111 protein-coding genes, 2 tRNA genes, 1 pseudogene and 1 riboswitch (2 of these 115 running past the window's edge) are annotated in these 111501 nt (G+C 69.6%); of the genes and pseudogenes, 73 read left to right on the top strand and 41 right to left on the bottom strand.

The features are described from left to right. The 6 genes from AB5J50_RS20110 to AB5J50_RS20085 form a co-directional block, all read left to right on the top strand. Nucleotides 1–92: the 3' end of a DUF6531 domain-containing protein gene (locus AB5J50_RS20110; protein ID WP_369259835.1), read on the top strand. Its footprint begins 4339 nt before the window's first position; only the last 92 of its 4431 coding nucleotides appear in the window; its start codon lies beyond the left edge, outside the window; the stop codon is at nt 90–92. A 4-nt stretch (nt 93–96) separates the two neighbouring features. Beyond that, nucleotides 97–405: a hypothetical protein gene (locus AB5J50_RS20105; protein ID WP_369259834.1), complete on the top strand. Its 309-nt coding sequence runs from the start codon at nt 97–99 to the stop codon at nt 403–405. A gap of 229 nt (nt 406–634) precedes the next feature. Then, entirely contained in the window at nt 635–1651 is a 1017-nt protein-coding gene (locus AB5J50_RS20100) for a hypothetical protein (protein WP_369259833.1), read from the top strand. A 123-nt stretch (nt 1652–1774) separates the two neighbouring features. Next, nucleotides 1775–2068, top strand: a complete 294-nt coding sequence (locus AB5J50_RS20095) for a hypothetical protein (RefSeq protein WP_369259832.1) — start codon at nt 1775–1777, stop codon at nt 2066–2068. Further along, nucleotides 2065–2604, top strand: a complete 540-nt coding sequence (locus AB5J50_RS20090; protein WP_369259831.1) for an Imm50 family immunity protein — start codon at nt 2065–2067, stop codon at nt 2602–2604. The genes AB5J50_RS20095 and AB5J50_RS20090 overlap by 4 nt, the downstream gene beginning before the upstream one ends. Continuing rightward, entirely contained in the window at nt 2594–3001 is a 408-nt protein-coding gene (locus tag AB5J50_RS20085; RefSeq protein WP_369259830.1) for an Imm50 family immunity protein, read from the top strand. Before AB5J50_RS20090 ends, AB5J50_RS20085 begins: the two co-directional genes overlap by 11 nt. A 135-nt stretch (nt 3002–3136) precedes the next feature. Here AB5J50_RS20085 and AB5J50_RS20080 read toward each other — a convergent pair whose 3' ends face one another. The 3 genes from AB5J50_RS20080 to AB5J50_RS20070 are packed head-to-tail and all read right to left on the bottom strand — an operon-like array spanning nt 3137 to nt 6674. Further along, on the bottom strand, nt 3137–3946 hold the full coding sequence (locus AB5J50_RS20080; RefSeq protein WP_369259829.1) for a hypothetical protein: 810 nt from the start codon (nt 3944–3946) through the stop codon (nt 3137–3139). Further along, complete coding sequence (locus tag AB5J50_RS20075; RefSeq protein WP_369259828.1) at nt 3943–4419, bottom strand: hypothetical protein; 477 nt, start codon at nt 4417–4419, stop codon at nt 3943–3945. Before AB5J50_RS20075 ends, AB5J50_RS20080 begins: the two co-directional genes overlap by 4 nt. Nucleotides 4420–4442: 23 nt before the next feature. Next, entirely contained in the window at nt 4443–6674 is a 2232-nt protein-coding gene (locus tag AB5J50_RS20070) for a glycoside hydrolase domain-containing protein (RefSeq protein ID WP_369259827.1), read from the bottom strand. A 750-nt stretch (nt 6675–7424) separates the two neighbouring features. Here AB5J50_RS20070 and AB5J50_RS20065 point away from each other — a divergent pair. From AB5J50_RS20065 to AB5J50_RS20055, 3 genes are all read left to right on the top strand, one after another. Further along, nucleotides 7425–8423 carry a hypothetical protein gene (locus AB5J50_RS20065; RefSeq protein ID WP_369259826.1) on the top strand — a complete coding sequence of 333 codons (999 nt, stop codon included), beginning with the start codon at nt 7425–7427 and terminating at the stop codon, nt 8421–8423. 154 nt (nt 8424–8577) lie between these two features. Beyond that, entirely contained in the window at nt 8578–9960 is a 1383-nt protein-coding gene (locus AB5J50_RS20060) for a nitrate/nitrite transporter (RefSeq protein ID WP_327429104.1), read from the top strand. A 178-nt stretch (nt 9961–10138) separates the two neighbouring features. Beyond that, a complete protein-coding gene (locus AB5J50_RS20055; RefSeq protein WP_327429103.1) occupies nt 10139–11290 on the top strand; it encodes a uroporphyrinogen-III synthase in 1152 nt (383 codons plus the stop codon). On the opposite strand, the gene AB5J50_RS20050 is transcribed toward AB5J50_RS20055, so the two are convergent. After that, on the bottom strand, nt 11239–11796 hold the full coding sequence (locus AB5J50_RS20050) for a DUF1772 domain-containing protein (RefSeq protein WP_369259825.1): 558 nt from the start codon (nt 11794–11796) through the stop codon (nt 11239–11241). The two genes, AB5J50_RS20055 and AB5J50_RS20050, sit on opposite strands and share 52 nt — an antisense overlap. A gap of 163 nt (nt 11797–11959) precedes the next feature. Between AB5J50_RS20050 and AB5J50_RS20045 the strand changes: the two genes are divergently transcribed. The 6 genes from AB5J50_RS20045 (at nt 11960) to AB5J50_RS20020 (ending at nt 19239) form a co-directional block, all read left to right on the top strand. After that, nucleotides 11960–12544, top strand: coding sequence for an ABATE domain-containing protein (locus AB5J50_RS20045; protein WP_369259824.1), 585 nt, complete (start codon nt 11960–11962; stop codon nt 12542–12544). A 226-nt stretch (nt 12545–12770) separates the two neighbouring features. Then, nucleotides 12771–13301, top strand: coding sequence for a sigma-70 family RNA polymerase sigma factor (locus AB5J50_RS20040; protein WP_037619265.1), 531 nt, complete (start codon nt 12771–12773; stop codon nt 13299–13301). A gap of 38 nt (nt 13302–13339) precedes the next feature. Further along, nucleotides 13340–14122: a zf-HC2 domain-containing protein gene (locus AB5J50_RS20035; protein ID WP_330304931.1), complete on the top strand. Its 783-nt coding sequence runs from the start codon at nt 13340–13342 to the stop codon at nt 14120–14122. 82 nt (nt 14123–14204) lie between these two features. Continuing rightward, on the top strand, nt 14205–16643 hold the full coding sequence (locus AB5J50_RS20030) for a UvrD-helicase domain-containing protein (RefSeq protein ID WP_369259823.1): 2439 nt from the start codon (nt 14205–14207) through the stop codon (nt 16641–16643). Nucleotides 16644–17061: 418 nt separating this feature from the next. Further along, the gene (locus tag AB5J50_RS20025; protein ID WP_369259822.1) at nt 17062–18486 is read left to right on the top strand and encodes an NAD-dependent malic enzyme; all 1425 of its coding nucleotides are present in this window, start codon (nt 17062–17064) and stop codon (nt 18484–18486) included. Between the two features lie 471 nt (nt 18487–18957). Then, on the top strand, nt 18958–19239 hold the full coding sequence (locus AB5J50_RS20020) for an HU family DNA-binding protein (RefSeq protein WP_007382399.1): 282 nt from the start codon (nt 18958–18960) through the stop codon (nt 19237–19239). 121 nt (nt 19240–19360) lie between these two features. On the opposite strand, the gene murA is transcribed toward AB5J50_RS20020, so the two are convergent. Beyond that, entirely contained in the window at nt 19361–20701 is a 1341-nt protein-coding gene (murA, locus tag AB5J50_RS20015) for a UDP-N-acetylglucosamine 1-carboxyvinyltransferase (RefSeq protein ID WP_327429097.1), read from the bottom strand. 281 nt (nt 20702–20982) lie between these two features. Between murA and AB5J50_RS20010 the strand changes: the two genes are divergently transcribed. The 12 genes from AB5J50_RS20010 to AB5J50_RS19955 all read left to right on the top strand — a co-directional run bounded on the left by AB5J50_RS20010 (nt 20983) and on the right by AB5J50_RS19955 (nt 34903). Then, nucleotides 20983–21555 carry a YqgE/AlgH family protein gene (locus tag AB5J50_RS20010; protein WP_327429096.1) on the top strand — a complete coding sequence of 191 codons (573 nt, stop codon included), beginning with the start codon at nt 20983–20985 and terminating at the stop codon, nt 21553–21555. 75 nt (nt 21556–21630) lie between these two features. Continuing rightward, entirely contained in the window at nt 21631–21933 is a 303-nt protein-coding gene (locus AB5J50_RS20005; RefSeq protein ID WP_327429095.1) for a DUF3039 domain-containing protein, read from the top strand. A 100-nt stretch (nt 21934–22033) separates the two neighbouring features. Then, nucleotides 22034–23113, top strand: coding sequence for a hypothetical protein (locus AB5J50_RS20000; protein WP_369259821.1), 1080 nt, complete (start codon nt 22034–22036; stop codon nt 23111–23113). Between the two features lie 144 nt (nt 23114–23257). After that, complete coding sequence (locus tag AB5J50_RS19995; RefSeq protein WP_369259820.1) at nt 23258–24565, top strand: extracellular solute-binding protein; 1308 nt, start codon at nt 23258–23260, stop codon at nt 24563–24565. Between the two features lie 311 nt (nt 24566–24876). Continuing rightward, complete coding sequence (locus AB5J50_RS19990; RefSeq protein WP_369259819.1) at nt 24877–25866, top strand: carbohydrate ABC transporter permease; 990 nt, start codon at nt 24877–24879, stop codon at nt 25864–25866. Beyond that, nucleotides 25863–26708: a carbohydrate ABC transporter permease gene (locus AB5J50_RS19985; RefSeq protein ID WP_327429091.1), complete on the top strand. Its 846-nt coding sequence runs from the start codon at nt 25863–25865 to the stop codon at nt 26706–26708. The genes AB5J50_RS19990 and AB5J50_RS19985 overlap by 4 nt, the downstream gene beginning before the upstream one ends. A 13-nt stretch (nt 26709–26721) precedes the next feature. Further along, nucleotides 26722–28374: a beta-N-acetylhexosaminidase gene (locus AB5J50_RS19980; RefSeq protein WP_369265454.1), complete on the top strand. Its 1653-nt coding sequence runs from the start codon at nt 26722–26724 to the stop codon at nt 28372–28374. Nucleotides 28375–28654: 280 nt separating this feature from the next. After that, nucleotides 28655–29548 carry an FAD binding domain-containing protein gene (locus AB5J50_RS19975; RefSeq protein WP_327429089.1) on the top strand — a complete coding sequence of 298 codons (894 nt, stop codon included), beginning with the start codon at nt 28655–28657 and terminating at the stop codon, nt 29546–29548. Then, entirely contained in the window at nt 29545–31065 is a 1521-nt protein-coding gene (locus tag AB5J50_RS19970; RefSeq protein WP_369259818.1) for a 2Fe-2S iron-sulfur cluster-binding protein, read from the top strand. Before AB5J50_RS19975 ends, AB5J50_RS19970 begins: the two co-directional genes overlap by 4 nt. Further along, a complete protein-coding gene (locus AB5J50_RS19965) occupies nt 31062–33368 on the top strand; it encodes a xanthine dehydrogenase family protein molybdopterin-binding subunit (RefSeq protein WP_369259817.1) in 2307 nt (768 codons plus the stop codon). Before AB5J50_RS19970 ends, AB5J50_RS19965 begins: the two co-directional genes overlap by 4 nt. Beyond that, nucleotides 33365–33529: a hypothetical protein gene (locus AB5J50_RS19960; protein WP_369259816.1), complete on the top strand. Its 165-nt coding sequence runs from the start codon at nt 33365–33367 to the stop codon at nt 33527–33529. Before AB5J50_RS19965 ends, AB5J50_RS19960 begins: the two co-directional genes overlap by 4 nt. 150 nt (nt 33530–33679) lie before the next feature. After that, nucleotides 33680–34903 carry an SUKH-4 family immunity protein gene (locus tag AB5J50_RS19955; protein WP_369259815.1) on the top strand — a complete coding sequence of 408 codons (1224 nt, stop codon included), beginning with the start codon at nt 33680–33682 and terminating at the stop codon, nt 34901–34903. 85 nt (nt 34904–34988) lie between these two features. On the opposite strand, the gene AB5J50_RS19950 is transcribed toward AB5J50_RS19955, so the two are convergent. Together AB5J50_RS19950 and AB5J50_RS19945 are read right to left on the bottom strand one after the other, a co-directional pair. After that, nucleotides 34989–35747: a DUF4365 domain-containing protein gene (locus AB5J50_RS19950; RefSeq protein WP_369259814.1), complete on the bottom strand. Its 759-nt coding sequence runs from the start codon at nt 35745–35747 to the stop codon at nt 34989–34991. 130 nt (nt 35748–35877) lie between these two features. After that, nucleotides 35878–35949: transfer RNA gene (locus tag AB5J50_RS19945), tRNA-Cys, on the bottom strand. 239 nt (nt 35950–36188) lie between these two features. On the opposite strand from AB5J50_RS19945, the gene AB5J50_RS19940 reads away from it, so the two are divergent. The 5 genes from AB5J50_RS19940 (at nt 36189) to dapE (ending at nt 43835) form a co-directional block, all read left to right on the top strand. After that, nucleotides 36189–37634: an MFS transporter gene (locus AB5J50_RS19940; RefSeq protein WP_369259813.1), complete on the top strand. Its 1446-nt coding sequence runs from the start codon at nt 36189–36191 to the stop codon at nt 37632–37634. 135 nt (nt 37635–37769) lie between these two features. Further along, nucleotides 37770–39569: a DEAD/DEAH box helicase gene (locus AB5J50_RS19935; protein WP_327429077.1), complete on the top strand. Its 1800-nt coding sequence runs from the start codon at nt 37770–37772 to the stop codon at nt 39567–39569. Between the two features lie 435 nt (nt 39570–40004). Then, nucleotides 40005–40646 (top strand): IclR family transcriptional regulator, encoded by a 642-nt coding sequence (locus AB5J50_RS19930; protein ID WP_369259812.1) that lies wholly within the window; start codon nt 40005–40007, stop codon nt 40644–40646. Nucleotides 40647–41223: 577 nt separating this feature from the next. Then, nucleotides 41224–42720 (top strand): amino acid permease, encoded by a 1497-nt coding sequence (locus AB5J50_RS19925; protein ID WP_369259811.1) that lies wholly within the window; start codon nt 41224–41226, stop codon nt 42718–42720. Then, entirely contained in the window at nt 42717–43835 is a 1119-nt protein-coding gene (gene dapE, locus AB5J50_RS19920) for a succinyl-diaminopimelate desuccinylase (protein ID WP_369259810.1), read from the top strand. The genes AB5J50_RS19925 and dapE overlap by 4 nt, the downstream gene beginning before the upstream one ends. Here the strand turns inward: dapE and AB5J50_RS19915 are convergent. Beyond that, the gene (locus AB5J50_RS19915) at nt 43832–45403 is read right to left on the bottom strand and encodes a PucR family transcriptional regulator (RefSeq protein WP_369259809.1); all 1572 of its coding nucleotides are present in this window, start codon (nt 45401–45403) and stop codon (nt 43832–43834) included. The two genes, dapE and AB5J50_RS19915, sit on opposite strands and share 4 nt — an antisense overlap. 112 nt (nt 45404–45515) lie before the next feature. Between AB5J50_RS19915 and AB5J50_RS19910 the strand changes: the two genes are divergently transcribed. From AB5J50_RS19910 to AB5J50_RS19900, 3 genes are read left to right on the top strand one after another with little or no spacing between them, the layout of a single operon-like run. Next, the gene (locus tag AB5J50_RS19910) at nt 45516–46289 is read left to right on the top strand and encodes a chorismate synthase (RefSeq protein WP_369259808.1); all 774 of its coding nucleotides are present in this window, start codon (nt 45516–45518) and stop codon (nt 46287–46289) included. After that, the gene (gene menC / locus AB5J50_RS19905; RefSeq protein WP_369259807.1) at nt 46286–47407 is read left to right on the top strand and encodes an o-succinylbenzoate synthase; all 1122 of its coding nucleotides are present in this window, start codon (nt 46286–46288) and stop codon (nt 47405–47407) included. Before AB5J50_RS19910 ends, menC begins: the two co-directional genes overlap by 4 nt. A 15-nt stretch (nt 47408–47422) precedes the next feature. Then, nucleotides 47423–48211 (top strand): S16 family serine protease, encoded by a 789-nt coding sequence (locus AB5J50_RS19900; RefSeq protein ID WP_369259806.1) that lies wholly within the window; start codon nt 47423–47425, stop codon nt 48209–48211. A 3-nt stretch (nt 48212–48214) separates the two neighbouring features. On the opposite strand, the gene AB5J50_RS19895 is transcribed toward AB5J50_RS19900, so the two are convergent. The 7 genes from AB5J50_RS19895 to AB5J50_RS19865 form a co-directional block, all read right to left on the bottom strand. Further along, nucleotides 48215–48400 (bottom strand): hypothetical protein, encoded by a 186-nt coding sequence (locus AB5J50_RS19895; protein WP_369259805.1) that lies wholly within the window; start codon nt 48398–48400, stop codon nt 48215–48217. Between the two features lie 54 nt (nt 48401–48454). Beyond that, nucleotides 48455–49108 (bottom strand): ArsR/SmtB family transcription factor, encoded by a 654-nt coding sequence (locus tag AB5J50_RS19890; RefSeq protein ID WP_369259804.1) that lies wholly within the window; start codon nt 49106–49108, stop codon nt 48455–48457. A gap of 103 nt (nt 49109–49211) precedes the next feature. Next, on the bottom strand, nt 49212–50099 hold the full coding sequence (locus AB5J50_RS19885) for a glycine betaine ABC transporter substrate-binding protein (RefSeq protein WP_369265453.1): 888 nt from the start codon (nt 50097–50099) through the stop codon (nt 49212–49214). A 143-nt stretch (nt 50100–50242) separates the two neighbouring features. Then, the gene (locus AB5J50_RS19880; protein WP_369259803.1) at nt 50243–51097 is read right to left on the bottom strand and encodes an ABC transporter permease; all 855 of its coding nucleotides are present in this window, start codon (nt 51095–51097) and stop codon (nt 50243–50245) included. After that, the gene (locus tag AB5J50_RS19875) at nt 51094–52302 is read right to left on the bottom strand and encodes a betaine/proline/choline family ABC transporter ATP-binding protein (RefSeq protein ID WP_369265452.1); all 1209 of its coding nucleotides are present in this window, start codon (nt 52300–52302) and stop codon (nt 51094–51096) included. Before AB5J50_RS19875 ends, AB5J50_RS19880 begins: the two co-directional genes overlap by 4 nt. Nucleotides 52303–52378: 76 nt before the next feature. Then, nucleotides 52379–53026, bottom strand: a complete 648-nt coding sequence (locus tag AB5J50_RS19870; RefSeq protein WP_369259802.1) for an ABC transporter permease — start codon at nt 53024–53026, stop codon at nt 52379–52381. 42 nt (nt 53027–53068) lie between these two features. Next, nucleotides 53069–53539, bottom strand: coding sequence for an Lrp/AsnC family transcriptional regulator (locus tag AB5J50_RS19865; RefSeq protein WP_369259801.1), 471 nt, complete (start codon nt 53537–53539; stop codon nt 53069–53071). A 147-nt stretch (nt 53540–53686) separates the two neighbouring features. On the opposite strand from AB5J50_RS19865, the gene hppD reads away from it, so the two are divergent. From hppD to nthA, 5 genes are all read left to right on the top strand, one after another. Continuing rightward, a complete protein-coding gene (gene hppD, locus AB5J50_RS19860; protein ID WP_369259800.1) occupies nt 53687–54832 on the top strand; it encodes a 4-hydroxyphenylpyruvate dioxygenase in 1146 nt (381 codons plus the stop codon). Between the two features lie 120 nt (nt 54833–54952). Continuing rightward, nucleotides 54953–55861 carry a Teichoic acid biosynthesis protein C (Precursor) gene (locus AB5J50_RS19855; protein WP_369259799.1) on the top strand — a complete coding sequence of 303 codons (909 nt, stop codon included), beginning with the start codon at nt 54953–54955 and terminating at the stop codon, nt 55859–55861. A gap of 47 nt (nt 55862–55908) precedes the next feature. Beyond that, nucleotides 55909–56229, top strand: a complete 321-nt coding sequence (locus AB5J50_RS19850; protein ID WP_369259798.1) for a hypothetical protein — start codon at nt 55909–55911, stop codon at nt 56227–56229. After that, nucleotides 56222–56512, top strand: coding sequence for an SH3-like domain-containing protein (locus AB5J50_RS19845; RefSeq protein ID WP_327429060.1), 291 nt, complete (start codon nt 56222–56224; stop codon nt 56510–56512). Before AB5J50_RS19850 ends, AB5J50_RS19845 begins: the two co-directional genes overlap by 8 nt. Continuing rightward, nucleotides 56502–57086, top strand: a complete 585-nt coding sequence (gene nthA / locus AB5J50_RS19840; protein WP_369259797.1) for a nitrile hydratase subunit alpha — start codon at nt 56502–56504, stop codon at nt 57084–57086. The genes AB5J50_RS19845 and nthA overlap by 11 nt, the downstream gene beginning before the upstream one ends. Before the next feature lie 47 nt (nt 57087–57133). On the opposite strand, the gene AB5J50_RS19835 is transcribed toward nthA, so the two are convergent. Next, a complete protein-coding gene (locus AB5J50_RS19835) occupies nt 57134–58687 on the bottom strand; it encodes a tetratricopeptide repeat protein (RefSeq protein ID WP_369259796.1) in 1554 nt (517 codons plus the stop codon). 92 nt (nt 58688–58779) lie between these two features. Here AB5J50_RS19835 and AB5J50_RS19830 point away from each other — a divergent pair, with 92 nt between their 5' ends. Then, nucleotides 58780–60195 (top strand): FAD-binding oxidoreductase, encoded by a 1416-nt coding sequence (locus AB5J50_RS19830; protein WP_369259795.1) that lies wholly within the window; start codon nt 58780–58782, stop codon nt 60193–60195. A 42-nt stretch (nt 60196–60237) separates the two neighbouring features. On the opposite strand, the gene AB5J50_RS19825 is transcribed toward AB5J50_RS19830, so the two are convergent. Continuing rightward, nucleotides 60238–60711 (bottom strand): SsgA family sporulation/cell division regulator, encoded by a 474-nt coding sequence (locus tag AB5J50_RS19825; protein ID WP_369259794.1) that lies wholly within the window; start codon nt 60709–60711, stop codon nt 60238–60240. Nucleotides 60712–61091: 380 nt separating this feature from the next. On the opposite strand from AB5J50_RS19825, the gene AB5J50_RS19820 reads away from it, so the two are divergent. After that, a complete protein-coding gene (locus AB5J50_RS19820; RefSeq protein ID WP_369259793.1) occupies nt 61092–62693 on the top strand; it encodes an RDD family protein in 1602 nt (533 codons plus the stop codon). Nucleotides 62694–62784: 91 nt separating this feature from the next. After that, nucleotides 62785–63486, top strand: coding sequence for an RDD family protein (locus tag AB5J50_RS19815; protein WP_369259792.1), 702 nt, complete (start codon nt 62785–62787; stop codon nt 63484–63486). 86 nt (nt 63487–63572) lie between these two features. Here the strand turns inward: AB5J50_RS19815 and AB5J50_RS19810 are convergent, their stop codons facing one another. Next, complete coding sequence (locus AB5J50_RS19810; RefSeq protein ID WP_327429053.1) at nt 63573–63863, bottom strand: hypothetical protein; 291 nt, start codon at nt 63861–63863, stop codon at nt 63573–63575. A 443-nt stretch (nt 63864–64306) separates the two neighbouring features. Between AB5J50_RS19810 and AB5J50_RS19805 the strand changes: the two genes are divergently transcribed. Together AB5J50_RS19805 and AB5J50_RS19800 are read left to right on the top strand one after the other, a co-directional pair. Continuing rightward, entirely contained in the window at nt 64307–66658 is a 2352-nt protein-coding gene (locus tag AB5J50_RS19805; protein ID WP_369259791.1) for an immune inhibitor A domain-containing protein, read from the top strand. Between the two features lie 121 nt (nt 66659–66779). Next, complete coding sequence (locus tag AB5J50_RS19800) at nt 66780–67115, top strand: hypothetical protein (RefSeq protein ID WP_327429051.1); 336 nt, start codon at nt 66780–66782, stop codon at nt 67113–67115. Between the two features lie 39 nt (nt 67116–67154). On the opposite strand, the gene AB5J50_RS19795 is transcribed toward AB5J50_RS19800, so the two are convergent. Both AB5J50_RS19795 and AB5J50_RS19790 read right to left on the bottom strand, forming a co-directional pair. Next, the gene (locus AB5J50_RS19795) at nt 67155–67739 is read right to left on the bottom strand and encodes an isochorismatase family protein (RefSeq protein ID WP_327429050.1); all 585 of its coding nucleotides are present in this window, start codon (nt 67737–67739) and stop codon (nt 67155–67157) included. A 206-nt stretch (nt 67740–67945) separates the two neighbouring features. Continuing rightward, on the bottom strand, nt 67946–69274 hold the full coding sequence (locus tag AB5J50_RS19790; RefSeq protein ID WP_369259790.1) for a nicotinate phosphoribosyltransferase: 1329 nt from the start codon (nt 69272–69274) through the stop codon (nt 67946–67948). 111 nt (nt 69275–69385) lie between these two features. Here AB5J50_RS19790 and clpS point away from each other — a divergent pair, with 111 nt between their 5' ends. From clpS to AB5J50_RS19755, 7 genes are all read left to right on the top strand, one after another. Beyond that, nucleotides 69386–69703, top strand: coding sequence for an ATP-dependent Clp protease adapter ClpS (clpS, locus tag AB5J50_RS19785; RefSeq protein ID WP_327429048.1), 318 nt, complete (start codon nt 69386–69388; stop codon nt 69701–69703). A gap of 80 nt (nt 69704–69783) precedes the next feature. Next, nucleotides 69784–70389, top strand: a complete 606-nt coding sequence (locus AB5J50_RS19780) for a DUF2017 domain-containing protein (RefSeq protein WP_327429047.1) — start codon at nt 69784–69786, stop codon at nt 70387–70389. A gap of 338 nt (nt 70390–70727) precedes the next feature. Beyond that, nucleotides 70728–72206 (top strand): amino acid permease, encoded by a 1479-nt coding sequence (locus AB5J50_RS19775; RefSeq protein WP_369259789.1) that lies wholly within the window; start codon nt 70728–70730, stop codon nt 72204–72206. 99 nt (nt 72207–72305) lie between these two features. After that, complete coding sequence (locus tag AB5J50_RS19770; RefSeq protein ID WP_369259788.1) at nt 72306–72728, top strand: Mov34/MPN/PAD-1 family protein; 423 nt, start codon at nt 72306–72308, stop codon at nt 72726–72728. A gap of 79 nt (nt 72729–72807) precedes the next feature. After that, a complete protein-coding gene (locus AB5J50_RS19765; RefSeq protein WP_369259787.1) occupies nt 72808–72909 on the top strand; it encodes a putative leader peptide in 102 nt (33 codons plus the stop codon). 104 nt (nt 72910–73013) lie between these two features. Further along, nucleotides 73014–73292 carry a MoaD/ThiS family protein gene (locus AB5J50_RS19760; protein ID WP_327429044.1) on the top strand — a complete coding sequence of 93 codons (279 nt, stop codon included), beginning with the start codon at nt 73014–73016 and terminating at the stop codon, nt 73290–73292. 17 nt (nt 73293–73309) lie between these two features. After that, on the top strand, nt 73310–74260 hold the full coding sequence (locus tag AB5J50_RS19755) for a PLP-dependent cysteine synthase family protein (RefSeq protein WP_369259786.1): 951 nt from the start codon (nt 73310–73312) through the stop codon (nt 74258–74260). 207 nt (nt 74261–74467) lie between these two features. Here AB5J50_RS19755 and AB5J50_RS19750 read toward each other — a convergent pair whose 3' ends face one another. Beyond that, nucleotides 74468–74926: a type II toxin-antitoxin system PemK/MazF family toxin gene (locus tag AB5J50_RS19750; protein WP_369259785.1), complete on the bottom strand. Its 459-nt coding sequence runs from the start codon at nt 74924–74926 to the stop codon at nt 74468–74470. Nucleotides 74927–75186: 260 nt separating this feature from the next. On the opposite strand from AB5J50_RS19750, the gene AB5J50_RS19745 reads away from it, so the two are divergent. Beyond that, entirely contained in the window at nt 75187–75939 is a 753-nt protein-coding gene (locus AB5J50_RS19745; protein WP_369259784.1) for an MBL fold metallo-hydrolase, read from the top strand. A 110-nt stretch (nt 75940–76049) separates the two neighbouring features. Here the strand turns inward: AB5J50_RS19745 and AB5J50_RS19740 are convergent, their stop codons facing one another. After that, entirely contained in the window at nt 76050–77300 is a 1251-nt protein-coding gene (locus tag AB5J50_RS19740) for a PTS transporter subunit EIIC (protein ID WP_369259783.1), read from the bottom strand. A 249-nt stretch (nt 77301–77549) separates the two neighbouring features. Continuing rightward, nucleotides 77550–78836, bottom strand: a complete 1287-nt coding sequence (locus AB5J50_RS19735) for a PTS transporter subunit EIIC (RefSeq protein ID WP_369259782.1) — start codon at nt 78834–78836, stop codon at nt 77550–77552. A 173-nt stretch (nt 78837–79009) separates the two neighbouring features. Between AB5J50_RS19735 and AB5J50_RS19730 the strand changes: the two genes are divergently transcribed. From AB5J50_RS19730 to rdgB, 4 genes are all read left to right on the top strand, one after another. Beyond that, nucleotides 79010–79243: a PTS glucose/sucrose transporter subunit IIB gene (locus AB5J50_RS19730; RefSeq protein WP_327429038.1), complete on the top strand. Its 234-nt coding sequence runs from the start codon at nt 79010–79012 to the stop codon at nt 79241–79243. A gap of 94 nt (nt 79244–79337) precedes the next feature. Beyond that, nucleotides 79338–80072 (top strand): ribonuclease PH, encoded by a 735-nt coding sequence (gene rph / locus AB5J50_RS19725; RefSeq protein WP_330304878.1) that lies wholly within the window; start codon nt 79338–79340, stop codon nt 80070–80072. A 142-nt stretch (nt 80073–80214) separates the two neighbouring features. Continuing rightward, nucleotides 80215–80613, top strand: coding sequence for a hypothetical protein (locus AB5J50_RS19720; protein WP_327435040.1), 399 nt, complete (start codon nt 80215–80217; stop codon nt 80611–80613). A gap of 46 nt (nt 80614–80659) precedes the next feature. Beyond that, nucleotides 80660–81262, top strand: coding sequence for an RdgB/HAM1 family non-canonical purine NTP pyrophosphatase (gene rdgB / locus AB5J50_RS19715; protein ID WP_369259781.1), 603 nt, complete (start codon nt 80660–80662; stop codon nt 81260–81262). A gap of 52 nt (nt 81263–81314) precedes the next feature. Here the strand turns inward: rdgB and AB5J50_RS19710 are convergent. Both AB5J50_RS19710 and bcp read right to left on the bottom strand, forming a co-directional pair. Then, a tRNA-Leu gene (locus tag AB5J50_RS19710) sits at nt 81315–81399 on the bottom strand. 125 nt (nt 81400–81524) lie between these two features. Further along, nucleotides 81525–81992 (bottom strand): thioredoxin-dependent thiol peroxidase, encoded by a 468-nt coding sequence (gene bcp, locus AB5J50_RS19705; protein WP_327429034.1) that lies wholly within the window; start codon nt 81990–81992, stop codon nt 81525–81527. A gap of 133 nt (nt 81993–82125) precedes the next feature. Between bcp and AB5J50_RS19700 the strand changes: the two genes are divergently transcribed. The 3 genes from AB5J50_RS19700 (at nt 82126) to sugE (ending at nt 83369) form a co-directional block, all read left to right on the top strand. Next, complete coding sequence (locus AB5J50_RS19700) at nt 82126–82464, top strand: DUF3618 domain-containing protein (RefSeq protein WP_327429033.1); 339 nt, start codon at nt 82126–82128, stop codon at nt 82462–82464. Nucleotides 82465–82507: 43 nt separating this feature from the next. Then, on the top strand, nt 82508–82864 hold the full coding sequence (locus tag AB5J50_RS19695; RefSeq protein ID WP_327429032.1) for a co-chaperone GroES: 357 nt from the start codon (nt 82508–82510) through the stop codon (nt 82862–82864). Between the two features lie 80 nt (nt 82865–82944). Next, a riboswitch (guanidine-III (ykkC-III) riboswitch) is annotated at nt 82945–83016 on the top strand. 32 nt (nt 83017–83048) lie between these two features. Next, entirely contained in the window at nt 83049–83369 is a 321-nt protein-coding gene (gene sugE / locus AB5J50_RS19690) for a quaternary ammonium compound efflux SMR transporter SugE (protein ID WP_266828021.1), read from the top strand. 23 nt (nt 83370–83392) lie between these two features. Here the strand turns inward: sugE and AB5J50_RS19685 are convergent, their stop codons facing one another. Continuing rightward, nucleotides 83393–85882, bottom strand: a complete 2490-nt coding sequence (locus AB5J50_RS19685; RefSeq protein ID WP_369259780.1) for a transglycosylase domain-containing protein — start codon at nt 85880–85882, stop codon at nt 83393–83395. Between the two features lie 202 nt (nt 85883–86084). Here AB5J50_RS19685 and AB5J50_RS19680 point away from each other — a divergent pair, with 202 nt between their 5' ends. The 4 genes from AB5J50_RS19680 to AB5J50_RS19665 are packed head-to-tail and all read left to right on the top strand — an operon-like array spanning nt 86085 to nt 89674. Next, nucleotides 86085–86885 (top strand): ABC transporter permease, encoded by an 801-nt coding sequence (locus tag AB5J50_RS19680; RefSeq protein WP_369259779.1) that lies wholly within the window; start codon nt 86085–86087, stop codon nt 86883–86885. A 22-nt stretch (nt 86886–86907) separates the two neighbouring features. Next, nucleotides 86908–87756, top strand: coding sequence for an ABC transporter permease (locus tag AB5J50_RS19675; protein WP_369265451.1), 849 nt, complete (start codon nt 86908–86910; stop codon nt 87754–87756). Nucleotides 87757–87793: 37 nt separating this feature from the next. Next, nucleotides 87794–88768 carry an ATP-binding cassette domain-containing protein gene (locus AB5J50_RS19670; RefSeq protein ID WP_369265450.1) on the top strand — a complete coding sequence of 325 codons (975 nt, stop codon included), beginning with the start codon at nt 87794–87796 and terminating at the stop codon, nt 88766–88768. A 45-nt stretch (nt 88769–88813) separates the two neighbouring features. Continuing rightward, entirely contained in the window at nt 88814–89674 is an 861-nt protein-coding gene (locus AB5J50_RS19665; protein WP_369259778.1) for a DUF1707 domain-containing protein, read from the top strand. Between the two features lie 140 nt (nt 89675–89814). On the opposite strand, the gene AB5J50_RS19660 is transcribed toward AB5J50_RS19665, so the two are convergent. Continuing rightward, nucleotides 89815–91155, bottom strand: a complete 1341-nt coding sequence (locus tag AB5J50_RS19660) for an SGNH/GDSL hydrolase family protein (protein WP_369259777.1) — start codon at nt 91153–91155, stop codon at nt 89815–89817. Between the two features lie 228 nt (nt 91156–91383). Here AB5J50_RS19660 and AB5J50_RS19655 point away from each other — a divergent pair, with 228 nt between their 5' ends. After that, a complete protein-coding gene (locus AB5J50_RS19655; RefSeq protein ID WP_369259776.1) occupies nt 91384–92751 on the top strand; it encodes a DUF445 domain-containing protein in 1368 nt (455 codons plus the stop codon). 130 nt (nt 92752–92881) lie between these two features. Here AB5J50_RS19655 and AB5J50_RS19650 read toward each other — a convergent pair whose 3' ends face one another. Continuing rightward, nucleotides 92882–93067 (bottom strand): hypothetical protein, encoded by a 186-nt coding sequence (locus tag AB5J50_RS19650; protein WP_369259775.1) that lies wholly within the window; start codon nt 93065–93067, stop codon nt 92882–92884. A 27-nt stretch (nt 93068–93094) separates the two neighbouring features. Next, nucleotides 93095–94282: a glycosyltransferase family 2 protein gene (locus tag AB5J50_RS19645; RefSeq protein ID WP_369259774.1), complete on the bottom strand. Its 1188-nt coding sequence runs from the start codon at nt 94280–94282 to the stop codon at nt 93095–93097. A 322-nt stretch (nt 94283–94604) separates the two neighbouring features. On the opposite strand from AB5J50_RS19645, the gene AB5J50_RS19640 reads away from it, so the two are divergent. Together AB5J50_RS19640 and AB5J50_RS19635 are read left to right on the top strand one after the other, a co-directional pair. Beyond that, a complete protein-coding gene (locus AB5J50_RS19640) occupies nt 94605–95069 on the top strand; it encodes a hypothetical protein (protein WP_369259773.1) in 465 nt (154 codons plus the stop codon). Between the two features lie 55 nt (nt 95070–95124). Continuing rightward, entirely contained in the window at nt 95125–95484 is a 360-nt protein-coding gene (locus tag AB5J50_RS19635; RefSeq protein WP_369259772.1) for a VOC family protein, read from the top strand. A 49-nt stretch (nt 95485–95533) separates the two neighbouring features. Here the strand turns inward: AB5J50_RS19635 and AB5J50_RS19630 are convergent, their stop codons facing one another. Beyond that, nucleotides 95534–96055, bottom strand: coding sequence for a levansucrase (locus tag AB5J50_RS19630; RefSeq protein WP_369259771.1), 522 nt, complete (start codon nt 96053–96055; stop codon nt 95534–95536). Between the two features lie 55 nt (nt 96056–96110). Beyond that, nucleotides 96111–96560, bottom strand: a complete 450-nt coding sequence (locus AB5J50_RS19625; protein ID WP_369259770.1) for a hypothetical protein — start codon at nt 96558–96560, stop codon at nt 96111–96113. 183 nt (nt 96561–96743) lie between these two features. Here AB5J50_RS19625 and AB5J50_RS19620 point away from each other — a divergent pair, with 183 nt between their 5' ends. Continuing rightward, nucleotides 96744–97724 (top strand): GlxA family transcriptional regulator, encoded by a 981-nt coding sequence (locus AB5J50_RS19620; protein ID WP_369259769.1) that lies wholly within the window; start codon nt 96744–96746, stop codon nt 97722–97724. Here the strand turns inward: AB5J50_RS19620 and AB5J50_RS19615 are convergent. Next, nucleotides 97682–98140 (bottom strand): MarR family winged helix-turn-helix transcriptional regulator, encoded by a 459-nt coding sequence (locus tag AB5J50_RS19615; RefSeq protein ID WP_369259768.1) that lies wholly within the window; start codon nt 98138–98140, stop codon nt 97682–97684. The genes AB5J50_RS19620 and AB5J50_RS19615 overlap by 43 nt on opposite strands. A 139-nt stretch (nt 98141–98279) precedes the next feature. Here AB5J50_RS19615 and AB5J50_RS19610 point away from each other — a divergent pair, with 139 nt between their 5' ends. Beyond that, a complete protein-coding gene (locus AB5J50_RS19610; protein WP_369259767.1) occupies nt 98280–98663 on the top strand; it encodes a 4-oxalocrotonate tautomerase family protein in 384 nt (127 codons plus the stop codon). Between the two features lie 42 nt (nt 98664–98705). On the opposite strand, the gene AB5J50_RS19605 is transcribed toward AB5J50_RS19610, so the two are convergent. Beyond that, a complete protein-coding gene (locus AB5J50_RS19605) occupies nt 98706–99008 on the bottom strand; it encodes a hypothetical protein (RefSeq protein ID WP_369259766.1) in 303 nt (100 codons plus the stop codon). Between the two features lie 305 nt (nt 99009–99313). Between AB5J50_RS19605 and AB5J50_RS19600 the strand changes: the two genes are divergently transcribed. Next, nucleotides 99314–100174, top strand: a complete 861-nt coding sequence (locus AB5J50_RS19600) for a class I SAM-dependent methyltransferase (RefSeq protein WP_369259764.1) — start codon at nt 99314–99316, stop codon at nt 100172–100174. Nucleotides 100175–100306: 132 nt separating this feature from the next. Then, a pseudogene (locus tag AB5J50_RS19595) lies at nt 100307–101002 on the top strand (RNA polymerase sigma factor); the annotation flags it as partial. 20 nt (nt 101003–101022) lie between these two features. On the opposite strand, the gene AB5J50_RS19590 reads toward AB5J50_RS19595, so the two are convergent. The 3 genes from AB5J50_RS19590 to AB5J50_RS19580 all read right to left on the bottom strand — a co-directional run bounded on the left by AB5J50_RS19590 (nt 101023) and on the right by AB5J50_RS19580 (nt 103929). Next, nucleotides 101023–102102 carry a pentapeptide repeat-containing protein gene (locus AB5J50_RS19590; protein ID WP_369265448.1) on the bottom strand — a complete coding sequence of 360 codons (1080 nt, stop codon included), beginning with the start codon at nt 102100–102102 and terminating at the stop codon, nt 101023–101025. Between the two features lie 293 nt (nt 102103–102395). Beyond that, nucleotides 102396–103229 carry a hypothetical protein gene (locus tag AB5J50_RS19585; protein ID WP_369259763.1) on the bottom strand — a complete coding sequence of 278 codons (834 nt, stop codon included), beginning with the start codon at nt 103227–103229 and terminating at the stop codon, nt 102396–102398. Nucleotides 103230–103434: 205 nt separating this feature from the next. Continuing rightward, entirely contained in the window at nt 103435–103929 is a 495-nt protein-coding gene (locus AB5J50_RS19580; RefSeq protein WP_369259762.1) for a hypothetical protein, read from the bottom strand. 192 nt (nt 103930–104121) lie between these two features. Here AB5J50_RS19580 and AB5J50_RS19575 point away from each other — a divergent pair, with 192 nt between their 5' ends. Further along, nucleotides 104122–105399: a transcriptional regulator gene (locus AB5J50_RS19575; protein WP_369259760.1), complete on the top strand. Its 1278-nt coding sequence runs from the start codon at nt 104122–104124 to the stop codon at nt 105397–105399. Here AB5J50_RS19575 and AB5J50_RS19570 read toward each other — a convergent pair. The 4 genes from AB5J50_RS19570 to AB5J50_RS19555 all read right to left on the bottom strand — a co-directional run bounded on the left by AB5J50_RS19570 (nt 105380) and on the right by AB5J50_RS19555 (nt 110219). Next, on the bottom strand, nt 105380–106042 hold the full coding sequence (locus tag AB5J50_RS19570; protein ID WP_369259758.1) for an HAD family hydrolase: 663 nt from the start codon (nt 106040–106042) through the stop codon (nt 105380–105382). The genes AB5J50_RS19575 and AB5J50_RS19570 overlap by 20 nt on opposite strands. A gap of 97 nt (nt 106043–106139) precedes the next feature. Beyond that, complete coding sequence (locus tag AB5J50_RS19565; protein WP_369259756.1) at nt 106140–107405, bottom strand: YDG/SRA domain-containing protein; 1266 nt, start codon at nt 107403–107405, stop codon at nt 106140–106142. A gap of 166 nt (nt 107406–107571) precedes the next feature. Further along, entirely contained in the window at nt 107572–108585 is a 1014-nt protein-coding gene (locus AB5J50_RS19560) for an SEC-C metal-binding domain-containing protein (RefSeq protein WP_369259754.1), read from the bottom strand. A 158-nt stretch (nt 108586–108743) separates the two neighbouring features. Next, entirely contained in the window at nt 108744–110219 is a 1476-nt protein-coding gene (locus AB5J50_RS19555) for a beta-1,6-galactanase (protein WP_369259752.1), read from the bottom strand. 278 nt (nt 110220–110497) lie between these two features. On the opposite strand from AB5J50_RS19555, the gene AB5J50_RS19550 reads away from it, so the two are divergent. After that, nucleotides 110498–111301, top strand: coding sequence for a class E sortase (locus AB5J50_RS19550; protein ID WP_369259750.1), 804 nt, complete (start codon nt 110498–110500; stop codon nt 111299–111301). A gap of 13 nt (nt 111302–111314) precedes the next feature. On the opposite strand, the gene AB5J50_RS19545 is transcribed toward AB5J50_RS19550, so the two are convergent. Beyond that, nucleotides 111315–111501: the end of a hypothetical protein gene (locus AB5J50_RS19545; protein WP_369259748.1), read on the bottom strand. It continues 431 nt past the right edge of the window; 187 of the gene's 618 nt are visible here — the last part of the coding sequence; its start codon lies beyond the right edge, outside the window — the gene reads right to left on this strand; the stop codon is at nt 111315–111317.

The raw sequence follows: 111501 nt of genomic DNA, 5'->3' as shown, positions 1-111501 counted from the left end.
GGTGGGATGTTCTGCATCCCGGATATTCCGGAGGGTATGCTGAATGGGGGATTCCGAATGGCGCTCCCCCTAACCGTGTCCGCAGGAGGTAGCTCGATGTCCTACTGGATGAACGACGTCATGGGTGCATCCATTGATGAGCCAAATGAGACGCAGATTCGCGAAATTGTCTCCAGCCTGCAAACCTTGGCAGATGATGAGCACCCCGATGTTTCTTTGGAGCACGAATCCGGCTGGGGTCTCAGCATTTACGTGGATGGCACCTTGCTGTGGGAAAATGTCGAAGACTCGTCGATCCCTCCTCGCGAAATTACCCTTGATTCGTGGGATGAAGTCATCGAGGTCCTTCTGAAGCTTTCGCGAGGGGATATCGATGCGGTCAATCAACTTGACTGGCAGGAGTGAGCGCACAACTGATCGCGAAGCCTTCCGATCCCAGGTCGTCGATGTACTTTGGGGCAGGGCAGGGCAGGGCAGGGCAGGGCAGGGCAGGGGCATTGGGTATCAATGCCGACTGTGTGGATTTCGTTTACTCGACTCCGGTGGAATTGTTGCTATGGCCGTTGAGTGCTGTGGGGCGGTGCCGACGGCGATGCTGAAGCCATGAGCCGTCTATGACGACGCAAGGACGACGATGAATCGCACCACCCCGCCGCGACCCCTGGATATCGAGGCAGAGTTCCCCGAACTGGCCAGCTATCGGAAGACCTGCACCCGACTCCATCCGCGCCGAGGAACGCCGGAGCCCTTCCAGGGCTCCATCGGCGGTCCGTTCGTGTGGCCCGCCGACGAACCGTGGCCCGCCTGCCGAGCAGCCCATCCACGTGACACCGGCCGACGCATCGAGGACATTCACCGGGAACGACGTGTACTTGATGAGGCATGGCATCGAAATCCCGAAACAGGTCCGTCCGATGAAGAGCGTGACGTACTGGCGGAGCTTCAACGGGAGCACCACGTTCCCCGACTCCAAGACACCGATCCCGTTCCCCTCCTTCCGCTGGCCCAGTTGTTCGCCAAAAATGTCCCTGATCTTGTCGCCCCCAAAGGGCACGATGTTCTCCAGGTATTGTGGTGCCCGTTTAGTGCACACGGAAGGCAGGCGACGCCCGACGTGCATCTTCGATGGCACAAAACAACTGAATGCACCCCACTCGTCAATCCACCCTCCCCGGAACTGGTGGGCGACGCCTGGTACGTACCTGAACCATGCACCCTCGCCCCGGAGCAGGTCGTGGAGCACGAATACGTTGAACTCCTGAGCGAGAACCTTCAGGAGCGTATCGAGGAATGGGAAGAGGGAAACGAGGAAGAGGACGGAGTGGAGGCCGCGAGCAGAGGTGAATTTCTCACCTACGGTGAGGACTTTTCTATCGCGCCGGGCTGGAAAGTCGGCGGCTACGCGTCCTGGGACGTGACCGGCCCTCATCCGGTCACCTGCTCGTGCGGGGCACCCATGGAACTCCTTTTGGCCATCGACAGCATGGAGTGGGGTGGAACGCGCAGCTGGGTTCCATTGGAGGATCGCGAACTCATCGGCCGACGTGGTGCGAACACCCCGACCCGAGTGAGGGTCGGCCGGGGCGGTTCACTCAACGTATTCATCTGCCTGGCGGATCCCACGCACGAGCACAAAGTCAGCCTTCAGTGAGAGCTGGGCTCACGCACTTGCTCTCCACTGGGGCCATCGGCTGGAGCGCCTGATGGATCAAGAGTTCAACCTGAGTAAACAGACATACGTATTGAACCCCGACAGGGACTTGCTGGAGCCATAGTGTCCGAATCAGCCGTACAAAAAGCCCTCGCCGCAACCGAGCAGGCCCTGTCCGGAATCGACGAAGAGATGGAGCGGCATGCCGCGGGCCATGGGCGCGTCAGTAGCCCCCGTCAGCTGACGTCGATCCGTGACCAGTTGGCGCAGATGGCCCTGCAGCTGTTGTCCTCCGCGCTTCCACCCAAGCCGCAGCGAGTGCGGGGAGTCGGACGCGTCATCGCCGACTCCTGGCCGTACGACGGCCCGCTGGCCGCCTTGATCCTGGACGCCGAGCGGCTCTACCTCCAGGCATGAGCTACACGCCTTTGACGTCGGGCGGTGGTTGGGTGGCTATGGCTGCTGAGGCTCTTCTTGTGAATCCGGAGGCGCTCCGATCGCTCTACGGACATGTCCCGGACCTGCGTAGGGTCAGGATTCGGTCGATCAATCTGAACTGGCGCGGACCCACGGTGACGCTGCGCGTCGACTTGCCGTCCTTCCCCGGTTCGGCACCGCAGGAGTGGCTCGACGAGGGTGTGGACAGCGTGCAGTGTCAGTTCGAGTTCCTGGCAGTTGAGGGAATTTCTCTTGTCGACTGGGCTCCGCCGGTCCGCGGGGATATTGAGATGGCTCCGTGGGGCAGAGAGCGGCGGATGCGGGTGACCTTCAGAGGTGGCGGGGCGGTGCTGGGATTCGACTGCAATGAGTCCGTGTGCGTCAAGCATGTGAGCGCGTTCAAGATCCAGGATGATGGATCGGACAGCGGGCGGCGTCTTTTCGTCAGCAAGGTCAATGCCCGGCGGCACACTTCCCTTCCCGGGACCGATGAGAAGACGTTCTATGAGCGCTGACTGGCTGCAACTCCTCGCATCCCCGGAATATTTGGGGGAACTGTACGGCGGTGCTCCTCCTCTTCCTGGCGTGTGCGATCTCTTCTACGTGCACATCGATGAGCGTGAAAACTCGGTGACTCTCGGGTTCGATACGAGGAGCTTCTCTGCGAACCCGCCTGCCGAATGGGAGGGGAAGGAACTCAACGCCTTCGAGTTCTACCTCGTCTTCGCGGAAGTGGAGGGACTCCAGGTCACCGGGTGGGGCGCCGCTGAGGCCAAGGAGATCCATTTGGCCACCCATGGCGGAGCGTTCTTCGAGGTGGTGCTGGGGTCTGAGGGTTCGGGGATCGCGTTCCGGGCGGCCACGGTTCGGCTGGCCAAGTGGCGTGGCTACCTCGCCTCCGACAGCCCCTGATCCACCCGCAGGCGCCCCCCGCCATCGCCGTCGGTACTCGGGCGTGTTCGGGCAGGGGCAGGCTTGGCCGAAGCCCTCGGACCAAGCCCCGGACCAAGCCCTCGGACCAAGCCTGCTCATCGTGCGCCCGTCACCTCAGCGCGTCACATCCGCCAACACCCCCGCCCCCCGCCCCGGCGTCTCGTCCCACCGGCGGATGCGGTTCGCCGTGCGCGCCAGGCGGGAGTCGTCCGGGCGTACGGCGATGTAGAACAGGGACTCGTCCGGCTTGGGGTCGTTGCCGCCCCAGCGGATGACGCCGTTGAGCTCGGCGAGGATGTCCTTGATCAGCAGCTGTTGCTGGGGGAAGAAGCCACCCCGGGCGCCCGCCGGGTAGGAGCCGGGGCGGATCTGTATCGCTGTTCCTGAGGCCTGGTTGGATTCCGCCAAGCCCTTGCGGACTGTGCCCGGAGAGCGCCAGGCGATGACGTCGCCCTTGCGGAGCTCGTCGATCTCGTAGTGGAAGCGGCGTACGACGTGGACGAGGACGGTCTCGACGTCGCCCATGCGGACCGCGATGCCCGCGCTGCCCGTGAGCGGGGTGCCGGGGACGGGGCGGGTGAAGATGTTGCCGCCGTCGTCGGCGACGCGCTCCATCTCCCAGCCGTTGCGGGACGGCTTGCCCGTCATCACGCGTCTGGCGCGCGCCTCGGCCTTGCGGACGGCCTCACGCACCTTCGCGGAGAGCGGGTTCGTGCCGGGGACGGGGACAGGGCTGGGGCCGAGGGCCGAGCTCGGGGTCCTTGCCGCCGCGTACGCCGGGCTCGCCAGGAACTGCGAGGCGGGGAGGGAGGCCGCTATCGCCGCGCCGGTGATCACCGCCGTGCGCGTGAGGACCGTACGGCGGGATACGTCGGTGGCCTCGGCGGGAGTGGAGTTCTGCGGGGTGTTCTCGCTGGTGTTCAACTGGCCTTCTCTTTCCTGAAGTTGTCTCTGGCGCGGAGCTCCGACGCGAAGGCCGCGAAGACTCCGAGAGCGACGGCGGTCAGGGCCAGGCCCAGGACGGCGGGGTTGACGTACTCCGGTACGGCGGCGGCGTACGAACCGGCGCCCCTGACATGGCAGTTCAGGTGCAGCGGGAGGTAGGAGACGTCGGAGCCGGTGATGTCGGCGGCGTGTGCCCGGCCCACCGCGGCGCGGCACGCCTCGGTCGTCATCGACTCGTCCTTGACGAGGTGGAGGGCGCCCCATACGTACATGGCGGCCGCCGCCGCGGCGGCCAGGCCCGCGAAGCCGCGGAGCACGGTCTCCCTCTTCGCGTGCCTGATGCCGTGCCGGGCGAGCGTGGTGAAGCCGAACACCGCGAACCCGCCGGCGACGGCCAGGCCGACAAGGCCGATCAGCAGGAGGGCGATGACGTTGGGCTGGTCGTCACTCATGGGACTTCCTCATCGGGCTTCGGCTACAGGTTCCGGACGATGCCGTTGTACTTCTCGAAGATCTGGTACAACGCCATACGCTTGGTCGCGTGCTCCTCCGCTTCGGTTCCCCAGCCCTGGTAGCGGCGCAGGACCTGGAAGATCTCCGACTCGGTGTAGTCCAGGCGCATGGAGCGCAGCGTGGTCTCGCCGGCGGGCGGGTTCTGGCCGCCGGGCTTGCCCTCCGAGTCCCACAGGTGGATCAGGGACACGGTCTGGAGGGCGTACGCGTTGTCCTTGTTGACCTTCTGCCACATCGTCCAGATGTCGGCGTCCTTGGCGGGGTCGAGGATCGTGCCGGAGACGTACCCCTTGTTGATGCAGTGGTTCCAGGCGCGGATGCCGACCTCGCCGCTGATCTGCGCGATGCCCGTGGACGAGTCGCGCTTCGGGGTCATGCCGCCGCCGACACCGGTGTGGTAGTAGACGACGGCGGCGTCCACGGCCTGGTCGATGATGTCGTAGTGGCGCATCTCCCAGTACGCGGACGTCTGGATCAGCGCCTTGCGCATGTTGTAGCGGTTGGACTGCGCGGTGACCACGTCGTCGTTGGCGAGGACGGTCTCGAAGCACTGGGTGTGGCTGAAGATGCGGTTGCCGCCGTCGTTCGGGAAGCCGATCGACTGCATGTACTTGCCGATGTCGTCGTGCAGCGCGTTCAGGTAGCCGCCGAGGAAGCGGACGTCCGGGAGGACACCGCGCGGCTTGTTGAACGAGTTCTCGCCGATGTCGCGGCCGGAGGCGATGTTGTTGTCGATCTCGATCTTCCCGTCGCCGGAGCCGACGGTGCGCGTGACGACCTGGTCGTAGGCCCAGTCGCTCGGCAGCGGGTAGCCGTAGTTCCCCGAGAAGCCGGAGGACATGTCGGAGACGAACGAGGCCGTGGAGTGGCCGGCCTCGGCGACCCGCGTACACACGTTGCGCGGACCGTACACACCGACCTTGAACGGGTTCCCGGCGTCCGCCATCGAGTCCTCGATGCCCTTGAAGTGGGGCAGGACGTTCGAGGTGACATCGGCGTCGAGGGCGTCGAAGTCGACGGCGAAGAAGATACGGGCGCCCGGCTTGAACCCGTGGTCCAGCGCCGCGTTGACGGCGGCGTAGCCGGCGGCCCGCCCGGCCGCGTAGGTGAAGCCGGAGGCGTCGCGGCCGAAGGTCTGGTAGATCGGGTAGCAGCGCAGGCCGCTGTCGGCGATCGTCTGGAGTTCGCCCGGCTGGATCGCCTTCTCGGGCAGTGAGGTCGTGCTCGGGTTGGTGAGATAGCGGCCGACGTACTTGACGCCGTCCGCCTTCAGGGCCGCCGCCCGCGCCGGGGTGATCTTCGTGACGCCGTCGCACGCCTCGCCCTTGCGGTCCTGGTCGCCGTACGAGACGAGGAGCGAGGCCCAGGTCTGGAAGTCGCCGCTGCCGTTCGCCGGGAGCTTGGCGAACGACTGGAACGTCCTGACCGCGTCGGCGAGGGACGAGGTGAAGCTGGAGGAGAAGGAGACCGGCCGCAGGTTGAGGATCATCGCCGCGGAGAAGAGGGAGACCCACGTGCCCGACGAACCGGTCGAGACGGTGTGCGACTTGAGGCCGGACTTCGTACCGGGGCCGAAGACGCCGTTCGCCGTGCCGTCGGCCATGCCCAGCTCGTACTGGATGGCGTAGAGCATGGACTTGGACACGTCACGGGAGTTGTGGCCGTCGCACGGGATGATGAAGAAGTCCGCGCGGTTGACGTACCGGCCGTTCAGCCAGCGCTGCACACTGCGGATGCCGTCGGAACCGGAGTTGACGGTCACATAGGCGTCCATGTTCAGCAGGCCCTTGAAGACCTTGGGTATCAGGTCGCCGCCGGGGAACAGGCCGTCCACGCCCATGTCCGTCTTCAGCTTCGCCACCGAGGACTCGACGCGGGAGTTGTACTTCCCGTCGATGTCACCGCCGTCGTAGCCCTTGCAGTACAGGGCGGACTGGATGATGCGGGCGAAGTTCGCCGAGGGGGTCGTCGAGGCGTTCAGCTTCGGGAACTTCGAGGCGAGCGTCGACAGGGTGGTGGGGCCGAACGTGTCCGACAGCGTCGAGACACCGAGTTCGTACTGGAGCGCGCGGGTCAGCGCGTACATCGTCGGCCAGCCGGTCTGGCCGTTCTCGTCCAGCGCGGGGATGCCGAGCATGTTGGGGTAGGTGCGGTTGATGAACTGCTGAGCTCTCCGGACCATCTCGTCGGCCATGGGGCGCGGGTTCTCCTTCGGCTTCGGGTGTCGCGTACGGCGAGGCAGGGCAATGCAGCGCAAGGCGTTGCAGCGCAAGGCAATGCAGGGCAGCGCACGGCGGAGCTCCGGACATGTGGGCGTTCCGGTCCGCTGGAAGAGGTGTTGCGGCAGGAGCGGTGAGACGGCCGATCAGGCGCGTGCGGCGCGTGCGGCGCGTGGGGCACGTACGACGTGTACGGCGCGTGAGGCTCGTACGACGTGTACGGCGCGTGAGGCTCGTACGACAGGTGAGGCACACGTGACGTGTGCGGTGCGTGAGGCGCGATCCCCCGTGAACATGGTTCCCCCAGGTGTTGGTCAGCGCGTCCTGGAGGCCTGGTCAGGGCCCCCGGCACGGCGATCACCATAGGCATGCGGGCGGAGCACCGGGCAAGAGGGGTGCGGAGCATGGCCGGATCGCGACGGCGGGGACGCGAGGCCGTCCGAGAGGCTGGGCGGGAGAGTGGATACGCCCGGGATCTGTGTGTTTGCTGTGAACCGACGAGGTGGTCGTGGTCTCGTCCAACGTTTCGTCCCCCGCGGGGAATTGGCTTGGTCCCGCCGTTCCCGTCAAGGCCGGGTCAAGGCCCGGTAAACCAGGTTGCCCTGCCGTTCTGCGGAGGCGAGGGCGCGTGAAAGGCTGGTTCCGTTGCGGAAGTGAACGGGTGAGTCCGGTGAGTCCGGTGAGTCCGGTGAGTCCGGTGGGTCCGGTGGGGAGTTGGGGGCGGCATGAGTAAGCGGCAGATCCGGAAGATGTTCCAGTTGATGGCCGCGGGGGAGGCGGTCCAGCTCACGAGTCCCATGGCCTCGGTGAAGAAACTGGCCCGACTCGCCTTCATCGCCCAGCAGTTCGGGTACGAGTACGCGGACGTACGGCAGGGCAGCGGGCGCAACAACGCGCTCACGATGCTCATCGTGCCCGACCCCAGTCCGCAGGCGCAGACGCGGGCCGCGCAGAACTGGGCGCAGTATCCGCGGGCCGGCGACGGGGAGTCGTTGCCGCCCGTCGTCCCCGACGCGCTGGAGCTGCTCAAGGCGCGGATCAACTTCGACCTGACCGGCAAGAACGCCGAGAAGCGGATGGGGTACGGGGCGGTCGGCTTCACCATCGCGTGCGTGATCCTCGCGGTCCGGACCGGCGGGGACACCATCGCCTTCACCGTGTCGGGCATCGTGTGGGCGGTGCTGATGGCCGTCCTCGGCATCGGCTTCGTCGTCACCCGCAAGCGCAACGCCAAGTTCGCGGCCCGCTTGCAGGCCGCCGGGTTCGCGCCCGTGACGGAGGAGGGCGGGCGGGTGCGGTATCTGCCGCCGACGGCTTATGCGGCGCAGGCGCCGGGCCCCTACACCTCGTACGCTCCGCAGGCCCCCGGCCCGTACGGTCAGCAGGTCCCTGGTCCGTACGGTCAGCAGGCCGCCGGTCCTTACACCCCGCAGACCCCGGCTCCGTACGGTCAGCAGGCCCCCGGTCCCTACACCCCGCAGGCCCCCGGTCCCTACACCCCGCAGGCCCCCGCTCCGTACGGTCAGCAGGTCCCTGGTCCTTACGCTCCGCAGGCCCCCGGCCCGTACGGTCAGCAGCCGCCCGTCACGCCGTACCCCGGCCAGCAGACCCCGGGGCAGCAGACCCCAGGCCCCTACACCGCCCCGCCCGGCGCCGTACCCCCGCAGCCCCACCCCTACGGCGGTCAGCCCCAGCCCCCCGCCGGGCAGCCCCCGCAGCAGTGACCCGCCGCGCCCTCACCGTCGCCCCCGCCGCCGAGTGAGAGCAACGTTCCCTTCCGGTCACCCACAGCCACAGGCCCGAAACGCGTCCTCCCTACCTTCGGTTGTCATCCCCAGGAAAGACACGCGCACCGCACCGGAGCCCCGTGGAGGCGTCATGACAGCCCCTAGTACAGCCCCCGCACCAAGCAGGGGAGGCCGTTGGATCGAGGACTGGGATCCGGAGAACGAGGCCTTCTGGCAGGAGAAGGGGGAGAAGGTCGCCCGCCGGAATCTGTTCTTCTCCGTGCTCTCCGAGCACATCGGCTTCTCGATCTGGACCCTGTGGTCCGTGATGGTCCTGTTCATGGGGCCGGAGTACGGGCTCACCCCCGCCGACAAGTTCTTCATCGTGTCGATGGCGACGCTCGTCGGCGCCGTCGTCCGTGTCCCCTATACCTTCGCGGTCGCCCGCTTCGGCGGCCGGAACTGGACGATCATCGCCGCGAGCCTGCTGCTCGTCCCGACCATCGCCGCGTTCGTCGTGATGAAGCCGGGTACGTCCTTCAACACCTTCCTGGTCTGCGCGATGCTCGCCGGCGTCGGCGGCGGCAACTTCGCCTCCTCGATGACCAACATCAACTCGTTCTTCCCGCTGCGGAAGAAGGGGTGGGCGCTCGGCCTCAACGCCGGCGGCGGCAACATCGGCGTGCCGGTCGTGCAGCTCGTCGGGCTCGCGGTCATCGGGGCCGCCGGAGGGCCGCGGGTGCTGCTGGGCATCTACATCCCGCTCATCGTGATCGCCGCCGTCCTCGGCGCGCTCTACATGGACAACATCTCGTCGGTGAAGAACGACACCGGGGCGGCGAAGGAAGCCGTGCGCGACGCCCACACCTGGATCATGTCGTTCCTCTACATCGGGACGTTCGGGTCGTTCATCGGATACAGCTTCGCGTTCGGCCTGGTGCTCCAGACGCAGTTCGGGCGTACGCCGCTGCAGTCCGCGTACGTCACCTTCATCGGCCCGCTGCTCGGCTCGCTGATCCGGCCCGTGGGCGGCTGGCTCGCCGACCGGTTCGGCGGCGCGAAGATCACGCTGTGGAACTTCGTCGGGATGGCCGCCGCGACCGGCGTCATCGTGATCGCGTCCATGCAGAAGTCGCTGCCCCTGTTCACCACGGCGTTCATCGTGCTGTTCGTGCTGACCGGCCTCGGCAACGGATCGACGTACAAGATGATCCCGGGCATCTTCCAGGCGAAGGCCGTCGCCAAGGGGCTGACCGGTGAGGAAGCGGCCGCGTACGGGCGGCGGCTGTCCGGCGCCTCCATGGGGCTCATCGGAGCCGTGGGCGCGCTCGGCGGGCTCGGGATCAACCTCGCCTTCCGGCAGTCGTTCCTGAGCGTGGGCTCCGGAACCGGCGCCTTCGTGTCCTTCCTCGCCTTCTACGCGGCCTGCTTCGCGGTCACCTGGGCCGTATACCTTCGCCGCCCGGCCACCGCCGAGGCCCCGGCCACGGCCACCACCGAGACGAAGGCCCAGCTCAGCTACGCCGAAGTGTGACGTAACACGAGCGACATATGACTGAACCGAGCCTGTCACGGTGCGTTGACAGGCTCGGTTCGGCCGCGAGCGGGCGCCGCAAGAGCGCCGGCCGACAGCACCTGGGAGGGCGGCGCCCCGGGAGAGCGGCACCGCACCACCCCCCGCACGACGACTCGACGAGCGCGAGACGAGAGCCATGTACGACGAACAGCAGCGAGCGCAGAACGGTCCCCTGGCCGGATTCACCGTGGGCGTGACCGCCGCGCGCCGGGCCGACGAGCTCGGGGCGCTGCTCCAGCGGCGCGGTGCCTCCGTCGTGCACGCGCCGGCCCTGCGTATCGTGCCGCTCGCCGACGACAGCGAACTGCTCACCGCCACCAAGGAACTGATCGACCACGCCCCGGACGTGGTGGTGGCGACCACCGCCATCGGCTTCCGGGGCTGGGTCGAGGCCGCCGACGGCTGGGGGCTCGGCGAGGAACTGCTGGCCCGGCTGCGCGGGGTCGAGCTGCTCGCCCGCGGGCCCAAGGTCAAGGGCGCCATACGGGCCCAGGGGCTGACGGAGGAGTGGTCGCCGTCCTCCGAGTCCATGGCCGAGGTGCTCGACCGGCTGCTCGACGAGGGTGTCGACGGGCGCCGTATCGCCATCCAGCTGCACGGCGAGCCGCTGCCCGGGTTCGTGGAGTCGCTGCGGGCCGCGGGTGCCGAGGTCGTCGGGGTCCCCGTGTACCGGTGGATGCCGCCGGAGGACATCGGGCCCGTCGACCGGCTGCTGGACGCGGCCATCACCCGCGGCCTGGACGCGCTCACCTTCACGAGCGCGCCCGCCGCCGCCTCCCTGCTGTCCAGGGCGGAGAACCGCGGGCTGCTCCCGGAACTCCTCGCCGCCCTGCACCACGACGTACTGCCGGCCTGTGTCGGCCCGGTCACCGCGCTGCCGTTGCAGGCCCGGGGCATCGACACCGTCCAGCCCGAGCGCTTCCGGCTCGGCCCTCTCGTACAGCTGCTGTGTCAGGAACTGCCGGGGCGGGCGCGGGCGTTGCCCATCGCCGGGCACCGGGTGGAGATCCGCGGGCATGCCGTGATGGTGGACGGGGCGCTGCGGCCCGTACCGCCGGCCGGGATGTCGCTGCTGCGGGCCCTGTCGCGGCGGCCCGGCTGGGTGGTGGCCCGCGCCGAGCTGCTGCGCGCGCTGCCGGGCGCCGGGCGGGACGAGCACGCCGTCGAGACGGCGATGGCCAGGCTGCGTACGGCACTTGGCGCACCCAAGCTCATCCAGACCGTCGTCAAGCGCGGCTACCGGCTGGCGCTCGACCCGGCCGCGGACTCCAAGTACGCGGACGTGTAGGGCCGGCGGTACAGGAACAGGGCCCGGGCGAGGCACGCCAGCGCGAGGGTCGACAGCAGGGCCCGTACGACGTTCCACGCCACCCAGGTGTCCTCGAACCGCGCGCGTACGGCGGCCGGGTCGGCGATCTTCGCCGGGTCGCCGGCGTTCGCGAGGTCGTTGTTGAGCGGGATGTTCACGGCGACGGTGAAGAGGAAGACGAGGGCGTACGCGGCGAGGGCGGCGAAAACCCACCACCGGAGTGCGCCGGAACCGCGCAACTGCCAGGCGGAGAGGGCCGTCAGGACCAGCGCGCCCATGAAGCTCAGGAAGAACACCGGGTTCTGGATCACGTCATTGATGTTCTGCATGACCTCGATGAAGACGCGGTCGTCGCTGCGGGCCAGCGACGGCATGACGTCGCAGGCGAAAATGTAGAAGACCCCGGCGATCAGGCCCATCGCGACCGTGGCCGCACCCAGTACACCTCCGGCGGTCGTACGCCGCCCCGTGCTGTTGTCTGTCATGTCCCTCAGTCAACCGGCGCCGTGGCACGGCTGACATGGCTGAGACGCGCGACGGCATACGCACGCGTCCAGCAGATGGGCGGTACGGAGTCTTCCGGCCGCGCGTGCGGGCATGCACTGTAGGGAGTACGACAGCGGGTAACCCCAAGGCGGTGACAGGCACATGGCATCGGGCATGGCCACGGCCTCGTACGAGCTGCGGTTCGACTCCGGGCGGATCTGCCTGGACCTGACCGCGACCACCCACCCCGAGGAACGGCTCGACACGGCCGTCCGGCTGCGCGCCTGGATCGCCGCGTCCGGACTCGTACCTCCGGGCACGGCCCTGGACGCGGACGCCTCCTGGCTCCTGGGCTTCCGGGAACTGCGCGGGCACATCGCCCAGTTGGTGCGCGGCGAGCTCGACGCACGGCCCGCCGACGCGGCGCTCGCCCGCGTCAACGCGGTCGCGCTGGGCACCCCGCCCGCCCCCTGGGCCGTACGCGCGGACGACGGTTCGCTGCACCGCCGGCTGCGCACCCCGCCAGGCTGCGCCGAACTTCTCTGCGTTGTCGCCCGGGACGCCATCGAACTGCTCACCGATCCGGTGGCGCGGGCGAGTCTGAGGCAGTGCGAGGGGGACAACTGTCCGATCGTCTATCTCGACACATCGCGGGGCCGGCGCCGACGATGGTGTTCCAGTGAGGTGTGCGGCAACCGGGAGCGAGTGGCCCGGCACCGGCGCCGGGCGGCCCTCGCGCGCGCCTGACCACACCCGTACGTGATCTTCCAGTCACCCGAGGTGATCAATACACGCTCTTCGCACCGCCTTCACAACTCCAACAAGAAATATCTGTGAGCTCTTTGAACACACGCACGCCCAGGCACGTACCCCGGGATGAGCGACCGACTGGGGGAACCCCCGGACACCGGAGGTAGGCGTGCGTAAGGATTCCGCCGTGGCTGATGAACGAAGGCCAAGGGCCCGACATCGCATGTCCCAGCAGTCCTCGTCGACCGAACCTGACGAGGAGCTGATGCGTGCCCTGTACCGGGAACATGCGGGGCCGTTGCTCGCGTACGTCCTGCGGCTGGTCGCGGGGGACCGGCAGCGCGCCGAGGATGTCGTGCAGGAGACGCTCATCCGTGCCTGGAAGAACGCCGGTCAGCTCAATCGTGCGACCGGTTCGGTACGACCCTGGCTGGTGACGGTCGCCCGGCGCATCGTCATCGACGGCCACCGCAGCCGGCAGGCCCGGCCGCAGGAGGTGGATCCGTCACCGCTGGAGGTCATCCCCGCGGAGGACGAGATCGATAAGGCGTTGTGGCTGATGACACTGTCGGACGCGCTGGACGACCTGACCCCTGCTCACAGGGAAGTCCTGGTCGAAACATACTTTAAAGGGCGTACGGTCAATGAGGCGGCCGAGACGCTCGGCATACCCAGCGGCACCGTGCGCTCACGGGTGTTCTACGCCCTGCGTTCGATGAAGCTGGCGCTGGAGGAGCGGGGGGTGACGGCATGAACACGTACGGGGGTTACGGAACGGGTGGTCCAGGAGCCATGCAAGGTCCACGGGGACAGCAAAACCCCGGAGACATCCACGAGACTGTCGGCGCCTACGCCCTCGGGATTCTCGACGACGCCGAAGCAACCGCTTTCGAGGCGCATCTGGCGACCTGCGAGTGGTGCGCCCAGCAGCTCGACGAGCTCGCCGGGATGGAGCCGATGCTCGCCGCGCTCGCGGATCTGCCCGCCGCGCAGGGCACGCCGGCCATCGGCGAGTCGCTCGCCGCACGCCCGAGCCCACGGCTCGCGGAGCGGCTGGTCGACGAGGTGTCGGAGCGGCGCGCCGTCAAGCGCCGGCGCGGGATGTACCTGGTGGCGGCCGCGGCCGCGCTGATCATCGGCGGTCCGCTGACGGTGATGGCGGTCAACGGTGGCAGCGACAGCAGTACGTCGCCGCCCGTGGCCATGGCCACCAGCCCGGCCAAGGCGGCCTTCGACGTCATGACGGACAAGAAGTCGGCCACCGACCCGAGCACCAAGGTCAACGCCGTCGTCGCCGTGGAGAAGAAGGACTGGGGCACCCACGCCGTCCTCCAGCTCAAGAACGTCAAGGGCCCGCTCAAGTGCTCCCTGATCGCCGTCGGCAAGAACGGCGAGCGCGAGACGGTGACCTCCTGGGCCGTCCCGAAGTGGGGTTACGGCATTGCGAACGCCAAGACCGAAGAGGCGAAATCCCCCCTCTACGTGCACGGCGGCGCGGCCTTCTCGCCGAACCAGATCGACCACTTCGAGGTCATGACGTTCGACGGGAAGCGGCTCGTGGAGGTGAACGCGTGAGCGAACCCGGAGCGCGCGCGTAGATTACGGGGCCCCCTTCGCGTACGGTTGACGGCTGCCCAGCACGTCAGAAGGGGGCCCGGTGGCCGCACAGGCTCAGCAGGAAACCGCGCTCGGCTCGGTCCATGAATCCGTGACGGTCGACTCCGCTAAGGACGACTCCGTACGGGACCGGGAGATCAGCGTCGAACAGGAACATCTGGACCGGGTGTACCGGCGCCTCGAGGAGAAGATCCACGAGGCGGAGTTCCTGATGAACGACGCCGCCAAGCGCGGTCAGGTCGGTACTCCGGGGGCGCTCGCGGAGCGGGACGCCCAGGTGTTCCGCGCGGGAATTCACCTCAACCGCCTCAACAACGAGTTCGAGGACTTCCTCTTCGGCCGTATCGACCTGCTCCTCGGGAAGGACGGCAAGAAGGGCCCGGACGGTGCGTACACGGCGGTCGAACCGGCCGAGGGTGCCGTCCGCGAGGACAACACCGCGGACATCGCGGAGACGCTCCACATCGGCAGGATCGGCGTCCTCGACACGGACTACGCCCCGCTGGTGATCGACTGGAGGGCGCCCGCCGCGGCCCCCTTCTACCGCTCGACGCCGGTCGACCCCGGCCGTGTCGTACGCCGTCGGGTCATCCGCTCCAAGGGCCGCAAGGTCCTCGGCGTCGAGGACGACCTGATGCGCCCGGAGCTGAAAGCCTCCCTCGACGGCCGCGAACTGCCCGTGATCGGCGACGGCGCGCTGATGGCCGCGCTCGGCCAGGCCCGCAGCCACACCATGCGCGACATCGTGTCGTCCATCCAGGCCGAGCAGGACCTGGTGATCCGCGCCCCCGCCGCCTCGGTGGCGTACGTCGAGGGCGGCCCGGGCACGGGCAAGACGGCGGTGGCCCTGCACCGGGCCGCGTACCTCCTCTACCAGGACCGCCGGCGTTACTCGGGCGGCATCCTGATCGTCTCCCCGACCCCGCTCCTCGTCGCCTACACCGAGGGCGTCCTCCCCTCCCTCGGCGAGGAGGGCCAGGTCGCCATCCGCGCCATCGGCTCGCTCGTCGACGGCGCGGAGGCCACCCTGTACGACGCTCCGGCCGTGGCCCGCGCCAAGGGCTCGTACCGGATGCTGAAGGTGCTGCGGCACGCCGCCCGCGGCATCCTCGAACCGGCGCCGAACCCCGGGTCGCGCTCCGGGCGGAACGGCGGCGCCGGGCATCGCGGCGCGGGCGGCGACGCCGGGCAGCTCGCCTTCGGTGACGACGCCGAGCCGCAGGGCCCGGCGGCGGTGCCCACCAGGCTCCGTGTCGTCGCGTTCGGGCGCCGTCTCGAACTGGAGGCCCCGGAGCTGGACCGGATCCGGCGCAACGCGCTGAGCGGGACCGCGCCCGTCAACCTGCTGCGGCCGCGCGCCCGCAAGCTGCTGCTCGACGCGCTGTGGTCGCAGTCGGGCGCCGGGACGCGGCACTCGGACCCGGAGCTGGCCGCCGAGCTGCGGTCGTCGTTCGACGAGGACATCACGTCGGAGGACAGCTTCATCGCGTTCCTGGACGCGTGGTGGCCGGAGCTGACCCCACGGGGCGTGCTGGCCGCCATGGCCGACGAGCGGCGGCTCGGGCGCTGGGCGCGGCGGATCCTCAACCCCGGCGAGGTCCGGCGGGTGGCGCGCTCGCTCAAGCGGGACGGGCTCTCCGTGCACGACGTGGCGATGCTCGACGAGCTGAACGCCATCCTCGGCACCCCCGCCCGGCCCAGGAAGCGGCGCGAGCTGGACCCGCTCGACCAGCTCACCGGCCTCGAAGAGCTCATGCCCACCCGCGAGGAGACGCAGTGGGAGCGCGCCGAGCGGCTGGCGCAGGAGCGGACCGAGTACGCGCACGTCATCGTCGACGAGGCGCAGGACCTCACGCCGATGCAGTGGCGGATGGTCGGGCGGCGCGGGCGGCACGCCACGTGGACGGTCGTCGGCGACCCGGCGCAGTCCTCGTGGTCCGACCCGGACGAGGCCGCCGAGGCCCGTGACGAGGCCCTGGGGACCCGTCCCCGGCGTCGCTTCACCCTCACCGTCAACTACCGCAACCCCGCCGAGATCGCCGAGCTGGCCGCCAAGGTCCTCGCGCTCGCCATGCCGGGCTCGACGTCCCCGTCGGCCGTACGGTCCACGGGTGTCGAGCCCCGCTTCGCCGTCGTACGGGACTCCCTGGCGCAGACCGTGCGCGCCGAGGCGGCCCAGCTGCTCGACCGTGTGGACGGCACCGTGGGCGTCGTCGTCGCCATGAACCGGCGCGAGGAGGCCGCGCGCTGGCTCGCCGGGCTCGGTGACCGGGTGGTGGCGCTCGGCAGTCTGGAGGCGAAGGGGCTGGAATACGACGCCACGGTCGTCGTCTCGCCCGCTGAGATCGCCGACGAGTCGCCCGCGGGGCTGCGTGTGCTGTACGTCGCCCTCACCCGGGCCACTCAGCAGCTGACCGTCATCTCCAGTGACCGTGACGAACCCGATGCGAACGGGGTGCCAGATCTGCTCCGGGACTGATGCGCGACCCGGTCTCCCGCCCACCCGTCCGGCTCACCTCTCGCAAAAGAACTCTCGGGGCGGGAATTGCCTTGCGGGGATCGTTTGTTACCGTTGACGTGACACCGGCCCGATCCAAGCCCCCGGGCCCAACCTTCGTCGCTACGAGCGACCACTTGCCGCGAGGCGAGCATGGCGGGTCGGTGTCATTGAACGTTGTCCTTGAAGGTGAGGACGCAGAAGAGGCCCACGTCACCCCGTGACGTGGGCCTCTTTCGTTGCCTGATCGTTTCTCGTATGGTGGAAGTTGTTTTCCGAAAGTCTGCTCCTTCGCTGCGAACAAAACGTTCGCAATCCGGGGCGGCTACCGCGTACTCGGCGGTAGGTGCGACGATCGGACGGCATACCAGCGACACGGTGAAAGCAGAGGAAGTCGGCCATGGCAACGGCGCCCAGCGTCTCCTACTCGATGACGGTCCGGCTGGAGGTGCCCGCGAGCGGAACCGCGGTCTCCCAGCTCACCGGGGCCGTCGAGTCCCACGGAGGCTCGGTGACCGGCCTCGACGTGACCGCCTCCGGCCACGAGAAGCTCCGGATCGACGTCACGATCGCGGCGACCTCCACGGCGCACGCCGACGAGATCGTCGAGCAGCTGCGCGGCATCGAGGGCGTCACCCTCGGCAAGGTCTCGGACCGTACGTTCCTCATGCACCTCGGCGGCAAGATCGAGATGCAGTCCAAGCACCCGATCCGCAACCGTGACGACCTCTCCATGATCTACACCCCGGGCGTGGCCCGCGTGTGCATGGCGATCGCCGAGAACCCCGAGGACGCCCGCCGCCTCACCATCAAGCGCAACTCCGTTGCGGTCGTGACGGACGGATCCGCGGTGCTGGGCCTGGGCAACATCGGGCCGATGGCCGCTCTGCCGGTCATGGAGGGCAAGGCGGCCCTCTTCAAGCGCTTCGCCGGTATCGACGCCTGGCCGATCTGCCTGGACACCCAGGACACCGACGCGATCGTCGAGATCGTCAAGGCCATCGCCCCCGGCTTCGCGGGCATCAACCTCGAGGACATCTCCGCCCCCCGCTGCTTCGAGATCGAGGCCCGGCTGCGCGATGCCCTCGACATCCCCGTCTTCCACGACGACCAGCACGGCACCGCGATCGTCGTGCTCGCCGCCCTCACGAATGCCCTGCGTGTGGCGGGCAAGGCGATCGGCGACATCCGTGTCGTCATGTCCGGTGCGGGCGCGGCCGGTACGGCCATCCTCAAGCTGCTCATCGCCGCGGGCGTCAAGAACGCCGTCGTCGCCGACATCCACGGTGTCGTGCACGCGGACCGTACGGACCTGGTGGACGCCGCCGCCGGCACGCCGCTGCGCTGGATCGCCGACAACACCAACCCCGAGGGCCTCACGGGCACGTTGAAGGAAGCCGTGCGCGGCGCGGACGTCTTCATCGGCGTCTCCGCCCCGAACGTCATCGACGGCGACGACGTGGCCGCCATGGCCGACGACGCCATCGTGTTCGCGCTCGCGAACCCCGACCCCGAGGTCGACCCGGCAATCGCCCGCCAGACGGCGGCAGTTGTCGCCACGGGCCGCTCCGACTTCCCCAACCAGATCAACAACGTCCTGGTCTTCCCGGGCGTCTTCCGCGGCCTCCTGGACGCCCAGTCCCGCACGGTCAACACGGAGATGATGCTGGCCGCCGCGGCCGCCCTGGCGGACGTGGTGACCGAGGACGAGCTCAACCCGAACTACATCATCCCCAGCGTCTTCAACGACAAGGTCGCGGGCGCGGTCGCCGGAGCGGTTCGCTCTGCGGCTCGGGCGGCTGGGGCGTCGGCCTCTGCTGAGTAGGCGCCCGGTGTTGATGTGGGGCTCGCTGGGGGCTGCGCCCCCAGACCCCCGCTCATCGGCCTGAACGGCCTCGTCCTCAAACGCCGGACGGGCTAGGGGTGCCGACCGGCGCTGGGGGATGGGGCCCGCGTTGGAGATGTGAGCGTTGGCTGTGAGGATTGCCACGGCCGCCCGGGCACGGCGCGTCGCGGGACGCCGGGGCTGTGGCCGCCCTCTAGGGTGGCGGCCAGGCTCAGGCCTTGCAGGCCTCTTCGTGTGACTCCCAAGGGTGTTCGTGTGACTCCCAGGGGTGCCGGATTGGCTTTCCCGCCGCAGGTGGGGGCAGGATGCGTCTTCGGGCGCGAGGGTCTGGTGACGGACCCGGGTCCGGGGACCGAACGAGGACCCTGGCAGCATCGTCTTCGCTGTGCCCAATATGCGGCTCCGCCGCGTGGCACGCCTCAACAGCAAGAAGAACACGGGAGTAACAACATGAACCGCAGTGAGCTGGTGGCCGCGCTGGCCGACCGCGCCGAGGTGACCCGCAAGGACGCCGACGCCGTTCTGGCCGCGTTCGCCGAGACCGTCGGCGAGATCGTCGCCAAGGGCGACGAGAAGGTCACCATCCCCGGCTTCCTGACCTTCGAGCGCACCCACCGTGCCGCTCGCACCGCGCGCAACCCGCAGACCGGCGACCCGATCCAGATCCCGGCCGGCTACAGCGTGAAGGTCTCCGCGGGCTCGAAGCTCAAGGAAGCCGCCAAGGGCAAGTAAGTCCTCCTGTACGTTCCTGTACGCCACGGGACGCGTACGAGGCGAAGCAACGCCGGCAGTAACGCCAATGGGGCGGCCCCCTTCACCGGGGGCCGCCCCATCGTCGTACGTACGACTGCTGTTACCCGAGCGCCTTGCCCGGCAGTTCGACCTTCGCGCCCAGCTCGACGAGCTTGTCCATGAAGTTCTCGTAGCCGCGGTTGATGAGGTCGATGCCGTGGACCCGGGAGGTGCCCTGGGCCGCGAGGGCGGCGATCAGGTACGAGAAGCCGCCGCGGAGGTCGGGGATGACCAGGTCGGCGCCCTGGAGCTTCGTCGGGCCCGAAACGACGGCCGAGTGCAGGAAGTTGCGCTGGCCGAAGCGGCAGTTGGAGCCGCCGAGGCACTCGCGGTAGAGCTGGATGTGCGCGCCCATCTGGTTGAGCGCGGAGGTGAAGCCGAGACGGGACTCGTACACCGTCTCGTGGATGATGGACAGGCCGGTGGCCTGGGTGAGGGCCACCACCAGCGGCTGCTGCCAGTCCGTCTGGAAGCCCGGGTGGACGTCCGTCTCCAGGGCGATCGACTTGAGCTGGCTGCCCGGGTGCCAGAAGCGGATGCCCTCGTCGTCGATCTCGAACGCCCCGCCCACCTTGCGGTAGGTGTTCAGGAACGTCATCATCGAGCGCTGCTGGGCGCCGCGGACGTAGATGTTGCCTTCGGTCGCCAGCGCCGCGGAAGCCCACGAGGCGGCCTCCAGGCGGTCCGGGAGGGCCGCGTGGGTGTAGCCGCCGAGCGAGTCCACACCCGTGATGCGGATCGTCCGGTCGGTGTCCATGGCGATGATCGCGCCCATCTTCTGCAGTACGCAGATGAGGTCCTCGATCTCGGGCTCCACGGCCGCGTTGGACAGCTCGGTGGTGCCTTCCGCCAGAACGGCCGTCAGCAGCACCTGCTCGGTCGCGCCGACGGACGGGTACGGCAGCTGGATCTTCGTGCCGCGCAGCCGCTGCGGGGCCTCCAGGTACTGGCCGTCCGCCCGCTTCTCGATCTTCGCGCCGAACTGCCGCAGCACCTCGAAGTGGAAGTCGATCGGCCGGCCGCCGATGTCACAGCCGCCCAGTCCGGGGATGAACGCGTGCCCCAGACGGTGCAACAGCGGGCCACAGAAAAGAATCGGGATGCGCGACGAACCCGCGTGGGCATCGATGTCGGCGACGTTCGCGCTCTCGACGTGCGACGGATCGAGCACCAACTCGCCCGGTTCCTCACCTGGGCGGACCGTCACCCCGTGCAGCTGCAGCAGCCCGCGGACGACACGCACGTCGCGGATGTCGGGGACATTGCGCAGCCGGCTCGGTTCACTGCCCAGCAGGGCGGCGACCATGGCCTTGGGTACGAGATTCTTCGCACCGCGGACACGGATCTCGCCCTCAAGCGGGGTTCCGCCGTGGACAAGCAGGACATCGTCATTGACGGTCATGTATCTCGCGTTCCGATGAGTTGGGCAGGTGTGAGTCGTCGGCGGACCCGTCGTACAGGAGCCGAACAGCAAGGGTAATGGCCGCCTACCCCACCTCAGTAAGCCCAAGGACCACTCAGATCGGTCATAGCTTTGCCACAACACGAACCGTTCCGAATCGGGCACACGGGGTCACCGGCACCGGTGTGCGCGGGGGTCGCTTCTGTGAGCCCTGAGCTGCATTCACCCGGGTACGGGCATTGGCTCCCCCTACCTGGGGAAGATGCGGGATCATGTCTGGCATGACCGAGGTGTCCTCGCTCACAGGGCGACTGCTTGTGGCCACGCCCGCCCTGGCGGACCCGAACTTCGACCGGGCGGTGGTGCTGCTCCTCGACCACGACGAGGAGGGCTCGCTCGGTGTCGTCCTCAACCGGCCGACCCCGGTGGACGTCGGCGACATCCTGGCGGCCTGGGCGGACCTGGCCGTCGAGCCCGGTGTCGTCTTCCAGGGCGGCCCGGTGTCGCTGGACTCGGCGCTGGGCGTCGCGGTCATCCCGGGCGGCGCGTCCGGCGAACGCACACCCCTCGGCTGGCGGCGCGTGCACGGAGCGATCGGCCTCGTCGACCTGGAGGCCCCGCCCGAACTCCTCGCCTCGGCTCTCGGCTCCCTGCGCATCTTCGCGGGATACGCGGGCTGGGGCCCCGGCCAGCTGGAGGACGAACTCGTCGAGGGTGCCTGGTACGTCGTCGAGTCCGAGCCCGGAGACGTCTCCTCCCCGTCACCCGAACGGCTCTGGCGCGAGGTCCTGCGCCGCCAGCGCAACGAGCTGGCGATGGTGGCGACGTACCCGGACGACCCGTCGCTCAACTAGTGAGTGCGACGGCCGGGCGATTACTGGGCGACCTTCCCTCATCTGAAGGGTGTGAGCCCCAGTACCCTTGGCGTTATGAGCACTCTTGAGCCTGAGACCCAGCCCCAGCGAGGCACGGGGACGGGGACCCTCGTGGAGCCGACGCCGCAGGTGTCGCACGGCGACGGGGACCACGAGCGCTTCGCCCATTACGTCCAGAAGGACAAGATCATGGCGAGCGCCCTCGACGGCACGCCCGTCGTGGCCCTCTGCGGCAAGGTGTGGGTCCCCGGCCGCGACCCGAAGAAGTACCCGGTGTGCCCCATGTGCAAGGAGATCTACGAGTCCATGGGCGCCGGCGGCGACAAGGGCAAGGGCGGCGACGGCGGCAAGAAGTAACGCCACCGGGTCCCCCGGCGCAGTACGCCGCGTAGACCGAGCAAGGCCGCGGCGCCCCTGGTGAGGGGCGCCGCGGCCTTGTCGTACCTGGGGGTGGGGCGTGGAGTCGTTGCTGCGGGCGCGGGAGCTGGCCGGGGCGCGGAAGTTCCGTGAGAGCCGGGCGCTGGTGGAGCGGGCGGAGCCGGAGGGCGCGCAGGAGCTGAGCCTGGCGGCGTCGGTGCTCGTCCAACTCCGGGATCCGGAGGCGGCGTTGCCGCTGGCGCGGCGGGCGGTGGAGCTCGACCCACAGGGCTGGCGGGGGCATCTGGCGGTCGCTGACGCGACGTACCAGCTGCGGCGGTGGGAGGAATCCGTCGCCGCCGCGCGGACCGCCGTGGAGCTGGCGCCGGAGGAGGCGACGGCGCACCGGGCGCTGGCCGCCGCTCTGAACAGAACCCTGGGCGGCGGCCGCGAGGCCCGGCGTGAGGCGAAATGGGCCAAGGAACTGGGCGGCCGCAAGGCGATGCGGATGCCGGGGCGGCCCAGCCCTTGGCCGGCACTGACGCTTGTGCTGCCGGGGATCGTCGCCGGGACTCTGTTGCTGGTGCGCGACTGGTCGGACGGCGTGGAGAACGTCCTCGAACTGGTGCAGGTGATGCCCTTCGCGGTGGGTCTGCTGATCGTCTGGGCGCCCGCACGGGCCGGCCTCACCTGGCGCGAGCGGATCGCGGAGATACGGGCCGCGAACGAGGAGCGGTACCGCGGCGGGGGCCGCGCGGCGCGCCTGCGGGCCGGGCTCGCCGCCACCCCCTGGGGGTGCGCGGTGGGCGTCGGGGCCGGACTGCTTGCCGACCGCGCCCGCTTCGGGGACCCGCTGCCCGCGTCGGTCGTCGTGCCGGCGGTGCTGGTCGGCGGCTGCGTACTGGCGGTGCTCGCGCGGCGCACCGTACGCCTCTGGTACGGGGAGCGCTTCCTGCGCGAGGTGTTCGTTCCGAGTCTCGCGGTGCGGGTCCATCTGGTCGCCGCGGGCGTGCTCGGCGGGGGCGTCCTGCTGCTGACGTTCGGGGATGCGCCGCGGGAGTCGTGGCGTGTGCTCCAGACCTGGACCGTCGTGTGGTTCCTGCTCTCGATAGCCGCCGTCCCGGTCCTGCGAGGAGCGGGGCTGTCGGGGGAGCCGGACGGCAAGGGCCTCGACCGCTGAGCGTTGCGCGGAGTGCGTCCCGTGGTCACGAAGTGGTTGAGACCTCTTGTGGGCATGTTCATGTAGTCCATAGCCTCCGGTGTGTTGTGCAGAGCGAAACCGCCATTGCGCATGTTGCAACGCGCCCCCACCGGAGGATGCTCGATGAAGCTCTCTGCTCGAACGGCCGCCCCCATAGCCGCCCTTGTCGTCGCAGGGCTCACCGCCACCGCCTGCGCCCCCCAGACCTCCGACAACTCCTCCTCCGGCAAGGACGAGAAGACCGGCACCCTGCGGGTCTGGCTCTTCCAGGAGGTCAACAACGCGCCGAAGCAGAAGGTCGTCGACGGGGCCGTAGCCACCTTCAAGAAGGCCCACAAGGACACCAAGGTCACCATCGAGTACATCCCCGTGGAGACCCGCGCCCAGCGCATCAAGGCCGCCTTCAACGACCCCAAGAGCGCCCCGGATGTCATCGAGTACGGCAACACGGACACGGCCGGATACGTCAAGGACGGCGGACTCGCCGACATCACCAAGGAGTTCACCGACTGGTCCGAGTCCAAGGACACCGACCCGACGGCCAGGCAGTCGGTGACGGTGGACGGGAAGATCTACGGCGCCCCGTACTTCGTCGGAGTACGCGCGCTGTACTACCGCACGGACGTCCTCAAGGAACTCGGCCTCGAAGTCCCCAAGACCCAGGCCGAGTTGGCCGAGACGGCCCGGAAGATCCACGCGGCCAGACCCGACCTGTACGGTCTCGCGGTCGGCGGCGCCTACACGTACGGCGCGATGCCGTTCATCTGGTCCCAGGGCGGTGAACTCGCCGAGGGCAAGGGCGGTTCCTATGCCGCGACCATCGACAGCGCGGACGCCCAGAAGGGCATCAAGGCCTACACCTCGCTCTTCGGCGACACCAACTGTCCGGCCGCCAAGTGCGCGGGCATGGGCGGCAACGACACGGTGACCGCCTTCGCCTCGGGCAAGGCGGGCATGGCCATCGGCGGTGACTTCAGCCACGCGGCGATCGAGGCCGGGAAGGTCAAGGGCAAGTACGCGGTCGTGCCGTTGCCCGGGCTGACGTCGGGCTCGGTCGCTCCGGCGTTCGCCGGCGGCAACAACATCGGCGTCCTGAAGAGCACCTCGCACCGCACGCTCGCCATCGACCTGATGGAGCAGCTCGCGTCGAAGAAGACCCAGGGCGAACTGTTCGACGCGATGGGCTTCCTGCCGACCTACACCGACGTGCGGGAAGAGGTCGCCGCCAAGGAGCCGTTCGTCGCCCCCTTCGTGAAGACCCTCGCCGCGGGCACCAAGTTCGTACCGGCGTCACCCGCCTGGGCGCAGATCGACGCCTCGCTCGTCCTGCCGACGATGTTCCAGGAGATCGTCAGCGGCAAGAAGGACGTGGCGGCGGCCTCGAAGGACGCGGCGAAGAAGATGAACGACGCGTTCAGCTCCGCCGGGTGAAGCCGATGGAGAACCCTCCTGCCCCGACGGGGGCACCGCCCGAGGACACAACCGGCGCCGCGGAGGGTGCGGGTGCTGGTGCCGGGGGTGGGCTTGGGCCTGTTGGTGGTGCGAGCTCCGGAGGAGGCGGTGGAGCTGGGCCCGCTGAGGGTACGGGCCCGGGCGCCGGCAGAGGAACCGGCGCCGGATCCGGGGCGGGGCCTGGGCGCGGCCCCGCCGACGACGGCAGTAGCTACGGCAGTGGCAGCGAAGGCGGCGGCGATCACGCTGGCAGCGGCAGTCACGGCAGCGGTGCGGCGGACCACGCGGCTTTGCCCGGCGAGGTTGCGGCGGACCGCCCAGCCTCACCCGGCCCCGGCGCATCCGTACGGAAGTCGGCGTCCGGGTGGCGTGGCGGCGGGGGTGTGTCCGGGGGTTCCCGGTTTGGGCGCGGTGGCTGGAGGCCCTGGTTCTATCTCGCCCCCGCCCTTGTCGTCCTCGGTGCTCTGCTCCTCTACCCCATCTATCAGCTCGGCCTGATCTCGTTCCTGCGGTACACCCAGGCCCAGGTCAGCGGTGGTGAACCGACCACCTTCGAGGGGTTCGGCAACTACCGGACGCTGTTCGCCGACGATCAGTTCTGGCAGGTGCTCCTCGCGACGCTGGTGTTCGCGGCGGCCTGTGTGGTGTCCACGCTGGCGGCCGGCTGCGCGCTGGCGGTGCTCCTCACGCGTGTGCGGGCCGTGCCCCGGCTGGCGCTGATGATGGCCGCGCTCGGGGCGTGGGCGACCCCGGCCGTCACTGGCTCCACGGTCTGGCTGTTCCTCTTCGACCCCGACTTCGGCCCCGTCAACCGGGTCCTCGGGATCGGCGACCACTCATGGACGTACGGGCGATACAGCGCCTTCGCCCTCGTGCTGCTCGAAGTGGTCTGGTGCTCCTTCCCGTTCGTGATGGTGACGGTGTACGCCGGGATCCGTGCCGTACCGGCCGAGGTGCTGGAGGCGGCCGCCCTGGACGGTGCCTCGCAGTGGCGGATCTGGCGCTCGGTGCTCGCGCCGCTGCTCCGGCCGATCCTGGTCGTCGTCACCATCCAGTCGGTCATCTGGGACTTCAAAGTCTTCACGCAGATCTACGTGATGACCAACGGCGGCGGCATCGCCGGACAGAACCTCGTGCTGAACGTGTACGCGTACCAGAAGGCGTTCGCCGCCTCGCAGTACAGCCTCGGCTCGGCGATCGGCGTGGTGATGCTGGTGATCCTGCTCGCGGTCACGCTGGTCTATCTGCGGCTGCTGCGCAGGCAGGGGGAGGAACTGTGAACCTCGTCAGGGGTCTTGTACGGCGCCCGTGGCGGCTCGCCGCCGAGGTGTCCGCGCTGCTGATCGCGGCCGTGGTCGCCTTCCCCCTCTACTGGATGGTGCTCAGCGCCTTCAAACCGGCCGGAGAGGTCGAGTCGACCGAGCCACGGCCCTGGACGCTATCGCCCTCCCTCGATTCCTTCCGGCGCGTCTTCGGGCAGCAGGAATTCGGCCGGTACTTCCTCAACAGCCTTGCGGTCGCGTGCTCCGTGGTCGTCGCCTCCGCACTCATCGCGTTTCTCGCTGCGACCGCGGTGACACGATTCCGCTTCCGATTCCGGACCACCCTGCTGATCATGTTCCTGGTCGCGCAGATGGTGCCCGTCGAGGCCCTGACGATCCCCCTCTTCTTCCTCATGCGGGACATGGGCCAACTGAACACGCTGGGCTCGCTGATCCTGCCGCACATCGCCTTCTCGCTGCCCTTCGCGATCTGGATGCTGCGGGGTTTTGTGAAGGCCGTACCGGACGCGCTGGAGGAGGCCGCGTACATCGACGGGGCGAGCCGCGCGCGATTCCTCTGGCAGATCCTTTTCCCCCTCGTCTTCCCGGGGCTGGTGGCCACGAGCGTCTTTTCCTTCATCTCGGCCTGGAACGACTTCCTGTTCGCCAAGTCCTTCATCATCAGCGACACCTCGCAGTCCACCCTGCCGATGGCCCTCCTCGTCTTCTACAAGCCGGACGAGCCGGACTGGGGCGGCGTCATGGCAGCCTCCACGGTGATGACGATTCCGGTGCTGATCTTCTTCGTACTCGTACAGCGACGACTGGTCTCCGGCCTCGGCGGAGCGGTAAAGGACTGACGTGACTGATGTGATTCCGGCGCCCCGCCATGTGACGGACTACGGGGCCAACTTCTACGAGCTGGGGCCCGGGACGAAGCTGGCCGCGGGTGAGGGCACGGAGCGGACCGAACGCTGGCTGCGGGGCGTGCTGGGTGCGGCCACAGGCCTGCCCCTGAACCCGGGAGACGGGGAAGACGACGACGTCATCCGCGTGTACCTCCACTCCATGGTGACCAAGGACCTTGGTGAGGAGGGCTACCGTCTGGCCGTCTTTCCGAAGGGCGTGCACCTCGTCGGCGGTGGCGCCGCCGGGCTCTTCTGGGGCGCTCAGACGCTGCGGCAGTTGCTCGGCCCCGACGCTTTCCGGCGGGCGCCGCTTCCCGGCCGGGAGTGGCGACTGCCGGTGATCCACATCCAGGACTCCCCCCGATTCCGCTGGCGCGGCCTCATGCTCGACGTCTCCCGGCACTTCATGCCCAAGGACGGGGTCCTGCGCCATCTCGACCTCCTGGCCGCCCACAAACTCAACGTCTTCCACTTCCATCTCACCGACGACCAGGGATGGCGTGTTCAGATCAAGCGCTACCCGAAGCTGACGGAGGTCGGGTCCTGGCGGGCGCGCACGAAATTCGGCCATCGCGCCTCGCCGCTGTGGGAGGAGAAGCCGCACGGGGGCTTCTACACGCAGGACGACATCCGCGAGATCGTCGCGTACGCCGCCGAGCGGCATATCAGCGTCGTCCCCGAAATCGACATCCCGGGCCACTCGCAGGCCGCCATCGCCGCGTATCCGGAACTCGGCAACACCGACGTCATCGACACGACCTCCCTCTCCGTCTGGGACAACTGGGGCGTCTCCAAAAACGTACTCGCCCCCACTGACAACACCCTGCGCTTCTACGAGGGGGTGTTCGAGGAACTCCTCGACCTGTTCCCGGCGGACGCCGGACCCTTCTCGGAGTTCGTGCACATCGGCGGCGACGAGTGCGCCAAGGACCAGTGGCGGCAGTCGCCCACCGCGCAGGCGCGCATCAAGGAACTCGGGCTCGCGGACGAGGACGAGTTGCAGTCCTGGTTCGTCCGGCACTTCGACAACTGGCTCTCCGCGCGCGGACGTCGGCTGATCGGCTGGGACGAGATCCTGGAGGGCGGGCTCGCGGACGGCGCGGCCGTGTCCTCGTGGCGCGGCTACCGGGGCGGTGTCACGGCCGCCCGCGCGGGCCACGACGTCGTCATGTGCCCCGAGCAGCAGGTGTACTTGGACCACCGTCAGGCTGCCGGCGAGGACGAGCCGATGCCCATCGGCTATGTCCGCACCCTGGAGGACGTCTACCGCTTCGAGCCGGTGCCGCCGCAGCTCACCGAGGCGGAGGCACGGCATGTGCTGGGCACTCAGGCCAACGTGTGGACCGAGGTGATGGAGGACCACGCGCGCGTGGATTACCAGACGTACCCGCGGCTCGTGGCCTTCGCCGAGGTCGCCTGGAGTGCCCTGCCCGCCCCCGCCGAACGGGACTTCGCCGGCTTCGAACGGCGGATGACCGCTCACTACGCGCGGCTTGACGCCCTTGGAGTGGACTATCGCCCGCCCGCGGGCCCGCTGCCGTGGCAGCAGCGGCCTGCCCCCGAAGGGATGACGGGTGGCCTCGGACGCCCGATCGAGGGGGCGCCCCCAAACGTGTGAGGTGACTCCGAAGACGCGTGTCCCGGGGTGTTCACCCTGGAACTGTGGCCCCACAAGGAAAAAGGCGCCCAAGGGTCACCGAAGAGTGGCAATTCGCACTCACGGGTGATGCCGTACGAAAACGGACCATCTCCCTGGTGAGAGGGGCGAATGCCTCCTAGCGGACCCCCGCGTCGAGGGCCGGGGAAGATGTGCCAGAGTTGCCACGTCCGCCCTGTCAGCACGTACCGTACGGCAGCACAGGTGGGACCAGGTGGGGCAGCGGGAAGGGGCAGCCGGTTTGACCACGCACGCACCGCAGGCGGCGCAGGCCGTGACGCTGCCCGCGTCGCTGGACGAAGCAGTGGCGGCGCTGGCCGCCATGCCCGCCGCCGTTCCGGTGGCCGGCGGCACCGACCTCATGGCCGCCGTCAACTCCGGACAGCTGCGGCCCGCCGCGCTCGTCGGCCTCGGCCGGATCAGCGAGATCCGCGGCTGGCAGTACCAGGACGGCCACGCGCTGCTCGGCGCCGGCCTCACCCACGCCCGCATGGGGCGCCCCGATTTCGCGGCCCTGATCCCGGCGCTGGCCGCGGCCGCGCGCGCCGCCGGTCCGCCGCAGATCCGTAACGCGGGCACCCTGGGCGGCAATATCGCGTCGGCCGCCCCTACGGGGGACGCGCTGCCCGTACTGGCCGCCCTGGAAGCCACCTTGATCATCGCGGGCCAGGGCGGAGCCCGCCGCGAGATCCCCGTGTCGCACCTGCTCGCGGGCATGGAGATGCTCCGCGGCGGCGAGCTCATCGGCTACGTGCGCGTGCCGCTGCTGCACGCCCCGCAGGTCTTCCTGAAGGCGACGGGGCGCACCGGACCGGGCCGCGCGATCGCGTCCGTGGCGCTCGTCCTCGACCCCGCGCGGCGCGGAGTGCGGTGCGCCGTCGGAGCCATAGCGCCGATGCCGCTGCGGCCGCTGGACGCCGAGGCCTGGGTCGCCCAGCTGATCGACTGGGACAACAACCGGACGATCGTGCCGGAGGCGCTCACCGCGTTCGGGGAGTACGTGGCCGCGGCCTGCATCCCCGACCCCGTCCCTGACGGGGACGGCTCCGTGCAACAGCTTCCGCCCGCGGTACTGCACCTGCGGCGCACCGTCGCCGCGCTGGCCCGACGAGCACTGGGGAGGGCACTGTCGTGACCGACGACCAGCACGGAGAGGGCGCCCCGCCGAGCGGCGGCCGCTGGGATCCGCTGCCCCAGGGCGACTACGACGACGGCGCCACTGCCTTCGTCAAGCTCCCCGAGGGGGGCATCGACGCCCTCCTTGCCGACCGGGACAGCCCGCTCGCGGCACCCGGCCACGGTTATGTGCCCCCGCAGATCAGCGTGACCCCCGCGACACCCGAGGCGACGGACCCGGCGGCCACGGGGACGTGGACCGTGCCGGCCGGCGCCGTCCAGTGGCCGGATCCGAACGCCGCGCCGCAGGACGCCGCGCACGACGACCGGTTCGCGTACCACCCGGGAGCCACCGGGCAGTGGGACTTCAACGAGGCCGCACAGACGGGCGCCGCCCCCGGGCACGATGTGACCGGACAGTGGTCGATTCCGGTGGCCGGCGGTGATCTTCCGGACGAATCGGGCGAGTTCACCACTTCCGCGCTCGTCGAGCAGTGGGGCGGGACACCCCCCGCCACGCTCCCCGGCGGCGCGGCGGCCCCCTGGGCCACGGAGACCATCGGACAGGCATGGTCGGCCGAGCCGCGGGAAACGGCCCCTGAGGCCTCCGCGGAGCCGTTGGCCGGGTCGCATACGGAATCGCCCGCGCAGGCCGCCCAGCGGGCCGCCGAGCCCGCTCACGAGGCTTCCGCGCCGGTCGCCGGGCACGCGCCCGGGGCCACCGAGGCTCCGGAGGCGCACGAACCGGACCCGGCGCACGAGGACCCCGAGGCCGCCGAGGCTCCCGAGGGGGCCGCCGAAGAGGCGCAGGACGCCGACACCGCCACGCCGCCCCCGCACGACGAACACCCCCTCGCCTCCTACGTCCTGCGCGTCAACGGCGCCGACCGCCCCGTGACCGACGCCTGGATCGGCGAATCGCTGCTCTACGTCCTGCGCGAGCGGCTCGGCCTGGCGGGCGCCAAGGACGGCTGCTCGCAGGGCGAGTGCGGCGCCTGCAACGTCCAGGTGGACGGACGGCTCGTGGCGTCCTGCCTGGTGCCCGCCGTCACCGCCGCCGGCAGCGAGGTGCGCACCGTCGAGGGCCTGGCCACCGACGGACAGCCCTCCGACGTGCAGCGGGCGCTCGCCAAGTGCGGCGCCGTGCAGTGCGGTTTCTGCGTACCGGGCATGGCGATGACCGTGCACGACCTCCTTGAGGGCAACCCCGCGCCGACCGAGCTGGAGGCCCGCCAGGCACTGTGCGGCAACCTGTGCCGCTGCTCCGGCTACCGCGGGGTCCTGGACGCCGTGCGCGAGGTCGTCAGCGAACGCGAGGCGCACTCCGCGGCAGCCGCCGAAGCCGCGCCTGACGTGGACGAGGCACGCATCCCGCACCAGGCGGGTCCCGGCGCGGGCGGCGTCCACCCGTCGGCGTTCGAGGCATCGGCCGGGCCGGCCGCACCGCAGGCACGGTACGACGACACTTCCACTTCTCCGTACGACCCCCAAGCGCCGCATGAGCAGCCGTACGGCCAGGACGGAGGCCAGGCGTGAGCAACGAAGCCGCGACCGCGACACCGGCGGCACCCGAGAGCGGCCCCGAGCCCCTGCCGCACGGGCTGGGCGTCTCGCTGCCCGCCGCCGAGGCCCGCGCCAAGACCGAGGGCACCTTCCCGTACGCGGCCGACCTGTGGGCCGAGGGCCTCCTGTGGGCCGCCGTGCTCAGGTCGCCCCACCCGCACGCGCGCATCGTGTCCATCGACACCAGCCACGCGCGCGAGATGCCCGGCGTGCGGGCGGTCATCACCCACGAGGACGTGCCCGGCAGCGCGCTGCACGGCCGAGGCAGGGCGGACCGCCCGGTGTTCGCCTCCGAGGTCGTACGCCACCACGGGGAGCCCATCGCGGCCGTCGCCGCCGACCACCCGGACACCGCGCGGATGGCCGCCGCCGCCGTCATCGTCGAGTACGAAGTACTCGACGCGGTGACCGACCCGGAGCAGGCCTTCGAGGCCGAGCCCCTGCACCCCGACGGCAACCTGATCCGCCACATCCCGCTGCGCCACGGCGACCCGGAGGCGGCCGGCGAGATCGTCGTCGAGGGCCAGTACCGCATCGGCCGCCAGGACCCGGCCCCGATCGGCGCGGAGGCGGGCCTCGCCGTGCCTCGCCCCGACGGCGGAGTCGAGCTCTACGTGGCGTCCACCGACCCGCACACCGACCGCGACGCGGCCGCCGCCTGCTACGGCCTGGAACCCGAGCGGGTCAAGGTCGTCGTCACCGGCGTCCCCGGTGCCACCGCCGACCGCGAGGACCAGGGCTTCCAGCTCCCGCTCGGCCTGCTGGCCCTGAAGACCGGCTGCCCGGTGAAGCTCACCGCCACGCGCGAGGAGTCCTTCCTCGGCCACGCCCACCGCCACCCCACGCTGCTGCGCTACCGCCACCACGCGGACGCCGAGGGCAAGCTGGTGAAGGTCGAGGCACAGATCCTGCTCGACGCGGGCGCCTACGCCGACACGTCCGCCGAGTCGCTGGCCGCCGCCGTCTCCTTCGCCTGCGGCCCCTACGTCGTCCCCAACGCCTTCATCGAGGGCTGGGCCGTACGCACCAACAACCCGCCCTCCGGCCACGTACGCGGCGAGGGCGCCATGCAGGTGTGCGCCGCCTACGAAGCCCAGATGGACAAGCTGGCGAAGAAACTCGGCATCGACCCCGCGGAGCTGCGCCTGCGCAACGCGATGGCCACGGGGGACGTCCTGCCGACCGGTCAGACGGTGACCTGCCCGGCGCCGGTCGCCGAACTGCTGCAAGCCGTACGGGACTTCCCGCTCCCCGCGCTGCCCAAGGACACGCCCGAGGACGAGTGGCTGCTCCCCGGGGGCCTCGAAGGCGCGGGCGAACCCGGTGCCGTACGCCGGGGTGTCGGCTATGGCGTCGGCATGGTCCACATGCTCGGCTCCGAGGGCGCGGACGAGGTCTCGACGGCCACGGTGAAGGTCCACGACGGCGTCGCCACCGTGCTCTGCGCGGCCGTGGAGACCGGCCAGGGCTTCACCACGCTGGCCCGGCAGATCGTCCAGGAGACGCTGGGCATCGACGAGGTGCACGTGGCACCGGTCGACACCGACCAGCCGCCCGCGGGCCCGAGTTGCCGGGGCCGCCACACATGGGTGTCGGGCGGAGCGGTCGAACGCGCCGCGAAAATGGTCCGTACGCAACTGCTGCAGCCCCTGGCGCACAAGTTCGGCATGTCCACGGAGCTGCTGCAGATCACCGACGGCAAGATCACGTCGTACGACGGTGTGCTGTCCACGACCGTGACGGAGGCCATGGACGGCAAGGAACTGTGGGCCACGGCCCAGTGCCGCCCGCACCCCACCGAACCGCTGGACGCCGAGGGCCAGGGCGACGCCTTCGTGGGCCTGGCCTTCTGCGCGATCCGCGCGGTCGTGGACGTCGACATCGAGCTGGGCTCGGTCCGGGTGGTGGAGCTGGCGCTCGCCCAGGACGTGGGCCGGATCCTCAACCCGGCGCAGCTGACGGCCCGGATCGAGGCGGGCGTCACCCAGGGCGTCGGCGCCGCGCTCACGGAGAACCTGCGCACGGCCCGCGGCCTGGTCCGCCACCCCGACCTCACCGGATACGCCCTCCCCACCGCCCTCGACGCGCCCGACATCCGCATCGTCAAGCTGGTCGAGGAGCGCGATGTCGTCGCCCCGTTCGGCGCGAAGGCGGTCAGCGCGGTGCCGGTCGTGACGTCCCCCGCGGCGGTCGCGTCCGCCGTACGGGCGGCGACGGGACGGCCGGTCAACCGCCTCCCGATCCGCCCGCAGGCGGCGGTGGTGACGGGATCATGAGCGCACCGCACGAGCCGCTGAGCGGCGAACCACCACTGAACGCCGACCCCGAGCAGCCGCGCTACGAACCCCCGCCCAGCGTCGGGAAGCTGCTGCTCTGGGTGCTGCTGTTCGTGCTGGCGGCCGTGGTGGTCGTCGCGGGCGGCGTGTACCTCAGCTGAGGGGCGGGCCCCTGTTCCCGCGTGTTTCCCCGTGTTTCCGGCGTTGTCAGTGGTGCGGCGTATGGTTCTGGCTCAATGAGGAACTGCCGCGGGACGCCGGGGTGTTCCTGCCTGGGGGAAGCACGATGCGTTCATCTGCGCGGGGGAGCCATGAGCACGACTGACATCGGTGTCGGCGGCGCGATCACACTGACCGACGAGGAGCTGGATCCGTACGTCACGCACGCGGGGACGCGACGGTGGCTGAGGGGACCCGGACTGCCGTCCGACGGCCGGCTGCTGGGGTTCGCCGCGCTGCGGGAGCACGGGCTGCGGAGGCTCGCGGACCTGGCCGGCGACGCGGACAAGCTCGCCGAGGAGCTGCGGGACCAGCTCGTCATAGGGGCGCTGCGGAACCTGGACAGGGACCTTGAGTCGATCGTGCTGGACGGGACGACCGGTGAGATCTCCACAACGTACGTCCACCCGAACGCCGCCCTGATGGACCTGTCCCCCCTGTCGCCCCTGGCCCCCTCCCTGGAGGCGCTCCTGCGCTTCACGGCGGCCACGGAGGAACTGACGGCGCTCCGGGGCCCGTTCGGCCCGAAGACGGTCACGGAGACGACGGCACGCCTCACGGAGATGTTCACGTCGGGTGCGGGTGCGGGTGCGGGTGCGGGTGCGGGTGCGGGTGCTGGCGCGGACGCGGGCGTGGGCGTGGACGACGTGCCGCCGTACTGGCGCATGGCCGCCCTGATCCGCCCGCTCGCCCGGATCGCGGGCCCCGGCGAGGGGCTTGTCCTCGACCTGCCGAAGCGACTGCTGGACGAGGAGTTCGGCACGGGCGAGATCATGCGCTTCGAGGACGTCGACTTCCCGTCCGCGCTGACGCACGAGCCCACCCGCCGTTTCCTGCGGGAGACGGGCCTGCCCGAGGACGGCTTCCTCTTCCAGCTGGACACGGAGGTGCCCCTGCCGGCCCTCACCGAGTACTACGCGGACGAGCGCCAGGGCGAGTTCTCCGCCGACGAACTCCCCACGACCGCGGACCGCCTGATACGCCTCGGCTACCTCCTGGAGGACACCAGCCTCGTCGTGGACGGCACCACGGGCGCGGTCCTCGCCTGGAGCGAGCCCGACCTCACCCTCCGCCCCCTCAACGCCGACATCTCCACCCTCGCCTTCACGCTCTGGCTGCTCCACCGCGAGAAGTCCCTCGACGCGGCCCACCATCTCACCGACTCCTACGAACAACTCGCCGCGACCATGGCCCAGACCCTCGCCACGGTCGACCCCGTGGCCTGCGACCCCACCCTCTCCCTCCCCGGCGACGACGGCTGGCGTTACTGGCCGGAGATATTCGAGGACCAGGCGGGCGGAACGCTGTACGGGTAGCTGTACGGGCAGAGGGGCGAGACACGGTGCCGGGCGGCGGCGAGTAGCGTCCGGCACAGGCGAGCGCGCGGCCCTTGCAGGCCCTTCAATCGTTCTCGGGGCGGCGCCACCATGCGCTGGCCTTGAAACAGGCCGCCAGCCAGTGCGCCTCGGCGTCGTTGAGGATGACACCGGCGACCGAGGGGAAGAGAGGTCCGAACCTCAGGGTGTCCTCGCTGATGGGCACGGGTTCCCAGTCCAGGTCGTGGTGCAGGAGCGTCGCGAGGGGAACGCCCTTGCGCTGCCAGAAGACCATGGGCTCGCCGTACTCGTTCTCAAAGGGCTTGACGATATCCGTCTCGCCGAATTCGACACCCGCCATGTCGGCCCATCTGCCCAGGCCCTCGCGCTCCAGATCGACGTACCGGCGGGCCCGTCGTACGAAGTCGTCCACGGTGTCGTCGTTCAGCACCGATTCCTTGCCGAGGACAATGGACTTCAAGCTCTTGCGCTGCGCCTGTGCCCTGCGCAGCTGACGCGTGGCGTTGGCCCAGAACAGGATGTCGGGTTGAGGATCGTGGACCGCGCACAGGACGGGCACATTGCTGTTGCGCCAGTTCTCGGCGTGCTGCCCCACAGGCACCCGATACCCGCGGCGCGTGCGATGCGATGCGCCTCCCTTCACCTGCACCGCGACCGAGGCATCGGTCCGCCGGCCGGCGTGCACGAAGGTGATGTACAGATCCTCACCGTGGTCGTTCACACCGTCGATCTCCTGAACGATGTGGCCATGGTGTTCCAGCAGCGAACGCAGCTTGTTCACCGCGATCCGCCCCACCCGCCGACTCTCAGGAACCTTCGCCATACCGCCGCCCCCCTTGACACCTGATCAAGGGCACAGGGTATGGCGGAGCAGTGACAGTGATCGCCCGGAAGGGATCGCCCGGAAAAGAGCGAGGCCGCCCCCGCACCACGGGAACGGCCGATCTCTGGAGAGGCCGTGGCGGGAATCGAACCCACGTAACTCGCTTTGCAGGCGAGTCCCTAAACCACTCGGGCACACGGCCGGACTCAGGTGCGGCACGGCTCACTCGTTCCGACCTGATGGGTTGACCGTAGGCGGGGGTGTGGGCGGGGCTCAAGGGGTGGGCGGGCGCTGCAATGGGACTGCCATACGCCGTTCATGAAACGTCGGATGGCGGGGATGTGCGACGTGTGGGGGCGGCTGGTCGTAGGACCAAAGGCGCAGTTGATCACCGTCTTCCGGCAGGGGCCAGAGCCCGGTGTGCCTCTTACGCTGGCGGTCATGACAGCACCGGAAGCGCGGGATGCCACGACGGTTCCGTCCGAGGTCGAGGGGCCGGAAGGCGACGAGGGCGGTGTGCTGAGCCGTCCCTACCGGGCGCTCAGTGTCGGGATCGTGTTCGTGGAGCTGCTGATCGCCTTCGAGGCGACGGCCGTGGGGACGGCGATGCCCGTGGCGGCGCGGGAGCTCGACGGGGTGTCGGCGTACGCGTTCGCGTTCTCGGCGTACTTCACGACGAGTCTGTTCGGGATGGTGCTCGCCGGGCAGTGGGCCGACCGGGACGGGCCGCTGGCGTCGCTGACCACGGGGATCGGGGCCTTCGCGGCGGGGCTGCTGCTGTCCGGGACCGCCGGGACGATGTGGGTGTTCATCCTCGGGCGGGCGGTGCAGGGGCTCGGCGGCGGGCTGGTCGTCGTCGCGTTGTACGTCGTCGTGGCGCGGGCCTACCCGGAGCGGCTGCGCCCGGCGATCATGGCGGCGTTCGCGGCGGGCTGGGTCGTCCCGTCCGTGGTCGGACCGCTGATCGCGGGCGCGGTCACCGAACACCTCGGCTGGCGCTGGGTGTTCACCGGGATACCGGTCCTGGTCGTCCTTCCGCTGGCGCTCGCGCTGCCCCAGATCCGGCGGCGGACGTCCGGCCCGCGCGAGGCGGCCGACCGCGCGCCCCTCGACCGGCGGCGCATCCGGCTCGCGCTCGGGATCTCGCTCGGCGCCGCGCTCCTCCAGTACGCCGCCCAGGAACTGGACTGGCTCTCGCTCGTCCCCGCCCTCGCCGGCGCCGCGCTGCTCGTACCGGCCGTCCTCGGGCTGCTGCCGCGCGGCACATGCCGGGCGGCGCGCGGGCTGCCGTCCGTGGTGCTGCTCCGCGGGATCGCGGCCGGGGCCTTCATCGCCGCCGAGTCCTTCGTGCCGCTCATGCTGGTCACCCAGCGCGGGCTGTCGCCGACGCTCGCCGGGTTCTCGCTGGCGGCGGCCGGCGGGACCTGGGCGCTGGGGTCGTATGTGCAGTCGCGGCCCCGGACGGAGCCGTACCGGGCCCGGCTGATGTTCCTCGGCATGGTGCTGCTCGCGGCCGCCATCGCCACCGTGCCCAGCGTGCTGATCCACGCCGTGCCGGTGTGGATCGTCGCCGTGGCCTGGGGCTTCGGCTGCTTCGGCATGGGGCTGGTGACGGCCTCGACCAGCGTGCTGCTGCTGCGCCTCTCGGCGCCGGAGGAGACCGGGGCCAACTCCGCCGCGCTGCAGATCTCCGACGGTCTGTCGAACGTGCTGCTGCTCGCCGTGGGCGGCGCGGCCTTCGCGGCGCTGGGCGGCGGCACCGTCACGGATACGGCCACCTCGGCGACCGGCTCCCACCCCGCCGCCTTCGCCGCCGTGTTCCTGCCGATGGCCGGGGTGGCGCTGGTGGGGGCGTGGGTCACTACGCGGGTGCGGGCACGTTCTTGAGTGGTACCAGTGATGTGAGCTCAGTCCCATCCACGGGTGCCCCGGCGTCGTCCGCGCGTTGACACATCCGGGTCGCCGGTAGGGTGGCCCGGTTGTCATACGTAGCCGAGCCGCTCGACCCCATACACGGAGACCGTGACTACCACCGCCGCCAGTGCCTCCTCCTCGCATCACCTCTCACCCGCCTTCCCCGGCCGCGCCCCCTGGGGTACCGCCAACAAGCTGCGTGCCTGGCAGCACGGGGCGCTGGAGAAGTACCTCCAGGAGCAGCCGCGCGACTTTCTGGCCGTCGCCACGCCCGGCGCCGGCAAGACGACGTTCGCGCTGACGCTCGCGTCCTGGCTGCTGCACCACCATGTCGTGCAGCAGGTGACCGTGGTCGCGCCGACCGAGCATCTGAAGAAGCAGTGGGCGGAGGCGGCCGCGCGGATAGGGATCAAGCTGGATCCCGAGTACAGCGCGGGGCCGCTCAGCAAGGAGTACCAGGGCGTCGCCGTGACGTACGCCGGTGTCGGTGTGCGGCCCATGCTGCACCGCAACCGCGTCGAGCAGCGCAAGACCCTCGTCATCCTCGACGAGATCCACCACGCCGGTGACTCCAAGTCCTGGGGCGAGGCGTGTCTTGAGGCGTTCGAGCCCGCCGCCCGGCGGCTCGCGCTCACCGGTACGCCCTTCCGGTCCGACACCAACCCCATCCCCTTCGTGACGTACGAGGAGGGGAACGACGGGATCCGGCGGTCCTCCGCCGACTACACGTACGGATACGGGTCCGCCCTCGGCGACGGGGTCGTGCGGCCGGTCATCTTCCTCTCCTACAGCGGCAACATGCGGTGGCGCACCAAGGCGGGCGATGAAATCGCCGCTCGCCTCGGCGAACCCATGACCAAGGACGCCATCTCGCAGGCCTGGCGCACCGCGCTCGACGCGCGCGGCGAGTGGATGCCCAGCGTGCTGCGCGCCGCCGACCAGCGGCTGACCGAGGTCAGGAAGGGCATCCCGGACGCCGGTGCGCTCGTCATCGCCTCCGATCAGGACTCGGCGCGCGCGTACGCCAAGCTGATCCGCGAGATCACCGGGACCAAGGCGACCCTCGTCCTCTCCGACGACACCGGCGCCTCGAACCGCATCGACGAGTTCAGCCACAGCGACGACCGGTGGATGGTCGCGGTGCGGATGGTGTCCGAGGGCGTCGACGTGCCGCGGCTCGCGGTCGGCGTGTACGCCACCACCATCTCCACGCCCCTCTTCTTCGCCCAGGCCGTCGGACGCTTCGTACGGTCCCGGCGGCGCGGCGAGACCGCCTCCGTCTTCCTCCCGACCGTCCCCGACCTCCTGGGCTTCGCCAACGAGATGGAGGTCGAGCGCGACCACGTCCTCGACAAGCCCAAGAAGGAGGGCGAGGAGGACCCGTACGCCGAGTCCGAGCAGGAGATGGACGAGGCGAACCGGGAGCAGGACGAGGACACCGGCGAGCAGGAACAGTTCTCCTTCGAGGCGCTGGAGTCCGAGGCCGTCTTCGACCGGGTGCTGTACGACGGCGCCGAGTTCGGGATGCAGGCCCACCCGGGGAGCGAGGAGGAGCAGGACTACCTCGGCATTCCCGGGCTTCTCGAACCCGACCAGGTGCAGATGCTCCTCCAGAAGCGGCAGGCCCGGCAGATCGCGCACAGCCGCAAGAAGCCCGACGAGGAAGCGGACCTGCTCGAACTGCCCGCCGAGCGGCGGCCCGTGGTCTCCCACAAGGAGATGCTGGAGCTCCGCAAGCAGCTCAACACCATGGTCGGCGCGTACGTCCATCAGAGCGGCAAGCCGCACGGCGTGATCCACACCGAGCTGCGGCGTGTGTGCGGGGGGCCGCCGAGCGCGGAGGCGACGGCGGGGCAGCTGCGGCAGCGGATCGCCAAGGTGCAGGAGTGGGCCACCCGTATGCGGTGACGCTGGCGCTGTGCCTGGGCCGATCTTGGTTCCCGGGGGCGCTGGTTGTGCTTCGGCTGCGGACCGGTGGGGGCTGGGCGCGCAGTTCCCCGCGCCCCTTTTAGGGGCGCGTTCGTGGGCGTGTGCGCTGTGTGCGGGGGGCGTGCACTCCGCGTGATGGGCGCCGTGCGTATAGGGGCAAACGGAATCAGTCCGTACCAGCCAATGCCCGGATTCTGGACGTGGACTTCCGCTGAGCGGACCGGATCGATACTGTCCCGGCTACGCACACGCCCCGTGGCAGCGCCGCCGCGGAGCGCAGCCGTGAAGCGACTCCGCCCGGGAAGAGCCCGGGTCGTCAGCCGACCGGCGGCCTCTGAAGCGCGTCGCCGACGGGACTCGGTGGCGCAACCGCCGCGAGGGGGCCGTCGACCTCACCACTAAGGAGTGGGCGTCGTGACCGCGGAGACCTCTCAGACGCTCGACCGGGGACTGCGCGTCCTCAAGCTGCTCGCCGACACGGATCACGGGCTGACCGTCACCGAGCTCTCGAACAAACTGGGCGTCAACCGGACCGTTGTGTACCGGTTGCTCGCCACGCTGGAGCAGCACGCGCTGGTACGCCGTGATCTGGGCGGCCGCGCCCGGGTCGGGCTCGGCGTGCTGCGGCTGGGCCGCCAGGTGCATCCGCTGGTGCGGGAGGCCGCGCTGCCCGCGTTGCGGGCGCTGGCCGAGGACATAGGGGCTACGGCTCATCTCACGCTGGTCGACGGGACCGAGGCGCTGGCCGTCGCTGTCGTGGAGCCGACGTGGACGGATTACCACGTCGCCTATCGCGCCGGGTTCCGGCATCCGCTGGACCGGGGTGCCGCGGGGCGGGCGATTCTCGCCGCCCGGCAGGCGCCGGTGGGGGAGCCCGGGTACACGCTCACGCATGGGGAGTTGGAGGCGGGGGCCAGTGGGGCCGCGGCGCCTCTGATCGGTGTGACCGGGGTCGAGGGCAGCGTGGGTGTCGTCATGCTCGCGGACTCCGTGCCGGAGCGGGTGGGACCGCGGGTCGTGGACGCGGCCCGAGAGGTCGCTGACGCCTTGCGCTGACGCCGGCTCGGCGCGTGCCCGGCGTCGGGGCTGAGCTCGGGGTGGGTCGCGCAGTCCGGCGCTCACGGGGTGCCGCTCTTCTTGGGGCGGGCGCCGCCTAGGCGCCCAGTGGCACGGTGCCCACGGCCGAGGCGGCGAGGTCGCTGACGCCTTGCGCTGACGCCGGCTCGGCGCGTGCCCGGCGTCGGGGCTGAGCTCGGGGTGGGTCGCGCAGTCCGGCGCTCACGGGGTGCCGCTCTTCTTGGGGCGGGCGCCGCCTCAGTGCCCAGTGCCCAGCGGCGCGGTGGCCCACAGTCGAGGCGGCTGCGCTGCCACCCCCTGCCTCCCTGCCACCCCCTGTCTCTGTGCCGGCCCGCAGCCAACGGCGGCACGCATGCCCGCACCCAAGATGCCCGGGACGCGACAGCAGCCGCCTCGCAGTGTGCCCGCAGCGGCGCAGCCCGTGTTTCCACTCCACCCCCGGCTTTGGCCAAGCCGCCAAACCGCCCCGGCCATCTCTGGCCGATGCTCTCACCGTCCGTCGCCCCGCCCTCCGCATCATCAGGGCACTGATGGCGGAACAGCGAGGGAGCAAGGCATGGAGACGGAGACGGTGCGTGCGCGGGCGGACGGCGGCGGGGGAGGCGGTGGCGGGTGGGCGGCCCGGCTGAGCCGGCGGCAGGGGGTCGGATCGCTGGTCGCCGAGGCGGCCGGGAGTCCGCTCAAGCGGACCATGGGGGTCGGGCAGCTCACGTTGCTCAGCGTGGGAGCCACGCTCGGGACGGGCATTTTCGTGGTGCTCGGGGAGGCCGTTCCCGAGGCGGGCCCGGCCATCGTCGTGTCGTTCGTGCTCGCCGGGGTGACCGCTCTCTTCTCCGCTCTCTCCTACGCCGAGCTGGCCGGCATGATCCCCGGCTCCGGCTCCTCCTACAGCTACGCCTACGCCACCCTCGGCGAGCTGGTCGCCTGGGTCTGCGGCTGGTGTCTGATCCTGGAGTACGGGGTGTCCGTGGCGGCCGTGGCCGTGGGCTGGGGGCAGTACGTCAACGAACTGCTCGATCTGACCGTCGGGGTCACCCTGCCCGACTCGCTCAGCGCGCCGCCCGGCACAGGGGGCGTCCTCAACATCCCCGCCGCCGCCATCGTCGTCCTCTCCATGGTCGTGCTGCTGCGGGGCGCCCGCGAGAGCGCCGTCGCCAACACCGTCATGGTCGGCGTGAAGATCGCCGCCCTGATCATGTTCTGCGCGGTCGCCTTCACCGCCTTCCGCGCCGGGAACTTCACCCCGCTCTTCCCGCTCGGCACGGCCGGCATGAGCGCGGGCGCCGCCTCCCTGTTCTTCTCCTACATCGGCTTCGACGCCGCCTCCACCGCCGGAGAGGAAGCCAAGAACCCGCAGCGCGACCTGCCCCGCGCGATCATCCTCTCCCTCGTCCTCGTCACCGCCCTCTACGTCCTCGTCGCTGTCGCCGCGCTCGGCGCGATGCCGTGGCAGAAGTTCGAGGGCACGGAGGCCACGCTCAGCGAGGTGCTCGTACAGTCGGTGGGCGGGGGCAGCCTCTGGCCGATCCTGCTGTCCATCGGGGCCGTCGTCGCCACGACCAGCGTCGTCCTCACCGTGCAGTACGGGCAGATCCGCATCCTCTTCGCGATGTCCCGGGACGGGCTGGTGCCGCCGCTGTTCTCCAAGGTGCACCCCACCACCGGGGTGCCGCGCGCCAACACCGTCATCGTCTCCGGCTTCATCGCCGTGCTCGCCGCGCTGGTCCCGCTGGGCGCCCTCGCCGACGCCACCAGCATCGGCACGCTCTTCGCCTTCATGCTGGTCAACCTGGCCGTCATCCTGCTGCGCCGGCGCAGCCCCGACGCACCCCGCTCCTTCCGGGTGCCCTTCTCGCCGGTCACACCGATCCTGGGCGTCGGCTTCTGCGCGTACATGCTGTTCAGCCTGGGGACGGACACGTGGGTCGCGTTCGGCGGGTGGATGGCCGTCGGGCTGGTGATCTACTGGCTCTACGGGATCAAGAACTCCAAGCTCAACCGGCGCCCCGAGCTCCAGAACCCCGACCCCGAACTCGCCCAGGAATCCGCATGACCTTCCCCGGCACGTCTCTCGACGCCTCTCCCCATACGTCTCTCGACCTCACCACCGACGTCGTCACCCTCACCCGCGCCCTCGTCGACATCCCCTCAGAGAGCGGCGAGGAGGCCCACCTCGCGGACGCCGTCGAGGCGGCCCTCGCCGCTCTCGCGCACCTCACCGTCGAACGCGTCGGCAACTCGGTGGTCGCCCGCACGGACCTCGGCCACCCCGAACGGGTGCTGATCGCGGGCCACTTGGACACCGTGCCCGCCGCGGGCAATCTCCCCGCCCGCCTCGACGGCGACCTCCTCCACGGCCTCGGCGCCTGTGACATGAAGGGCGGTGTCGCCGTCGCCCTGCGCCTCGCGGCCACCGTCCCCGCACCGGCGGCGCGCGACCTCACGTACGTCTTCTACGAGTGCGAGGAGGTCGAGGGCGACCGCAACGGGCTCGGCCGGATCGCCACCGAGCGGCCGGAGCTCCTCAAGGCCGACCTCGCGATCCTCATGGAGCCGTCCGACGCCGGGGTCGAGGCCGGCTGCCAGGGCGTCCTGATGGCGGACATCACCGTGCGCGGCGAGCGCGCCCACACCGCGCGGGCATGGCGGGGCGTGAACGCCGCGCACCGCGCCGGGGCCGTCCTCCAGCGGCTCGCCGGCCACACGCCCGAGCGGGTCGTGATCGACGGCCTGGAGTACCGGGAGGGACTGAACGCCGTCGCCGTACGGGCCGGGGTCGCGGGCAACGTCGTACCCGACGAGTGCGTGATCACCGTCAACTCCCGTTTCGCGCCGAACCGTTCGGCCGAGGAGGCGGAGACATACGTGCGGGATCTGTTTCCCGAGGACGCGTACGAGGTCGACGTCACCGAGGTCGTGCCGGGTGCGCTTCCCGGGCTGGGGCAGGACGCGGTGGCCTCGCTCGTCGCCGTACTGGGCGCGGAGCCCCGCCCGAAGCTCGGCTGGACCGATGTCGCCCGGTTCGCCGCGCTCGGCGTTCCCGCGCTGAACTACGGCCCCGGCGACCCGGTGTTGGCGCACACGGCGGGGGAGTACGTGCCGGTGGCGCAGCTGCGGGAGTGCGAGGAGCGGCTCAGGAGCTGGCTCCAGCCGGTGATGGGGTCCTAGTCGGCCCTGAGCCCCGCCAGCGTCCGCAACTGCAGCCACAGCACCAGCCGTTCGTCCGGATCGTCGAGGTCGATGCCGAGCTGCTGCTGGGCCTGCTTGAGGCGGTAGCGGCAGGTGTTGGGGTGCACGGCGAGCAGCCGGGCCGCGCCCGCCATGTCGCAGCCGGCGTCCAGCCAGGAGACGAGGGTGCGGGCGTATTCGGTGCCGTGCTCGGCGTCGTACGAGAGGACCGTCCGCCACGCCCCGGTGCTCAACTCCCGCCGCTCGCCGAGGACTTCGGTGAGCCGGAGGAGGGTCACCCGGGGCCGTACCTCCGCCACGGACGCCACCGGCAGCTCCGGGCCGAGGACACGCAGCACAAGGTCCGCGTCGTCGCGGGAGGCCCGCACCTCGGCGAGCCCCGCCACCACATCCCCCAACCCCGCCCGCACGGGCACCCGCAGCGCCTGCCCGGCCCGCCCCACGATGTCCTCCGCGAGCCGCTTGTGGCGCGCACCGCCGAGTTCGCCGAGCGCGGGCAGCAGCGCGTACACGACACCGTCGGTGAGGACGCAGGCGTGCCGCCCGTAGCGGGCCTCGCACTGGAGGCGTACGAGGTCCAGGAGCCGTAGCGCGGTCTGTTCGACGTCCGCCGCCGAGACCGCCGAGTCGAGGACGAAGGCGGCGACACGGACGGGCGCCGGGTTGCCGTCCGGGCCGAGGCCGAAGCCCAGACGGTGGGCCGCGCCGGCCGGGTCGGCGGTGCCGTCGAGGAGACGGCGCAGCAGGTCGCCGTTCTGGTGCCGGGCCAGTTCCTGTGCGGCCCGCGCCCGCAGCAGGAGCAGCGCCGCCGTGGACGCGCCCTGGGCGAGGGCCTCTTCGGCGTCCGGCGCGAGGCTGCCGTCGTCGACGACCCAGAGCGAGCCGAGGGTCTCGCCGCCGGCGCGCACGGCGACGGCCAGCCGCGGCAGATGCCCGCCCCGCAGCGCGGGCAGCCGCACCGGCCCCGGCGCCGCGAACAGCACCCGGTACTGCTCGCTGTTCTCCGGGCTCGTCGGCACCTGGAGGCCGAGGATGCCCTGTCTGCGGTCCTCGTCCACCGGCTGCCCGGGCACGGTCGAGTAGGCGAGGATCCGCTGCCGAGGGTCCTCGACGGCGGTCGCGCCCCCGACGGACGCGGCCACCGCGTCGGCCAGCGCGAACAGGTCGCCCAGGCCGCTCGCGGCAGCCGAAGGGCGGGCGCCGATCGCCGAGGCGAGCAGCAGGTGCACGTGGTGCCAGGCGGCGTCCTCGTCCACGGACAGCAGGGCCACACCCGCGGACTCCGCCTCCGCGAGCGGGCCGTCCGGGCCGCGCACGACGAGCCCGCTCATCCCCGCCTCCGCCGCGGCCCGTGCCAGCGGCCCCGCCGCGGACGCGCGCACGCCGACGGCCAGCAGCAGCGCCCCGGGCACACGGGGGAGCGGGGCGTGGGCGTCGTACAGCAGCGCCTCCGTGACGGGCACGGTGAGCCCGGCGGGCGCGGTGTGCAGCCGTACGGAGGGGCCGCCGATGACGTCCAGCAGGTCACCGAGGGTGCAGGCGTCCATGGGTTCCCTCCTCCAGGGTGAGGCGATGGTTGGCCGATCTCATCAGGAACGTACGCGTGCGTTGTCCTGATGCACAACGTGGGCGCCGCCGTCAGCTCCGAGACTCGGTTTCATGACCGAAGTCAGCATCCGTACCGTTCACGACGTCGCCGGGATCGCCGCTGTGGCCGGCTTCTTCAGCGACGTCTGGCAGACGCCCCGCAGCACCCCGCCCTATCCGGCGGAGGTGCTGCACAGCCTGGTGCACGCCGGGGGTGCGGTGCATGCCGCCTACGACGGAACGCGGCTCGCCGGAGCCTCTGTCGCCGTGTTCGGGGCGCCGGCGTCGCGGGACACGTACTCCCTGGTCGCCGCGGCCGACCGCGGGCTCGGGTACGCCGTGAAGCAGGCCCAGCGCGCCTGGGCCGTGGAGCGCGGCGCCCGCACCATGCGCTGGACCTTCGACCCGCTGGTCGGCCGCAACGCCCGCTTCAACCTGGTCAAACTGGGGGCTGCCGGCACGGAGTACCTCGTCGACTTCTACGGGCCCATGGCCGACGGCGTGAACGACGGCGACGAGAGCGACCGGCTGACGGTGACGTGGGACCTGGGGGCACCCCGTGACCGTACGGCCGAGGAAGGCGACCGCGACGCCGCGCCCGCCACCCATCTCGCCCCCGACGGCGGCCCGCTCGCCCGCCGCGACCTCGTCGACCGCCATGTCTGGTGCCGCGTACCGGACGACATCGTCGAACTCCGCGCCGCCGACCCGCTGCTGGCGCTGCGCTGGCGGTACGCCGTCCGTGAGGTGTTCACGGAGGCCTTCGCCCAGGGGTACGCCGCCACGGGGATGTCCCGGGACGGCTGGTACACCCTCACCCGCCCGTCCGAGGAAGGCACCGCATGAAGCTCGAACGTGTCGAAGTCGTCCACATCGCGCTGCCCCTCGTCACCCCGTTCCGTACGTCCTTCGGGACCATGACGACGAAGGACACCTTCCTGCTGCACGTCGTCACGGACGCGGCCGAGGGCTGGTCGGAGTTCGCCGCCGACCCCGAGCCGCTGTACTGCTCGGAGTTCGTGGCGGGTGCCGAGATCGTGCTGCGCGACTTCCTGCTGCCGCGTGTGGCCGCCCTTCCGCAGCTCACGGCGGCCGCGCTCGCCCCTGTGCTGGCGAAGATCAAGGGGCACGAGCTGGCCAAGGCGGCGCTGGAGACGGCGGTCCTCGACGCCGAGCTGCGCGCGTACGGCATGCCGCTGGCCACTTACCTCGGGGCCGTGCACGACCGGGTGCCGGCGGGTGTGTCCGTCGGCATCAAGGACTCCGTTCCGGCACTCCTCGACGACGTCGAGCGCTACCTGGCCGAGGGCTACGTACGCATCAAGCTGAAGATCGAACCGGGCTGGGACGTCGACCCCGTACGAGCCGTACGGGAGCGCTTCGGGGACGCGCTGCCCCTCCAGGTCGACGCCAACACGGCGTACTCGCTCGCGGACGCCGAGCAGCTGCGGCGGCTCGACGCGTTCGGGCTGCTGCTCATCGAGGAGCCGCTGGAGGAGAACAACCTCCACGCCCACGCCCAGCTCCAGAAGCGGATCGCCACCCCCGTCTGTCTCGACGAGTCGCTGCACAGCGCCCGCGACACCGCGTCCGCGATCGCCATGGACGCGTGCCGGGTGGTCAATGTGAAGCCCGCCCGGGTCGGCGGCTACCTGGAGGCCCGCCGCATCCACGACGTCGCGCACGCGCACGGGGTGCCGGTGTGGTGCGGCGGCATGCTGGAGACGGGCATCGGCCGCGCTCCCAATCTCGCCCTCGCGGCGCTGCCCGGCTTCACCCTCCCCGGCGACACCTCCGCGTCCAGCCGTTACTTCGCCGAGGACATCACCGAGCCCTTCGTCCTGGAGGACGGACATCTGCGGGTCCCGACGACACCCGGCATCGGCATCGAGCCGCTGCCGGAGGCGCTGGGCCGCTTCACGACCGCACGACGGGACCTGTACGGGGGCCCTACCGTGCGGTGACGTTAGATTGATCCCGTGCTCTCTCGCCTCACGCGCCCCAAGGCCGTCGCCGTCTGCGCCCTCCCCGTCGTGGCTCTGCTCGCCACGGCGGTGTTCGCGCCGCTGCCGTTCTCCGTGGCGCAGCCCGGTATGACGGCGAACGTCCTCGGCGAGAACAAGGGCGACCCGGTGATCACGATCAGCGGAGCGCCCACGCGGGACACCAGCGGGCAGCTGCGGATGACGACGATCGAGGCGACGGGCCCGGACGCGCGGGTCTCCCTCGGCGATGTGCTCGACAGCTGGTTCGCCACGGACCGGGCCGTGATGCCGCGCGACTCGGTCTACCCGAGCGGGAACAGCGTCAAGGAGATCGAGCAGCACAACGCGGACGAGATGAAGAAGTCCCAGGACACGGCCACCGAGGCGGCGCTGTCCTATCTGCACGAGAAGAACGACGTGAAGGTCGCGCTCAAGCTGGCCGACGTCGGCGGGCCCAGCGCCGGGCTGCTCTTCTCGCTCGGCATCATCAACAAGCTGGACGGCGACGGCAGCGGCGGCGACCTCACGGGCGGACGCACCATCGCGGGTACGGGGACGATCGACGCGGACGGCAACGTCGGCGCGGTCGGGGGCGTCGCCCTCAAGACCCAGGCCGCCCGCCGGGACGGTGCGACGATCTTCCTGGTCCCGAAGGCGGAGTGCTCGGACGCGAAGTCGGAGCTGCCGAAGGGGCTGCGGCTGATTCCGGTGACCACGCTGAAGGGCGCGGTGGACGCCCTGGTCTCCCTGGAGAAGGGGAAGGGCTCGGTTCCGAGCTGCTAGGGCCTAGTGCGCGGCTGCCATCCGCGGGGTGGCGGCCAGCCGGAGGCCGACCTCCACGAGGGTCCAGCCGAGGCGGGCACGCAGCTCGCTGGGCCGCTTGGCCTCGGCGGCGAGCCGGTGGGTTTCGGCCTGGGCGCGGAGCTCGGCGGCGCGCAGGTGGTGCAGCTGGAGATGGGTGTCGGGGTGCATCGGGATGACCTCTCTTTGATGTGATCGGGCGCGTCTTGGATGTGATCGGGCGGCTCAGTCGGAGGCTTGCGGGAAGGCGTGGGTGTGGAAGCGCACCTGTTCGGCCTCAGGGTCGTCCTCGGAGGCTTCGAGGGCGCCGTAGCTTTCGAGCAACTCGTGCATCTTCTGGATGAGTTCACGGGAGAGCGCCGGCGTCAGCCGTAGCGTGAAGTCGCTCATGTCGGTGGCGCGGGTCCACTTTTCGGACCAGTCGTCCCGCGTCCCCAGCCAGGTCGACAGTTCACGGGCGTGGCTGGTCGCGACCTCGTGCAGGAACATGTCGGCCGCCCCGCGCACCGCCGGGTCGGCGTCCTTGAGCAGCTCCTCGTCGAAGCCCAGGCCCTGGTCGACCGCCTGCCACCAGCGCTCCCGCCCCTTGCCCCGCTCCGGCGCGTCCTCGACGAAGCCGTGCGCGGCGAGCTGGCGCAGGTGATAGCTGGTCGCCCCGCTGGACTCGCCCAGCCGCTCGGCGAGCATCGACGCGGTGGCCGGCCCCCGCCGCCGCAGGACGCTCAGCAGCTCCATACGCAGGGGGTGGGCGAGCCCGCGCAGGGAGCGGGCGTCGAGGCGGCGGTGCTTGGGTGACTCCGGCGGCACCGGCGGCACCGGGGGAAGCGGCGGTGCCGGGGGAAGTGGCGGCTCTGGGGGCTGAGGGGGCTGCTCCGTCATGTGTACAAAGATAGCGTTGCAAAGGGTCAGTTGCAACGGGTTCTTTGCAACCACTTCTTTGGACGTGGCCGGACCCTCGCGCGCACCGCCGTAGGTACGCCGCTCACCCGCCCTTGACGAACCCCTCCTGCGTCATCCAGTCCAGCGCCACCTCGTGCGGATCCTGCCCCTGCACATCCACCTTGGCGTTCAACTCCTGCGCCACCGTGTTGTTCAGCTTCTTGGTCACGGGATCGATGACCTCGGCGATCGTCGGATACTCCTTCAGGGCCTTGGAGTTGATCACAGGTGCCGCGTTGTAGTTGGGGAAGAACTTCTTGTCGTCCTGCATCACCTCCAGGTGCATCGACTTGATGCGCCCGTCGGTGGTGAACACCTCACCGTACGTGCAACTCCCCTTCGCCACCTGGGTGTAGATGATCCCGGTGTCCATCTGCGTGATGTTCTTCGCGGGCACATCCATCCCGTACGCCTTCTCCATGCCCGGCAGCCCGTCGGCCCGGTTGGCGAACTCGCTCTCCACGCAGAGCGTCACCGCGCCGGGGTCCTTGTTGGCCAGCGCGGCCACGTCCGACAGCGTCTTCGTGCCGTACTTCTTGAAGTTGGCCTGGTTCATGGCGAGCGCGTACGTGTTGTTGAGGGCGGACGGCGGCAGCCAGGTCAGCCCGTTCTTGAGGTCGGCGTCACGCACCGCCTGCCACTGCTGCTGCGGGTCGGGGATGGGCTTGCTGTTGCCGAGGTAGGTGATCCAGGCCGTGCCCGTGTACTCGTACATGGCGTCCGCGTCCCCGTTCTTGACGGCCTCGCGGGAGCCGATCGACCCCTGGATGCCGGTGCGGTCGAGCACGTCCGCGCCGGCCGCCTGGAAGGCGATGCCCATGATCGCGCCGAGGATCAGCTGCTCGGTGAACTCCTTGGACGTCACGGTGAGGTGGGCGCCCTTGAGCGGTTTGCCCTGCCCGATCGAGCCGGGTTCGACGTTGTCGACCATGGGGGAGCCGCTGGTCAGCCCGCAGCCGGAGGCCAGCACGAGGGCCCCGGCCAGCAGCAGACACGTATGCCTCCCGGCCGGCAGCAGACACCTACGCCTCCTGGTCGGCAGCAGACACATACCCTTCGTGCGCTTCGTGCTCCTCATGACCCCGCCTCCAGCCCGCGCGGCCTGAGCAGCAGTTCGGCCAGTGAGGCGAGCCAGTCGACGAGCAGGGCGAGCGAGACCGTGAGGATCGAGCCGAGCACCAGGACCGGCATGCGCTGGGTGGTGATTCCGGTGGTGATGAGCACGCCGAGGCCGCCGCCTCCGCCGAAGGTGGCGAGGGTCGCCGTGCCCACGTTCAGGACGAGCGCCGTACGGACGCCCGCGAGGATCAGCGGTACGGCGAGCGGGAGTTCGACCCGGGACAGGACGCCGAGCGGCGACATGCCGATGCCGCGTGCGGCCTCCAGAAGCGTCGGGTCGTTGGCCTTCAGGCCCGCGATCGTGTTGGACAGGACCGGCAGGATGGCGTAGATCGTGATGCCGATCAGGGCCGATTTCTCGCCGGTGCCGAGCCAGATCACCAGGAGCGCCAACAGGCCGATGGCGGGCGTGGCCTGTCCCATGTTGGCGATGGTCATCGCGAGCGGAGTCGCCTTCCGGAACGCCTTGCGGGTGAGCAGGATGCCCAGCGGGATGGCGATGATCACGACGAAGAACGTGGAGATCGCGGCCAGTTGGATGTGCTGCCACAGGGCCTTCGACACCTGGCCGTTCGACAGGGCGTTCTCGGAGATCGCGTCGAGGGTTGCCTGCTGGAACCAGAGCCAGGTGGCGAGCAGCAGGGCCACGATCATGGCGGGCAGGAAGGTCAGCTTCTGCCAGGTGATCCGGGGCTTGAGCGTGACGACCGGCGGGGGAGCCTCCTGCTCGGCCTCGCCCTCGTCCCGGAAGGCGAGCCCCTTGACCTCGTGCTCGCCCTCGGGCCGCTGATCCACGGGCGGTGTACTCACGCCTTCTTCTCCCCTCCGTCGCCCTCCTGCTCGAAGTGGGTCTGCTGGGCGCGTGCCTCCTCCAGTTCGTGCTGGTGCTCCATCGCCTCCAGCCGGTCGGCCTCAAGCATTTCGTGCACGGAGTTCATCAGCGTCTCCATGTCGACGACCCCGATGAACTCCCCGCGCCGCCCGGTGACCGCGACCCGGCCCGTGTTGTCGATGAGCACGGCCTCCAGGGCGTCCCGCAGCGTGGCGTCCCGGGTCACCGTGTCGTGCACCAGCGTGCCCGCCCGGGCCAGTGAGCCCTTGGCCCGCATCAGGTCGCCGCGCCGCAGCCACTTGTAGGGGCGGCCGCGCTTGTCGAGCAGCAGGATCTCGTTCGTACCGCTGCCCCTGATCTTGTTGAAGATCTCCTGGAGCGGGTCGTCCACGGTCACCGTCGGGTAGTCGGTCATCTCGACATTCCGTACGCGGGTGAGGTTGAGCCGTTTCAGGGCGGCGCCCGCGCCCACGAACCCCGACACGAAGTCGTCGGCCGGGTTGGTGAGGATCGCCTCCGGGGTGTCGAACTGCGCGATGTGCGAGCGCTCGCGCAGGACCGCGATCCGGTCGCCCAGCTTGATCGCCTCGTCGAAGTCGTGGGTGACGAAGACGATCGTCTTGTGCAGCTCGTGCTGGAGCCGGATCAGCTCGTCCTGGAGGTGGTCGCGGGTGATCGGGTCCACCGCGCCGAAGGGCTCGTCCATCAGCAGGACGGGCGGATCGGCCGCGAGGGCCCGTGCCACGCCCACGCGTTGCTGCTGACCGCCGGAGAGCTGGCGCGGATAGCGGCCGTGGAACTCGCCCGGGTCGAGCCCGACCAGGTCCAGCATCTCCTCGACCCGCGATCTGATCCTCGACTTGGACCAGCCGGTCATCCTCGGGACGAGCGCGATGTTCTGGGCGACCGTCATGTGCGGGAAGAGCCCGGAGGACTGGATCGCGTACCCGACCTTGCGGCGCAGCTTCACCGGGTCCATGTCGGTGACGTCCTCGCCGCCGATGCGGATGCGGCCGCCGGTCGGTTCGATGAGCCGGTTGATCATCTTCAGGGTGGTCGACTTCCCGCAGCCGGAGGGGCCGACGAAGACGACGAGCTCGCCCGCCTTGATCTCCATGTGGACGCTGTCCACGGCGGGTTCGCGGCTGCCCGGATACCGCTTGGTGAGGTTGTCCAGTTCGATGGTGGCGCCGGTCGTGGACGCGTGCCCGCCGGCGGTCCTCGCGGCGGACGCCGTGGACGCAGCGGACTCTGCGGTCTCAGTCACGGATCCCCCTCGGAATGGTCAGCCGTCCGATGAGCACGTACGCGGCGTCGAACAGCAGCGCCAGGATGATGATCCCGAGCGTGCCCGCGAGCACCTGGTTGAGCGCGTTCTTGCTGCCCAGGGAGCCGATGCCGCGGAAGATCTCGTTGCCGAGGCCGGGCCCGGAGGCGTACGCCGCGATGGCCGCGATCCCCATCAGCATCTGTGTGGAGATCCGGATGCCGGTGAGGATCGGCGGCCAGGCCAGCGGCAGCTCGACCCGCACGAGACGGGCGAGCCGCGACATCCCGATGCCCCTCGCCGCGTCCACGAGCGAGGGATCGACCCCGCGCAGACCCACGATCGCGTTCCGCACGATCGGCAGCAGCCCGTACAGCGTCAGCGCGATGACCGTCGGCGGCACGCCCAGGCCCACGATCGGGATCAGCAGACCGATCATGGCGAGCGAGGGCATGGTCAGGATGGTGGAGGTGGTGGTCGTGGCGAGGTTGCCGGCCCACTCGACGTGGTAGGTGGCGACGCCGATGAGTACGCCGGCGGCCGTCGCGACGACCATGCACTGGAAGACCACGCTGGCGTGCTGGTACGCGTCCGCGAGCAGCTGCTGATGGCGGCTGCTCAGGTACTCCCAGAAGTTCACGGCACCGGACCTCTCCTCACCCGCGGTCCGGACCCCTTCGCGTCAGGAATCTCCCGACGCCTGCTCCACCAGCGGGATGATCCGCAGCGGAACGGGGTTCTCCATGACGATCGCCGTGGCGGCCCGGACGATGCCATCAAAACCGACAACCCGGTCGATCACACGCTGGAGATCGGCGTTCGAGCGGGCCACCAGCCGGCACAGCATGTCCCCGCTGCCGGTGGTCGTGTGCAGCTCCAGCATCTCCGGCACGGTGGCCAAGTGCGCCCGTACGTCCGCCCCTTGCCCCTGCCGGATCTGGAGCGTCGCGAACGCGGTGACGGGATACCCGAGGGCTGCCGGGTCCACCTGCGGCCCGAACCCCCGGATGACTCCATTCGACTGAAGCCGGTCGAGCCGCGCCTGCACCGTGCCGCGCGCGACCCCCAGCCGCCGGGACATCTCCAGGACGCCGATGCGCGGTTCCTCGGCGAGCAGCACGATGATCCGGCCGTCCAGATGATCGATCGCCACGGGGGCCTCCCCTTTCCCTGGTTCGTTCGCCTCACGAGATGGTCATCCTGTACAGAACGCCCGCCGAAACGGGCCATCTCCTGAGCATATTGCCCAGCCGAAATGCGAACTATTGCGCACCTTGCGGAACGGAGAGAGTCTGCGGCCATGACTCAGACCACCCACCACACTCCCGACACCGCCCGGCAGGCAGACCCCTTCCCGGTCAAGGGAATGGACGCGGTCGTCTTCGCCGTCGGCAACGCCAAGCAGGCCGCGCACTACTACTCCACGGCCTTCGGTATGCAGCTCGTGGCCTACTCCGGACCGGAGAACGGCAGCCGCGAGACGGCGTCGTACGTCCTCGAGAACGGCTCGGCCCGCTTCGTCCTCACCTCCGTCATCAAGGCCGCCACCCCCTGGGGCCACTTCCTCGCCGAGCACGTGGCCGCGCACGGCGACGGCGTCGTCGACCTCTCCATCGAGGTCCCGGACGCGCGCGCCGCGTACGCGTACGCCATCGAGCACGGCGCCCGCTCGGTCACCGAGCCGTACGAGATCAAGGACGAGCACGGCACGGTCGTCCTCGCCGCGATCGCGACGTACGGCGAGACCCGCCACACCCTGGTCGACCGTTCGGGCTACGAGGGCCCGTACCTCCCCGGCTTCGTGGCCGCGAAGCCGATCGTCGAGCCGCCGGCCCGCCGCACCTTCCAGGCCATCGACCACTGCGTCGGCAACGTCGAGCTCGGCCACATGAACGAGTGGGTCGGCTTCTACAACAAGGTCATGGGCTTCACGAACATGAAGGAGTTCGTGGGCGACGACATCGCGACCGAGTACAGCGCGCTGATGTCGAAGGTCGTCGCCGACGGCACGCTCAAGGTCAAGTTCCCGATCAACGAGCCCGCCATCGCCAAGAAGAAGTCCCAGATCGACGAGTACCTGGAGTTCTACGGCGGCGCGGGCGTCCAGCACATCGCGCTCAACTCGGGCGACATCGTCGAGACCGTACGCACCATGCGCGCGGCCGGAGTCCAGTTCCTCGACACCCCGGACTCGTACTACGACACCCTCGGCGAGTGGGTCGGCGACACCCGCGTCCCCGTCGACACACTGCGTGAGCTGAAGATCCTCGCCGACCGCGACGAGGACGGCTATCTGCTGCAGATCTTCACCAAGCCGGTCCAGGACCGTCCGACCGTCTTCTTCGAGATCATCGAGCGGCACGGCTCGATGGGCTTCGGCAAGGGCAACTTCAAGGCCCTCTTCGAGGCGATCGAGCGGGAGCAGGAGAAGCGCGGAAACCTGTAGACCAGCTGTGGATCCGGTCGCGCAGGAGTGTTGAACTTGCAACCAAGGTAGGCGAGTTGGGACTCTCAGATCCTGTGGACGCCGCGAGGGCGTCCACAGGACACGGGAGGACAGGGCCCCATGGGGGAGACACAGGCCGCCACCACCATCACCGACGAGCACATAGACCTCTCCGCGGCGGCCGAGCGCTGGCTGTGGCAGAAGGCCACGCTCCAGGTGGGGACGGTTCCGCAGTCCTTCGCCTTCGACGAGGTGAACAAGCGGCTGTACGTCCTGCAGATCGCGCCGGGCGGCAGGGCGGCGGGGAATCTGGTCCTGAGCAAGCTCGACTACGACGGCAACCGGCTGGGCCACATGCTGCTGCCTCACTTCGGGCACGGGGTGAGCATGGGCGTCCAGAACGCCGCCGACGGCACGGTGTGGATCTGGACCGAGGCCCAGGCGGTGAAGGGGTACGGCAAGGGCGTCACCCGCTTCCGCTTCGTCGACGGCGCCACCCGCACCCTCGACAAGGTCAACGTCCGCACGCCGATCCCGGGATCCGTCAACAACCAGCCCTCCGTCTGCATGGCGAGCAAGCGCATCGCCGTACGCCACCGTGTCGGCGGCACGGCGCGCTACCGCGTCTACGACCTCGACGCGTTCACCGCCGGCGACTACTCCACCCACCTCGCCGACTTCCCGCAGACCGGCGCCCACCCGGACCCCACCGTCCCGTTCCAGGGCTACGCGCTGCACGGCGACCACCTCTACCAGCTGGCGGGCACGGCGTACGACGACGCCACCAACCCGCCCTCAGGGCACGGCAACACCTACCTCTCCTGCCTCGACATCCGCACCGGCAACCTGCTCCAGCAGGAGCGGACCGAGGCCGGGCGCTCCCTCGACTACCGCGAACCCGAAGGCCTCGCCATCCGCCGCAAGGCCGGCAAGGGCGGGCCCCGGCTGTGCATCGGGCTCGCCTCGGGCGACGAGAACGCCCGCAAGTTCTCGATCTTCTACAAGCCGTACACGCCCCCGCAGCAGTAGCCCGAGCAGTAGCCCCAACGCGCGGCCCGGAGACGTAATCTGGCCGCATGTCCAGGATCAACGACGTAGGCGGCACGCAGGGGTTCGGTGCCATCGACACCACCGACGACACCGAGCCCTTCCACGCGGACTGGGAGGCCCGCGTCGTCGGCCTCTTCAACGCCCTTCGCGCGCAAGGGCTGTTCAACACCAACGAGTTCCGGGACGCGATCGAGTCGATGCCCGCCAAGGAGTACCTGGCGGCCTCGTACTACGAGCGCTGGTTCACGGCCATCTGCGCCCTGCTGGAGCGCAAGGGCGTCATCGAGCCGGGCGAGCTGGACGGACCGGGTGAGCCGGCGGCGGCCGGGGCCGATACCCATGGCTGAGGACCGCTTCCCGCCCGGCACCCGCGTCCGCACCTTCGACCACGACCCGGCGCACCACACCCGCCTGCCCCGCTACGCCCGCGGCAAGCGGGGAGTCGTGGTCGAGCCGGAGGGCCGCGCCGAACTCGCGGACGTCAGCGCACAGGGCAGCCCGGACGCCCCGGTCGAGCAGGTGTACGCGGTCCGGTTCGCGGCCCGTGACCTGTGGGGCGAGGGCGACCATCACGTCGTACTGGACTTGTGGGAAAGCTACTTGGAAGAGGACCGGCACAATGAGCGGTGACCACCACGACGACGCGCTGATCTCCCGCAGGGTGCGGCGCCTGGAGACCCTGCTCGAAGAGAAGGGGGTGCTCTCGGGCGGGACGCTGGACGAGGCGATCGACGCGTTCCTGGCGCGGTCGTCCCCGGCGAACGGCGCGCGGGTGGTGGCGCGCGCCTGGACGGACGCGGACTACAAGTCGCGGCTGCTCACCGACGGCACGGCGGCCGTCCAGGAACTCGGTTTCATGGAGGGCTCGTACCAGCGTCTGCGCGTGGTCGAGAACACGGAGTCCCTGCACCACGTCATCGTCTGCACCCTCTGCTCCTGCTACCCCCTTCGCCTCCTCGGCCCCTCCCCGAGCTGGTACAAGTCCGAGGCCTACCGCTCCCGGGTCGTCCGCGAACCCCGCGCGGTCCTCGCGGAGTTCGGCCTCACGCTCCCGGCCGACACGGAGATCTCGGTGTGGGACTCCAGCGCGGAGACGCGGTACATGGTCCTTCCGCGCCGCCCCGCCGGCACGGAGTCCCTCCCGGAGACGGAACTGGCGGCCCTCGTCACTCGCAACGCGCTGATCGGCACGGCGGCCGTCTGAACCCGGGTGATCCCGGCGACCCCGGTAATCCCGGCGAACCGGGGTGCTCAGCGTGACGCCGGGCGCCTCAGGGCGGGCGGCGTCGCGCGCTCCGGTGTGCCCGGTGTGGCCCGGATGGCCGGCGTGGCCGGTTCTGTCGACTTCTCGGTCTCCTTCGAAGGATCGGGCGGACCCTCCTCGCTGGGTTGTCCCATCTCCGTCAGGGCCGCATGGGCCGCAGGGGCGAAGAGCGGCGAGAAGTGCGGGTTGATCATGAGGGCCTCGGCCAGGTGGCGGCGGGCCGGGCCGATAAGGTCCAGTTCGCGTTCGATCTGGCCCCGGTGGTAGGCGTACAGCGCGCTGCGCACGCCGCCCCCGTGGTCCTTGTCCATGGCCTTCTTGGCGAACTTGAGCGCTTCCTTGTCGTTCCCGGCCCGGTGCAGCGCCCAGCCCAGCGCGTCCGCGACGGGAATGCCGGGCTGCCGCTCGCACTCGGCACGCAGCCGCCGTACCGCCGCCCGCGGGTCACCGTGGTCCGCCTCGAAGAGCCCGAGGACCAGCTCGTCGTCGACACCCCCGGCCTCCTCCTGCCGCACCCGGTCCCGCAGCAGGCCGTACTGCACGCGCGCGGCCCCCGTGAGGCCCAGCTTCTCGTACAGCTCGCCCAGTTCCAGCGCGTACCGCGGCGCGGGCTGCCTGGCGAGCGCCGTCTGGTACGCGCGCATCGCCTCCGACATGCGCCCGAGCGCCGCCAGCGCGCGCCCCTGTCCGGCGAGGGACCCGTGCTCGTCGGGGTCGCTCGCCAGCGCGGCCTTGTAGTAGCGCAGCGACTGCCTGACTTCACCGCGCTCCCAGGCCAGCTCACCGGCCTGCTGCAGATAGGCCGCCCGTTCGGCGGGTGTGGCCGCGCCCGCCGCCGCGTCGCTGATCGTGGCGACGGCGTCCTCACGCCAGCCGAGGCTCCAGTAGACGCGCGAGGCCTGTGCCAGCACCCTCGGCCCCTTGTGCAGTGCCTGGAGCTTTTCGAGGGTGCTGCGGGTGGCCTTGTAGTTCCCGAGGCCGGTGTACGTGTCGATCAGCAGCGCGTACGTCGTCCACCGCTTCGGCGACTGCTCCACGGCCTCCTCGCCCCACTTCTGCGCCTCCAGGAAGTCGCCCCGCGCGTTGGCGAGCGCCATGAGGCCGTCCATCGCCGCCTGGTTCTGCTCCGGCCCGGACTGCAGCGACGCACGCAGCGCCTTCTCGGCCTTCGGGTAGTACGCGGGCATCCCGGTCCGCCGCGCCTGCTCCGCATACGCGGTGCCGAGCACCGCCCAGGCCCGCCCGTCGCGCGGATGGGCCCGCAGATGGGCCTCGCGGTCCCCGATGACCGCCACCAGATCGGACACCGCGACGGGCACCCCGGCCGTGACCGCCGCGTTCGCCCGGCCCGGCGGACCCGCCACGGGTCTCGGCGCCACGGCGTGCCGCGTCGAGGGCAGCAGCACCAGCACACCGCCGAGGACGACGCTGCCCGCGACCACACCGATGAGCGCGCGCTTGGCGAGGGAGGAGAGGCGCGGCCCGGAGGGTTCCTCGGGCTGCAGCCAGGTGAGGACCGGCTGTCGCTCTTGGATCTGCATGCCGCTCACTGTGCGCCAGTACGAAGACCACATCCCGGCATCCCAAGCCACGCGCGGATGGGGTTCACACCGATGGCCCTGGGTGCGAACCTGTGATCATGAGCCGTATCGAAGCCCCGCACGACAAAGGCACGGCAGCGACCGGCAACCTCGTGGACCGCCTGCTGAGCGGCCTGCCGGCCGAAGCCGTCCTCATCGACCCGGACGTCACGGTCTCGTACGCGAACGACATGGCGAGCTTCTGCGAGGCGGGCACCCCGGCCGTCGTCGTCCTGCCCCGCACCGTCGAGCAGGTCCAGCACGTCATGCGCACCGCGACCGAGCTACGCGTCCCGGTCGTCCCGCAAGGCGCCCGCACCGGCCTGTCGGGCGCCGCCAACGCCTCCGACGGCTGCATCGTGCTGTCCCTGGTGAAGATGGACCGGATCCTGGAGATCAGCCCGGTCGACCGCATCGCCGTCGTCGAGCCGGGCGTCATCAACGCCACGCTCTCCCGCGCCGTCAACGAACACGGCCTGTACTACCCGCCGGACCCCTCCAGCTGGGAGATGTGCACCATCGGCGGCAACATCGGCACGGCCTCCGGCGGCCTGTGCTGCGTGAAGTACGGGGTGACGGCCGAGTACGTGCTGGGACTGGAAGTCGTGCTGGCCGACGGACGGCTCATGTCCACCGGCCGCCGCACCGCGAAGGGCGTCGCCGGTTACGACCTCACCCGCCTCTTCGTCGGCTCGGAGGGTTCGCTCGGCATCGTCGTACGGGCGATCCTGGCGCTCAAGCCGCAGCCGCCCCAGCAGCTGGTGCTGGCCGCCGAGTTCGGGTCGGCGCGGGCCGCCTGCGACGCCGTGTGCCGGATCATGGAGGGCGGCCATGTGCCGTCCCTCCTCGAACTCATGGACCGTACGACGGTGAAGGCCGTCAACGACATGGCGCACATGGGCCTCCCGGAGACCACCGAGGCACTCCTCCTCGCCGCCTTCGACACCCACGACCCGGCGGCCGACCTCGCGGCGGTCGGCGCCCTCTGCGAGGCCGCGGGCGCGACGCAGGTGGTCCCCGCGGAGGATGCGGCCGAGTCCGAACTCCTCCTCCAGGCAAGGCGGTTGTCGCTCACCGCGCTCGAAGCGGTCAAGGGCACGACGATGATCGACGACGTGTGCGTGCCGCGCTCGCGGCTCGGCGACATGCTCGAAGGGATCGAGCGCGTCGCCGACAAGTACTCCCTGACGATCGGGGTCTGCGCGCACGCCGGCGACGGCAACACGCACCCCACCGTCTGCTTCGACGCCACCGACCCCGACGAGTCCCGGCGCGCCCGTGAGTCCTTCGACGAGATCATGGCCCTCGGCCTGGAACTCGGCGGCACGATCACCGGCGAGCACGGCGTGGGCGTCCTGAAGAAGGAGTGGCTGGCGCGCGAGATCGGCCCGGTGGGCGTGGAGATGCAGCGGGCGGTCAAGGCGACCTTCGACCCGCTGGGGCTCCTGAACCCGGGCAAGCTCTTCTGAAGCCCGGGCGAGCTCTTCCGACACCGGAGGACCGGCCCAGGTCTACTCCCCGTCCTTGGACTCGTCCGACGGCCACGGATCGCGGAGCCACAGATCGTCGGCCGGTGTGGGCGCGAGCAGCTCGGCGAGGCCCTCGTCGATACCGAGCTGCTCGGCCTCAGAGCCCGGAGGGACCGCCCGCAGGGTGCGCTCCAGCCAGGCGGACACCTGCGCGGACGGCGCTTCGAGCAGCGCGTCGCCGTCGGGAGAGCTCAGCGCCATCAGTACGACGCTGCGGCCCGCGACCTTGGTCGGCCAGATCCGCACATCGCCGTGCCCGCACGGCCGGAACACCCCCTCGACGAGCAGCTCGCGGGCGAACGTCCAGTTGACGGGATGGTCGGAGCCGATGTGGAAGGTGATGTGGACGGCGTACGGATCGTCGGTGCGGTAGCTGAGCCGCGCCGGGACGGGGATGCTGCGCTCGGGCGACAGGACGAGTTTGAGCTCGAGTTCGCGTTCCACCACGGTGTGCATGTCGGTGCCCTTCCTTTCGTCGTACGGGGCCCTGTGGGCGGGCCCGTACGAGTGGAGAGCGCGTGGGCGCGGAACCATTACGCGGGTTCCGGAAAATTTTTTCGGACCGGCTCAGGGCACCGCTCGGACAGCTCCGGAAGCACGCTCGCAAGACGTGGCGGAACCGCGCCCGAAAGGGGTGGGTACGGCGGGAGCTGCCCAGGGGTACGCGCCGGTCTGGCTGTGTCTGCCCGGGGGACAACCCCCGGACCCCCGGCCGAAAAGACAGCTGGGCCATGCTCATAAGGGGGTCGGTGAGGCCGGAGCCGCCCAGGGGTACGCGCCGGTCTGATAGATGTGGACCCTCAAAAAGACCCCCGAGCAGATACGGGACGACGGACATGAGCGCCCCAACCCCGGCCCCCGGTGACGACAGGCCCCGCGAAGGGTATTACCCGGACCCCTCCATTCCTGGATATGTCCGGTACTGGAACGGTGCCGCCTGGGTGCCGGGTACGAGCCGTCCGGCGCCCCTGGACGGCGAACCGCTCGCGCCGCCACCCGGCGCCCGCCCCGTGCATGTGCCCGCTCCGGCGCCGGCTCCGGCGGAGGAGACGGGTCCGCACTTCTTCGACGAGGACCCGCAGCCCCGCCCGGCGAGCCCCGCCGAGGCGCAGCACGGCAGCCGGCCCGAGCCCGCCGCCGCGTGGGGCGCCGACCGCTCCCAGCAGACCGGCTTCGGCGGAGAACAGGACCGCAGGGTGTCCTGGGGCGCGCCTCAGGGCGCCGACCCGCGGGTGCCCCGCGCGGCACAGCCGGTGGACGCGGTCGTCCAGCCCGACGGGAAGTCCTCCCGCACGGACGGCACGGCGACGATCCCGCCCGCGGACTCGGCCGGCGGCCAGCAGCCGCCGGCGTCCGGCGGCACCGTGGTGTTCCGCCGTCCCACGGGGCCGGTGCGGCCGGCGGGGACGGAGAGCCCGGCAGGAGCCGGCGGTACCGGGAACCCGGGTTCCGCCACCCCCGGCGCCCAGGACCCCCTTCCTTCCGACGGCACCATGGCCTTCCGTGCGCTCCCGCGCACGGAGCGGCAGGGCGGGGCGCAGACCGGGAGCACGGGCGCGGCGGCGGGCGCGTCCCCTCAGTCCGCTCCGCCGGGCACGACCGGTACGTCCGGTGCCGCCGGCGTTTCCGGTGGCTCCGGCGGTGGCTTCGGTGCCGGGCAGGCCGCCCAGGCCGCCGCCGCTGCCCGTAACGCCCCCGCCACCCCTGCCACCCCTGCCACCCCCGCCGCTCCCGCGGCGCCCGTCACTCCCGCGACCCCCGCCACCCCGTCCGTTCCCCAGCAGTCCGGCGGTTCCACCCCCATGGCCAGCGGTGCCGGCGGTGGTCAGCCCTCCTGGGCCCAGCAGGTGCACCAGCTCGCGGGTGCCCCGGGCGAGGAGGGGCAGCGAGTCGCGCCGTGGAAGCCGCCGGTCGACGACATCTTCCAGGCGGCCGCCCGGCGGCACTCGGCGGCGCGGCCCGCGGGCCTCGGCAAGCGGCTGGCCGCGCGGCTCGTGGACACCGTCGTGCTGGCCGGTGTCACCGCCGTGGCCGCCGTGCCGCTGGGCACCAAGGCGGTCGACCACATCAACGAGAAGGTCGACGCGGCCAAGCTCTCCGGCGAGAAGGTCACGGTCTGGCTGCTCGACGGCACGACCGCCGGCTACCTCGGCATCATCCTCGCCGTGCTGCTGCTCTCCGGCGTTCTCTACGACGCGCTGCCCACCGCCAAGTGGGGCCGCACCCTCGGCAAGAAGCTGTGCGGCATCGAGGTGCGCGACATCGAGGGACACGAACCACCGTCCTTCGGCCGGGCCCTGCGCCGCTGGCTCGTCTACAGCGTTCCCGGCCTCCTGGCCGTCGGTGTCGTCGGCGTGCTGTGGTGTCTGTTCGACAAGCCGTGGCGCCAGTGCTGGCACGACAAGGCGGCGCACACGTTCGTAGCCGCGTCGTCGTAGGAGTCCGCGGCCGTACGGACAGGGCGACCGGGGTCCCCCGGACGGCCGCTCGCCGGATGCGGAACCGGGAGGTTCGCGGTCGACTCGGGCCATGAGCAGCGAACCGCCGCCCCCAGGCTCCGGCCAGCCACCGGACGAAGACCCGTTCAAGAAGCAGCCGCCGCCCGCCGAGGGCGGCGGTTCCCCTTATGACAGCCCCACGCCGCCGCCTCCGGGCGGCGGTTCCCCGTACGACTCCCCGCCCGGCGGTCAGCCGCCTCCGTACGGCGGCGGCCAGCCACCCCCTTACGGAGGCGGCGGTCCCTACGGCGCCGGCGGCCCCTACGGCGGCGATCCGCTCGCCGGGATGCCTCCGCTCGCCGACAGCGGCAAACGGGTGCTGGCGAGGATCATCGACATGATCCTCGTGGGCATCGTGGTGTGGCTGCTGTCCTGGGCGTTCGGGTTCCACCAGTACACAATGGACTCGGACAAGATCAAGTGGGGCGATTCCTTCGGGAAGGAAGTCCTCGCCGCCGTTCTCTACGTCGCCTACGACACCGTGATGATGAGCAAGTCGGGCCAGACCCTGGGCAAGCGGGTGTTCAACCTGCGGGTGGCCAACCTCGACAACGGCGCCACGCCCTCCGCGCAGACCATGCTGGTGCGCTCGCTGGTCCTGTGGCTGCCGTTCGCGTTCTGCTGCTTCTGTATCTGGACCGCGATCGCGGGCGGCTGGAGCTTCTTCGACAAGCCCTACAAGCAGGGTCTGCACGACAAGGCGGCCAAGACGGTGGTGGTCAGCACCAGTTGACGCCCGGCAGGGCGGTGGCAGCGCTGCGACGAACGGCGGGTCCGTGGTTCACGGGCCCGCCGGTTCGCGTACGAGGACTCGCCGCATCACGGTCCCGCCGGTTCGCGTACGGACTCGGACGACGCGGCGACGGGTACCCGCTCCTCCCTGAGGGGCACGGGGACGGGCACGGGCGTCGGCGTGGGCGCCGCGGCGGACGGTGCGGGCTTCGGCAGCGGGACCGTCACGGCCACGAGCAGCCCGAGTGCGAGCGCCGAGAGGGTGATCAGCGCGATCCCCAGGCCCGAACTCGTCTGAGACAGCAGCAGCATGGCGAGGGTGGAGAAGATCACGGTGCAGGAACCGTAGGCGAGCTGTGCGGCGGTCGGACGAGGCATGGCAATCGTGTCCTCGGGTGGGGGTTCTCCCCCCGGGTGCCTCTCGCGATGGGGGAGGGTGCGGATAAGAATCGGGGGTGAGACAACGGTGTCGGCTTGGCTTTCCGCCGACTTCCGACGCTCCGCCAATCGACTCTATTCGCCTGCATGCCCGAGTGGAACGACCGGTAAGCGTGACCTTACCCACGGTGCCGGAGCACAGGGGGCGCACGGAGTCATCACGTCCAGCAAGTGGACATGCGGGCGCGCCTGTTGGGGGCTTCGCGGGGCGTCCGGATAGCGAACATACGCTCCGCATAAGGCACTTGCCAGGTTCAAGTCAAGGTCTGTCTTTTCTTTGGTAACTCCGGTCAAATGTCGTCACTTGAATCGCGTTGGACGCGCGCGGACATCCGAGACCGGGATCCCCCCTCCGCGTGAGCGGGCGCGGGGGAGGACATCAAGTGACCAGCAGACCATGGACGTTCAGAGCGACCGCGGTGGGCGCCGCCCTCGCGGCGGCCACCGCCACGTTCTCGACGTTCGCCGTGGCGCAGGCCGATGACGCATCGTCGTCGGCGAGCGTGGAGCGCCACGACCCGCAGCCGGCCAAGACCGACGTCGACCACGACCTCGACGGCCCGCTCAGCAAGACCCAGGCCGCTCAGCGCCAAGAGGCCCTGAACCAGGTCATATCCGGCGACGCCAAGGTCCAGGACCGCAACGGCTCGCAGGTCGTCCAGCTGAAGAGCAAGAAGGGCGACAGCAAGTACGTCGAGCTCGGCCGTGAGAAGACCGACAAGATCTTCACGATCCTGGTCGAGTTCGGCGACAAGACCGACAGCACGGCCGGCGGCACGGCGGGCCCGCTGCACAACCAGATAGCCCAGCCCGACCGCACCAAGGACAACAGCACGGCCTGGCAGGCGGACTACAACCAGGCGCACTACCAGGACCTCTACTTCGGTACCGGCACCGCGTCGATGAAGTCCTTCTACGAGAAGCAGTCCTCGGGCCGCTACTCGGTCGACGGCGAGGTCGCCGACTGGGTCAAGGTCCCCTACAACGAGGCCCGTTACGGCAACAACGCGTGCGGCTCCACCAACTGCCCGAGCGTGTGGAACGTCGTCAGTGACGGCGTGACCGCCTGGGTCGCCCAGCAGAAGGCGGCCGGGGCGACCGACGCGGCCATCAAGGCGGACCTGGCGAACTTCGACCAGTGGGACCGCTACGACTTCGACGGCGACGGCAACTTCAACGAGCCCGACGGCTACATCGACCACTTCCAGATCGTGCACGCCGGTGAGGACGAGTCCGCGGGCGGCGGCGTCCAGGGCACCGACGCGATCTGGGCCCACCGCTGGTACGCGTTCGGCACCGACGCCGGCGCCACGGGCCCGGCCGACAACAAGCTCGGCGGCGCCCAGATCGGCGACTCCGGCATCTGGGTCGGCGACTACACCATCCAGCCGGAGAACGGCGGACTCGGCGTCTTCGCCCACGAGTACGGCCACGACCTCGGTCTGCCGGACCACTACGACACCACCGGCGGCGGCGAGAACTCCACCGGCTTCTGGACCCTGATGTCCTCCGGTTCCTGGCTCGGCACCGGCAAGGAAGCCATCGGCGACCTCCCCGGCAACTTCAACGCCTGGGACAAGCTCCAGCTCGGCTGGCTCAACTACGACACCGCGAAGGCCGGGACGAAGTCCCAGCACAAGCTGGGTGTCGCCGAGTACAACACCAAGAACAAGCAGGCCCTCGTGGTCTCGCTGCCCGACAAGGAAGTCACCACCACGGTCGTCGCCCCGGCCCAGGGCTCGACGCAGTGGTGGAGCGGCAGCGGTGACAACCTCAAGAACACGCTGACCCGTTCCGTGGACCTCACGGGCAAGTCCTCGGCGACGCTGACCCTCGACGGTTACTACGACATCGAGGCGAACTACGACTACCTCTACACCGAGGTCTCGACGGACGGCGGCGCCAACTGGACGGCGCTCGACGGCACGGTGGACGGCGCCGCCATCCCGCGCGACGCCAGCGACAAGCCCGCCCTCACCGGCACGGCCGACGGCTACAAGAAGCTGTCGTACTCGCTCGACGCCTACGCGGGCCAGAAGGTCGACGTCCGCTTCCGCTATCAGACGGACGGCGGCGTGGCCCAGAAGGGCTTCGCGGCCGACGAGATCACCGTGACCGCGGACGGCACCGCCCTGTTCTCCGACAACGCGGAGAGCGCGGACGCGGCGTGGACGGCGAGCGGCTTCTCCCGCATCGGCGCGTCCTTCACCAAGGACTACGCGCAGTACTACCTCGCGGAGAACCGCCAGTACGTCTCGTACGACAAGACCCTCAAGGTCGGCCCGTACAACTTCGGCTTCTCGACGACCCGTCCGGACTGGGTGGAGCACTACCCGTACCAGAACGGCCTGTTGATCTGGAAGTGGGACACCTCGCAGGCGGACAACAACACCAGCGTCCACCCGGGCGTCGGTCTGGTCCTGCCGGTCGACTCGCACCCGGCGGCGCTGAAGTGGTCGAACGGCACGCTGATGCGCAGCCGTATCCAGGCGTACGACTCGCCGTTCAGCCTGTACCGCACGGACGGCATCACGCTGCACAGCGCGGACGTCGCGACGAAGATCCCGTCGTCGAAGGGGGTGCCGGTCTTCAACGACCACACCAGCACCTACTACGACGACAGCACCCCGCTGGCCGGTGTCAAGATCACTGACACCAACACCAAGATCAAGATCGTCAAGGAGGCCCGCGACGGCTCCACGATCTCGCTCCAGGTGGGCCCCGCGGTGAAGTAGTCGGTATTTCCGCAGGTCAGAAGCGTATCGGCGGCAACCCTCTGGCGGGTTGCCGCCGATCGTGTTTAGGTGCGTTCTGTGGTTTTCTTATTGACGCTGACTCGCACGGGGGTGTGACCGCATGGCCGCAGGAGGTTTCTGCAAGCTGCCCAACGGCAGCGTGGTGGTGGCGTTGAATCTGCCCAGCCCGTCGGGCTCGGGCGGCGGCAGCGTGCGCTTTCTGGTCCTCGCCCAGAACCGCGCCCGCGCCCTGACGCGGCTGCGCAACCTGGGCCTGCGTGCGGTCTACCTCCGCGGCAACGCGGCACCCCCCACCCCGGACGAGGTCACCGCGGTCCTGCACCACCCCGACGGCCTGATATGGCGCATGGCTCCTGACAACGGTGTCGCGGAGCTGTCGCAAGAGCTGTGGCACCCGATCAGAGCACTCCTCAGACGCCCGGCGGCACCGGCGTAGGCCCCCGCGACAGGGCCTCGTAGGGCCCTGCGACAGGTCCTAGACCACCGGCTTGCCCGTGAGCTCCACCCCGGCCGCCCGCAGCTCCTCCAGCGCCCGCTCCGTCGTCTCCTCGGCCACCCCTGCGGTGAGGTCGAGGAGCACCTGGGTGCGGAAGCCCGCGCGCGCCGAGTCGAGAGCGGTCGCGCGCACGCAGTGGTCCGTGGCGATGCCGACCACGTCCACCTCGTCGATCTGGCGGGCCCGCAGCCAGTCGCCCAGCGAGACCCCGTTCTCGTCGGCGCCCTCGAAGCCGCTGTACGCCGCCGCGTAGGCACCCTTGTCGAAGACGGCGTCGATCGCGCCCGAGGCGACGACCGGGGCGAAGTTCGGGTGGAAGCCCACCCCCTCCGTGCCGGCCACGCAGTGCGCGGGCCAGGAGTGGACGAAGTCGGGGTTGTCGGCGAAGTGGCCGCCGGGGGCGATGTGGAGGTCGCGGGTCGCGACGACATGGCGGTAGCCGGCGGGGGCCTGCCCTATCAGCTCCGTGATGGCGGCGGCCACATCGGCACCCCCGGCCACCGCGAGGCTGCCGCCCTCGCAGAAGTCGTTCTGCACGTCTACGACGATCAAGGCGCGGCGCATGGTCGGTGTCCTTCGGCTCGGCAGCGGTTCGGTGGGGAGGGGTGCGGGCCCGGCCGTATGTATGAACTACCGAGCCTAGAGACTTCACGTGCGCTGCGGGAGGGGGTATCCGGCTTCCGCGAGCCGTGCGGGCACACTGCCGTTGCATTCCCGCTCACCGGAGGTTCATGCGCGGCGCCGCACGCGCCCCGCTCACCCCCGACATCTCAGATGTACTCCGTGGGAATCACCGGCTCCCCGCGCGACAGCTGCGTCGCCGACAGCGGCAGATTGGCACGGGCCGCCGCGTGCCGGTCCCGTACGACGTCGAGGGGCTCGCGGGCGACGACCTGCCCGCCCTTGATCAGCTCGACCAGGAGCTGCCGTTCGGCCAGCTCACCGGGCACCGGCCCGGTGCCGATCACCTCGGCCTCGGCGATGCCCTGCTCGTCCAGGCGCCGCGCGGCCCACTTGCGCCCGCCGATGGACGTCTTGCCCCCGGTCGACTTCTTGGCCACGGGCAGCAGCGGGGCCTTCGGGTCCACCGACTCGGCGCGGGCGACCAGCTTGTAGACCATGGAGCAGGTGGGATGGCCGGATCCCGTCACCAGCTGGGTGCCGACGCCGTACGCGTCCACGGGCGCCGCCGCCAGCGAGGCGATGGCGTACTCGTCCAGGTCGGAGGTCACGGTGATCTTCGTCCTGGCCGCGCCCAGCTCGTCCAGCTGCTGGCGCACCCGGTGCGCGACGAGCAGCAGGTCACCGGAGTCGATGCGCACCGCGCCCAGCTCGGTCCCCGCGACCTCGACGGCCATCCGTACCGCCTCGGCGACGTCGTACGTGTCCACGAGCAGCGTCGTGCCCCGGCCGAGCGAGTTCACCTGGGCCTGGAAGGCGTCCCGTTCGTGGTCGTGCAGCAGGGTGAAGGCGTGCGCGGAGGTGCCGACGGTGGGAATCCCGTACCGGAACCCGGCGGCCAGGTCCGAGGTCGTCGCGAACCCGCCGACGTAGGCGGCCCGCGAGGCGGCCACGGCGGCCAGCTCGTGCGTCCGCCGGGCGCCCATCTCGATCAGCGGCCGGTCACCGGCGGCGGCGGCCATCCGGGAGGCGGCCGCGGCGATGGCGGAATCGTGGTTGAGGATGGAGAGGATCACCGTCTCCAGGAGCACGCACTCCGCGAAGGAGCCCTCGACCCGCAGGATCGGCGAGCCCGGGAAGTACACCTCGCCCTCGGGATAGCCCCACACATCGCCGCTGAAGCGGTACGAGGCGAGCCACTCCAGGGTCGGCTCGTCCACGATGTTCCGCTCGCGCAGAAAGCCGAGGACGTCCGCGTCGAAGCGGAAGTTCTCGACGGCGTCGAGCACGCGCCCGGTGCCCGCCACGACTCCGTAGCGCCGCCCGTCGGGCAGCCGCCGCGTGAAGACCTCGAAGACCGAGCGCCGCTCGGCGGTCCCCGCGGCCAGCGCGGCCTGCAGCATCGTCAGCTCGTACTGGTCCGTGAAGAGCGCCGTCGAGGGAACATCCACCGGCAGCCCGAGGTCCGCTGTGTTCATGACGGGATCGTACCCCCCATCTCGTCACCTTGACGATTTGTGGGTCCGGTTTCCGCGGACCGTACGGTTTTCGGGGGTCCATTTGTGCGGGTGCCCCCCTCTGGTGGCAGCATGGGCGGTGTGACGGCTCCCGCACCCCTAGAGATCGAAAAGACCGAGTCGGCGGAGGAGGTCTTCGCCGTACCCGAGCCCGACGTTCCCTGGGTGACGATCGTCCACAACGACCCGGTCAACCTCATGAGCTACGTGACGTATGTCTTCCAGGCGTACTTCGGCTACACCAAGGACAAGGCCACCAAGCTCATGCTCGACGTCCACCACAAGGGCCGGGCGGTCGTCTCCAGTGGCTCGCGCGAGGAGATGGAGCGCGACGTGCAGGCCATGCACGGCTACGGTCTGTGGGCCACGCTCCAGCAGGACCGGAAATAGTCCGCGCAGTCCGTACAGTCCGCCCAGCCCGTACAGCCCGCACATTCAGGCGCAGGACCGGAAGTAGCGAACTCACTCCCATGCCAGGACACTTCGAACCGATTCCCGGCGGCGGCGCGGCCGTCGCGCTCGACGAGGTCGAGATCTCCATCATCCGCTCCCTCGCCGTCCAGCTCCTGGAGCTCATCGGTCCCGGCCCTGCGGAGAACGCCCCCGACGACCCGCTCGCCGAGTTGTTCGCGGAGGGCCCCAGCGAGCCGCCCGCCGACCCCGTGCTGAAGCGCCTGTTCCCCGACGCGTACAGCGGCCCCGACGTCGAGGCCACCTCGCCCGAGCAGGCCGAGGAGCAGCGCGCGCACTCCGCGGAGTTCCGCCGCTTCACCGAGAACGACCTGCGCGCGGCCAAGCGCGAGAACGCCCTCACGGTGATCCGCTCCCTCGACGCACTCACCACGGGGGGTGACGGCGGCGCCGTCCTCAAGCTGTCCGCCGAGGAGTCCGAGCAGTGGCTGCGCGCCCTGAACGACCTGCGCCTGGCGATCGGCTCGCGGCTCGACGTCGTCGACGAGGAGGACACCGACCTCCTCTACCGGCTTCCGGACGAGGATCCGCGCAAGCCGATGGTGATGGCGTATCTGTGGCTGGGCGGGCTCCAGGAGACCCTCGTCGAAACCCTTATGCCCTGACTCATCCCGATCAGGTGTTCGCTCAGCGGACGCTCAAATCCGGATAACGATCCTGTCACCACTGTGGCCTGTTGTGCGCGCCTAGGCAGTCGTTTGTCCGGTTCTCCCTGTGGTGTGCCTTACATCGGCCACCGCTGTGCCCTGTCGCGGCCGTGATAAATCTTCACGACCGCCCGACCGACACCACCCATGTCCGGTCGGGTGCGCCACCGAGCCGGCGGATCGCTGGCCAGGCACGAGCGGGCTCGCCCGCTCAGCTCCACCTATCCGGGGGGATCGGAAACCGATCCGAAGCCAAGGGACTGGCTCGGATCGGCATGGAGAAAGGCGCACCACACATGACCTCCTCGCAGGTCGGTAAGCACGATCAGGGCCGTGCCGGCAGTGAGGCCGTGAACGGCGACGCCCCCGAAGAGGGGTACGAGCGCGGGCTCGGCAGCCGTCAGGTCCAGATGATCGCGATCGGCGGCGCCATCGGCGTGGGCCTCTTCCTGAACGCCGGGGCGAACATCGCCAAGGCGGGACCGAGCCTCATCCTGATGTACGCCCTCGCAGGCGTGATCATCTTCTTCATCATGCGGGCGCTCGGCGAGCTCCTGCTCTACCGCCCGGTCTCGGGCTCCTTCGCGGAGTACTCCCGCGAGTTCCTCGGCCCCTTCTTCGGCTACTTCACCGGCTGGACGTACTGGCTGATGTGGGTGGTCACCGGCATGGCGGAACTGACCGCCGCCGCGATCTACGTCCACTACTGGTTCCCGGCGATCCCGCAGTGGGTGTCGGCCCTGGTCTTCCTGGTCGTCCTCTTCGTCGCCAACCTCATCTCGGTGAAGGTGTTCGGCGAGATCGAGTTCTGGGCCTCGATGATCAAGGTCACCGCCCTCATCGGCATGATCGTGATCGGCCTGGGCGTGCTCACCTTCGGCTTCAGCTCGGCCGGCGACACCGCCGCGGTCTCCAACCTCTGGGAGTTCGACGGCTTCTTCCCCAAGGGCATCGGCTCGTCCCTGATGACCCTCCAGGGCGTGATGTTCGCGTACCTGGCCGTCGAGCTGGTCGGTGTCACGGCGGGCGAGTCGGAGAACCCCGAGAAGACCCTCCCCAAGGCGATCAACACCCTGCCCTGGCGCATCGCGCTGTTCTACGTCGGTGCCCTCACGGTCATCCTCTGCGTCGTGAAGTGGACCGAGTTCGCGCCGGGGGTGAGCCCGTTCGTGAAGGCCTTCGCGATGATCGGCATCCCGGCGGGCGCGGGCATCGTCAACTTCGTCGTCCTCACCGCCGCGCTGTCCTCCTGCAACTCGGGCATGTACTCCACGGGCCGCATGCTGCGCAATCTCGCCGAGAGCGGCGAGGCCCCGCGCGCCTTCAGCAAGCTGTCGGCCAGCAAGACCCCGGCGCTCGGCATCACCGTCTCGGTCCTCTTCATGGGCATCGGCGTGGTCCTGAACTACGTCGTCCCGGAGAAGGCCTTCGGCTACGTCACCTCGGTGGCCACCGCAGCCGGTATCTGGACCTGGCTGATGATCCTGGTCAGCCACATCCTGTACCGCCGCGCGGTCGACGCGGGCCGGCTGCCCGCGTCCTCCTTCCCGGCCCCGGGCGGCGCCAAGTGCAGCTGGATCGCCGTGGTGTTCCTGCTCTTCGTCACCGGCCTCATCGCGTACGACCCCGACTCCCGCGTCTGTCTCTACGTGATGGCCGTCTGGGCCGCCGCCCTGGCCATCGGCTGGGCGATCCTGAAGGCCCGGAACCCGCAGGTCACCGAGGGCCGCGAGGGCCGCGAGGGCCGCGAGCCGGAGTTCGAGAAGGTCGGCTGAGCATCCGGTGAGCATCCGGGCTCCTTGAGCGGCTCACCATGCGGGCTGCCCCGTACCACCCTTCGGTACGGGGCAGGCCTTTTGCTTATCCTGACGAACATGCTGACCATCACCCAGGCCCTCTTCGACCAGATCGTCGCGCACGCGCGCCAGGACCACCCAGACGAGGCGTGCGGCGTCGTCGCGGGCCCGGTGGGCACCGGCCGCCCCGAGCGGTTCATCCCGATGCTCAACGCCGCCCGCTCGCCCACGTTCTACGAGTTCGACTCCGGCGACCTGCTGAAGCTGTACCGCGAGATGGACGACCGCGACGAGGAGCCGGTGATCATCTACCACTCCCACACGGCGACCGAGGCGTACCCGTCCCGCACGGACCTCTCGTACGCGAACGAGCCGGGCGCGCACTACGTCCTCGTCTCCACGGCGGACACGGACGACGCCGGCCCGTTCCAGTTCCGCTCCTACCGGATCGTGGAGGGCGACGTGACGGAGGAGGAGATCCGGGTGGTGGAAAGCTACTGATCTCGGGACTCGGTCAGAATTCATCCACTATCTGAGATCACACTCCGGGACCCGGACCGGGAATCGATACGATGAGCCCATGGTTTCCCACGACGTGAGCGACAAGACGCCGGGCATGCTGCTCGTGGCGCGGCTGCACGTCGACCTGTGCAGGCTGCAGAGCGCCATCTGTCCGCGCTGACCCCTGCCGCCGTACGGCCGTGAGCCGCGGCGCCTCACGCACCACCTCTGTACTGCGCTGCCGCGCGCCCACCGACTGACTACTCCCGACAGGAGCCCGCAACCATGGCCATCGAGGTCCGCATCCCCACCATCCTCCGCACCTACACCGGTGGCGAGAAGGCCGTCCAGGGCGGCGGCGCGACCCTCGCCGAGCTCTTCGCCGACCTCGAGACCCGGCACGCGGGCATCCAGGCCCGCATCGTGGACAACGGCGAGCTGCGCCGCTTCGTCAACGTCTACCTGAACGACGAGGACGTCCGCTTCCTCGACGGCATCAACACCAAGCTGACCGACGGCGACAGCGTCACGATCCTGCCGGCCGTCGCCGGCGGCATGTTCTGATCGGCTGCTGACCCCTCATGCGCTACGACTCCCCGCTCGCCGCGGTGGGCAACACCCCTCTGGTGTGCCTGCCGCGGCTGTCGCCGTCCGCGGACGTCCGCATCTGGGCGAAGCTGGAGGACCGCAACCCGACGGGTTCGGTCAAGGACCGCCCGGCCCTCCACATGATCGAACAGGCGGAGAAGGACGGCCGGCTGACGCCGGGCTGCACGATCCTTGAGCCCACCTCCGGCAACACCGGCATCTCCCTGGCCATGGCCGCGAAGCTCAAGGGCTACCGCATGGTCTGCGTGATGCCCGAGAACACCTCGCAGGAACGCCGTGACCTGCTGGGCATGTGGGGCGCCGAGATCATCCCCAGCCCCGCAGCCGGTGGCTCCAACACCGCCGTACGGGTCGCCAAGGAACTGTCGGCCGAGCATCCCGACTGGGTGATGCTCTACCAGTACGGCAACCCCGACAACGCGGGCGCGCACTACGCGACGACCGGGCCCGAGATCCTCGCCGACCTCCCCTCGATCACGCACTTCGTGGCGGGGCTGGGGACGACGGGGACGCTGATGGGCGTCGGCCGCTTCCTCCGCGAGCACAAGCCCGACATCAAGATCGTCGCCGCCGAGCCGCGCTACGACGATCTGGTGTACGGCCTGCGCAACCTCGACGAGGGCTTCGTTCCCGAGCTGTACGACGCGTCGGTCCTCACCAGCCGCTTCTCGGTCGGCTCCGCGGACGCGGTGACCCGGACCCGGGAACTCCTTCAGCAGGAGGGCATCTTCGCGGGGGTGTCCACCGGGGCTGCGCTGCACGCCGCGATCGGCGTGGGCAACAAGGCCGTCAAGTCGGGTGAGCCCGCCGACATCGTCTTCATCGTCGCCGACGGCGGGTGGAAGTACCTCTCGACGGGCGTCTACACCGCCAGGACGACAGAGGAAGCGATCGAGACTCTGCAGGGCCAACTCTGGGCGTAAGGGCTCCAACGGCCTTTCTGCCCCTTCGACCCCGTTCGGTTGTGTGTCGGGTGCCGGTGGATGGGGGCTGGTCCAAAAGATTGCGCAGTTCCCCGCGCCCCTAAAAGGGGCGCGGGGAACTGCGCAATCTTTTAGGGGGGTCTGGGGGCGCAGCCCCCAGGAAGGGATGGGACGGGTAGGGGCGGCGGGGGCGAACAAAGCGCCCGTTCAGCCTGCCAGGTAGCGGACCTGGTCCCACAGCACCGGATCCACCACGCCGACCTTCCGCCGGAAGTCCCACACGGGCATCTCCCGCAGCTCGTCCGTCTCAAGGAAGCTGGCCCGCCCGTGGGCATCCCCCACGGCACCCGGCGGCAGCGGAATCACCCCGGCCCGCTCATCGTGGTACTTGCTGGTGATCTTCGCGACGGTCACCCGATCCCCCCGCACAGCAAGCACCAGACATGGCCGGTCCTTACCCCCGGGCCCGTCCTCGTAGGGCACGTTCGCCCACCAGATCTCCGCAGGGCGAGGCCGCGGCGCCCCCCGCCGACGCCCACCCGCCCGCCCCGGCGGACGCGTACGCCCGGCCGGCCGGCGCCCGCGGCGCCCCCAGCCGTCCACCAGCGTCGCGACCAGCGCGAGCAGCACCACCGCCGCGAGCGCGAGCCACCAGGACGTGTCCATACCGAAGAAGGTACCGGCGCGTATCCCCGCTCGCCCCCCGCCCCGAGGGACCCGCGCAGGTCCGGCCCACCTCACGTCCATCCGAACCGGTGACAGCACAGGTGAGTTCGCCCACAACGGCCCCTGGCGGAGGAGCGACCGGCCCTTTTGCGCCTTACGCTCGACGGACCGCACGACCCCCGTTCCCGTATCTGCATCCGAGTATCTGCACCCCGCATTTACTCTCTGCACTTCCTGCCAGCGCGGAGGTTCCAGCTCATATGAAGCTCACCGTCGTCGGCTGCTCGGGGTCGTTCCCGTCCGCGGAATCGGCCTGTTCGAGCTACCTCGTAGAGGCCGACGGCTTCCGGCTGCTCCTCGACATGGGCAACGGTGCCCTTGGCGAGTTGCAGCGCCACTGCGGTCTTTACGACCTCGACGCGATCTTCCTCAGCCATCTGCACGCCGACCACTGCATCGACATGTGCGCGTACTTCGTCGCGCGCTACTACCGCCATGACGGCGGCCGCTGCGCCCCCATCCCGGTCTACGGCCCCGAGGGCACCGAACAGCGCCTGACCACCGCGTACGCCGACACGCCGTCCGCCTCCTCGATGAGCGAGGTCTTCGACTTCCACACGGTCAAGCCGGGCACGTTCGACATAGGCCCGTTCACCGTGCACACGGAGCGGGTGCGCCACCCCGTGGAGGCGTACGGCATCCGGGTGGAGCACGAGGGCGGGTCCCTCACGTACTCCGGGGACACGGGCGTGACCGAGGCCCTGGACGAACTCGCCCGCGACACGGACCTGTTCCTGTGCGAGGCGGCGTTCACCCATGGCAAGGAGAACATCCCCGACCTCCACCTCAACGGCCGCGAGGCAGGCGAGACCGCCGCCCGCGCCGGCGCCCGCCGCCTCCTGCTCACCCACATCCCGCCGTGGACGAATCCCCAGATCAACCTGGAGGACGCGCGTGCGGTGTACGCGGGTCCGGCGGAACTGGCGATGCCCGGGCTGTCGTACGAGATCTGACGGCTCATCGGCTCATCGGCTCATCGGCCATCCGCTCATCAACTCATCCGCACGCGAAGGCCCCCGGAACCCATCGGTTCCGGGGGCCTTCGGCCGTATGACCGGACGGCTCACGCCTTCGTGAGGTCCTCGACCTCCTCATCGGGCTCGCGGCCCGGAGTGGCGAGGTTGAACTTGATGATCGCGAAGCGGAAGACCACGTAGTAGATCACCGCGAAGACCAGACCGATCGGGATGATCATCCAGGGCTTGGTGGCGAGGTTCCAGTTCAGGAAGTAGTCGATGGCGCCGGCCGAGAAGCTGAAGCCGTGGTGCACGCCCAGGGCCCAGGTGACGCCCATCGACAGGGCGGTCAGGACCGCGTGGATCACGTACAGGACCGGCGCGATGAACATGAACGCGAACTCGATGGGTTCGGTGATACCGGTGACGAAGGACGTCAGCGCGAGCGACATCATCATGCCGCCGACGGCCTTGCGGCGCTCGGGACGGGCGCAGTGGGTGATCGCCAGGGCGGCGGCCGGGAGCGCGAACATCATGATGGGGAAGAAGCCCGTCATGAACTGACCGGCGGTCGGGTCGCCATGGAAGAAGCGCGGCAGGTCACCGTGCCACATGGCGCCCGCGGAGTCCTTGTAGGAGCCGATCTCCTGCCAGGCCACGGTGTTCACGAACTGGTGCATGCCGACCGGGAGCAGCGCGCGGTTGATGGCGCCGAAGATGCCCGCGCCGACGGCGCCGAGGCCGGTCATCCACTCACCGAAGTTGGTGATGACGTCGCCGATGGGCTCCCAGACCAGACCGAAGAACACGCCGACCGCGGTGCCGATGAAGGCCATCAGGATCGGCACCAGACGGCGGCCGTTGAAGAAGCCCAGCCAGTCGGGCAGCTTGGTGCGGTGGAAGCGCTGCCAGGTGACGGCGGCTATCAGGCCCATGATGATGCCGCCGAGGACCTTGGGGTCGTTGTACGTCGCGGCGACGTCCGCGCCCTTGGTGACCTTGGCGTCGGTGATCGGGAACGCGGTGAGTACGTTCTTGTAGACCAGGAAGCCGACCAGCGCCGCCAGCGCCGTGGAGCCGTCGGCCTTCTTGGCGAAACCGATGGCGATGCCGACGCAGAACAGCAGCGGCAGGTTGCTGAAGACGGCGTCGCCGGCGGTCATGAACACGGCCGCGACCTTGTTCCAGCCGAGGCCGTCCTTGCCGAACACATCGTCCTGGCCGAGGCGGAGCAGGATGCCCGCCGCCGGCAGCACGGCGATCGGCAGCTGCAGGCTGCGGCCGACCTTCTGCAGGCCCTGGAACAGACCGGATCCCCGCTTCTTTGCGGGGGCCGCCGTTGCGCTGGCGGTGCTCATAGTTCCTCCATGTGCCGGTGCTGCCGGGGGACGGGAAGGGTGAAGAAAGGGGGTGGGCAGCATCCGCGTGGTCTACACCACTCAGTGGTGTAGACCTGTTGTAGCACGGTGAAGGCGGGATAAGGAACCCGCGAATTCTGTGGGCTCGGCCATAACTGGAAGAAGGGGCCGGGAGTGGTTGCAGTCGTGACGAAGGGCCCCCGGACCGGATGGTCCGAGGGCCCTTCGTGAAGACGGGAGCCGCGTGGCCTACGCCTTGGTGATGTCCTCCACCTCGTCCTCGGGCTCCCGCCCCGGAGTCTTGAGATCGAACTTGATGATCGCGAAGCGGAAGATCGCGTAATACACGGCCGCGAAGCACAACCCGATCGGGATGATCGCCCAGGGTTTCGTCGCCAGGCCCCAGTTGATCACGTAGTCGATCAGACCGGCCGAGAAACTGAAGCCGTCGTGCACACCCAGGCCCCAAGTCACCGCCATCGAGACACCGGTGAGCACTGCGTGGATCACGAACAGCAGCGGCGCGATGAACAGGAAGGAGTACTCGATCGGTTCGGTGATGCCCGTGACGAACGACGTCAGCGCCACGGAAAGCATCAGACCGCCGATCTCCTTGCGGCGATGGGGCTTTGCGCAGTGCGCGATGGCGAGCGCGGCGGCCGGCAGCGCGAACATCATGATGGGGAAGAACCCGGACGTGAACTGGCCCGCGTTCGGGTCGCCCGCCAGGAACATGTTGATGTCGCCGTGCACGATCTCGCCGTTGGGCTTGGTGTAACTGCCGAACTGGAACCAGATGGGCACGTTCAGGAACTGGTGCAACCCGATCACCAGCAGCGCCCGGTTGGCCAGACCGAAGACGCCCGCTCCCCAGGCCCCCAGCCCCGACAGCCAGTCGCTGAAATTCTCCAGACCGTCACCGATCGGCGGCCACGCCCACACGCACAGCGAGGCGAATGCCATCGCCACGAACGCCATGATGATCGGCACCAGCCGGCGGCCGTTGAAGAAGCCGAGCCAGTCCACCAGCTTCGTACGGTGGTAGCGCTGCCAGAAGTACGCCGCCAGCAGCCCGATGACGATGCCGCCGAAGACCCCGGGATTCTGGTACGTGAACTCCGCGACGGAGTTGTCGGCCGCCCGGCAGCCGAGTTTGACCTCCACGGAGCCGGACGGGCACTCATCCGGGAATTGGCGCAGCACGTTGTAGTAGACGAGGAAACCCACGACCGCCGCGAGCGCGGTGGAGCCGTCCGCCTTCTTCGCCATGCCGATCGCCACGCCCACACAGAACAGCATCGGCAGCCCGAGGCTGCCGCTGAGCAGCGCGCCGCCCGCGCCGCCCATCACCTTGGAGACGTTGTCCCAGCCGAGCCCGTCCGCGCCGAACACGTCCGGCTGGCCGAGCCGGTTCAGAATGCCCGCGGCCGGCAGCACGGCGATCGGCAGCTGGAGGCTGCGGCCCATCTTCTGCAGGCCCTGGAAGGCGGAATTCCAGCGGGCTCGCGCGGGGGAGACGGCGCTGTCGGCACTCATGGGCGTCCTCCGGGCGGGCCGGTTTGGCGACGGCCCGCCAACTGGTGTAGACCAGTTGGCGACCGGTCGTCCTGTCGTGATCGCCATCATTCGGTACGTACGACATGACCGCTCGCAAAGATGGGCCAACTGTGGGTTACTGCGACAAAGCGGTTCGGATCAGGGAGTAGGACATGGCCACCAAGGCTGAGAAGATCGTCGCCGGGCTCGGCGGCATCGACAACATCGAAGAGGTCGAGGGCTGCATCACCCGCCTCCGCACCGAGGTCCACGACGCCAGCAAGGTCGACGAGGCCGCCCTGAAGGCCGCCGGTGCCCACGGCGTCGTCAAGATGGGCACCGCGATCCAGGTCGTCATCGGCACCGACGCGGACCCGATCGCCGGCGAGATCGAAGACATGATGTGAGCGCCAGGGCTCCGCAGAGCCCTGCCTCACCCCTGAGGGGCTGCTTCCGTAACCGGCGGCAGCCCTTCACCCGTATACGGCTAGGCTCATCGGCATGTCTCGAATCGACGGCCGCACCCCCGAACAGCTGCGCCCCATCACCATCCAGCGTGGCTGGAGCAAGCACGCCGAGGGCTCCGTCCTCGTCTCCTTCGGCGACACCAAGGTCTTCTGCACCGCCTCCGTCACCGAAGGCGTCCCGCGCTGGCGCAAGGGCAGCGGCGAGGGCTGGGTCACCGCCGAGTACTCCATGCTTCCCCGCGCCACCAACACCCGCGGCGACCGCGAGTCGGTCCGCGGCAAGATCGGCGGCCGCACACACGAGATCAGCCGCCTCATCGGCCGCTCGCTGCGCGCCGTCATCGACTACAAGGCGCTCGGCGAGAACACCATCGTCCTCGACTGCGACGTCCTCCAGGCCGACGGCGGTACGCGTACGGCCGCGATCACCGGCGCGTACGTCGCGCTCGCCGACGCCGTCACCTGGGCCCAGGGCAAGAAGCTGGTGAAGGCGGGCCGGCAGCCGCTGACCGGCACGGTGAGCGCCGTCTCCGTAGGAATCGTCGGCGGAGTCCCCCTCCTGGACCTCTGCTACGAGGAGGACGTGAAGGCCGACACCGACATGAACGTCGTCTGCACCGGCGACGGCCGCTTCGTCGAGGTCCAGGGCACGGCGGAGGCGGAGCCCTTCGACCGCAAGGAGCTCAACGCGCTCCTCGACCTCGCCGTCACCGGCTGCGACGAACTCGCGGCCATCCAGCGCGCGGCCCTTGAGGCAACCGCCGGTTAACCCTTCGCGTTCTATAGGGGTACGGGCGTACGGTCCAGCCGTGCGCCCGCCGACCACGTCACGGGCCGAGCCGACCGCACCACGGGTCGAGCCGCCCGTGCCGCGGGTCGGCCACATCATGTCCACGGGGAGGGACCGTTCCATGGCCGCGCGCCACCGCCATCGTCGCCGTACCGCCGCAATCGCCGTCGTCACCGCACTCGTCGCCCTGCCGGCGGCCGTCGGCTGCGACGCGGTCAACAAGGCCCTGGACTGCGTCCAGACCGCCGACTCGATCGCCGACAGCGTCACCGACCTCCAGCAGGCCGTCGAGAACGCGGCGAACGACCCGACGCAGACCGACGAGTCCCTCAACTCCATAGAGAAGAACCTCGACAAGATCGGCGACAAGACCGACAACGCCGACGTCAACAAGGCGGTCGACGACCTCAACAAGGCCGTCGGAAACGTCCGTACGGCCGTCAAGAACGGCGACAGCACCCCCGACATCAGCCCGGTGACGGACGCAGCGGGAGAGCTGACGAAGGTCTGCACGCCGTAAGAGCCGCCCGGGGGCTTGGGGATACCGGCTTGGGATACTGAGGACCATGACCCGCCTGATCCTCGCCACCCGCAACGCCGGAAAGATCACCGAGCTGAAGGCGATCCTCGCCGACGCAGGTCTCACCCACGACCTCGTCGGCGCGGACGCCTACCCCGACATCCCCGACGTCAAGGAAACCGGCGTCACTTTCGCCGAGAACGCCCTCCTCAAGGCCCACGCCCTGGCCCGGGCCACGGGCCTCCCGGCCGTCGCCGACGACTCCGGCCTCTGCGTCGACGTCCTGGGCGGCGCCCCCGGCATCTTCTCCGCCCGCTGGGCAGGACAGCACGGAGACGACCGCGCCAACTTGAACCTCCTCCTCGCCCAGCTGTCCGACATCGACGAGTCCCACCGGGGCGCCCACTTCGCCTGCGCGGCGGCCCTGGCCCTGCCGGACGGCACGGAACGGGTGGTCGAGGGCCAGCTGAGGGGCGTACTGCGCCACGCTCCGGTCGGCACGAACGGGTTCGGGTACGACCCGATCCTCCAGCCGGAGGGGGAGACGCGGACCTGCGCGGAGATGTCCGCCGAGGAGAAGAACGCGATCAGTCACCGGGGGAAGGCGTTCAGGGCGCTGGTGCCGGTGGTGCGGGAGTTGTTGGGCTGAGGCCAGATACGGGAACGGCCTGCGGATCCTTCGATTCGCAGGCCGTTTACTGTGCGGCGGAAGGGATTCGAACCCTCAAGCCGTTTCACGGGCCACAGATCCTAAGTCTGCTGCGTCAGCCGTTGCGCCACCGCCGCCAGCCGCCTGCCATCGTACCGGTCACGAGGATGCCGGTGAGCGGGGGTTTCCTTCTGCCGGGCAGGGCCCGGGAGTTGACCTTCCGCTGATCAGCAGTCAGGCCTCCCGGGCCCGCGGACCGGTCTCAGATCCCCAGATCCTTGATGATCTTCGCCACGTGCCCCGTCGCCTTCACGTTGTACAGCGCCCGCTCGACCTTGCCCTCCTCGTCCACGATCACCGTGGAGCGGATGACGCCGACGTAGGTCTTGCCGTAGTTCATCTTCTCGCCGAAGGCGCCGTACGCCTGGAGGACCGTCTTGTCGGGGTCGCCGACGAGCGTGACCTTCAGGTTCTCCTTCTCGCGGAACTTGGCGAGCTTCTCGGGCTTGTCGGGGGAGACGCCGATGACGTCGTAGCCGGCGGTCGCGAGGACGTCGAGATTGTCCGTGAAGTCGCAGGCCTGCTTCGTGCAGCCGGGGGTCAGGGCGGCCGGGTAGAAGTAGACGATGACCTTGCGGCCCTTGTGGTCGGCGAGGGAGACCTCGTTGCCGTCGGCATCGGGCAGGGTGAAGGCGGGGGCGGTGTCGCCGGGCTGGAGTCGCTCGCTCATCGGTACCTCACGTGGCCGGGGGATGGGATGGATACGGAACGAGCGTAATGGGGGGTGCCGGGGGGTGCGGCGCGGTCCGAGCTGACAGACTGTCGAGGGCAGAGAGTCAGAACACGACCACGGAGGCAGCGCGGTGTCGGATACGTCGAGCACGCCGGATACCAGGACTCCGGCGCAGATCGAGGCGGAAATCAAGCGCCGCCGCGAAACCCTCGCCGAGACTCTCGACGAGATCGGCGTGCGGGTGCACCCGAAGACGATCGTCGGCGACGCCAAGGCCAAGGTCGCCTCGAACATCGACCACACGCTCGGCCGCGCCTACGTCGGCGTCAACCGGGTCGTCGGCGATGTGAAGAGCCAGTTCGTCACCGAGGAGGGCGCGCCGCGGCTCGAACGCATCGTGCCGGTGGCGTTGGCCGTGGTGGGGGTCGTCGGCCTGTTCGTCGTGAGCTCGCGGCGACGCAAGGGCTGACCCGCAGGCGTACGAAATCGACCGGGGCAGGTAGGTTCGGGGCGTGAGCGCCAATCGCGATAAGCACAGCACCCAGCACGACAAGTTGCCCATCCGCATGCTGCACGACCGCGTGCTGGTGCGGCAGGACGCCGCCGAGGGCGAGCGGCGTTCCGGCGGCGGCATCCTGATCCCGGCGACGGCGGCCGTCGGCCGGCGTCTCGCCTGGGCCGATGTCGTCGCGGTCGGACAGAACGTCCGGACGGTGGAGCCGGGCGACCGCGTCCTGTACGACCCGGAGGACCGCGCCGAGGTCGAGGTGCGCGGGATCGCGTACGTGCTGATGCGCGAGCGGGATCTGCACGCCGTGGCCGCGGACCGGTTCGAGGGGTCCGAGGACTCGACGGGCCTGTACTTGTAGGACGCCGCCGTAGGGCGCCTTCTGTTTGTGGGGCGTACCGCCGTCGAAGGGGCTGGTGACCATGGTCACCAGCCCCTTTTGCCATTCTTTGCTACCTTGGAAGGACCCCGACGAGACGCGCCGTACCGGGACGTACGCAAAGACGACGCACCCCCGTCAAGCCCGTCTCTCGGAGGTGCCTCTCATGGCCTGGGTTCTGCTGCTCGTCGCCGGTCTGCTCGAAGTCGGCTGGTCGATCGGGATGAAGTACACGGACGGCTTCACGCGACTGGTTCCGAGCGTTCTCACGGGCGCGGGCATCGTCGCGAGCATGGTCCTGCTGTCGTACGCCGCCAAGTCGCTGCCCATCGGCACCGCCTACGGCGTGTGGGTCGGCATCGGCGCGGCCGGTGCGGCGGTGCTCGGCATGGTCGTGCTGGGTGAGCCGGCGACCGCCGCCCGGATCTTCTTCGTGTGTCTGCTGCTGGTGGCCGTGGTGGGGCTGAAGGTCACCTCCGGCCACTGACCTCGGTCCCTTTCTCCCTCACCTCAGTGTTTTCGTGAGGTGAACCCGCTCAGCGGCCCCGCGGTCGTCCCCGTCGTCGTTCCGTCGCTGGTGGTGCCGTCCGTCGTGCCGCCCGTGGCGGTGCCACCGTCTGTCGTGGTGCCGTCCGTGGTGCCGGTGGTGGTGCCGCCGTCCGTGGTGGTGCCGTCCGTGGTCGTGCCGTCGGTCGTCTGGCCTTGCGTCTGCCCTTGGGTCTGGCCCTGGTTCTGGCCTTGCGTCTGTCCCTGCGTCTGGCCTTGGTCCTGCCCCTGCGTCTGGCCTTGGTTCTGGCCCTGCGTCTGCCCCTGGTCCTGGCCCTGGATGTCCTGGCCGGGCGTCGTGGCGCCGCCGGTGGTCGGGGTGGTGGGCGGTTCGACCGGGGGAGGTGTCGTCTCCTCGGCGCCCGGCTGGAGCTGGAGGTCGAACTCCGTCGCGGTGGTGCCCTTGAGGGCGGCCTTGGTGAACTGGGCCCAGATCTGCGCCGGGTAGCCGCCGCCGTTGATACGGGGCTGGCCGAGGGCGCCGTACAGGGACTTGTGGGCGCCCGTCTCGGGGTCCTGGCCCATGACGGAGACGACGGTGGCGAGGTCGGGGGTGTAGCCCGCGAACCAGGCGGCCTGGTCCTCCTCGGCGGTGCCGGTCTTGCCCGCGGCGGGGCGGTCGGCGGCCAGCGCGGCCGTGCCGGTACCGCCCTCGACGACGCTCTGCAGCATGGACGTGGTCGTGTCGGCGGCCTCGCGGCTCACCGCCTTCTTGGTGCTCTGGTCGGGCAACTGCACATCCGGCGCGCCTTCGTTGGTGATCTTCTCGACGAGGCTGTAGGTGCCGCGCTCACCGTGGTTGGCGAGCGTGGCGTACGCCTGCGCCATGTCGAGGACGCTGGCGGTGGCCGGGCCGAGCGCGATGGACGGGGTGGCGGTCAGGTCGGGGGTGCTGGACGGGATCCCGAGGTCCACGGCCGTCTCCTTGACCTTGTCGGGGCCGACGTCGACGGCCATCTGCGCGTACACCGAGTTGACGGACTTGTCGGTCGCGGTGCGCACGGTGATGGGGCCGTACGAGACGCCGTCCTCGTTCTCGGGCGCGTAGTAGCCGCCGTTCCAGCCTTGTACGGGGCGCTTGTTGGTGCCGTCGTAGATGGTGTTCGGGGTGATCATCCGGCCGTCCTGGGTCTGCGAGAAGTTCTGCGCGGCCGAGGTGAAGACGAACGGCTTGAAGGTGGAGCCGACTTGGTAGTCGCGGCGGGTCGCGTTGTTGACGTACTGCTTGGTGTAGTCGATGCCGCCGTACATCGCGACGACCTTGCCGTTGGACGGGTCGATGGCGACGCCGCCCGCGCGGACGTAGTTGTCGACCTTGCGGTTCTTCTTGTCGAGCTTGTCCATCACCTGGTCGTTGACGGCCTTCACGAAGGCGTCCTGCTTGGGCTTCTCCAGCGTGGTGGTGATGCGGTAGCCGCCGGTCGCCAGGGTGTCCTCGTCGATGATTTTGTTCGACGTCAGATAGTCCTTGACGGCCTGCACCAGGTAGCCGCGCTGGCCGGACATGCCCGCGGAGCCCTTGGCCTGCTTCGGCATCGGGAACGTGACGTTCTCGCGGTCCGACTGGCTCAGCCACTTCTTCTTGACCATGCCGTCGAGGACGTAGTTCCAGCGGGCGACGGCCGCGGACTTGTTCTCGGGGTGCGCGATCACGTCGAACTCGCTGGGCGCGTTGAGGAGTGCCGCGAGGTAGGCGCCCTGACCGACCGTCAGGTCCTTTGCGTCCACGCCGTAGTAGGCCTGGGCGGCGGCCTGGATGCCGTACGCGTTGCGGCCGTAGTAGCTGGTGTTGAGGTAGCCCTCAAGGATGTCGTCCTTGCTCTTCTCCCGGTCGAGCTTGATGGAGATGAAGAACTCCTTGATCTTCCGGGTGGCGGTCTGCTCCTGGCCCAGGTAGTAGTTCTTCACGTACTGCTGGGTGATCGTCGAACCGGACTGCTTGCCCTTGCCGGTGGCCGTGTTCCAGCCGGCACGGAGCATCGCCTTCGGGTCGATGGCCGACTCGGTGTAGAAGTCCCGGTCCTCGGCGGCGAGGGTCGCGTGCTGGGCGGCCTTGGAGATCTGCGCGAGCGTCACGTTCTCGCGGTTGACCTCGCCGTCGCGGGCGAGCTGGCTGCCGTCGGCGTACAGGTAGACGTTGCTCTGCTTGGTCGCTGCGGCGTTCGCCGGCGGGATCTTGACCAGGTAGTAGCCGAGCGCGAAGAGGCCGATCAAGAGCAGTATCACGACGATGAACGTGCCGAGCACGATCCGCCAGGTCGGGATGAACCGACGCCAGCCGGTGCGCGTCCGCTTCTGCTTCTTGCCGGGTCTGCCGGGCTCACCCGGTGCTCCCTGCGGTCCCGGTCCCGGTCCCGATCCCGATCCCGATCCCGATCCCGAACCTGGTCCCGGTTCCGGGTTCCTCGGTGCCCAGCCCTGGCTGTTCTGCTGCGGCTGCGGCTCGTCGCTCATGTGTCGCCGGACTCCTGTTTCGCATGCATACGTTCCCGTACGCCCTCGTACGCCTTGTGCGCCCCCTCTTGAAGACTGTCGCACCAAGCGTTCCGTTCCCTGAGCCCGGCACGCGTCGCGCCCGGAAAATGCCTGGCAGGCGAGGACGTCGGCGGACTAGGCTGCTGCGCTTTGGCTCAACGCGGCGGAAGGGGACGGTGTTGTGGGTGCAGGGCGGTTGTACGCGGCCGTCGCGAGGGGCGGGTTCCGGCGGTACGCCACCTATCGGTCGGCGACGGCGGCGGGGGTGTTCACCAACACCGTCTTCGGGCTGATCCTGGCGTACACCTTCATCGCGTTGTGGGACGCCAAGCCGCACCTCGGCGGCTACGACCAGGCGCAGGCGCTCACCTATGTGTGGCTCGGGCAGGCGTTGCTGGCGGTGATGGCGGTGATGGGCGGCGGCTTCGAGGAGGAGCTGATCGAGAGAATCCGTACGGGTGACATCGCGATCGACCTGTACCGGCCCGCCGATCTGCAGCTGTGGTCGCTGGCCCAGGACGCGGGGCGGGCGCTGTTCCATCTGCTGGGGCGGGGGGTGGTTCCGCTGGCGTTCGGCGCGGTCTTCTTCGACCTGGCGCTGCCCGCCGACCCGCTGACCTGGATCGCGTTCATCGTCGCGGTCGTTCTCGGGGTGCTCGTCAGCTTCTCGATCCGCTATCTGGTGGCGCTGTCGGCGTTCTGGCTTCTGGACGGGGCGGGCGTGACGCAGCTGGCCCTGATCGCCGGGATCTTCTGCTCGGGGATGATGCTGCCGCTGAACGTGTTCCCGGGCGCGCTGGGCGAGTTCGTCCGCGCGCTGCCCTGGTCGTCCCTGGTCCAGGCGCCGGTGGACGTCCTGCTCGGCACGGCGGATCCCCTGCCCACGTACGCCTTCCAGGGGGCCTGGGCGCTCGGACTGCTGGGGCTCGGGCGGCTGTTGCAGTCGGCGGCGACGCGGAGGGTGGTCGTGCAGGGTGGCTAGCCCGGTGAAGGAGAAGCAGCGAGTGGTGGCCTCCTGGCCGCCCGAGCGGCAGGGGGCGTACGCCCGCGTATGTGACGGGCTGCGGGCGTACCGCATGATCGCCGCCATGTGGATCCGCTCCACGATGGCCTACCGCGCCTCCTTCGTGCTGGCCGTCACGGGCAACCTCGTGGTGAGCGGCCTGGACTTCGTCGCGATCCTGCTGATGTTCTCGCAGGTCGACCGGCTCGGCGGCTACAGCCTGCCCGAGGTCGCCTTCCTGTACGGCGCCTCGGCCGCCGCCTTCGGGCTCTCGCAGCTGGCGTTCGGTTCGTTGGACCGGCTGGGGAGCCGGGTGCGCGACGGCACGCTCGACACGCTCCTCGTGCGTCCCGTGCCCGTGCTCGCGCAGGTCGCCGCGGACCGCTTCGCGCTGCGCCGCCTCGGCCGGATCACGCAGGGGCTGCTGATCCTCGGGTACGCGATCGCCGCCCTCGACATCTCCTGGACGCCGCTCAAGATGCTGATGCTCCCGCTGATGCTGCTCAGCGGCGGTGTGATCTTCTCGGCGGTGTTCGTGGCGGGCGCGGCCTTCCAGTTCGTCGCGCAGGACGCCTCCGAGGTGCAGAACTCCTTCACGTACGGCGGCAGCACGCTCCTTCAGTATCCGCCGACCGTCTTCGCCAAGGACCTGGTGCGCGGGGTGACGTTCGTCCTCCCGCTCGCCTTCGTCAACTGGCTGCCCGCGCTGTATGTGCTGGGGCGGCCCTATCCGCTCGACCTGCCGACGTGGGTCGCCTTCGCACCGCCGCTGGTGGCGGCGGGCTGCTGTGCGCTGGCGGGGATCGCCTGGCGTGCGGGACTTCGTTCGTATCGCAGTACGGGGAGCTGAACTCGGCGTGGAAACAGATCTGTTGGCCAAGGACCCGATGGACGCCTTCATCGAGCTCGACGGCGTCGAGAAGGTCTTCGACGTACGCAAGAAGACCGGCTTCCTGCGCAGTGAACGGCGTCAGGTGCGGGCGGTGGACTCCCTCTCCTTCACCGTGCCGCGCGGCGAGATGGTCGGCTACATCGGCCCGAACGGCGCGGGCAAGTCGACCACCATCAAGATGCTGACCGGCATCCTCACGCCGAGCGGCGGCCGGCTGCGGGTCGCGGGCATCGACCCGTCGCGCGAGCGCACCCGCCTCGCGCGGCGCATCGGGGTGGTGTTCGGGCAGCGTACGACCCTGTGGTGGGACCTCCCGCTGATCGACTCGTACCGGCTGATGCACCGCATGTACCGCATCCCGGACGGGCGTTACCGCGACAACCTCGACCGCTGCGTCGAACTCCTCGAACTCGGCGACCTGTTGGACGTTCCCGTCCGCCAGCTCTCCCTGGGACAGCGGATGCGCGGCGACATCGCGGCCGCGCTGCTGCACGACCCGGAGGTGCTCTACCTCGACGAGCCGACGATCGGGCTCGATGTGATCAGCAAGGCGCGTGTCCGGGAGTTCCTGCGGGACCTCAACGCCGAGCGCGGTACGACCGTCCTGCTCACCACGCACGACCTCACCGACATCGAGCAGCTGTGCCGGCGGGTGATGGTCATCGACCACGGGCGGCTGATGTACGACGGTCCGCTGACGGGGCTGCACGAGGTGGGGGAGAGCGAACGGACGCTGGTGGTGGACCTGGAGAGGGAGCTTCCGCCGATCGAGGTGGAGGTGGCGCGGGTGGTGAAGGTGGAGGGACCGCGGCAGTGGCTCGCCTTCCCGGCGGCCCAGTCGGCGGCTCCGCTGGTGGCGCGGATCGCGGCGGAGTATCCGCTCGTCGACCTCTCCGTGCGCGAGCCCGACATCGAGGCCGTCATCGCGAAGATGTACGCACAGGACGGCGCGGAGAAGGCGGTCTCGTAGCGGGCCGCATAGCCCGTGCGGCGGGGAACTCGTAGGCTGCTGCCCATGACCGACGACGAACTCCCGGAGCTGCGAGCCTCCGACGCCGATCGTGAACGAGTCTCCGAACAGCTGAGGGACGCCCTTGCCGAGGGCCGCCTCGACATGGAGGAGTTCGAGGAGCGGCTGGAGGCGACGTACAAGGCACGCACGTACGGAGAGCTGGCGCCGATCACCCGTGATCTGCCGGGCCCGGCCGCCGTGGCGCCACCCGTCTCCATGGTCAAGCAGCCTGCGGAGAGCGGGAGTTGGGCAGGCCGGATCGTCGGCGGCGAGGGCTCGTCGGCATGGGCCGTCGCGATCATGTCGGGCTTCGAGCGCAAGGGCCGCTGGACCGTACCCCGGCGGTTCAACTCCTTCGCCTTCTGGGGCGGCGGTGAGATCGACCTGCGCGAGGCGAACTTCGCGGACCGCGAGGTCGTGATCAACTGCGTCGCCATCATGGGCGGCGTGAACGTCGTCGTACCGCCCGGCGTCGAGGTCGTCGTCCGCGGCATCGGCATCATGGGCGGCTTCGACCACCGCGAGGAGGGGCAGCCCGGCGAGCCCGGCGCCCCCCGCGTCATCGTCACCGGCTTCGCCTTCTGGGGCGGCGTCGGCGTCGAACGCAAACTGACCCGCGCCGAACGCCTCCGCATCAAGGAGGAGCGCCGCCAGGAGAAACTCGAACGCAAGGCGGCCCGCAAGGAGTTGCAGGGCTCGGGCTCGGACAGCAACGGCCTGGGCGAGATGTTCGACGCCCTTGACGAGGCCCGCGACCTGATCCGGGAGCGCCACGAGGACCGCAGGGAACGTCACGAGGAGCGCAGGGAGCGACACAGGGAGCGCCGGGAGGAGCGCCATCGCCGGAGGAACGGCGGCTACTAGGACGACTAGAAATCCGGCGACTACTGTTCTCCGGCCGGCTGGGGCGCCCCTTTTAGGGGCGCGGGGCTGTGACATTGTGCGGCTCCGCCGCGTGGGCGCGACCAGCCGAGACGCACCCGCACCCGACGAACGACCGGCAGTTACAGCTCGGCCGACACAGAGCCCTTCAAGTCGCCCAGGTCAAAGACCTCCGCCATTCGCTTGTACCCCTTGTCACTGGGGTGCAGGTGATCCCCGGAGTCATAGTCACCCCGCAACCGCCGAGGGTTGTACGGATCCCGCAAGGCCGCATCGAAGTCGACCACCGCGTCGTACACCTTCCCGGCCCGAATCTCCGCGTTGACGGCCTGCCGTACGGCCTCCCGCCCACTGGTGTACCCCCGATGCCCCTGAAACGGCATCAGCGTCGCCCCCACAACCCGCAACCCCCGCGCATGCGCCTCCCGCACGAGCTTGCGCAGCCCATCCGTGACTGTCGCGGGATCGACGTGGCTCGGGTTCCGCAGAATGTCGTTGATCCCGAGGTCGATGACGACGGCCTTGACGTTCGTACGGTCGAGCACGTCCCGCCCGAACCGCGACAGACCACTCGGATTGTCGGCCGGACGGCCAAGTCCCGCAGCCAGTACCTGATTCCCACTGATCCCTTGATTGACGACGCTGTACCGCGGCCCGGAGTCGGAGCCGGAGCCCGCCGCGGCGCGCAGCCGCTCCGAAAGAACGTCGGTCCAACGGTGGTTGGCTCCGACCGTGGAGGTGATGCCGTCGGTGAGCGAGTCGCCCAGGACGACGACGGTGCCCGCGGAGTCGTCGCTCAGCACATCCAGGGCGGTCAAGTACCGCCAGTACTCGGTCTGTTCGGTGTACCCGGTGCCGCTCACGTCCTCCGCGAGGTCGCCCTCGGCGACGTACGACGTCTGGCGCGCGTGCGGGTGGTAGGTGACCGGGCCGGATTCGGTGGGGGAGTACGTCGTCACGAGGACGTCCGAGCCGTACGGGATCGGCACTCGTACGGCGTCGCTCATCACCTGCGCTCCGGCCGGGACGACGACCGAGGTGCTGCCGCCGAAGGTGAGGCGGCGCATGGTGTCGGTCGTGGCGGCGGCGGTGTTCGCGGTCGCGGCGACGGCGATGGTGGCGTGCGTGAGGGTCAGCGGCTGCTGTCCGTAGAGGTTGGACAGCGTGACGCGGGCGCTCGTACCGCCGGCGCTCGCGTGCACGACGTTGCGTACGGAGTGGCCCGCCATGCCGGTGGTCTCGGTGCCGGGCTCGGCGCCGACGGGGGAGGCGGACCAGGCGCCGACCCAGGTGCCGGTGGAGGCGGGGGCGGCCGAGTTGCGCGGGGTGCGGTCGCGGGCGACGTGGTTCTGGGTGCCGCCGCTGCCGTCGTCGGCTGCGACACCGGCATATATGGCGGCGGAAAGGGCCACGACCACGGCGATGATCGCGGCGAGCAGGGCATAACCATGACGCTTGGTCATGCGGTGCGATTCTCCTCGGACGATGGGAGCCCGAGGCTCCGATGTGATCACCCCATGATGCGTCATGGGGTGGAAGAACACGGACAGCGCCCCTTAAGAGACCCCCTGAGATCCCCCTGGTCGATTCCCCGTCCTCCCCGTCCGAACAGACGCCGGGAACTCCTGATCCGTTCCAGGAGTCGGTCAGGTAGGGACAATGTGCATGAGGTCACCGAACGGGTGGAGCGGATGGAACGCACGAAACCGGAAGAAGTGGGCGCCGAGGGGCAGCATGCCCGCCCGGGCGCCGCCGTGAACCCGGCGACGACCGTCCCCGGGCCGCCGGGCCGGGCCATGACGTCCTTCAGCGCCGCCGACGAGGAGAAACGCCGCGGTGTCCGCCGTATGAAGGTGACGGCGACCGGGCTGCTGCTCTTCGTCGCACTGGTGTACGTCCTCGCCAAGTGGGCGTCGAACGAGGGTGCGGGCGCCTGGGCCGGATATGTCGCCGCGGCGACCGAGGCGGGCATGGTCGGCGCGATGGCCGACTGGTTCGCGGTCACGGCCCTCTTCCGTCACCCGCTCGGCATTCCCATCCCGCACACCGCGATCATCCCCACCAAGAAGGACCAGCTGGGTGTGTCGCTGGGTGAGTTCGTCGGCGAGAACTTCCTCTCCGAGGAAGTCGTACGACAGCGGCTGCGCGCCGTCGGCATCGGCAGCCGGCTGGGCGCCTGGCTCGCCGAACCGGACCACGCCGACCGGGTCACGGCGGAGCTGGCGACCGCGCTCAGGGGAGCGCTGACCGTCCTGCGGGACTCCGACGTGCAGGCGATCGTGGGCGAGGCCATCACCCGCCGCGCCGACGCCCAGGAGATCGCACCCGGCATAGGGAAGATGCTGGAGAAGATCGTCGGGGACGGCGGCCACAAGCGGGTCGTCGACCTGATCTGCGTACGCGCCCACGACTGGCTGGTGTTCCACGACGAGCAGGTCATGGACGCGATCCAGGGCGGCGCGCCCGGCTGGACCCCCCGCTTCGTCGACAAGAAGGTCGGCGAGCGTGTCTACAAGGAGCTGCTCCGCTTCGTCACCGAGATGCGCGACGCCCCCGCCCACCCGGCCCGTGGCGCCCTCGACCGCTTCCTCACCGACTTCGCCGCCGACCTCCAGTCCGACACCGACACCCGCGCGCGCGTGGAGCGGCTGAAGGTCGAGGTGCTGGGCCGAGGCGAGGTCCAGGAGCTGATCGCCTCCGCCTGGACGGCCGTACGGTCCATGATCGTGTCCGCCGCCGAGGACGAGCGCAGCGAGCTGCGGCTGCGGGTGCGCGCCTCCCTGCTGTCGCTGGGCGCCCGCATGGCCACCGAGCCCAAGCTCCAGGCCAAGGTCGACAGCTGGGTGGAGGGCGCGGCGGTGTACGTCGTGACGACGTACCGCAAGGAGATCACCTCGCTGATCACGGACACGGTGGCGGGCTGGGACGCCGAGCACACCACCAAGAAGATCGAGGCCCACATCGGCCGCGACCTGCAGTTCATCCGGATCAACGGCACGGTGGTGGGTTCGCTGGTGGGCCTGCTGATCTACGTGGTGTCGCGGGCGGTGGGGGCGTAAGGAGCCCTGCCCGGCGGTACTCATGCACGACGCCCGTGAGTTGTAGCTCACGGGCGTCGGATGGAGGGACGGGCGGGCGGTCACGCCGGCCTTCGGTCGGCGGGGCTCGGCCAGGGTCCCCGTGGCGGGGCTACTCGCCGGCCGCCCGGAAGTCCGCGCGCCGACGTCGGGCGGACATCGCCCAGGTCATCAGCGCACCGACCATCACGGCGATGCTGGCCGCCAGGACCAGCTGCCCGGTGCTCGACGCCCCGGTGGCCGCCAGGGTGGCTCCACCCGCCACCACACCGGTAGCGGCGCCGCTCGAGTAGTTCATTGTTTGTTCCTTTCGGTTCACATCAGTTCACTTCCACGCGGATACGCGCGTGAAATAGGACTTGACGACGGAAGACAGAAGCCAGTAATTCCGCACCATGGCGAACACCAGCTCGGGTATCAGAACGGACTCGACGAGAATTGCTTTCCAGCCCAGGTGTCGCACCCTGAACCCCGCGTAGATCGACCAGAAAGCCATGAGCGAGAACCAGACCGGGTCGAAGAGAAGTCCGCGACGGGCGATGATCCCCATGGACACGAGCCCCCATCCCGCGGTGTAGGCGAATCCGACGAAGCCCATCAGGATCGTCAGAATCGAGAACCAGGTGAACCGCGTCCAGCCGCGCTGTCGCAAGGTGTCCACGGTGCCGCGCCCCCAGCGTTCCCGCTGCTGGACGAGTTCGCGCAGCGTGGGCATCAGATCGGTGTAGGCGATGCAGAGCTGATTGGCCGTCACTTTCCAGCCGGACTCCTTGAGCGCGAGCGTCGTCTCGTAGTCCTCGACGAGATTGGCGTCGTCCTCCCAGAACACCTCGCCCCGCCAGTTCAGCAGGCTCTGCAGGGCCTCCGTGCGGTAGAAGGAGCCGGCGCCCGACATGCTGTGCACGCTGCTGCGATACCGGGAGTGGGCGTAGCGCCCGTACTCGATGATCTGCATCCCCGTCAGATACCGCTGCCAGGGGCTGTTCCACAGGTCGGTACGGCCCAGGCAGGTCGCGCTCACCCCGCCGATGAGTGGATCGGACTCGGCGACTCGGCGGGCCCTGGCGAGGAACTGGTGATGCATGCTGGTGTCCGCGTCCATCACCAGCAGATAGCGGGCCGCGCCCGCCAGCCCGCCCGCCGCGGACTCCACCAGCCACCGTATGCCGAAATTGAGGGCCCCGGCCTTCTTGTGGGGATTCACCGGAAGGTTCAGTACCTGCGTCACCGGCACGCCCGGCCGTGCGGCGAACTCGCGTGCGTATTCCTCGGTGCGGTCCGTGGAGTTGTTGACCACGACGAGAATCAGGTCGGGAGGATGTGTCTGCCCGGCCAGGGAATCCAGCGCCATCAGCACACCGGATTCCTCATTACGAGCCGGAACGATGACGACGGTGTCGCATATCGCGTCCTCGGCCGCGGCGATTCTGTGGCGCCGATGATTCCCCGACGAACGACGCTCGGCCTTCGATGAATCGGAATGCCGCGAGTGACGCGCGACGGTACTTGACACGACTCCCCCAGAAACGCGCTGCGGCCAAAACCGCCGGCCCTGCCTCTCCCTGGCGGGCCGGGGCTGATGGTGTCACTGGATCGGGTGATCCGACAAGAAAGTTGTGTAGATGGTGTGATGAATCGTTATGCGCGTATCACAGGAAGAACACAGTTGTTTCACGGGAAAACGGATGAGTCGGACGCCGGTGCGTCATTCGCTCGTCCGTGCGACCTTCAAGTCGAGGTGTGGGACCGGCTCTTAGCTCGGCGCGGGTCTGAGTACCGGGTACTGAGTACGCGTACTCTGTCGCCCCGCCGTCCGGGCGACAACCCTCGTACGCATGACCGAGAAGCTGCTCCGCCCTCTGCGAACGCGCCCCTGGCCGGAACGCTGGCTGACGCGCGTGCTCGGCGTCGCCCTCTCCTGCGCGGCGTACTTCCTCTGCCTCCCGTGGGACCTGAGCAACCGCCCCGAGACGGAGAACTCGACCCTGGAGACGACCCCGGTGACCGGCCTGGGCGTCGTGTTCCTCGCCCTGGCCCTGCTGCTCCTTGCCGCCTACTTCGGCCACCGGGACGCGCTGGCCTGGCCGTTGCTGCTGGTGGCGGTGCCACCGGCGACGCTGCTGTACGTGTCGCTGCGCACGCACCCCGGGCCGCCGGACGGGTTCGCGAACGCGTGGCTGTTGTCGTGGGCGTTCTTCACACAGCTGATCGCGGCCGAGGTGTTCGTCGCGGCCGTGGTGGCACGGCAGTTCAGGCCACACTTGGCGGACGAGGACCTCATTCTGGCCCACCGTCTGTGATGCGCGAGGACCTCACTGCGGCCCACCGTTTCCGACGCGCGAGGAGGCATCGACGATGACCGTTCGCAGGATCGCCCCGGACATCCAGGTCGAGTCCGAGCAGGCCATGACGACCAGCAGGGACTTCTACGGCCTGCTCGGCTTCGAGGAAGTCATGCACCAGGGCTGGGTCATGACCCTCGCGTCCCCCGCCAACCCCACGGCCCAGATCAGCTTCCTCACCGAGGAGCGCACAGCCCCGGTCGTCCCCGACCTGAGCGTGGAGGTCGAGGACGTCGACGCGGTGTACGCGGAGGTGGTCGCGTCGGGCGCGGAGGTCGTACGGGAGCTGCGGGACGAGGAGTGGGGCGTACGGCGCTTCTTCGTACGGGATCCGAATGGGCGCGTGGTGAATGTGCTGGGGCACCGGGGGTGAGCCGCTGCCCGGCGGGCAAGTCCGGTCACTGCCCGCCGTGCACGTCCGGTCACTGCCCGCCGTAGAAGTACTGCGTGCCCTTCTCGATGAAGTAGTTGGCGTAGACGCGGCCGAGGGCCGGCTTGCCGCGGTACATGCCCACGTACTGGCGCGCGCTGTCGACGACGACGGGCCGGGTCATACAGGCGAACTTGATGCGCTGCTGCTCCTCCGCCCACCGCACGGCGGCTGGATCGACCCGGTCACTGACCAGCAGGGGGAAGGCGCCGACCCCGTTCTGCATGCCGACGGGAAGGCCGCCCTTGGTGTCCTTGGCGTACTTCATCACCTGCTCGGTGAAGCCGGAGATGGCGGGGACGGTTATCTCGGGGACGGCCGCGGCCACGGTGAAAAGGTGCAGCTTGGTGGCCATCCAGCGCATCCGGAAGTCGCCCCGCCGCCCGATGAGCACGGGCACCCCGGCCCAGTCCTCCCACCGCGTGGCACATCCGTCGGCCGTCAGCCGGCCCTCCACCGAGGCGAGGTAGGCCCGCGGTGCCGCTTGCTCCTGCTGTCCTTGCTGTCCATACATGAGCGGGATACTAAGCCCCCGCCGGCCATCTCCTGATCCCGCGTGCGCAAGGCATCTAGGCCCCCGTCGTGGACCCCGGGCGCACGATCATCAGGATGGTGACGGCGGCCCAGAGCAGGTTGAAAATCCCGGTGAACATCGCCAGCTGAACGGTCGCCGCGCGGTCCCCGGCCCCCTCCAGGATCGCGCTCTGCCGGGGCAGCACCAGCGCGGCGAGGACGACGGCCGCGAGTGCGGTCAGCGCGATCGAGGCGATCAGCCAGGTGTCGCCGAGCACGCCCATGTTGCTCGCTGTGGCGAACCCGAAGACGGGGACGACGACGCCGACAGCGGCGTACACCCGGCAGATGCGGTACAGCAGCCGGGTGGCCGCGAGGGCGTCAGCGTCGTCCGGTGCGGCGAGGGCCTTGCGCGCGGCGGGCGGGAACATGCTCGCGGCGACCGCGACGGGCCCGACGGCGACGATTGCCGCGATGACGTGAACGGCGAGGAGGAACTTGGTCACGGGGTGACGGTAGAGGCGGGGCGGATCTTGGAGAAGTGGCAGTTTTGCCAGTACTCAACGGATTCTCGCCAGGCGCTGGACATGGCTGCTGCTGTTGAGTGGCCTTCCAGTTAGTGGCCTTCCAGCAGTTCCAGCAGTTCCATCAGTGCTGACTGGAACCCGTCGTACACCTACCCTCTAGCCATGCACACCGTGGCCGTACTGGCGCTCGACCAGGTCATCCCGTTCGACCTCTCCGCCCCGATCGACACCTTCGGCTGGGCCCGGCTGCCGGACGGCCGGGCGGCGTACCGGGTCCGGGTCTGTTCGGCTTCGGTGGGCGAGGAGGTGAGCGCGGGCCCGTTCGCGCTGCGCGCCCCGTACGGCCTGGAGGCGCTGGCCGAAGCGGACACGATCATCCTGCCCGGCGTCGCCGACCCGACCGCCCCGCTCCCGCCGGGCGTGGCGGAGGCGGTGCGCGCGGCGGCCGCGAACGGCACGCGGATCGCGTCGATCTGCGTCGGCGCCTTCGTCTTCGCCGCCACCGGCCTGCTGGACGGGCTGCGCGCGACCACCCACTGGATCGCGGCCCAGGACCTGGCGGCCAGGTACCCGGAGGTGACCGTCGACCCGAATGTGCTGTACGTCGACAACGGCCAGTTCCTCACCTCGGCGGGCGCCGCCGCGGCCCTCGACATGCTCCTGCACATGATCCGCAAGGACCACGGTTCCGCCGTCGCCGCACATGCCGCCCGGATGTCCGTCATGCCGCTCGAACGGGAGGGCGGCCAGGCCCAGTTCATCGTCCACGACCAGCCGCCGGTACCGGCCGGCACCACGATGGAGCCCCTCCTCGCCTGGCTGGAGGAGAACGCCGGCGACGACCTGACCCTGGAGGGCATCGCCGCCCACGCCGGCATGAGTACCCGTACGCTCAACCGCCGCTTCCGCGAACAGACCGGCACGACGCCCCTTCAGTGGCTGCACCGGGCGCGGGTGCGGCGTGCGCAGTACCTCCTGGAGACGACCACGTACCCGGTCGAACGCATCGCGGCCCAGGCGGGGTTCGGGTCGCCGACGGCGTTCCGGGAGCGGTTCAAGCGGGTGGTGGGGACGAGTCCGTACGCGTATCGCAGGGCGTTTCAGGGGGTGGGCGCCTCGGGCTCGGCCGCCGCGGCCTCGTAGGCGCGCAAGGTGTCGATGACCAGTTGCCGCTGATCGGGGGTCAGCGGTTCCAGCGCGCGGCGCCAGGCGGTGGCTCCGCGCGACAACCACGCGGAGATGGACGGCCGTTGGGCATCGGTGATGCTGACGATGCGCCGCCGCCGGTCGGCCGGGTCCTCCCGCCGCTCCAGGATCCCCTTCCCGCTCAGCTCGCCGACCATGAGGCTGACGGTGGTCGGCGCGACTTCCAGGCGGGCGGCGAGGTCGTTGACGGTCAGGGGCCCGTCGAAGAGCAGGTACGACAGTAGGGAGAGGTGCCGGGGGGCCAGCGCGAGCGACTGGAGCTCCTCGGGTACGGGGATGCGCTTGGCCCGGCCGACCATGCGGGGCATGAGGAGGAGCAGCGCTCTGACGGCATCGTCGACGCTCGTTGACATCGTCCATCCCTGGAATTAGCTTTGAGTGCAAAGATACTTTGCCTTCAAAGATGCTTTGCCCTCAAAGGGAACCGCCGTCATGTTAGCGATACGCGTGAAGCGATGCGCGTGAAGCGATACGTGGGAACGGAGAACGGTCATGCCACACCTCACTGTGCAGATCCGCGAAGAGGCGCTCGACGGATCGGTCGAGCCGAAGCTCATCCGGGCGCTGACCGAAGCGGTGGCCGCCGTGGTCGGGGAGTGGGCGCGCCCGGTCGCCGTGGTGGAACTCCTCGGTGTCCCGGAGCACCGCTGGGGCACCGGCGGCATACCCGGCCGGGCGCCCGCACCGGTCGTCACGCTGACCATGCGTGAGGGCGGACTGACACACCCCCGGATCCCCGACGCGCCCGCGCGGCTGATCGGCTCGCTCACGGAAGCGGTGGTCACGGTCTTCGGTGAGGCCGTACGGGGGGATGTGACCGTGCTGATCGTGGGGGTGCCGGCGGGGCGGTCGGGGGTCGGCGGCGAGGTGGCGTGACGTCGGCCGGGCCGGCCAGTCCGGGCCGGGCCGGGTGGCCGCTCAGGCCCGGCGGTCGGCCACGGCCCACGAGGCGAGGGCGACGGCTCCGGCGACACCGAAGACGGCGGGCCAGGCGCCCACCTTCTTGGCGAGCGGGTGGGACCCGGCGAAGGCGGCGACGTACGCGACGGTCAGCGCCCCGGCGGCCTTCGCGCCGGCCTGCTGTCGCCACTGCTGCGCGGCCGTGGCCCCGGCGGCGGCGAGCACGACCCCGCCCAGCTGCCGCTTCTTGGTCCAGCGGGCCACGCCGTACCCACCGATGAGCCCACTCGCGGCCACCGCCGCGGCCGGTACCTTCGCCATTACTGCCTCCCGCTGCTGCGCGTCAGTCGAACGAACCGAGGCTAACGCGCCCGCGATCGCCGACGGACGGCTACCTCTCGTGTGCGCGGACTTGAGTCGGGGCCTGTCAATTTCGCTCCCGGGTCTTTCGGTTTCTCTCCCCGGGCGGTGACGGAGCTATGGCGGGGCTATGGCTGGACTGCTCGGCTATGGCGGAGCTTGGCTGACGGCGCGTGTGGTGGCCGCCCGCGAGAGCGACCCGGGCGGCCGTCATTCGCGTAGATAAGGGAGGGCGGCCGGAGGAAGGTTGCCTCTAACCTGACGTCATGCCTGAGCCCGAGTCCGAGCCCGCGCCCGAACTCCCCACGGTGGCAAGCACGGTGGCACGCTTCTACGACCAACTCGCGGCCGACTATCACCTCATCTACGCCGATTGGGACGCCAGCATCTCCCGGCAGGGGAGAGCCCTGGACGCGCTGATCCAGACCGAGCTCGGCATCGATGGTGCGTCGGCCGGTGCCTCGACCGGCGCCTCGGTCCTGGACTGCTCGTGCGGCATCGGTACGCAGGCCATCGGGCTCGGCCTCCAGGGCCACCGGGTCACCGGTACGGACATCAGCGTGTCGGCGGTCCGTCGTGCGGTCGGTGAAGCGACTCTGCGGGGCGTCCGCCTGCCGGCCGCGGCGGCGGACATGCGCCGCCTTCCCTTCCCGGACGACCGGTTCGATGTCGTCGTGAGCGCGGACAACGCCCTTCCCCACCTGCTCACCGCGGAGGACGTACGCACGGCCCTGACGGAGATGCGACGCGTGCTGCGCGCCGGGGGACTGTTGATCCTCAGCACCCGCCCGTACGACGAGATCCTGCGGGCGCGGCCCACCTCGACCCCGCCGCAGGTCTCCTCGTCGCCCCAGGGCAGGACCATCACATTCCAACTCTGGGACTGGCACGAGGACGGCGAGCGCTACGACCTGGAACACTTCCAGCTCGTCCCCGACGGAGAGGGCGCAGAGGGCGCGGAGCCTGGAGAGAGCTGGCAGGTTCGCGTGCGCCGAACCACCTACTGGGCCCTCACCCAGCGGCAGTTGACCAGCTTCGCCGCCGAGTCGGGATTCATCGACCCGCGATGGATGCCCCCAGAGAACACCGGCTTCTTCCAGCCCATCCTTACGGCACGAGCCGGCTGAACGGCTACGCGATGTCGGCGACGTCGCCGACGTCGGCGGAGAACCCGCGTATAACGCCGTTACGGAAGTCAATCACCGTGACCCGCGTCACTCCGGGTAAATACTTGAGAGTTATGTCAACTGGGCTTACAAATGGGCTTACAGGCGGACTTGCAAAAACGTCTCGTCCCATCAGCGGGTAACTGGAGCGTTCCTGCCATGACCGATGGTCTCCCCAGAGTTCCCGCACAGGCATCCGCGCCCGCCACCGTCGCGTACGCCCGGATCTACGAGGAACAGCAGCCGCGCCTCGTCGCGTACGCGCGCTCACTCACCCGAAACCCCTGGACAGCCGAAGACCTCGTCGCCGAGGCCCACTTCCGCGTGTGGCGGCGGCTGTCGGCAGGGCACGAGATCGACAACGTACCGGCGTACCTCATGACGACGATGCGGCATCTCGCGGCCGCTGTCGGGAGCGCCGCACGTGAGACTCCCCAGGACCCGGGGACCACCGCCGAGCGGGCCGGGGCGGGCATCCACCGGGACGGGGGCGGGGGCGACCCGGCCGAGCAGGTGTCCTCGGTCGACCTGCTGGTGCGGGTGCTGGGCCAACTGCCGGAGCGCTGGGTCAAGGCCCTGTGGCTCGCGGAGGCGGAGGGCCAGCCGCTGGAGGCGGTCGGGCGCCAGATCGGCGCCAAGCAGGGCGCGACGGCGGTACTGCTGCACCGGGCCCGTGAGGGCATGCGCCAGGCCTTCCTCAGTTCACAGCTCGGCGCGCCCGACGACCCCGAGTGCGCGGCCCACTGGGAGCGCATGCCCGCGTACGTGCGCGGGACCTCGACACCCCGACGGTCCGAGCTGTTGCTCTCTCACGTGGACGCGTGCGACGACTGCCGCCACCGGCTCGCGACCCTGATGCGCACCAACGACCGGCTGCCCGCGCTGGTGGGACCGGCCCTCCTCGTCTTCGTGCTGGGCGGCGCGGGCAAGTTCCTCCTGCCGCTGGCCATGGGGTCCACCGGCGCCGGCGCCGGCGCTGCCGCGTCGACCGCGATCAGTGGGCAGGGCAGCGGGCACGGCAGCGGGCTGTCACATGCGGCCCGCCAAGCCGCGACTGGTGGGGGCGGGGCGAAGCTGCCGGCGGCGGCGATTGCGGTGGGCGCGGCTGTGGCGGCCGCCGCCCTCGTGACCGTGATCGCGCTCGGCTCGGGCGACCCGTCTCCGGGTACGCCCGCGAGGGTGCCGCTGGCGGAGGCCCAGGTCACGCCGCCGCCGGGGGCCTCTGGCACCTCCGTGGAGGCACCCGAGAAGCGCGACACTTCCGCTGGAGCGGCTGAAGCCGAGAAGGGTGAACAGGCTTCGGCGGGGGGTGAGTCGGTGCCTTCGGGCGACCTCGGTGGGACGGGTGCCGTGGTGGTCGAGGTGGGGGATGCTGATGACCCTGCGCCGGCTCCGGTTGGGCCGGTGGGCGAGTCACCGGCTCCGGCTGAGCCGGCGGGTGAGACGCCAACTCCAACCGAGCCGACGGGCGAGTCACCGACTCCGGTCCAGCCGGTGGGCGAGGACCCGGCGGACGGCACGGGATCGGGGGACGAGACGGCACCGCCGACCACGGACCCCGCCCCGGACCCCGACCCGGACCCGGCCGAACCGGTGGAGGAGGAGCCGGGAGCGCCCGCGAGCGAGGTCCCGCCGTCCGAGCCTGCGCCGTCCGAGGTCCCGCCGTCCGAACCTCCGGAGGCCGAGGTCCCGGAGACCGACGCGCCGCAGGTGGACGCGCCGGAGAGCGAGGCGCCTGAGGTGGACGCTCCGGAGAGCGAGGCGCCTGAGGCAGACGCTCCGGAGAGCGAGGCGCCTGAGGCGGACGCCCCGCAGAGCGAGGCCCCTGAGGCAGACGCACCGGAGACCGAAACTCCGGAAGCCGAAGCCCCCGAGCCGCCGTCGCCCACGCCCACCCCGGAGCCGTCCACCCCAACACCCGTGGAACCGTCACCTGTTGAGGAGACTCCCACCCCTCAGCAGCCGACCGATCCGGCCCCGTCAACACCTACCCCCGAGGACCCACCCCCGGTCACCCCCACCCCCACGGAGCCGCCCACCACGGCCGATCCGACGCACGCCCCGGACCCGCAACCGGAGCCGGAGCCGACGCCGTCGAGCCCTGGGGACGACTGCGGGGACTGACATCCCACAGATTCCATGGGTGCGGACAGCAGCCGTTCGACATGTCGGGACAGCTCACCTAAGGCTGTGGAGTCGTCGCTGTGGAACGCGCACTGGGGGTCGGAGAAGCGGACGGCGGAGGGTAGCTCGGATGCAGCGAGGAGGAGAGCGGAGCCAGCGAGTCGCACATCGACGTGGGGAAATCGGGCTCGCTGCGCTGGACGGCCTGGCAGCCTCCGGCCGCGCTTTCGACGATCGGCACCCAGCCGGACTTCTCCGCCCGGAAGAACCAGCGGTCACCCAGCCGGGATGAGCAGCCGGGTTCTGCCGGGTCGTCGCAGGCCGGTCCCGTGCGCCAGGAGAAGTCCAGCACCAGCCATTTCCCGTCGCAGTGCTCTGAGTCCCGGTACGTGTGATTGGGCGCATCGACCGCGATCAACGCCTGCTCGTAGGAGGCGGTGGTGCAGCCGGTAGCCGGCGGCTGGCAGCCCAACTTTCCGCACAGCCGCAACGCGGGGAGCTTCGCGCCATCGGCGGTGAACTGCGTGTAATTGTCGACGACCACTTCCCGCTTGCCCAACGGCTGGGGCAGCTTGACCCGCGCCGTGGCCGTGCTCTCCTCCGTGCACCCGGAGCGCCTGTCCGACGACGGCGAGGAAAAGGTGATCTGAACCCGCACGACCTCCGACACGGGGTCGGTGAGCACCGCCTTGAGGTCCCGCACACACGGGTGTTCGCCACTGGGCACCTGCGCGTCGAGGATCAGCGTGCGACGGTCGTCGGTGAGACGGGCTCCGGTGACAAAGGAGGGCTGCATCGTGCCCCACGGGAGCGACTCGGTCGCCGCCTGCGAGGATGACGACTCTCCCGCCTGGCCGGCCACCTGCGTTCCGCACCCGCCGAGAAGCAGCACGGCGACGGCGTAGAGCAGAGCGGTTACGCCCGCTCCACGCGCTCTATGTAACCCCAAGAGTGCTCAATCCCCCCGTACTGCACCGGCGTTGCCTACGCCAATATAGAACTGTGGTTGCGAACGCTCGCCAGGTTGGCCCCATCCCTGCCGCCGACTGGCCCTCGACGAGGCCCACGACGAGTCAAGGCCACCACTTCTGCGGACGTCACAACTCCACTGACTGAAGCAGCCGTTGTCGACCAATCTCAACCAGGGCGGCCACAGCCTCTGGCGTGCACAGATCACCGGCGTACCGCGGCGCCGCCACCCAGTACGTCCCAGGAGGCGTACGGCGGTCAATGCGCGGCACACCCAAGTAGATGCCCCGGCCCAGGTGCGGAGCGATCTCTTCGTGGGCCCAGACGAGGTCAGAGTTCCACTGGACCAGGGCGTAGTACGTGGCACCCGCGACCCGGCGGTCGTAGACGACGGGACCGTCAAGTAACTCCACCAGAACTTCCGCCACTTGCTCTGCGCTATCGGATCCGACGGCAGCGTGAACAACATCCATGGTCATCCGCACCGCAGCGAATTGCTTCCCTAGCGGCAGCAACGCGACACCGTGCGCGGCCCATTCCGTCCACACCTGGTGCGGTGCCGGGTGCTCTCTGGTGAGCCATTCGGCGATCGCACTCTCGCTTGCCTGCTGCGCGTCGTCCACGGCGTGCACCTCTCGTCAACAGCGGTCGGCTGGTGAGACTCAGCCTGTACGCACGGATGGTTCTATTCGAGGACTTCAAAGGGTCATTAAGAGGACATCCATAGGGCGTTATTGGCACCTACGGGTGATGGAGGGCCGCACATCGGACTTACTGTGGACGGGCACTGCAGTCTCTTCGAGGAGGTGCTGCTCATGCCCCGTCCCACCGGCAACGTCCGGTTGAAGGCCGCTCGCGTGGCCGCGGGCTTCAACTCGCAACAAGATCTGGCCGATGCTCTGTCCAATGCGGCCAAGCAGATCGGCATTCGAGGGTTGTCCATTGGCGTACGACAGGTCCGACGCTGGGAGTCGGACAGCCCTCCGTGGCCGCAACCGGATTGCCAGCGCGTGCTGGCGCACCTGCTGGGCCAGAGCTTGGAGTCACTCGGCTTCACTCCTCCCTGGGGCCCCGACGGCACGCAGCCCGACCGCGTCCGTCGGGTCCTCGTCGCAGGCGGTGCGGCCGCTGTCGGGCTCGCGGCCGTACCCGGTCAAGCCGTCGCCATGACGCAACAACCAGCCACCGCCGGTTCGGACTTCGAGGCTGTGACACGGTCGCACCGTCGGCTCTACTGGTCCGTCGCTCCCGCCAAGCTGCACCCGGCTGTACTAGCCCACGCGACGCTCGGATGCGCGCTGCTCCCGGAGACAGCGGGATCCACTCGTTGCACCGTCGCAACCGCTCTTGCCGAGTCCTATCTCCTCGCGGGACGAATCGACTTCTTCGACCGCCGCGAACCGAGCAGCGCGAGCGACGCACTCCTGCTGGCTCTCCAGGCTGCGGGCGAAGCCGACGACCCGCTGCTCGGATCGGCGATCATCGCGCACATGGCGTTCATCCCTGGCTGGGCGGGCGACCGCGACGCGGCACTGGAGCGGATGACCGCGGCACGTACGTATGCCCGCCGTGCGCCCGCCTCCGCCGAGTTTCTCGCCTGGCTCGACGCCGTGGAGGCCGAGTGCGAGACGCGGTGCGGCAACACGCGCACCGCGCTGCACCTGATCGGGCACGCCGAGGACGTGTTCGCCACAGGCAACGAGCACCCCTCACCAGAGTGGATGGACTGGTTCTCCCCGGCCCGACTGGCGGCGTTCAAGGGCAATACGCAGCTGATCGCCGGACATCTCCCTCAGGCGCGCGAGACCTTGCTTGGCGTCCTGGAGGACATGCCGGCGAGCGAAGACAAGCAGCGCAGCGTCGTGTTCGGAGACCTGGCTGCTGTCGAGGCCGCATCCAGGAACCCGGAGCAGGCGTGTGCGTACGCGGGGCGGGCTCTCGATCAGTTGGCCCTCACGTGGTACGCCACTGGCATGGATCGTGTGCGCGAAGTGCGACGCGCACTCGCGCCGCACCAGCACGAGCGTTGCGTACGGGACCTCGACGACCGGCTCTACGGTTGGTCGACGACGGTCAGCGCGCTGAGCCGTTGAAGTCGATGATGAGACCGGACAGTTCGAGGAGGCTGTCGACACGAAACGTCGGCAGCTCCCGAGCTTCGCGGGTGTTCCACTGAATCGTGCCCCAGGGACCGCGGCGCACGAGCGCGGTACGCATCCCCGCCTCAACCGCAGGCCGGATGTCGTTGTCGCAGCGGTCCCCGACGTAAAGGATCTCGTCGCTCTCGAAGGGCACCACCGCGGTGACTCGCTTGAAGAACTCCGGATCGGGCTTGCTGGCACCCCAATCGTCCGACGTGCCGATCAGATCGACGTCATTGGAGAACAACGACCGGAGGATGCGCCCAGCCCTGACCGTCTGGTTGCCCGCGATACCAAGCCACAGCCCATCGGCCCGAAGCTCGGTCAGAGCCGACCGGACGTCCTCATACAGGTCGTCCTCCCCAAACGTCTCGGCCTGCCCGGCGGCAGCCCGCTTCTCCCGCTCCTCATAGAGATCGAAGCCCGGCCGGAACTCCTGAAACGTCTCGCGGTAGTCCCGGCCTTGGGCGATGACAGCGCCGAACATCGCATGAAACGTGTGCCGAGGCACGCCCAGCCAGTCGGCCCATGTCCCGTACTCACGGGTCTCGTCCACCAGACACTCACCGACGTCGAACACGACTGCGCGAATCATGGGGGCAGGGTATCGGTGGTGCAGCCGCGACCGGAAGCAACTCTCTAACTATGCACCGGTGCCATTTGACGTGACGCGTCCAATGGAGACTGAGTTCCTACCATGCGTGATGATTTCGATGGTAAGAAAGGTATTCTTCGCTGAGCTTATGCTCTGGATGAATTCTTAGAGTGGTTTGAGCCCCTGTTGTTCGGTCCAAGACCGTCAAATTCGGAGCTATCGTCAACATTCCAAAGTCGAATGCTACGTGATGGTTTGGGCAAAGGCATAGCACATTGTCGGACTCGTCTGGTCCATCATGAGGGCGGCCAAGCGGGCGAATGTGTGCGGCCTCGGCGTAAGATCCCGTCGGAGTCTTAATGCATAGACCGCAGACTTGGCAGGTGTGTTGATGTATTCCTTTGACCCAGTCGGCGATCTTCGTGCTTCGGATTGTGCGCTGAACCTGGGTGCTTCTGCGGCCGGGTTGAGAGTTACCGGTAGGCGGGGGTGAGGTGAGAGTAGGTGCGGCTGGCGGGAGTGAGGGGTTGGTGGCTTCTTTGAGTGAATCTATAGCTCGAAGCCTGTAGCGCCATATGAGGAAGTTGGATATGCCTGGCTGGGACCAATAGTCTTCCACGCGATAGAGGCCATCATAACGAAGGCCGGATTCCGGTGCGTGAACGGAGTGCTTTCCGGCCCCGCGTATCACACGGACTGGCCTCCCGGAAGCCATGCTGTTCACCAGCGATGCGTTGCCGCGGGTTAGGTCTTGGTTATGGGTGTGACGACCCTCGGTCTGGCCGCCTTGCCCCGTATAGATAATTACGTCGCCGAGGTCCTCGTCGTCGGGATAACCCCCCGAAACGACGATCGATTTCGCTTCCTCTTTTTGCTTCCCCCAAATCCCGCCCTGTATGGGGCGATGAAGATTGGCGGAGGCGAGTTCCCTGCGATCGTGGAATGTCGTGCCCACGGGAATATAGGGAGGGTGCCCAAACCCGTCAAATGCCTCCTCCTGGAGGCCAACGTCTATGAGGATGTTTTGCCACTCGTCGTGCGGAAAATACTGCTGTAGTAGTGCGTAAACAGCGCTTTCGCGAAACGTTTCGTCATCCGCCAGCAGATCGTAAAGATGCGACTCAAGACCCCCCTGCGGGTTCTGCTCGTCAAGCCATGATTGCAGGGCTGAGCCTCTGGCCTGAGGTATCTCGCCCTGGACTCCCTCAAGCTTCCATACATCTGATCGATGTAGAGCCACGAATGGGTACTGTGGATCGGGCGTTGAACCGGGGCGACCGTGCCGTTGTAGAAGTTTGCGTAGAGTTCGCTGAGAATCGCGCCAGGGTGTGAGCCGACCCTTGCGCTGGTATGCCCTCCCCATGGCCCAAAGCAGAAGTATGGGCTGATGGAGAGCCGGTTCGCCTGACGACCTATCGACGCGCAGTGACTGCAAAGCGTTCAAGTAACCGGTTGTGCTGGAAGTAGGGCCGTCAGGCACGATGAGTGTCCTCCGCGGGAATAAAAGGCGACCTGTTGATGCCATCTGACTAAGCGGTTCCGTGACACTCCCCATAAACCCGCCCCGACCCACACCAACAAGCCACCCCCCGCTGCGGCGGCCAAGCCACAGCCCGCCCCCGCGCCGCCAGCGTCGTCGCGTACTGCGGCAGCAGCGTCGGGTCAGCGGGCGAGGAGGCCTCCGAGGCGGCGAAAGCCTCGTACGACGGCACAGTCCCCGTCACGATCCCCAGATTCGGGGTGCCGGAAGCCGCCAGCTCCCGCAGCGACGCTTCTATGGTCGCCAGGTGTTCCTCGTGGGACGGGTACTCCGAGGACAGGGGCGGGTACGCCGTCAGCAGTTCTGTCAGTTCGCCGGTCGGCCAGTGCAGGACCGCCACCGGGAACGGGCGGGACAGCGCCTCCCGGAACGTGCCCAGCTCGGCGCGCAGGCGGGTGATCTCTGCCTGGAGTTCCGCCGGGTTCTCCGAGCCCAGGGACCAGACGCGCTTGGGGTCGTGGAGTTCGTCCAGGGGGATCGGGGACGAGTGGAGGGTGTCGGCCAGGGTGTCCCAGTCGTCGTGGGGGGCGCCCAGCATGCGGCGGACGCGGTGGCGGCCGAAGAGGAGGGGGTGGGTGGAGTAGGGGGGTTCCGAGACGTCTGCGAGGAGGAGCGTCGCCGCCTGCGTGAAGGTGTCCTGCGCCGCTTCCAGCTCGTCGTGGGATTCCAGCGCCTCCGCGACGATCACCCAGGGGGCCGGGTCGCGGGGAGCGGAGGTGCGGACTCCCTCGATGATCGCCCTCGCCTCCGCCTCGTGGCCGTACTCCCAGAGGTTCGACGCCTTCAGGGCTCGTACCAGGTGGGGGTGGTCCAGGGGAGCCGAGGACGACAGCAGACGGTCGTAGAGCGCGGTCGCGCCTGGGCGGTCTCCGGCCAGTTCGAGGTGGGCCGCGGCCTGCAGGAGCAGGTGTTCGGCGTCCTCGGGGTAGAGGCCGGCAGTCCGCTCCAGGCGTGCTGCTTCGGCGTTGTGGTCGACGTGCTCGGCAGACGTGTCGGGGCGCATGGGTGACACCGTACTGCCGTTGACCGACAAATAAGAGAGATGCGCAGGCCACAGGGGGCGGGAGTCCCCGGGGGCATATTCCGCTCGGTTGTCCCGCCCCGCTCGCACTCCCTCATGCCCCCCGCTTGTGCTCTCCGCGCGCGCCCTCGCTCACGCCCCTAGACCACCACGCCGTCGATCTGCAGCGTCTGCACCGCCCCCGCCGCGAACGGCACGGCGACCGACTTCCCGCTCAGATACGTGTCCGAGTGGGCCGCGTACAGGTCACCCGTGCCCGCGGTGACCGTGTTCCAGCGGGGGACCAGGCCGCCCGTGCCGCCGGCCACCGTGGTGAAGCGGGAGAGGTCGAAGGTCAGGGTCTGGGAGGAGGTGGACTTGTTGGCTGCCACGATCACCAGGCGTTTCGCCGTCGCGTCGTACGCCGCCGCCGCGTAGTCCACTCCCGTGTCGACGATCGTCATGCCGGGGCGGATGTGGCGGCTGAACTGGGCCAGTACGAAGAGCTTCGTCTCGACCGCCCCGGCCGTCAGGGTGCTCGCGTCGTACTTGATCACGCCCCAGCCCGCGGTCGGGTCCATCACCTGCCAGTAGACCCAGGCGGTCGGGTGCAGCCAGCGGAAGTCGAGGAGGAGGTTGCTCGCCATGGTGAGGCCGGTGCCGTCGCCGTCGCCGTACTCGGAGTTCCACAGGCTCTTGCCGGACGTGGTCACGGCGTCCGTGTAGAGGAGGTCGCGGCGGCCGCCCGAACCCTGGTAGCCGTGTACGTTGACGCGGTTCACGTAGCCCTTCGTCGTCGAGCTGAAGGAACTCCACGTCGTACGGGCCAGGTCGTAGCTCGTCTCGTCCGACGCCGAGATCTTCGTCGCCGTCAGGCCGCGCTTGTCCAACTCGCTGCGCAGGTACGGGAGGACCGCCGACTGCACCGAGGCGTCCATGTGGCAGCCCTCCTGGGTGCCCGTCGCCGTCCACCAGCTGGAGCTCGGCTCGTTGAAGGCCTCCACCGTGGAGAAGCTCACGCCCCAGTTGTTCTTCGCGTACAGCGCCACCGCGGCCAGGTGCGAGGCGTGCTGGCGGTAGTTCCAGGACTGGAGGTTGTTGCCGCCGCCGGACGCGCCCGACGGGTTGTGGTTCAGGCACATCCACCACATCGGGGAGTTGGCGAACAGCTCGCTCGTCGCGCCCCGTGAGGTCGCCTTGGTGAGGGCGGCTCGCTGGGTGGCGTCGGCCGTCCACTTCCAGGCCGAGGAGGTCGGGTCCTCGTTGTTCCAGTCCTGCCAGTAGCCCTCGATCTGCTTGAAGGAGGGGATGTTGGCGGAGGCGACCATCGATTCGCCGCTCACGGTGTTCGAGCTGCACGCGCCGAGGTTGTAGCGGGCGATGTTCAGGCCCAGGCCCGGGAGCGAAGTGCCGTTGTACGTCGTCGACTTGGTGGTGAAGAAGAGGTCGGCGAAGTCGTCCCGGGCGCCGAACACGTTGGCCCACCACGCCAGCGAGGTGCCCCAGCCCTCCCATTTCCCGTATGTCGTGGCCGGGTTGACGGCGATGGTCGCGTCCGCGCGTGCGGTGCCCGTCGCCAGGGCGCTGCCGAGGAGCGTACCGCCCGCGGCCGCCAGCAGTGATCTGCGTCGGATCATGGCTTCTCCGTCCCGCCCAACTTCCGGTCGTCCCACCAGAGTTGGGTCGTCAACTCGACGCCGGTCGTCCCGCCGGCGGTGGCCTGTGCCGCTGATGCCATCAGGAAGCATCGGGTGTGACGTGTGAGGTTGTCGAGGGTTATGACAGCCCTTTCTAAAACCGGTGTATGAAGGCCCAGTGAAGGTTCCTTGGTGTGTGGCCGTGGCGGGAGGCCTACAGGGCTGGTGAGTTGAAGAGGCAGCCCTTATCGTGCGGGCCCGGCGAAGGAGGCGTACGCATGCGGGTTCCCGTCGTGCAGCACAGCACCCGGCGGTGGCGCGCCCGGCGGCGGCGTGCGCTGTGGACCGGGGGTGAGGTCCTCGTCACCGTCGGGGTCGTCCTCATGCTGCTCGTCGTCCACCAGCTGTGGTGGACCAACCGGGAGGCCAAGCGAGGCGCCGAGCGGAAGGTCGAGGCGCTGGAGCGGGAGTGGGGGACGGGAGCCGATGGGGGTGGCGGGGGTGCTTCCTCTGGCTCAGGTACGTCCGACACGCCGTCCCCGTCGGCGGAGGCCCCCGGCGGCAGCAGCGGGAGTAGCGGCAGCGGTCGGCGGCAGCGGTCCGCCACCACTCGTGCGTCCCAGCCCAGCTGGTCCCAGGCCTACGCCATCCTCACCATCCCCCGCCTCTCCCTCCGCGTCCCCGTCGCCGAGGGCGTCAGCAAGCAGAACGTCCTCAACAAGGGGTACGTCGGCCACTACAAGGGCACCCAACAGCCGGGCCAGGCAGGGAACTTCGCGCTCGCGGGGCATCGGAACACGCATGGCGAGCCGTTCCGGTACATCAACAGGCTGAAGCGCGGGGACACGGTCGAGGTCGAGACCAAGGCCGCCGTGTACACGTACGTCGTCGACAAGACCCTTCCTCAGACCTCGGCGCGGGACAGCGGGGTCATCCGCAGCGTGCCCCGGAGTACGGTCCGGCCGTCGTACGGGTACAGCGCGCCCGGGTACTACATCACCCTCACCACCTGCACCCCCGAGTACACCTCCAGGTACCGGCTCGCGGTGTGGGGGAAGCTGCGGTCCATGCGGCCTCGCTAGAGTCGGCCGCCGGCTAATGGCCGGGCGGGCGCGGCGTCCTCACCGCCGGTCCCTTCCCCTGCGCGTGCAGCAGCGCCGCGAGCTCGTGCTGGGCCACCGCGTCGCCCGCTTCGGCGCGCTCGCGGTACAGCGCCTCCGCCTCGGCGTAGCGGCCCAGCGTCGCCAGGCACGAGCCGAGGTCCCGCCAGGCGAAGCGATGT

The sequence above is a fragment of the Streptomyces sp. R35 genome, assembly GCF_041053035.1.
Taxonomy (GTDB): Bacteria; Actinomycetota; Actinomycetes; order Streptomycetales; family Streptomycetaceae; genus Streptomyces; species Streptomyces lutosisoli.
The sequence above is the reverse complement of the archived record's forward strand: the minus strand, read 5'-3'. Positions and strand labels throughout refer to the sequence as shown.

Bases quoted from the DNA above. Each gene is read 5' to 3' on its own strand.
- sugE (WP_266828021.1), top strand. From the start codon at position 83,049: ATGGCCTGGGTTCTGCTGCTCGTCGCCGGTCTGCTCGAAGTCGGCTGG.
- AB5J50_RS19795 (WP_327429050.1), bottom strand. From the start codon at position 67,739: ATGCGCCGCGCCTTGATCGTCGTAGACGTGCAGAACGACTTCTGCGAG.
- clpS (WP_327429048.1), top strand. From the start codon at position 69,386: ATGGGCGGTGTGACGGCTCCCGCACCCCTAGAGATCGAAAAGACCGAG.
- AB5J50_RS19575 (WP_369259760.1), top strand. From the start codon at position 104,122: ATGCCCCGTCCCACCGGCAACGTCCGGTTGAAGGCCGCTCGCGTGGCC.
- AB5J50_RS19730 (WP_327429038.1), top strand. From the start codon at position 79,010: ATGGCCACCAAGGCTGAGAAGATCGTCGCCGGGCTCGGCGGCATCGAC.
- AB5J50_RS19800 (WP_327429051.1), top strand. From the start codon at position 66,780: ATGGCCGCAGGAGGTTTCTGCAAGCTGCCCAACGGCAGCGTGGTGGTG.
- AB5J50_RS19955 (WP_369259815.1), top strand. From the start codon at position 33,680: ATGAGCACGACTGACATCGGTGTCGGCGGCGCGATCACACTGACCGAC.
- AB5J50_RS19550 (WP_369259750.1), top strand. From the start codon at position 110,498: ATGCGGGTTCCCGTCGTGCAGCACAGCACCCGGCGGTGGCGCGCCCGG.
- AB5J50_RS19995 (WP_369259820.1), top strand. From the start codon at position 23,258: ATGAAGCTCTCTGCTCGAACGGCCGCCCCCATAGCCGCCCTTGTCGTC.
- AB5J50_RS19810 (WP_327429053.1), bottom strand. From the start codon at position 63,863: ATGCCTCGTCCGACCGCCGCACAGCTCGCCTACGGTTCCTGCACCGTG.
- AB5J50_RS20085 (WP_369259830.1), top strand. From the start codon at position 2,594: ATGAGCGCTGACTGGCTGCAACTCCTCGCATCCCCGGAATATTTGGGG.
- AB5J50_RS20055 (WP_327429103.1), top strand. From the start codon at position 10,139: ATGTACGACGAACAGCAGCGAGCGCAGAACGGTCCCCTGGCCGGATTC.
- nthA (WP_369259797.1), top strand. From the start codon at position 56,502: ATGAGCGGTGACCACCACGACGACGCGCTGATCTCCCGCAGGGTGCGG.
- AB5J50_RS19885 (WP_369265453.1), bottom strand. From the start codon at position 50,099: ATGGTCGACAACGTCGAACCCGGCTCGATCGGGCAGGGCAAACCGCTC.
- AB5J50_RS19915 (WP_369259809.1), bottom strand. From the start codon at position 45,403: ATGGACGCCTGCACCCTCGGTGACCTGCTGGACGTCATCGGCGGCCCC.
- menC (WP_369259807.1), top strand. From the start codon at position 46,286: ATGAAGCTCGAACGTGTCGAAGTCGTCCACATCGCGCTGCCCCTCGTC.
- AB5J50_RS19570 (WP_369259758.1), bottom strand. From the start codon at position 106,042: ATGATTCGCGCAGTCGTGTTCGACGTCGGTGAGTGTCTGGTGGACGAG.
- AB5J50_RS20100 (WP_369259833.1), top strand. From the start codon at position 635: ATGAATCGCACCACCCCGCCGCGACCCCTGGATATCGAGGCAGAGTTC.
- AB5J50_RS19775 (WP_369259789.1), top strand. From the start codon at position 70,728: ATGACCTCCTCGCAGGTCGGTAAGCACGATCAGGGCCGTGCCGGCAGT.
- rdgB (WP_369259781.1), top strand. From the start codon at position 80,660: ATGACCCGCCTGATCCTCGCCACCCGCAACGCCGGAAAGATCACCGAG.
- AB5J50_RS19610 (WP_369259767.1), top strand. From the start codon at position 98,280: ATGCCACACCTCACTGTGCAGATCCGCGAAGAGGCGCTCGACGGATCG.
- AB5J50_RS19755 (WP_369259786.1), top strand. From the start codon at position 73,310: ATGCGCTACGACTCCCCGCTCGCCGCGGTGGGCAACACCCCTCTGGTG.
- AB5J50_RS19685 (WP_369259780.1), bottom strand. From the start codon at position 85,882: ATGAGCGACGAGCCGCAGCCGCAGCAGAACAGCCAGGGCTGGGCACCG.
- AB5J50_RS19670 (WP_369265450.1), top strand. From the start codon at position 87,794: ATGGACGCCTTCATCGAGCTCGACGGCGTCGAGAAGGTCTTCGACGTA.
- AB5J50_RS20090 (WP_369259831.1), top strand. From the start codon at position 2,065: ATGAGCTACACGCCTTTGACGTCGGGCGGTGGTTGGGTGGCTATGGCT.
- AB5J50_RS19565 (WP_369259756.1), bottom strand. From the start codon at position 107,405: ATGGGGAGGGCATACCAGCGCAAGGGTCGGCTCACACCCTGGCGCGAT.
- AB5J50_RS20075 (WP_369259828.1), bottom strand. From the start codon at position 4,419: ATGAGTGACGACCAGCCCAACGTCATCGCCCTCCTGCTGATCGGCCTT.
- AB5J50_RS19815 (WP_369259792.1), top strand. From the start codon at position 62,785: ATGAGCAGCGAACCGCCGCCCCCAGGCTCCGGCCAGCCACCGGACGAA.
- AB5J50_RS19735 (WP_369259782.1), bottom strand. From the start codon at position 78,836: ATGAGTGCCGACAGCGCCGTCTCCCCCGCGCGAGCCCGCTGGAATTCC.
- AB5J50_RS19940 (WP_369259813.1), top strand. From the start codon at position 36,189: ATGACAGCACCGGAAGCGCGGGATGCCACGACGGTTCCGTCCGAGGTC.
- AB5J50_RS19820 (WP_369259793.1), top strand. From the start codon at position 61,092: ATGAGCGCCCCAACCCCGGCCCCCGGTGACGACAGGCCCCGCGAAGGG.
- AB5J50_RS19895 (WP_369259805.1), bottom strand. From the start codon at position 48,400: ATGCACCCCGACACCCATCTCCAGCTGCACCACCTGCGCGCCGCCGAG.
- AB5J50_RS20010 (WP_327429096.1), top strand. From the start codon at position 20,983: ATGACCGAGGTGTCCTCGCTCACAGGGCGACTGCTTGTGGCCACGCCC.
- AB5J50_RS19925 (WP_369259811.1), top strand. From the start codon at position 41,224: ATGGAGACGGAGACGGTGCGTGCGCGGGCGGACGGCGGCGGGGGAGGC.
- AB5J50_RS19605 (WP_369259766.1), bottom strand. From the start codon at position 99,008: ATGGCGAAGGTACCGGCCGCGGCGGTGGCCGCGAGTGGGCTCATCGGT.
- AB5J50_RS19890 (WP_369259804.1), bottom strand. From the start codon at position 49,108: ATGACGGAGCAGCCCCCTCAGCCCCCAGAGCCGCCACTTCCCCCGGCA.
- AB5J50_RS19660 (WP_369259777.1), bottom strand. From the start codon at position 91,155: ATGACCAAGCGTCATGGTTATGCCCTGCTCGCCGCGATCATCGCCGTG.
- AB5J50_RS19620 (WP_369259769.1), top strand. From the start codon at position 96,744: ATGCACACCGTGGCCGTACTGGCGCTCGACCAGGTCATCCCGTTCGAC.
- AB5J50_RS20040 (WP_037619265.1), top strand. From the start codon at position 12,771: ATGTCCCAGCAGTCCTCGTCGACCGAACCTGACGAGGAGCTGATGCGT.
- AB5J50_RS20065 (WP_369259826.1), top strand. From the start codon at position 7,425: ATGAGTAAGCGGCAGATCCGGAAGATGTTCCAGTTGATGGCCGCGGGG.
- AB5J50_RS20105 (WP_369259834.1), top strand. From the start codon at position 97: ATGTCCTACTGGATGAACGACGTCATGGGTGCATCCATTGATGAGCCA.
- AB5J50_RS19750 (WP_369259785.1), bottom strand. From the start codon at position 74,926: ATGGACACGTCCTGGTGGCTCGCGCTCGCGGCGGTGGTGCTGCTCGCG.
- AB5J50_RS20025 (WP_369259822.1), top strand. From the start codon at position 17,062: ATGGCAACGGCGCCCAGCGTCTCCTACTCGATGACGGTCCGGCTGGAG.
- AB5J50_RS19770 (WP_369259788.1), top strand. From the start codon at position 72,306: ATGCTGACCATCACCCAGGCCCTCTTCGACCAGATCGTCGCGCACGCG.
- murA (WP_327429097.1), bottom strand. From the start codon at position 20,701: ATGACCGTCAATGACGATGTCCTGCTTGTCCACGGCGGAACCCCGCTT.
- AB5J50_RS19745 (WP_369259784.1), top strand. From the start codon at position 75,187: ATGAAGCTCACCGTCGTCGGCTGCTCGGGGTCGTTCCCGTCCGCGGAA.
- AB5J50_RS19560 (WP_369259754.1), bottom strand. From the start codon at position 108,585: ATGCGCCCCGACACGTCTGCCGAGCACGTCGACCACAACGCCGAAGCA.
- AB5J50_RS19765 (WP_369259787.1), top strand. From the start codon at position 72,808: ATGGTTTCCCACGACGTGAGCGACAAGACGCCGGGCATGCTGCTCGTG.
- AB5J50_RS19850 (WP_369259798.1), top strand. From the start codon at position 55,909: ATGTCCAGGATCAACGACGTAGGCGGCACGCAGGGGTTCGGTGCCATC.
- AB5J50_RS19950 (WP_369259814.1), bottom strand. From the start codon at position 35,747: ATGGCGAAGGTTCCTGAGAGTCGGCGGGTGGGGCGGATCGCGGTGAAC.
- AB5J50_RS20020 (WP_007382399.1), top strand. From the start codon at position 18,958: ATGAACCGCAGTGAGCTGGTGGCCGCGCTGGCCGACCGCGCCGAGGTG.
- AB5J50_RS19655 (WP_369259776.1), top strand. From the start codon at position 91,384: ATGGAACGCACGAAACCGGAAGAAGTGGGCGCCGAGGGGCAGCATGCC.
- dapE (WP_369259810.1), top strand. From the start codon at position 42,717: ATGACCTTCCCCGGCACGTCTCTCGACGCCTCTCCCCATACGTCTCTC.
- AB5J50_RS19790 (WP_369259790.1), bottom strand. From the start codon at position 69,274: ATGAACACAGCGGACCTCGGGCTGCCGGTGGATGTTCCCTCGACGGCG.
- AB5J50_RS19665 (WP_369259778.1), top strand. From the start codon at position 88,814: ATGACCGACGACGAACTCCCGGAGCTGCGAGCCTCCGACGCCGATCGT.
- AB5J50_RS19960 (WP_369259816.1), top strand. From the start codon at position 33,365: ATGAGCGCACCGCACGAGCCGCTGAGCGGCGAACCACCACTGAACGCC.
- hppD (WP_369259800.1), top strand. From the start codon at position 53,687: ATGACTCAGACCACCCACCACACTCCCGACACCGCCCGGCAGGCAGAC.
- AB5J50_RS19630 (WP_369259771.1), bottom strand. From the start codon at position 96,055: ATGTATGGACAGCAAGGACAGCAGGAGCAAGCGGCACCGCGGGCCTAC.
- AB5J50_RS19600 (WP_369259764.1), top strand. From the start codon at position 99,314: ATGCCTGAGCCCGAGTCCGAGCCCGCGCCCGAACTCCCCACGGTGGCA.
- bcp (WP_327429034.1), bottom strand. From the start codon at position 81,992: ATGAGCGAGCGACTCCAGCCCGGCGACACCGCCCCCGCCTTCACCCTG.
- AB5J50_RS20050 (WP_369259825.1), bottom strand. From the start codon at position 11,796: ATGACAGACAACAGCACGGGGCGGCGTACGACCGCCGGAGGTGTACTG.
- AB5J50_RS19835 (WP_369259796.1), bottom strand. From the start codon at position 58,687: ATGCAGATCCAAGAGCGACAGCCGGTCCTCACCTGGCTGCAGCCCGAG.
- AB5J50_RS19760 (WP_327429044.1), top strand. From the start codon at position 73,014: ATGGCCATCGAGGTCCGCATCCCCACCATCCTCCGCACCTACACCGGT.
- AB5J50_RS19635 (WP_369259772.1), top strand. From the start codon at position 95,125: ATGACCGTTCGCAGGATCGCCCCGGACATCCAGGTCGAGTCCGAGCAG.
- rph (WP_330304878.1), top strand. From the start codon at position 79,338: ATGTCTCGAATCGACGGCCGCACCCCCGAACAGCTGCGCCCCATCACC.
- AB5J50_RS19855 (WP_369259799.1), top strand. From the start codon at position 54,953: ATGGGGGAGACACAGGCCGCCACCACCATCACCGACGAGCACATAGAC.
- AB5J50_RS19650 (WP_369259775.1), bottom strand. From the start codon at position 93,067: ATGAACTACTCGAGCGGCGCCGCTACCGGTGTGGTGGCGGGTGGAGCC.
- AB5J50_RS20005 (WP_327429095.1), top strand. From the start codon at position 21,631: ATGAGCACTCTTGAGCCTGAGACCCAGCCCCAGCGAGGCACGGGGACG.
- AB5J50_RS20070 (WP_369259827.1), bottom strand. From the start codon at position 6,674: ATGGCCGACGAGATGGTCCGGAGAGCTCAGCAGTTCATCAACCGCACC.
- AB5J50_RS19845 (WP_327429060.1), top strand. From the start codon at position 56,222: ATGGCTGAGGACCGCTTCCCGCCCGGCACCCGCGTCCGCACCTTCGAC.
- AB5J50_RS20045 (WP_369259824.1), top strand. From the start codon at position 11,960: ATGGCATCGGGCATGGCCACGGCCTCGTACGAGCTGCGGTTCGACTCC.
- AB5J50_RS20060 (WP_327429104.1), top strand. From the start codon at position 8,578: ATGACAGCCCCTAGTACAGCCCCCGCACCAAGCAGGGGAGGCCGTTGG.
- AB5J50_RS19780 (WP_327429047.1), top strand. From the start codon at position 69,784: ATGCCAGGACACTTCGAACCGATTCCCGGCGGCGGCGCGGCCGTCGCG.
- AB5J50_RS19910 (WP_369259808.1), top strand. From the start codon at position 45,516: ATGACCGAAGTCAGCATCCGTACCGTTCACGACGTCGCCGGGATCGCC.
- AB5J50_RS20035 (WP_330304931.1), top strand. From the start codon at position 13,340: ATGCAAGGTCCACGGGGACAGCAAAACCCCGGAGACATCCACGAGACT.
- AB5J50_RS19740 (WP_369259783.1), bottom strand. From the start codon at position 77,300: ATGAGCACCGCCAGCGCAACGGCGGCCCCCGCAAAGAAGCGGGGATCC.
- AB5J50_RS19720 (WP_327435040.1), top strand. From the start codon at position 80,215: ATGGCCGCGCGCCACCGCCATCGTCGCCGTACCGCCGCAATCGCCGTC.
- AB5J50_RS19615 (WP_369259768.1), bottom strand. From the start codon at position 98,140: ATGTCAACGAGCGTCGACGATGCCGTCAGAGCGCTGCTCCTCCTCATG.
- AB5J50_RS19555 (WP_369259752.1), bottom strand. From the start codon at position 110,219: ATGATCCGACGCAGATCACTGCTGGCGGCCGCGGGCGGTACGCTCCTC.
- AB5J50_RS19640 (WP_369259773.1), top strand. From the start codon at position 94,605: ATGACCGAGAAGCTGCTCCGCCCTCTGCGAACGCGCCCCTGGCCGGAA.
- AB5J50_RS19825 (WP_369259794.1), bottom strand. From the start codon at position 60,711: ATGCACACCGTGGTGGAACGCGAACTCGAGCTCAAACTCGTCCTGTCG.